A 107,191-nucleotide genomic window follows, 5' to 3' on the forward strand; every position below is an offset into this window, starting at 1 on the left:
GGGGACGGCTACGGCATCACGCTCGCTCGATATGGACATGTCCACGCCGGAAAAAGCCTGGTAGGTAGTATATTTCAATCTTGAGATCCACATAAACAACGACTCCGCGGCGTTCTCGGCGGCCTCTCGCCAAAGGCTGCACCGCAGGAACAGCGCCTCGCTGTCCTTCCACTCGTTGGTGTTGCGGTCGAAATATCGCGGGGTCGACGCCACGGTGAAATTCGCGACCGCGGCACCCCCGGGCGTAAATCTCAGCTCTACGTCCGCCGTGATGTTTCCGATGACAGTGATGACGGTGTCTCCGGCCATGACAGTCCTCCTCGAAGTTCGATGATCAACAGGGGCAAATGAATTCGCGGGACTACGCGCGCAACCCGCCGCCACAAGCCGTGCGGGTCAACGCGACCGCTAATCGCCGAGCGGGACAAGGGGTTCGGGGTCGGCGGTTTCCTCGAGCGCGGTGAGTACGTCGGTGACCGAGTGCACGGGGCGGGCGTGGTCTTCGCTGATCAGTCGGTCACAGCCCCGCGCGGCTGCGTCGGGGGCGCTGGGCACGGCCAGTACCGGGCGGTGCAGCCGCCGTGCCCACCGGGCGGTGGACAGGGTGCCCGAGCGGGGTCCGGCCTCGGGGATCACCAGCTGTTGCGACATCGCCGCGACCAGGCGATTGCGCGCCAGCAGCCGTGTAGGGTCGATCCCCTCACGTGGCGGGTATTCCGACACGATCGCCCCGGTCTCGGCGACCTCGGAGAAGACGCGTGCGTGCGCGGTGGGATAGACGCGGTCGATCCCGGCCGCGGACACGAGCGTGGTCGGCATGCCGTGGTCGAGTGCGGCTTGATGTGCCAGAACATCGACACCGTAGGCGCCACCGCTGACGATGTGCACACCGCGTGCGGCCAGTGCGCCCGCGATCTCGCCGGTGAGGCGGGCACCGCGCGGCGAGACCGCCCGGCTGCCGACGACGCCGACGCGGGTCGAGACCGAGACCGGGTCGAGGGTGCCGCGCACCCAGACCGCCACCGGCGCGTCGAAGGTGCTGGCGGGCTGGTCGAGGGCGTCGAATCCCAGTCCGGTCCAGGCGGGATCGTCGCGGGTGAGCAACCACGCACCGGCCTGCTCGGCCCGATCGAGATCGCGGGCGGCGACGTCGGCTATCGAGGCTCGCGAACCGGGTCCGGCGGCGAGCGAGCCGAGCTGTTCGGCGGCGTCCTCGACGTCGGTTCCGGTTGATCGGGTGGCCGCGTGCGCGCGGGCCGCGGTGGTGGGTTCGAGGGCGGCGCGGGCCAGGATCGCCCACGCCCACAGTCGCGTATCGGAAACTGTGGCGATCGTGTGCATGGCAGTGCTCCTCAGAATCGGTGGGATGAGCGGATCTGCTCAAGACGCGGGTGACCCCGCGTCATGACCGTGCGCGGGATTCGGTTGCGGCAGCGCGTTACTCGGGTTGAAGGTGAGGCTGGTGAACGCGCGCAGCGCCTGGCGTCAGTCGGCGAAGCGGGCGTGCAGGCGTTCGTCAGGGGATCCGGTGCCCGCGATCTCGTGTTTGCGGTGATGCAGGTTCGGTCGCCATCAGTGCGAGCCATTCATCGAGGCTCAATCCGTGTGCGTCGGCGACCATTTCGCAGTAGCTGTGCACGGAGTCGAGCATCCCTACCCGGTCGTGGTTGGCGGCCTCGACCACGGTGATGAGCCGCGTGATCCACGGGTGATCGGCGTATGCCCAGGGGCGGTTCGCCCAGCGAAGAAGAGCTGGCAAATCGGCCAATTCCACCGTCACCAACTCGGCGTCGGCTGCGGCTGATGCTGCGTCTGCGAGCCTGCCCAATGCCCGGTGAAGGTCGAAAGGTATTGCCTGCTCGCACATCTTCTGAACCATCGCGGTCACATCGTCACTGGGAACAGTGATCTCAGCCCGATGCTGTTTAGCGACGTGCTGCGCAAACGCTCGATCGGTGGCGCGGTAGCTCCAACCACATCGGCACTCAGCCTTGGCTTGCATCGTCGCGACCCACCGACCGGAGGACCCGTTCGACTTCGTCCGGAATCGTTCGCCGGTCGGCCACTCGAAGGTCCGGGTTCGATGCGCGCCTGAACCTGTCCAGCGTCCGGTCTTCTCGGCCATGACTTCGCCGACTACCGCGTAGTGGGGATCGGGAGTGGCGCATCGGGTTCTGCGTTCGCCGCGGCGTCGGAGAGGATCGCGCTGACTGGACGGCCTGTGTGCGTCGAGAGCAGGATGGCGTTCACCGTCGCCTCGTTCAGTCCGCGTGCCTGGTTGACCTTGTCGCAGTGCGTGCGAGCGGCGTGGAGTGTGGGCCATCGCGCGTCGTCGGTCTGGTAGTAGCCCTGCTCGCCGCCCTTGAGGATCACGACCTCGGCTGTGCCGTCGTTGTGGACAAAGCTCGCGTCTGTATGGAGCGCGATCAGCGGGTGGTCTTCTCGGGGGATCGGCTCTTGTGTCACAGCAGCCACCAGGTGTTCGCCTGCAAGTCGGGACCGTCCGCTGCGAGGTACGCGCGCAGCGCTGCGTAGCGTTTGGAGTCGACGTGGCGATCGGGCAGGATCGCGCGCCATTCCTCGAGGGTCGGCAGACTCATTTTCGTCATGTCATGGACCAACTCGGCGAACGCGGTCCACGCGGTGGGGGATCGGAGTTCGAATTTGCCCATCAAGTACGCGATCCGGGCCCGTTCGGTGTCGGTCAGGTGCGGCCAGATCCCGGTGTTGTAGAAGCTCACCCACCGATGTGGGTCGCCCAACGAGAACCCGGCGGTGTCGACGTGGCCGTTGTCGTACTCGACAACCCACGTGTCCACCGTGGTGTACACGCCCGCGTGTGGTTTGTTCCACCGTCCGGTCTTCGGGTTCTGACTTTGGCGGACTCCGCGTGTCAAACCGGCCTTCGGTCCCTTCGTGGCGCGTTCGACCCAGAACCGAATCTGGGTGCGACTATCCCCGTGGGGGTAGTCGGCGACCACTTTCGCGGTCTCGGCGCTGTCGTGGCCGCGCAAAACCGCAACGACCTTCGGTCGTTCCTCGTAGGTGCTCACTGATTCCTCCGAACTGATTGTGAGAGACAGCTTTAGGCGTCCCCGTTGATCCGCCCGAGCTATCGGGCTCGGATCGGTGGGGTAGCGCCGAATGGCTCAGGTGTTCAGCCGCGCCGACGGTCAGACCGGTGCAACGAACTGACTGCGGTCACGTCGCTTCGACGACGAACGCGACGTCGGCCGGGTAGTCGCCTCGCATCGCCGACTGCACCGCCTCGTCGAGTGCTTGATCGGCGCGGTAGGCGAATGACGTTGCTGGCACATGGAATACAACGAATCCGTCGTCGCCGTTCTGCGGCAGACCCAGGACAGTGCGTCCGGACATGAGGACCACTCCTTGCACGGCCTGGCCGGCGATGACCGTTACGTCGGCGGGCCTGCACAGTGGGACCCCGCGCAGTCCCCAATCCACGGGAACCCGGCGCTTGCTGTTGCTCCACCGGTAAGTGTCGGCGATCTGCTCTTCGGTCAGGACCTGGTGCTCACGCGCCCAACGAATCAGGCGATCCCACCGCTCACGATCGCCGGTGAGGATCGCGTTGTCGGTCGCCGACAACGCCCAGATAGCTGCTCCCAAAGGGTTTTCCGTGGGAGCTGCGGTCAGGTCGAACATCGTCACACCTGCCCGAGCGCGACGGCCGGTACCGCGGTCCCGGCGACGGTGTGCACGATCGTGAAGGTCGCGCGCGTGCCTGACTCGAACAGGCCCCGGTGGATCTCGCGCCCCCACCGGTCCGTGCTCGACGTGGTCAGCCGGATGTCGAACTCGGCGGCCATCTTCTCCACATCGGCGCGGGTGCGGCCGTCACGACTGAAGCGGGCACCGCCGAAACTCAGCTGGATCTCGGTGCTGCTGTTGTCGACGAGCCACCGCTGCCAACGCTCCTTGAGCACTTCCAGTTCCCTGATCATGTCGGTGCACTTCGACACCGACGGAAATAGGACGTGACTGCTGTCGGGTCGTGCGCCCCGGCGGTGGCGCTCTGTCCGTATCCGCTTGCGGTACACCCGGGCTTGCACCACCGCCAGGTCGACCAGTTCGGTGGTGTTGGCTGCGATCATCAACGGGACATAGTGATCGCGCCCCGGTCCGCTCTGCTCGAGGCTCACCGCCAGGTCGTGCGAACTGGCGGTGACGGTGAATCGCCAATCTGCGCCGTGATCCTTGCGGGTGCGTCGCAGCTCATCGTTGCGCTCGAGCAACATCCGTCCCCCGAGACGGTGGGTCTCGAGGTGGGCGTAGGCGACCTCGCGGTACGCCTCCCAAGCGTCCACCGTCAGTCGCGCTCCGGAGGTGACCGTGTCCACTGCGAACTCGGCGAGATAGTCCACGTCGAGGCGGCCGTTGACGTTGTGTTTGTAGTACGACGCTGTCTCGCCGTACAGGCCGAAGAAGAACACACCAGGATTGCTCAACATGACTCCATTTCGTGCGGGCATAGGAAACCCCGGCCACTAGCGGTGACCGGGGAAAGGTTCTGCAATGGGAAGCTCGGACCCAGTGCGGTGTCGCCAATCGGTGAAGACGGTTTCGCCGTAATTGGCGGGATGAGCGGATGTGCCCGGTGCCGCGGGTTGCCGCGACCTGCCCGTGCACGGAATTCGGTTGCGGCGGGGCATCACTGGGGCGAAAGGGTTAGGCCGGTGAGCGCGTGCAGGGCCTGTGTTTGATTCGTCGTAGGGGTCGGGGTGGTGGTCGGGGGCGGTGATGGCGTGCTCGTGCACGCATGTGAACGAGGTATACGTGATTCGTGCGGATGCGGGGGTCGCGTCAAACCATCGGATGTTTGACGTAGAGCAACTCAGTTGCCCGATGGCGGGTTTCGAGCCCGTCGTCAGCTGCCACAACCGCCCGTGACGGTCAGCCGTGAGCCACCGCTGTTCGGATGCTCACCTACCTCCGGACCCGGACCGGACCCGGGCGCTCTGCACGCACAGCTCAGTGAATAATCGAATCTATGTGCGAATCGATTCGGCTCTACCTGCGCGCCGGGCGCTGGACAGAACCGGCTCCCCGCTTCTGCCCGGACGGACACCGATTGGGGCCGGGCCGGTCACTTGTCGCTATGACTCAGTGCCTCCGCCTTGGCGGCCACCACCGAACGCACACCTGCCTCGCTTGCAACGCGACCATCTATTGCCCGCCGCTGCACACTGACTGCGAGCATTGACCCCAGATTGGCCCGCCAGCCCAGTCGCGCTCATCGGGGATTTGGGCAAGTTCAGGGTTGAACCAGGCGCGTCTCCCGGGTTGACTGCGAGCGTCAAGCCGCCGATGGCTGCTATGCAAGCGCTGGCACACCCAACCACATGCATTCGACCGTCACCATGGCCATCTGATGACGCCGATCTGAAAGGACCAGCAACCGTAGGGAGCCACCCTGAAGACCGAGCTGGAGTATCGGAACAGTTGGCGGACAAGGGAAGACGCCGAGAACGCTTTGTTCGCCTACATCGAGACATCTCACCAACACAGGATGTCAAGCCGCAGCGGGAATTTCACCTACGGTGAAGGCATACGCAGGGTTGTAGACCCGACCTGATTTAAGGCAGTAGTGGAGCTTGCTGAGCATGATGCTGAAGAGTCTGCGCAGCGCGGCGGTGTGTCGGTCGCCGTGGTCTCGGCGGGCTCGATAGAGCGCCTCCCAGTTCTTGTCATGGCGGACGGCGGCCAACGCCCATACATAGCCGGTGGTCGCGAGGCGATTGTTCTTGGCGCGACGGGCATGCACGAAACTGCTCTTGCCTGACGCTCGGGTGACCGGCGCGGCGCCGGCGAAGGCTCTCAGCCCTCTGGCATCGGCGAACCGGGCGCGGTCATCGCCGATCTCGGCGAGAAAACGGGCGCCGAGCTGTGTCCCGACACCCGGGAAGCTGCTCACGATCCCAGAATCCGGATGAGCGTGGAAGGCGGTTTCGACGGCTTCCTCGAGTTCGGCCACGGTGTCGCAGATCGCGTCGAGCTGGCGGAGCAGGCCTTGCAGCTGCAACCCCATCGCACGTTCGACGGCTGCGGGTTGATGCATCGCTTCCTGGCGCAGCGCCGCATGCAGGCGGGTCGCTTCCTCGGCGATTCCGCGTTGCCGCCCAGCCTTTTTCAGCAGAGACGACAGCCGTCGCACAGTCAGGGATCGGGCTGCTTCGGGAGTCGGGGCAGTGGACAGGATGGTTCGGCAGGCCGCGGAATCCAACCGATGTCGTCCGCCTCGTTCGAATGCCGACAGTGCCATCGGGAAGAACGCTTTGAGCAGCGTCCGAATGCGGTTGGTGACCTCGGCACCTTCCCAGACCGCGTCCTGTTGCGCGCGAGTGAGCACTCGCAGGGCCTGCACCTCGACGGAATCATCGGACAATGGCCGGTGGGTATCGATGCCGGTGCGCAAAATATTGGCCAGCACCATGGCGTCGAAAGCATCGGACTTGCCACGTGAGGACCGGTAGCGGTCTCGATAGCGCGATACCGAGAACGGATTGATCGCGAAAACCTTTCGTCCCGCTGCGCGCAGTCCTGCCACCAGCAGACCCCGACTGGTCTCAATCGCGATCGGCAGCTGCGCGTCGGTAGGGTCGTGCTCGACCAGCATCCGCAACAGGATGGTCAAGCCTTCGGCACTGTCGGAGATCCGTTCGCTGGCAACCACTTTGCCGTCGTGGTCAACAACCGCGACATCGTGGTGATCCTGCGCCCAGTCGACTCCGCAAGCAACCGCCGCCATTCGGGTCCTCCTCAGTTCGGTCTGGTCAATACGCAGCGAGGCCTGGCGCCCTAATGGAAAGTGCTCTGCGGCACGACATCTCACGAGCCATTCCACCTCGCCACCGACGGCACCCGAACTCGCTGAAGACTCACGGTCTGCGGAACACGAAGGCTCGCACCCGTCGGCAATTCGGCACGATCATCCTCGTGACGGTGGGTGTTGTCACCGAAATCGGCCACAACACCCACCACGAGGCGCCGCTCTCGATGACCGGGCTCAAGGCCCTCGGCTGGTATGGGCATCCGTTGCCATTACGGCTGGTACAACACCCAGCTGGGTTGGCGATCACCCGACAAGTACGAAGCCAGCTATCATCACCGGGTTTCTGCTGGAACCAGCTAATCCGCTCTCCGGATTAGCTGGGGAATCTCAGCCTGGAAAACCACCAACTTCGGGAGAGTCTCGAAACCTCACGCGGCGTTGTTCGGATCGGAACTGGCGTCAGCTATCTGCGGCCACGGTCGTGAACCGGCCGAGCACGGGTGCCAAGGATCATCGGCGTCGGCTGGCCGTTGTTGTTTCGAGGTGTCGTTCGATGCCATCGAGGAACAAGCCGATACCCCGCCGGTAAGCGCCTTCAGGGTCGTTTGCCTTGCCAGTCTCCTGCCCGAGGGAACGCGAGACACGGGAGGCGATCGGGAATCTGGCCTGGTCGCCGATCGCGGCAGTGAATGCGGGCTCGATGTTCGCCCACCAGTCAGTGTCATGATCTTCGCCCGGCTGCCGCGAGTCCCGAGCGGCGAGTGCGGCCCGGGCGGTTCCCTGTACGAGCGCGAGCAGGGCGGTAAGGGTGTGATCCATCTCGATGTCGGTGAGCCCGATCCCATCGAGTGCTCGGAGTTCGGTCTCGTACTTGGCCGACGCTCCGGGGCCTGGCACCGGCCGTCCGACGGCGAGGTCGGTGATCCATGGATGCGCGTGGCAGCTCGTCCAGTTCGCCTCGGAGATCGTCGTGATGCGATCGCGCCAGTCCGCGCTCTCGGAGAGCATGACCGTTTCGTAGGTCGTGCCAGCGACCTGATCGAGCATGAGTTCCACGAGTTCTGCACGACCGCCGATATGGGGATACAGGGCCATCGCGGTGACCCCGGCTTCCTGTGCCAGCCGACGGATCGTCACCGCGTGGAGGCCTTCGCTGTCGGCGAGCCCGATAGCGAGAGCGGTGATGCTCTGAGTGCTGATCCCGCTGCGTGGACTCACCGGGGACTCGCGCCATAGCAGCCCGATCAGCTTGAACTCGTCGATGCCCGTGCGTTTGGCCATCTCCGCCTCCCTTGAACTCTACGTTGTACACTACAGCGTATACACCATGGCCTGCATGAATGCCGAGACCCACCGGAAGCTGACATGACGACGAGAACCCGCGACATCATCCGCGTACGCGGAGCACGCCAGAACTCCCTTCGAGACATCGACGTCGATGTCCCGAAGCATCAGCTCGTGGTCGTCACCGGGGTATCGGGCTCGGGGAAGTCCTCGCTCGTGTTCGACACGATCGCCGCCGAGTCGGCCCGCCAGCTCAACGAGACCTTCTCGGCATTCGCCCAAGGCAGGTTGCCCAGCTACGCCCACCCCGACGTCGACATCCTCGAAAACCTCTCGGCCGTCATCGTGGTCGACCAACAGCGCCTCTCCGGTGGCCCCCGCTCCACCGTCGGAACCATCAGCGACATCGGTGCACGCCTTCGGCTGCTGTTCTCCCGAATCGGCGAGCCGACGGCCGGCTACTCCAACGCCTACAGCTTCAACGACCCAGCCGGCATGTGCCCGAACTGTCAAGGGCTCGGCATCGCGGCCACTGTCGTGCAGTCCGAACTCGTCGACGACAATCGCTCGCTCAACGAGGGCGCGATCACTTTCCCCAAGTTCAACCCAGGGACATGGCTGTGGAAGGCCTATGCCAAGTCCGGGTTCTTCGACCCGGACATGAAAATCCGGGACTACACCCCCGAACAACGAGAGCTGTTCCTCCACGCCGCCGCCGGAGAGCACACCCCTCCCGCGGGTATGGACACGGTCGGCACCGCCTACGAAGGCCTCATCACGCGGTTCAACCGTATCTACCTGCAGCGTGAACCCGACTCGTTCAAAGGCGCGCAGCGTGAGGCGTTCGAGCGCATCGTCGCGCGCGGGCCTTGTCCCGACTGCCACGGCTCCCGACTCGCCGCCGCGGCCCGCGCCAGCATGATCGGTGGCAAGTCGATCGCCGAGTTCAACGCGATGCAGATCAACGATCTCGCCGATCACATCGCCGAAATCGACTGCACCGCCGTAGCGCCGCTGGTTGCGAGCCTGCGAGTCCACCTGGACCGGATGATGACGCTCGGCTTGGGGTACCTCAGTCTCGACCGCACTACCTCGACCCTCTCCGGGGGTGAGGCCCAGCGGATCAAAATGGTCCGACACCTCGGCAGCTCCCTGGCTGACATGCTCTATGTCTTCGACGAGCCCACGGTGGGCCTGCACCCCCGTGACGTCGAAGCTCTCGGGCAGATGCTGCTCGCCCTGCGAGACCGTGGCAATACCGTGCTCGTCGTCGAACACGACCCCGACATCATGGCCATCGCCGACCACATCATCGACCTCGGACCCGGAGCGGGAACCGCTGGTGGCCAGATCGTCTACCAAGGCGACTACGACGGTCTCATCCACGCGGAAACCCCGACCGGCCACGGGCTGCGCGAGCATCGCCGCTCGGCACGCCCGCGACGCACCCCGACCGGCTGGATCGATATCATCGACGCCACCACGAACAACCTCCAGCACGTCAGTACCCGGATTCCCCGCGCAGTGATGACGGCCGTGACCGGCGTGGCCGGATCGGGTAAGTCCAGCCTGATCCTCGGCAACCTCCCTGTCGTCGAACCCGGCACGATCGTGATCGACCAACGCCCGATCCGGGGGTCACGCCGCTCCAACCCGGCTACCTTCACCGGGCTCCTGAGTCTCATTCGCGACGTTTTCACCAAAGCCACCGGTGCACCGGCCGGCCTGTTCACCCCCAACTCCACCGGGGGCTGCCCCGCGTGCGAAGGCAACGGCGTCATCTACACCGACCTCGCATTCATGGACGGCGTCATCACCCGCTGTGAAGTCTGCGAAGGCCGACGCTTCACCCCCGAAGCACAAGCTCTTCGCGTCGCAGACAAGAGCATCGCCGACGTATTCGAGATGAGCGTCACCGATGCAATGGGCTACTTCAGCCAGCCCTCGGTCAGGCGCATCCTCACTCGGCTCAACGATGTCGGACTCGAATACCTCACTCTCGGACAGACCCTCACCAGCTTGTCCGGTGGCGAGCGTCAAAGACTCAAGCTCGCAACAGAGCTCGGGACCGCAGGCCGCACGATCATCCTCGACGAGCCCACCACGGGCCTCCACATCGCCGACGTCTCTCGGCTCATCGAGTTGCTCGATCGACTTGTCGACACAGGTTCGACGCTGGTAGTCATCGAGCACAACCTCGACATCATCGCCGCCGCAGACTGGATCATCGATATCGGTCCCGAAGCCGGACACGACGGCGGCAACGTTGTCTATGAAGGAACACCCGACCAGCTGGTCGCTGACGGCAAGACCCACACTGCCCATTTCTTGCGATGCCACATGGAGCAGTGACTGCGGGCACTATCGCGCGGCCGCCGCGTCTCACGTGGTGGAGCAGATCGTGTCCCTCTGGCAGATGCGCGCGTAGATACGTCAAGGCCACCGTGTCGAGATCGGTGTCGGCCGGCACGGTGACCGCGACCGCGCGCGGCCCGGTGAGCCGATAGCGGCAGGCGAGCCGATCCTCGGGATCGACTCCGTCGAGCCACTGCGTGCGTCCGCGACCCATCACGTATTCACCGCCGGGCGGGTCGTCGAAGACGTCGATCAACTCCGCGCGGCAGGCCGGGCTGCTCGGCTCGGCGAGGGTGGCGTCACGGAACGCGCGCCAGTCGTCCCATTCCCAGCCGTGTCCGGCGTCGATGACCACCGACTGGCAGTCCACCGCGACGCCGTCGACATACACCGACACCGAGGTCTGCGAGGACGGGTCACGAATCACCACAACTTCGACAGTCGGATCCGACACGACAGGTCTCCTTCCAGTGCGGGCGTCGTCATCGCCGCAGGTAGCGGGGACGGTTGCTGGCATAGCGCAGGCCGTTGGCGATGGTGCGGTCTGCTTCGCTGGTGGTGAAGCCTTCGACGCCGACGTGCACGGCCGCGGCGTCGGACAGGACGGCGTGGGCGTGGTGTTCGGTGATCTCGTCGGCGGCGACGAGCCGTCCGAGCACGAGCGCGGAGCGGAACAGGGTGTGGTTGCGCAGATGGACTCGCGCGGTGGTGACGCGGTGGGCTTCCCCGGCGAGGATGGCCGCGAGGTAGGCATCGGGATGGGTCGCGGTAGCGGGCAATCCCGATGTGGGCGTAGGTGGTGGCGGGGTGAGCAGGACGGCGAGCTCGGTCGGGAGGTCGGCGACGGGGTGGTCGGCGGCGACGGTGTATTCACCGTGGCGGGTGCGCGATCCAGGGGCGATGACGTAGCCGCCGTGGCCTCGGGTGTCGATTCCGTCGCCGAGACGGCCGATACTGCACGGCAGCCGTGGTGTCTGCGGGGCCCGGTAGTAGAGGTGCCAGCCGTGCGGGGTCGTCACCGTCCACGTCACCGGCACCGGATCGGGGAGTCGGGTCAGGGCATCGGCGAAGTCGTGGGCGGGCGGGCTCATGTGGCGGGGGTCGAGGTCGATCACGCACAACCCGGCCGGGCCTGTCGCGATCGCGACGTTGCGAGCCGGGTCCTGGTCCCACCACCGGTGGATGCGGGTGGGATCGGTGCTGGCATGCTCGGGCCAGCGTTTGAACACCGGCGGCTTCTTCGCGCCGGGTCGGACCGGGAACACCGGCCACCCGCGCGCCGCGATCTCGAGAGCCACCGCCCGCAGATCCAGGCTCACCCCGCAGTCGTCGAGGTCCCGCGCCGTCGCGGTGCTCACCAGCGTGGCCCGAGGCCGCGGGCGGTCCACAGGATCCACACCGTAGTGGTGTGTAGCTCGCGGATGCGGGCACGGACCTGCTCGAGGGTGGCGGGCAGGTCGTGGTCGGTGGGTAGGCGGGGGTAGTCGGTGTGGTCGGCGCGCAGCACCAGGTGCCACGACAAGGTCATCTGGTCGAACACACGCACGGTGGCACCGAAACCACCTTCGCTATCGACAGTGACGGTGATGTCGGCGGGCTGATTGTCGACCAGGCAGAGGCTGCGCGCGCGATAGCCGGTGTCGGTGCGGGCCAGGGTATCGATGGTGGGTTCGTCAGGGGTGCGCACAACTGACTCCTTCGAGGAATGTTGCGGGGGTCCGAACCTGGTCCCGGTGCGCCCGAGGGGAGTTCGGGCGCACCGGGAGCCGCCGGCCGGGGCGGTCAGGCTGCTTCGGGCAGGTCGTGCTCGTCGGCGTCGGGTTCGGTGGACGCGGAGTTCGGGTCGGCGGGTTCGCCGGTGGCGGTGGGGTTGTCGATGTCGATGTCGATGGCTTTGATCTCGCCGAGGGCGGCGAGTTCGACGGGGACGAGGGGGTAGTCGAGCTCGCGCAGGAAGGTCAGGTAGCGACGGACCGCGGATTCGGTGTAACGCCACAGGTCCTTGTCGGCGCGGTGTTCGTAGCCACCCAGCACCAGAGCCAGCGCGATGACCTGGGCGCGGGCGGGTTTGGTGGTGTCGAGGGTGGCCACCATGTCTTGGCGGGACCGGTAGCCCTCGATACCCAGGAGTTTCAGTGCGGAGTCGAAGGCGTGGTACTCGCCGGTCAGGCCCGGATCGGCCAGCAAGGACCGGGTCATGAACATCGCGGCCTGTGCGGGCGGGGTACGCCGGGTCAGCAGCCGGGTCACATACTCGATACGGGTCGCCTTGGCGGCCACACCGAGCTTGTTGAGCTCACGTATCCGCCGCCGCTCGGCCCGCTCGATCTCGGCTCTCTGGGCCGCCTCTTCGGCGGCTGCTTCGGCGGCGGCGCGCCGATCCGCCGCAGCCTGCTCCGGATCGACCTGACCGAAACGGCTGCCGTGCTCGCCGGGCTCGTCGTCCTCACCGGCGTCTGCGACATCACCGGTGGCGGTTTCGTCCTCGGTGTCGACACGTTCGCGCAGCCCGACGGCGTCGAGGTGTTCGCGGGGCAGGAAGTACTCGGGCAAGACCTGGTCGCGCTGTTCGACCTCGCGGGCGTGGCGCAACCCTTCTGCGGGTTCGGTATCGGGCTGGTCGCGGGTGCCCCAGTCCACGGTGTCGGGGTCGATGATGTGGCCGGTGTCGATCTCGACCCACACCTGGTTCTGGTCGAGGTCGAGCCACACCAGCCACGGCCCCGGGTTCGCGGCGATGTGCGCGAATTCGAGGGCGTTGCCTTCGGCGTCGACGATCTCGGCCGCGCACAGCAACTCGCCGTGATCGGGGTGATCGAGGTCGGGGTAGTCGGTGAGGATACCGAGTCCGGCCTCGGCGTAGGGCAGGGCGTCGGCGAGGTAAATACGTCGTTCGTCGCGGTCGGCGGCGATCCGGTGGGCCTCGAAGTCGAACTGACTGGGGCGGGCGTTGAGCAGCCGGGTGACCGCGTCGGTGTCGCCGAGGTTCTCGTAGTCGGCGATGAGCGCGGCATGGGCCAGGTCGTACTGGCCGTCGTCGATGAGCCTGCGCGCGGTCGCGGAGGCGCCGACCTTGCCGACGAGTTTGACCTCGTCGCGTTTGGTCTGCAACGCCTTGGCCACGCGGGTGACGGAGGCACCGAGATCCAGCGCCTGGGTGATCCCGGCGGCACGGTCGCCGGTGGTGAGCGGGATCCGGCGGTCGTTGAGGGTGATCTGCTCGACGATTCGCTCGATCTCGGCCTCGGTGGTGTCCACGCTCGGGTCGAAATCGCGGATGTAGACCGGGACCTCAGCCAGCCCGTAGGCGAGCGCGGTCAGGGTGCGGATCTGTCCGTCGCGCACGACCAGGCGCTTGTCGGGCATCCGGATCACCAGGATCGGGTTCCGCACGCCGTGTTCGCGGATGGAGTCGGTGACCTCGGGGTGGTCGTCGAGACTGAATGTCTTGCGCACGTTCTCGTCGATCTCGAGATCGGCGGGATTGACCCTCGGCCCCGTGCACAACCTGTCTAGGGAGCCGATTTGCCCGGCGCTGTCGCCGTCGGCGTCGGGCTCGCCGGGGTTCGAGTCGCCGTAGTCGGTGTCGGGGTAGGTGGTGGTCGTGTCGGTGTCGGTGGGCATCGAGATGGGCTCCTATCGTGAAAGAGGCAGGGACCGCCAGCCTTGGACTGGCGGTCCCTGCCTCGGGGGAGGGGACTTCGATGGATGGAGTCGGGGGAGAGTGGCTACCCGGAGGTGGGGTCGGCGGCCGGTCGTGGGGATTGGCTTTCGATGACGATCTCGAGGTCCTTGCGAGCGATGGCGATCTCGGTGTGGCTGCCGCCGTGTTTGTGGTGTACATCGCGATAGCAGGACCGGCACACGACACCGGAGATCGAATCACCGTTGCCTTTGCCGGTGGCGTGACAGCACGGGGTGAGCACTGCAGTGTGGTCGGTGCCGAACCTGATGACCACGCAGCCTTCGGTGTCGAGGCCCAGGATGTCCTCGACGACGTCGAAGTCTGCGGGCAGCAACAGTTTTCGCTTCTTTGTCACGGGTGCAGACGTCCTTTCCTGGTGTCGTGGGTCGGCGGCACCGGTGGTGGTGCTCGCCTGGGCTGGGGTTAGGTCTTGGTGCGGGGGGCGACGTTGATCGGGCGCAGGTGCCGAGCGGCATGCGGGGCTTCGGGGTCGGTGTAGCCCCAGTGCTTGGCTTTCCAGTCCGGGAACTGTTCACGCCAGCCGGTAACGGTGTTCTCGCCCAGGGCGGTCGCCGCGCCAGCGGCGCCGAGGTGCTCGGCGGCGTCGAACTCGGCACGGGTCAGGGTCAGGGTGGTGGTCTCGGTCATGAGGCACAACTCCTTCGAGAGAGCGGATAGGGGGAGGGAGGGAGGATCGAGTGAGCGCGGATGCGTTGGCGGGTTCAGACGAGGGTCATCGCGGTCAGGGCGAGATCGTCGAGGTTGTCGGCGCGGTCGGGGTCGGGGATGGTCTGGGAGTAGCTGGTGACCGCGTTCGCGATCCCGGCGGCGGTGAGCTGCCCACCGGCGATGAAGTGCGACAGGATCCCTGAGCGTTCGTTCTCGGTGAATCCGAGCTTCTTGCTCATCACCTCGAGGGTGCGTTCGGGCTGAGTCACCGGTGTCGCGGCGTGACGTTCGAGGTCGGCGACCCGCGCAGACAGGAAATCCGGGGACATCCACTCGCTGACCTTGTCTCGGGTCTCGGCGGTGATCACGGCCAAACGTTTGCGCTGGGTGTCTTGCGACCAGGTCCCGCCGACCTCGAGACGGTCCCCGACGTGGCGTTTGGTGAACGCGAACAACGGCAGAGTCAGTCCGTTGCCGCAGATCTGGACCATCAACTCCGGTTTGATCGTGACCGCGTGATGACCGATCTCGGAGTTGGAGAACCGCAGCCCGGCGAACACGACCGGCTCTGTGCCGGGCCGGTAGCCTTGCCCATCGCGGGCGGCCATTCGGCGCCCGGACTCGATCTGTCCGGCGGCCCGGCGGCGTTCAGCTTCCAGATCCGGGTTGGCAAACGGATTGCGATAGTTCGCCAGGAACGTCGGGGCCAATGCCCGGATCTTCGGGGAGTACACCTTGCAGTGCATGGAGGTATCCGACAGATCACACGAACGGACCTTCACGTCGGTGTCGGCGGCGCGGATGCCTTCCAGCACGGCGGTGAGGACATCGAGGTTGTCGATGATGCCGTAGCGATCCGACAACACCGCCCGCAGCAGGCCCGGTTCATCCGGGTTCCCGGAGGTGAACAGCCGCAACAGAAACGACCGCTCATCGGGCCCGCCGGGCAGACGCGGATCGAGCGGTCCGTGGAGCAGTCCGTTGACGTTGGCGTCGTAGAGGTCGGTGCGCTGCTCCTGGCGCAGCCACTTCAAGTAACCGGCGGGGATCTTCAGCTTCGATCCCAGATGCGAGTCCGCCGCGGCGGTCGGCCGATACAAGCCATCGACCGGGGTGAAGCCGCGCTCATCGAGCACCGGCTCCACCCCCGACAGTTCCAGCAGGCCATCGCTGGCGCGCAGGGCCGAGGCCGGAGCCAAGACGTCGAGCTTGGCGGCCTGCTGATCGTTGAGCCGCGCGACCAGATCCCCCAGCTCGGCGTGACGGACAGGCGATGTGATCGACATAGGGTCGAAATCCTTTCTCGGACAGACGGATACGACGAAGGAGACGAGTTGTCGGCCTGCGTGCGGATGGGGTGCGATGTCAGTTCTGTGCCCGCAAGGTTTGGACCAGAGCCCAGGAAGCGTTGACGTCGGCACGGGCCTCGGTCAGGCGCTGGTAGGTGCGCTGTCGGAGCGCGTCGACGGCGTCGAGGGCAGTGGTAACTTCGTCGCGGCGTCGGTGGGCGCAGGAGTGCCGGTAGCGGGCGGCGCGCTCGTCGGTGAGGAATTCGTGGGCGAGCGCGATGACGGTGTCGGAGACGAGATCACGCAGGTATGTGTCGACGGTGTCGAGGGGATATCCGAGGTCGAGGTGCATACGTCCCGGTTCGCCCAGATATATCGCCGCGTCGGCCCCGTGTCCGGGATCGCCCGGGTGGAAACGTGCGAGCACGCGCGGGTTGCCGAGAGGGTCATTTTCCACGGCCAGTGCGAAGAATCGGGCGACGACCATAGATCGGATCTGGGGTTCCCCGTCCACGATCGGACTGTGTTCGCCCATGTCGAGGAAGACCTGCCCGGAGAGTGGCGCGTCGTCGGTGGCGAAAAGAATGTAGGCGGCGCCGAAGTCAGCGGAATAGGCATTGGTACTGAGGCTGAAATCTGCTGCGGGCATGACGGATCCAGAGCTGCTTACGGAAGCGATCGGTGATGGTGGTGTTCAGTTCGCGCGGGCGGACAGAGCCAACGGTGCAGCGAGGGGGTTCGCGGTGCGGGCGCGGTGGCGACGCGCGATCGCGGTGTCGGCGAAGTCGGTGGTGACGATCTCGGTACGGATCGGCGGCTGATGCCAGTCAGAGTCGTAAAAGGCCGTGTCGACACTGCATCCGGGCTCGAGAGTGATGCCCGTGCCCGAGGAGAAGCGGCGGTATTGGGCGTCGCCTCGGCCTTCGTGCATGCCGTCGCCGCCGCTGTAGTGGAACGGGGCAGAGTTCTGCGGGATCAGGAACACCCCGTGCCGCGCGAGATGGGCGGCCACCGCGATCGCGTGGTACTCGAACCGGGGTCCGCGATAGCCGGGCGCGTTGCTGGTGCGGGGGTGGACACCGAACGGTGGGTTGGCGATCGCGGTGTCGAATGGCCGCCACCGTTGCCGCATCACGGCGAACATGTCCTCGCACACCCAGGTGGCCTCGGGGACGATCTTCATCCCGACGGCCACGAACTCGGGGTTGGACTCGACGCACACCAACTCCCGCGCCGGCCACCCGCTGGACTGCTCGTGCGGATTGCGGCACGCGTAGGCGAGTGCACCGATCCCCGCGCACAGATCGATCACCTGGGTACCGACGACATCGAGCGACATACACACCGCCAAGCCGGTCGGGGTGAAGAACGCACCGTCGGTGTGGTGGGTGGGGTTGGCCGATTCCTGGTAGTGGGCGAGGACGAACAGTTTCTCGTCCTCGGTGAGATCACGGCGAACACCGGCCAACCCGAGGGCCTCGCGATGCGCGGCGGCCTCGGAGCGGGAAAGTCTGCCCATAGCTGAACAACCTCCGGATACAACAAAGACGCCGGTCCCGCACTGCTGCGCCCCGGCGAACGATGGATGTGAGTACGAAACCGGCCCGCTTCTCGGGCTGGTGAACTAGAGCAGCCGGTCCGTGCGCAGTGCCTCGACATGCTGGGCAAGGGTTGTGGATCGGGTCTGCGGCGTCGGTTGTTCGGCCGTTCGCCTCGGTGTCGGGATAGGTCTGGGTTCGGATGTGTTGAGCAACGCCAGCCAGTCCAGGACCTTGCCGAGGGTTGCCGCGGTGATGATGGTGATGCCGTCGACGGTGTCGAGGTATCGGCCGTCGTCGCTGGCAGCGACGACCGCGTAACGGAAGCCGGTATTCGCCGCAGCGCGGACCGCAGTGGTGATCACCTCGGATGGGCCGGGGCGCAGGGTGCCGTCGAGGCCGAGTGCGGCGAAGAAAACGATGTGATCGAGCAGTCTGGTCCAGTCCGGGGCAGTTGCCAGCTCGTGGACGGCGACCGCGATCGCCAGGTCGTGCAGTGACTCACTGCGTGAGCCACCGATTCGGAAGAGACCGAACGCCTCGGACGGGAACCGACCGGAACTGTTGGCCAAGGCCGCCCGGACCCTGTCGCGGGGTTCGGCCGCGATCGGCGCGGTCCCGTGGAGATCGGAGATCAGGTTCGCCTGCGCAGCAGGACTGGCGGCGATGAGGGTCAATCCGGCGGTAGCGCCGGTCACGGTCGAGGTCCAGGCGTAGTTGTTGATCACGGCGTCTCCTGTTCTGGGGGCGAGCCGGGGCTATGGGCTGGTGTGGCGGTCGAGGGGCGGGGATATGTCTGTAGGGGACGCCCGTGGCGCCAGTTGGTCCAGGTGTCGGCGATATTGAGGCGGTTTCCGCCTGCGGCGACGAGCACGGCATAGGCGTGTCCGAAATCGACGGCGTCACCGGAGCCGACCCCGGCGGCGTCGCACCAGCCCCGCGCGTAGCCGACAGCCTCGACACACAGCCACAACGCGGTCCGGTCATGCAGGGCCGGGTCGTATTGTTCGAACGTCGGTGTCTGATCGTGGGCGGCGGTGGTGAGCTCGGCGGTGATGTCGCCGTCCGCACGCCAGCTGACCCAGGCACGGCCGATCGCGGGCGGGTCGGTGCCCTCAGCGAGTAGGGTGCCGACACCGGTGGCGTACGCATCGGCGAACGCCGTCGCTGTTCGCGCGTCGGCGGTGTCGGGGTGGTCGATATGGAGAACTCCCCAGACGTAGCCCTCAGCGTGGGCACGGGCTGCAGCGACCCGTTCAGCTAATTCTGAGGCCGTGATGGGCAAGGGGGCGGGGTGCGGTGTGGACATGGCCAAATGGCTCCTTCGAATCAGGGAAAATGCCGCAACCACCCAGGCATCGCAGCGCGTTGCGGCGGGGGTGGGTCAGGCGCAGAGCGGGAGATACGCGCGGGCCTCGACGAGAACGCGGACCTGGTTGTGGATTTCTTCGGGCCAGCGCACCGGCCCCGCAAGAGCGAACTCGGTGACCGGCAACTCGACAGGCTCGCCGTGCACGCGGCCGGATTCGCGGCGTTGGGCTCGCATGCGTACGACCCCTGGGTCGCTGATCGGCTGCGGTGGTGTGGTGTACCAGTGGGGCGGGTGCGCCCAGGCCGCGGCGTATTCGATCCCGTCGATGTTCCATTCCCACCGTTCGGCGGTGAGGCCGCGGTGGTGATCCAATCGTGTTGTGCCGCTGCGGCGTTTCGGTCGCGGCGGTCGCAAGGCGGCGTAGAGGTCGGTGAAGATGTCGGCGAAGCGTTCCTGGGCTTGGGCCTGGCTCATCACAGCGGTGATGTCGATGTAGCGGACGGGGTGATCGGTGGTGATGTCACGGCGACTCGACACCTTGGCTGCGATAGTGTGCAGAACCAGCCTGGCCGACGAGATATTCACCACCGAAACCGATTTGGGGTTCACGCGGGTGATCTGGTGCCACGGCGTGCCACTGATTCGGACGAAGTCCCCGACCGTGAAATCCTCGCGGCCCCATCCCGGCGTCAGTCCTTCGTCGATCTGGGACTGACGGATCCGCTTCCAGTAGGCGATCTGTTTCTCGCGCTCGGTCGTGCGGTCGAGCACCCGCGACCGGTGCTCGCCGGTAGCGGGGGAGGTGGTGTCGGTGTAGAGGACGTGGCCGTCATTGTCGAGGAAGCGGCGGGTGTGTCCGTCGAGGGTGCGCTGGTCGCCGCGTTGTTCGGCCTCGAGGGTGTCGATGCGATTGCTGACCGTGCGCGGGCCATAGCGGTGCTCGGTCGTGTGCGTGGCGGCGTCGGCTCGGTTGTGTGCGTGCTCGGCGTCGCGATCGGCGTGTACCGAGCGTCCCCAGGCATTCCAGGCGCGGTCGATCGCGCGGCGATGGCGGTGTTCGGAGTGGTGACCGATCTTGATGGGCTCACCGCCGGGCGGTAGCGACTCGTGGGCCCGCCGGTGCGCGGCGTCAGCGGCGACCGCCTTTGCGTCCTTACGAGATGCTTTGTCCTGCAACGCGTCGACTCTGTCGCTCTGACGGGAAGCGCGGTCGGCTTCGGCGTCCTCGGTGGCCCGCGCGGAGCGGTCGATAGCCAACTCGACGGTGTAGCCGGCCTCGCGCAGCTTCTCGGCGGCGTAGTCGATGTAGTACTGCTTGGGTTGGCGATCGCGCGAGGACACCACGATCCAACACCCCAAACTCCTGGCCCACCGCCAATGCCCGACCGCGCTGCGTACAGCCGTCATGACCTCGTAGGTGCCGTCCCCGCGGACGGTGCCCTCCAGCAGGGTGCCTTGCTCGGCAGTGTGGGAAATCGTGACCGTAGTCATGACCGAAAACCTCCTCGATTATGCTCAGATGCGCATTTGCGCATTGATTCGGATAGGGTGGTTCCGCGGTGACTTCGCCTCGGTGGGGTTGTGTCAGTGCGGGGGTTCGGGGGTTTGGAGCAGCTGGTAGTCACCGGTTGCGTTCGGGGTGAGGTCGACGCGGGTGAAGTCCTCGACTGTGGGTCCGATCCACTCTGCGGTGTCGCTGGGATCGTTGCTGGTGCCGCGCAGCCAGGAGTCGAGGTCGTCCCCGAGGTCGAACAGCCGACCCGTTTCCGGGTCCTCGACGCACAGCATTCGGGCATCGCCATCGCGGATCAGCACCAACATCAGTCCGCTCACCGCGCGGATTCTGGCGAGTAGCCCGGCCGCCTCAGCAGGCGTGATCGTCAGTGCCTTGGCGTCCAGGCAACCCCGGAAAGCGTCGGGGTCCGGGAACGGGCGCAGCGCCCGGGTAAGCGCTTCGCGGCGGGCCCCGAACGCCGCGAAGATCACCTCGTCGAGGGCTTCGTAGACGGTGGAGCCCTTGATCGCGGTGCGGATGAGCCGCAGTTCAGCGGCGGTCAGGGGCCAGACGAGCATGCTGAGGTCCGACAGCGCGATCAGCGGCGCTCCCCGCCGCGCCAACACGAGAGACTCCGTCGCGGTGACGGTGTTCTGGTCGGCGGTGGGGTCGTCGTCGTAGCCTCCGATTTCGAGGTACGCGCCGGTCGCGCTGGCTGTGTGCGGCGGGAGTTCGACCAGGGTGAGTCCGTCCTCGTCGATCCCGACGTGGCCTGTCGGGTCCAACGTGGCAGCCCACGCCAGCAGTTCGGATATCTTGATCACGATGTACCTCCAGATAGGTTGCGGGAAAGAAGATTTCGGCCATCAGCAGACTTGTGCCAGCGATTGTCACGAACTCATGCTCGCGGGTGGCGTGCGTCGAGTCGGTGGTCGCTGAAGCGGAAATGCGGTCGTGACGGGGCCGCGCAAACCGCGTCGATCACCACGCTGGGTAGTGGTGGCGAGGCGGGGTTGTCAGGCGGCGCGCGCTGTCCTGGAATCGCAAAACAGTTCGGCTCGGTGTTCGAGAGTCAGCAGTGCGGTGTCGGCGTGACCGTGCCACCGGGTCTCGAAGTTCAATCGCCGTTTCTCGATCACGGAATCCGGTGCGGCGACGAAGAATTCCTCCAACCGCGGAAACTGGGTCGAGGGCGGCGCCAGCCACAACCGGGTGTGCTCACCATCGGTACGCAGCGGTATCCGTAGATGTGTGGCGAGGCCGGTCAGCAGTGCGGTCGCCTCGGCACGGTCTGCGCGGTGGACGATCTGAATACAACGCCATGCCTTGCCCGGTGCGGTGTAGCAGCGTCGCACCCGGTAGACCGCCCACCGGCAGCGCTCGAGCGCCGCGTCGGCCACGGTATGGACCTCGACCGCGCCGTCGGTGCGTAACCGGTCTCGCAGGGATTTGTTGGGTCCGAACAACCCGGTGCGGTGGTTGAGGGCCAGGCTGGTGTACTCGTCGACGAGATGCTTGTAGGACTCTTGCGGAGCCGCCCGGTAGCGGGCGAGCTGGTCAGGCCAGCTCGGCACCGAGACGAAACAGCATTGGCGGCAGCATGATTTGGGCCACCAGACCCCGAACAACCCGTACAGGTATCCCTGAGCTCGCTCGCGGCTCCACCCTGCCGCGTGCAACGGGTAGATCGGGATCCGGCGTCCGCCCAACGTGACTGAGGTGTCGCGCTCGATCCGGCGAACCTCGTTGTAGTTGAATCCGACCGCGTGCACATAGGGACGATGACTCAAATGTGTTGCCCGCCAAGCATCGAGGGGTTGGCCCTTTGCCTTTGCTGAGCACGAACGCCCTGCCAGAGTGGGCATCACCCCATTGCCGCGGTGCTCGGCGGACAGCGCGTAGAAGCCGTGTTCGTCCGCGTCGGGATGCAACCGGGTCGGGTTTCGGGTGTCCTGCAGAACTTTGATCCCGTCAGCGACCGTGGGACCCGCGCGGGCAACTTCCACCAGACGCACGCGCCGTTCTGCGAGCAGTGGCAGTACGTGCTCGGCAACCAGGTTGCAAGTCTGGGTCCATTCATCGCCGGTCTGAGCGATCATCACGATCAGGTTCGACAAATCTTCACGCAGCTGCGGTGGCCGGAAGCCCGGATCGAACAGGGTACGCACCAAACCTGCCGTGCTTTCGACCCCGAGACCGTAAGACCAGCAGACCAGGACCGAGTTGTCGAAAAGCGCTGGTAGGGAGAACAATCCGTCTGTGTCATCGAACATCGTTTCGCTCCCTTCGGCGGTCGGCGGGCGGTTGTGCTGAGCACGGATGGGCAGGGGCGAGCGGTGGTGGGTTACTGAACGTGACGTGCCGCTGCTTACCGGCGGGGCGAATCGATGACGGTGTCCACCCATTCATCGGTCAGGGCAAGCCGGAAATGGAACGAGTAGTCCTCGGCCATGGTGGCGCTGATGTGCAACCGGTAGGTGTCAGTCCAGGTGCGTAGCTCGTCCCCGGTGATGGTGAGTTGATGTTGGGCTTCGGGATCGAGTGTTTCGAAATGGGCGGCGTAATCGGCGAGGCTGCCGGTGTAGAGCGCACCCCCGTACTGCCAGAGATAGCGGCGCGGTTCACCGTGCAAGCAGCGGTCGGTGTGGCGGACGTGGACGCCGCCGGGAACCGACTCTGAGGTGGCGGGGCACCGGCAACGAACAGTCGCAGGAACATGACGTTCGACGAGCGTGACGCCGTTGAACCTGATCCGCATCGGCGCCATTCGCGCCTGGTCCGCGACGGTCATCTCGATCGTCAGAACACCCGGATCCGTGCGTCGGTAAGCGATCGTCAGCAGGGGCGTGTGCCCGTCGCTGAGAACGTGCATCCCTGGGCTCGTATTCGGCTCTGAGGTAGTGATCATTGCGGCCGTCCTCTCGGTTGGTCGGGGGTAAGCGATTACGCGCATGGACCGTGGGTGGCGCGTGCAAGTGGAGTAGTCAGGGGAAAGGCACGCGTGGGCGCGGACTGCTGGCTGCGGTCGCGCACAGGATCAGTTGGATCGCAGTAGATTCAGTGAGCCGCCGGCGATGATCTCGGCGTCCGACACATCCAGGTGCGGCCCGGCGACCGGGGCGGGGTGAATGGTCCAAGCCCCGCGTGGTTGGGCGAACTAACGGGTGCTGATATCGACGCCGAGCGTTCGTGCGACTTCGTGTCCACCCTCGGCGAGTTGGGTGAGTTCGTGCGGCGGGATGCCTTCGTACAGTGCGATTTCCAGCAAAGCGGCCATCGGATGGGTGGGATCGGCACGCAGTGCCTCGTCGATGGCGATCCCGGCCAGGACAGTGTGGCCGCCGTGATAGGAGCTATGGGCGAACAGGACAGCGGCCCTTCCGCGGTCTGTGCCCGTGGTGGCGCGCGCCAGGTGCCGCCACAGCATGTGCGCGGAATCGCTGTACGGGGTTGTTGTGAGGCCGAACATGATGTCGCGAATGGGCCTGTCACGCCCAACCGCAGCCAATGTGGCCAAGTCATCGGCCGTCGGTGGGTTCGCCGTGACGGAGTCGATCTGATCTAGCGCCCATTGAGCGGCATCACGTCGGTGATCGCCGCTACGGCCATCACGAATCGCTGCGTCACGCTCGGCTCGGTAGCGGGCGACAGCCGCGCCGATTGCTGCCGCAACTTCGGTGGCAAGGTCGGTATCCGGGGCGAGCAGGTCGACGAGTGTGTCACGGGAGCAGCGGATTTGGGAGCCGTCGAGATTGTCGGCAACTGCGATCCGTGCGGCAGTTGGGTCTTCGACTAGGCCGTGGCCGTCTCCCACCAGCAGATCTCGGAATAGGGCTTCGGGCGCGATGGTTTCATTGCTCAAAGGGATCGACAGCATGCGCAGTGGTTGGAGTACTTGATCAGCGTGCTGCAACGCCGCCGGGCGGTCGTCGATGACCACGGCCATGATCGCGACGGCGTTCTCGCGCAGGGAGATCGTTGCCACCGTGTCTGTCAGGTGTGAGCTGAACTGCTCGTCGGTAGCGGCGTCGACGTCGTAGCGGATCACGGGTCCGATCGACTGAACCATCGGGTCGTTGGAGTGTTCGGTGACGATTGTCAACAGGGTGACGACCAGTGATCGGGTGGGTAGGAAGCCGAGCATCGCGGGTATGGCGGCGATCAACTCGCCGGGAGTGTTTACCCGACGTGGGCCCTGTCTCCGTTAGACCGGTTGGAATCGTCAGTCTCGTCGGAGTTCGGGTTGGCTGGTTTTTCGCTGGTGTCACGCGGAGTTCCTTTCATGGTGCCGGTTGGACTCGGTGTGGGGCGCAACGAGTGTGAGAGGTGCCGGCGGTGCCGATCTCAACCTCGAATCCGGAAGGGCTGCGGGTCCGGTTCCGGAGTGGCTCGTCGGCTGAATGCGGTGTGAAGGTGTGGATCTCGTGCTGAGCGCATGAGGTGGGCTTCTGTCTCGGATGTGAAACAGATGGATCGGGGAGGTGGTCGCGGATCGGACGCGGCGTACCGTCGGTGTGGGGGATCAGCAGCCTGGCCGCGATACCTTTGTGGAGGTCACTAAAATGTCATCGAGCCGTCCGCCTCGCTCTCCCCGTGCAGCGCGCTCACCCGAACTGATCGATCGCCTGGAACGCAGCCGCGAACGGGTTCGCAAGCGTCGTGAACGCGCGCGAGAGCGAGAACGTGTAATCGCTGGCGCCGTACGGCATTACCTGGATTCTTGGCAAGCGATCACGCTGCGGGAAAGCGAGCGCGACGTTGCGATCGACGCACTACGCCGCAAGATCAGCGAAATCGAAGATCGTGCAGTCGAGGACATCGCGCGATTGCGCGGTGACCAGGCGGTAGCTGCGATCACCATCCGCGAGCAAGGGCAGACCGACGACGATATCGCCGACCTGCTCGAGATCGGTGTGAAGCAGGTCCGTCAGCTCATCAGTCGCGGGCGATCCCAAGCGCCTCCGCAGTCATCAGAGAAGCCTCAAGTGTCTGCCAGCGTGACTGGATCGGAAACGACGATTCGGGGTGTGGGGTCGCTTGAGGCCACAGCCGACGATGTAGAGGACTGACGTGGCGCGGGAGGCTTTGGGAATTTAGCCACCGTCTGCGCCATCGGAGCTGGCTATCTCGACGAGAACCTCGGCGACGATGGCCTTTTCATCGGTGGTCAGCTGTCGGGTGCGCGAATCAGTGCTTTCGCCGCGATACCACGCACAGTTCTCGTCCCAGATGCGACGTTCTGTGCTGTCGTCGATCGCTGAGTGCGCCGCCTTCTTCGTGGTTCGAACGGCGATCCTCGCGCCGCGGTGGTCCACGACGTACCACTGGCGAGCGGTGATGCGCTTGACGGTCCATTCGGTGGGCGGGTGCTGCAAGTGCTCTCGAACAGCCTGTTCGACGCTCGTCTCCGGGCGGAGTCAGCCGTGATGGTGTTCGCGGGCACTGCAACGGTTGAGTTCGGGGCGAGCTCCTCGCAATCGATTGCCATGTCGTTTGTCGCGGGCTGGTTTGTGGTCATGCAGGTCTCCTGGGTCGGTGGAGGGGCATTGGAATTGATGCTCACCGGTCAGCGAGCACTTCCGGGCGCAGAACCGTGGGCTACGTGAGGAACGTGACCAGCTCAACGCCGCATTGCGACGCGGCCTGGGTCATCAAGCTGATCAGCTGGCCGATACCTCGCTAGTCGAGCGGACCTGTCGGCACTCGCGCATCAGTTGACCGGCGAGCGTGACCAGGCGAGCGGGAGGCGGCGGCTGTGGAACAGCGTGTTGAGCGAGACCGAAAACGATCTTGTCGCCGCCCGTACCTCGCTGTGTCGAATGGTGCGCTCGACTGCGCGATGGTCAACGGGTGTTCAACGCTGTCTGCACCGCGAATTTTCGATGTCGGAATGTCAGTGACATCCACCTCGGCGCAGTCGTTCGTGATCGGTTGGTGAGCGGCATGTTTGCCCGGTGGTCTCCGGTGATGTGGAAGAATCTCGCTGTTGCGCAATGCGGCTGGGAACTGGCGATGGTGTAGTCGCGGCCGAACGTCAGTCCGTATTTCCTCCCTTTGGGATAGCGCCACCGTTGGTGGGGCTTCGGCTCAACGAGCTGTGACTGCTCGAGGCCCGGGTTCGGCTTTGTCGGCGCCGGGAATCGGAGCGCGAGGTTTTGCCCGTGCGGCCGATGACAACCCAGCCATGCCCATCCGGCGGCCCGAGCCCGCACCACTGGGTGATGCCCGAAGCCGCCACCATTCTGGAGGTACGCGCGATGAGTAAGGGATCGACACCGATGAGCCAAGACGGCGCCGACCGCATTGCAGCGGCTGCTGCAGCGACCCAGACACATCGATTTTGAAGCCGCTCCCGTAGGTGTGTCAGTCGGGATGTGTCAGAGCGCGGGATGCCAAGCGCCCTGGTATTGATCGTTGCGTAGGGGGTGGTGGTCGTGCCTGAGTTCCGTCTCGCGGTCGACGATGCGATCGAGCTTGCAGAAACGGTGACATTCCTTGATGACTGGCTGGCCAGTGCTGGTCCGGTCGCGGCGGAGTCGCTGGCCGGGTTCGTTGGTTCGCAGGCGTACTCAGTCGAGGAACTGCGTGCCGATCTGGCTCGATTCGTGGTGCTGCTCGGCGGCAGCTCTGTTGCCGAGCGAGCATTCGAAGGCGAGCCGTTCTAGCCCCTGCATCGCCCTCCGGCGAGATCAGGTTCTCTCACAAGGGGTTTCGGCGTCGCCGCAAGTGTCGGCGGGCTCGTCTGGGCTGATCGGTGTCGGGTTCGAATGCGACTGGTTGGATGCCGAGCTGTTGTTCGAGATCGGCGATGCGGATGCGTTGGGATTCGATGACGCAGGTCAGCTTGGTGATGGTGTCGAGCAGTTCTTCGATCGCGGCGGCGGGGGCGCGCTTGAGGGGATCGTGCTCGGTCGCGTGCTCGTCGCCGGGTGGGCGGCGATCGAGAATGGCATCGGCCAGTTCGAGTTGGCGTTTGATGCCAGGGTGGTCGGCGGGTACCCGCCGGTCCGGCAGGGACCGGCTACTGTCGAGTCCCGGTCTGTTCGGTGCGCCGGCGGGCCCGGATCTCGATCACCTCCTGTCCCTTGCGCAGGAGGCGGCGGATCGAGAACTGTTTGGTCGCGGCAATCAGTTTCAGATCGGACCCATAGCCCCAGCGCGCCGGCGTCCAGTCACGATCGGCATGTTCGAGCTCGGCCGACACTGCCGACATCATCGACCAGCCGTTCGGGTGAGCCGTTGCGGCTGCTGACGCGCGCAACAGTTGCATCAGCACGTCGTCGGCAACCAGCTCATCGGTACTGCGGCGGCCAATCGTGATCGCGAGGATCCGCTGGTCGACATCGCGGCGCGGACGGCCGGAGTCCCGGTTCAGAATCTCCTCCACTACCAGGGCCGCGATCCGGGATGCCTTGCGATCCTGCGGGTCTCGGACTCGGCCCAGGACTCGACCGAGCAGAACTCCGACCTGCACCCATACCGTCTTGTTCGCCAGCGCGACGGCCTGCGTGCGGAACAACAGCAGTTGACGGGCCTTCTCTGTCGAATCAGGGGCGCAGACCACCCCGTCGTAGCCGTCCGGCTGGTACGGCCAGTACTCCGTCGGCTCCATATCCGGGGGTGCCAGCACCTTCACCCAGTCGTGCGTGGGCGGCTGTATCGGGGAGCCGAGCGCGGACCCGAGCCCTTCCACAGCCCGATCCAGGTACTGCTGCCGCGCATCGGCGAGGAAATTCTCCCCGGGCCAGTACACCTGGCCGAGTTCCAGCAGGGCTTGGTCGATCAGATTGTTCGCGGCGGCGGTGAGCGACAGTGCTTCGAAAATGGTCATTAGGGCCGTAGCCGTATCCGCAGCGTCGGTCGCTTTCACCCGCTCTGCGGTGACGTGCAGCGCATCCAGCGCGGTCAGCCCGATCTCGCCCGCTGTCTCACCGCCGTCATACTGCTCGCGTTCGCGCTCACCAGTTTCGCTGCGCCGCAGCGCTTCGGTGTAGCGCAGATTCTGCTCGATCGCCAAGCGCCGGGCTCGGCGCTTGCTTCGAGAGCTACCGTTCTTGGGCATCGTCGTCCGTTTCCGGCAAGGGTGCCCACGCCGCCCTGCCGTGACGATTGGTGCCAACGTGGAAGGGGAAGAATAATCGCGGGCCCCTGGGAGGACCTTGGTTCTACGACGTCGCCACCAGCGTGGGCGGAGCAACTGAACGGTGAGCGTGCGCGGCCAGCTCACCCGCGAGCATAGCGGCACCACAAGGCATGTGGTCAACACAATTCGCGATCAGTGGCCAAACTGGTCAGATCAAGCTGACACACACTCCGGCTGTATAAAAGTCCCACAGCCCTGTCAGGCTTTGATGACCGAGCGCAGGACGCCGCTGACCGCAACGAGGGCAACGACTACGACAGCGACGATGACGACGAGTAGCCGGACTCGGTGAGCGCTGTCGCCGTCGATCACGACAGCGGCGGCAGCCCGACCACGACTCACAGCATTCCGAGGGATCTTCCTGACGAACTCGACCGTATGTCGCTGCGGGCAGGGCAGACTGGGGTGATGGCTCCCAAGTCGATTACACCGGTCTACACCTGCGAGGAGTGCGGGAAAACCACCACCCGGCTGCTGGGATTTGTTGCTCTGCTGAAGCTTCCCGGCGACGGCGACCGCGCTGCGCAGACCAGTCGGCATACCGCAGTTCTGGGCACCTGCGCTGCTCACCGCGATCGAATGGCAGCCAGGTTCGCGACCCTGGCTGCTGCAAGCGGTGAGGTCATCACGGTCTCGGATGAGCCGTTCGAGCTACGCCCGGCTCACGTCGACGCCTGGTATGCGCAGGTAGACCAGACTTTCGCGCAATCATTGGCCGAGGCCGATCATCCGGTCCCCAACACAGCCATCGCGGTGAACGCGCCTGAGGATCTACCCACGGCCTGTCCACACTGCGGGGGCGAGTTGTCTTGGGGCACCGGGCGCCACGTCGCCGACGCCGCCGCGCGCTGCCACGCCCAGGCATGGGAGTGCCTGGGCTGTCGCGCCGCCGGCCTGCTGACCGACGCACCGGCCCGCTGAGCCAACGTCGGCCGCGTCGCATTCCGGCGGCGATCTGAAAGGTCGTCAGTTCGACGGTCTGGTATGTGATGCTACGAAGAGGCTGTAACGGTTGTCGCGCGGAATCGTCCGAGTCCCAGGCTGCATTCGGCACACCCAACCCGCAGAGTGCTGACGAAGGAAGAGTCAGAACGTGGCGTATCCGCCAGCATTCCAGACTTGCCACCGAAACTGATGAGGCAGAAACGGTTGACGTCCAGGAATGGCAGGGGTGGGCGAGTACGGCCAGAACGCGGTGCCACAGCGATGGCAATAGAATCCGGCCTGCCACACCGCGCGAGCGCTGGGGCGTCCACGTTTGATCAGTGTGTTGATGCGACGCCGACCTTTTGCCGCTGACAATGTCAGCAACCCGGGGGTGGCGAGCGCGCCTACGAAGCAGAGCGCGGCAACGACCTTGGCCCATATGGGACTGGGATTGTCCATGACCACGGACCCGATCGCTGGCGCCAACGCCAGAAACGCCGGGATCATCAGCAACCACCCCGTGCGAGTCAAACGGCCCGTCGGGCGCAGGGGAGGTGAGAGGGCAAAACTCGCCGCGAGGGCGGTCGTGTGTCTGCGATCGACGATCATGGTTCCGATGACAGGCACGAAGCCCGTTGAGGAGACCCCGAAACCCGAATAGGAGCCCGCCCCGACGGAAGTCGAGGTCCCGTTGGCACTCAGCGCGGGCACGCTCTGGACGCAGTCGAGCTGACCGCAACCGGGGCAGCTGATGTCGATGGTCATTCGGGATGTACCTCCCCCAGCTGCGGCATCGCCGACGGATGGTCGCGGTGCCGCCTGCGAAGCAACTCCTGGCAAACTGTATTGAACACCGCTAGTGGCCTGATGTCGAGCAGCTATATCAACAGAACGCACGGTCGGTTCTCCTTTCGTAAGTGTGGTGGGCCTGCTCGGCCAGCGCGCCTGTGCGGGTCGATGACCTGCCGTCGTATGCCCCGTTCCGCAGGGGTTCGGTGGCAGTGGCGAACGGGGCGGTGAAGAAGATGTTGTCCGCCAGGACGGCGCGCTATACCCATCGCCAAACCCAGCTCAACGGGGTCCCGGTCCATCCTGATCAGCCCACGTTGATGTTCGGTGTGTTTGCCCCCGAGCTGCTGGCGTGGGTGGCGTAGCGACCACAGCGACACCGAGCGCCGCCGAAATGTGCTGGAAGAACTCGAATTCACCCCAACGCCCTGTTCGCCCTCGATCTCACGGAGCGTCCCGAATTGCATTGACGATCGCCCGGCGCAGCGGCGACACCACGAATGTTGTCGGTGGGTCGTGGGACCATCCCAACATCGGATCGGGCGCAGGGGTTGGCCCGAAAGGCGCACCAGCACAGGGGAGTTGACGATGGGCTACATCTACGGGTTCCGTCACGGCACCGAGGACTTGTTCAAGATCGGCCAAACCACCGCTACGCCAGCTAAGCGGCGGTCGACACTGCAAACCAACTGCGCCCACCCGTTGTCGTTGTTCGACGCGATCGAGACCGACGAGTACAGCGCGCTCGAGAAGTACATCAAGGACACCTGGGCCGATCGCCGCAGTGCGGACGGTGGATCGGAGATCTACAGCCTGACCGAGGATGAGGCCGCCGACCTGTTCGCACACTGCCGGATCTGGGTCACCGAGGAACTGCCCAAGCAGCGCCGAATCGAACAGCTCGAAACCGTCGAACCGGACACGGATCTGAGAGCTTGCGACGACGCCGCCAAACAGTTGCGGACCCAGTGGATCAAGCTGCGCGACGAGGAAGTGCGGATCAAGCAGGAATACGGAAGAGCGGTCGAAGCTCGGCAGAAGATCGAGGCCGAACTGAAGTTGCGCGACGAGGAACAGCGGATCCAGCAGGAGTACGAAGAGGCGGTCGAGGCTCGGGAGAGGGTAGAGACCGAAATCAAGCTTGCTATCGGCACCAGTGCCGGAATCGAGGGGATCGCAACCTGGGATCGAGTGGTCAAGAGCCGCCGAATCAGCGCTGCTCTGGTCGAAGCGAATGAGCCGGAACTGTTCGCCCAGTGTGTCGTGCCGTCGCTGAGCTCCGACAAGCTGAAGGCACTGCTGAAGTCCTTGGGCCGGGCGAAGGACTACGAAACGTTCCAGGAGATCAAGCACGCCCGGCGGCTCACAATCGCCGAATAGCGCGCAGTCCACGGACGAGGTCTTAACTGGTGTGTGCATCACATCGGCTTCGGCGCGCCGTCTGCGCCCGCGGCGGCGCGCCAGATGCCGCCAGAGCGGTTGCGCGGCATCACGGTGCGGGGGTTGTGCTGGAAGGCGGGCTACGGTTTCTCTCGCCGCGAAGGAGGTCAACGTCCTGATTTCTCCACACGAGTGCCGCGATGGAGGCACTTTTAGGTACGTTGGCACACGTGAGTGAGTCGGGCGGGATCGCGCAGGGGGACGTCAGTGAACAACAGGAGCACGCGGGCGAGCCGAAAGCTGACGGGGGCCACCTCAGGGTGCTCACGAAGGAAGCAGTCAAGGCTGGGCTCGTTGCGTTGAAGGCGCAGCGCATCCACGAGCATTTTCCGGCTTATCTACTGCTACGCCAGTTGGCTATCACCTCCGGGTCGCTCACGGATCTCAATCCAGACTGGAAGGACGTGAGTGAGCTCCTCAAGATGCCCGGAGGGCCGCCGACCAAGCCGCACTACCGACCGTTCAGCTCGGTCAACCGCAAGGATGAGTCCGGCTACTGGTACAACCGCAACCTAGCTGGAAGCTATGCGCCTAAGTCGATGCGCGTGACGTCCCGATTCATGCTCAACGCGAGCGGTGACCACTACGAGCTGCCTGCAGACCATGTGCAGCAAGCGCTCATGCGCCTTCTGAAGTTCACCAAGGTGCCAGCTTGGGCGCTGGCCGCCTACTACCTGCGCAACTATGGGTTCGCTTTTGTAGGTGACGGCGGATCCGACGAGTTGATCGCGGCATTCAAAGAGGTTTTCGCCTTCGATCAAGGCACAGACTTTGATGCTCTGTTCGACGTCGATGCAGCCGCGCCTCCGATCGAGTGGTTTGAGCCGTTCTCTCCAGCCGATGACCATGAGCAGACCCTCGCAGAGAAAGACGGCCCTGATGCCTGACGTTACTGCCGTGAAGAACGTCCGGAAATTGACGGCCGATGACCTGGACATTGGGTACGCGCACCAAGGGCAGGTTGCGCACGGGTCGAGCGCGCCGGATACGCCGCTTCTCGAGCCAGATGATCCGCGCTTGGTGACGATCCTGAAACTCCTCAAGCGGTTCGGCGGGGTGATTTTGTCCGGGCCTCCCGGCACGAGCAAGTCGCTACTTGCCGGGCAGATCGCGGACAAGATCGCAGACGGGCATGCTGATCGCCGCGCCGATATCCAGTTCCATGCCTCCTACCAGTTCGAGGACTTCATGGAGGGCTACCGTCCCAAGGACGATGCCAGTGGATTCGTGCGTCGGTCCGGCGTCTTCCTCCGCCTGGTCGAGGAAGCGAACGACCATCCCAAAATCGACTACGTCATCGTGATCGACGAACTGTCGCGCGCCGACGTTGGTCGCGTCTTCGGCGAAGCGCTCACCTACATCGAGCGGTCCAAACGGGGCCAGACATTCGAGCTTCCGTCGGGTACTTCCTGCTCCATTCCGACGAATCTGTACCTGATCGCGACTATGAACCCGCTCGATCGGGGCGTTGACGACGTCGATGCCGCCTTCGAGCGCCGGTTCGCGAAGGTGGACATGCCACCCCGCCGCGAACTTCTTGACGAGATGCTCGACCGCAACGGTTTCGTGGATGAAGCAGTACATCGCCGACTGTTGGGCTGGTTCAGCAAAATCAACACGCGAGCTGCTCAGATACCGGCTGCCGCGGTCGGGCATGCCTACTTCGCGGACGTGTCGGACCCAGACGAACTACAGGAGATCTGGGACTATCAGTTGAAGTACCACGTCGACCGAGCGTTCAAATACGACCAGTCTGCACGTGCGGAGATGGTGAACGGATGGTTCGATATCTTCACCGCATCAGACAGCGGCGCTGCGACACCGGGCACCGGTGACCAAGCGGCCGAGCCGACGTGACGGTCGAACCCCTCAACCACCTGGTCGAACCTGGTTGGAAGGTCATCACTTGTAAGGAATACGGCCCGATCGACATCGGACCCGAAGAAATTCTCGGGCCCGATGGCCAACTGTCGCTCCTGCCAGGGGTTCTGAACAAGTACGTAGATGCAGCCTTCGTGGGTGACGGCCTTCGCCTGTCAGCTAAGGGAGTATCGGGCCTGATTCCGCTGGCTGACCGGATCGCCATCCAAGTCCGCCCTCGGTTCCCGGTCCGCAATCTCACACATATGGTGGCGGTTTGCGGCTACGTGCCGACGGCCCTGTCAGCGCTTCGCGACTATCAAGCGACCGACCGTTGGAACGATTGGCTCCTCGACGTGATGGCTGACGGGCTACTCGCAGCGATGGACACCATCAACCTCAATGGCCTGCTTCGGACTTACTACCAGCGAACCGAGACCGGCTCCTATCCGCATGGACGAATCAATGCGACCGCCTCAATGCTCCGGTTCGCAGCTCGTGGAGTGAACCACAGGGCTGAGTACTCCTGGTTCGAGCGGACCGCAGACAACGCACCCAACAGGTGCTTGAAAAGTGCAGTTGCGTCCTTGCACGGTCAATACGCCAACGCCCCTCAGCGTACAGGCGTGCGAGAACGGATCGCGCGTCTGTCCGAACAGTTAAGGGTCCTACAGGATGTCACCCTCGAACATCGACCGCTGAGCCTCGAGGATCCGTCGGTGCGCGGCACCTTGCCGCTGCCGGAAGCGCGATCGTACTATCGCCCAGCGCTCGAACTTGCCGTCGCGATCCTCACCGGGCGCGGTATCAGTCTCGACGCCAGCAAGGGCGACCTCAGCCTGCCGACCCTCCTGGTCAAGACAGAAGATCTCTTCGAAAAGTTCGTACGGGTGAGCCTTCAGGAAGCCTTGAGCGCCCATCAGGGGCTGAATGTTCTTGACGGAAACAAGGATCCGGGCAAGGTGCCGCTCTACGAGGTGCTGCAGGACGATGAAAAGGCAGCGCTACCCCAGCATGAGGAGCCTCCGAAAGCAGGCAGGGCGCATACAGCAAACCCGGACATTGTGTTCAGGTTGTCCGACGGCACCCATCCTGTTGTTGCGGATGTGAAGTACTCCAACGTCACCGGCTACGCGGACCGCTCTGAGGTCGAGCAGATTGTCCTCTACGGTCACCGCTACCGTAGCCCGGTTGCAATGACCATCCACCCATGTCGTGCCGGCTCGAAAAAGGGACTTTTCGTCGCTGGGCGAATCGGGTCAACGATCGTTGCCCAGTATCGAGTCGATCTCGGCGCCGACGATATTGAGCTGGAGATGAAGGAGATGGCGGAACGGATCAGCGATCTGATCGCTTCGCAGTCTTACCAGCCTTTGTCGGTGTCTTCCCCTTCTTCTTTGTAGAAGGGACCTCTGCCTGGTCCATAAGCGGCACGAGATCGACGCCGATGGCATCGAGGCCCATGCTGTTTGCGGTTTTCAGGGTGGTGCCTGTCCCCATGAACGGGTCCAGCACGACCCCACGCGCGTGGGTGCCGTGTCCGCAGTCGGTCCAGCCGGTAGTGACTTTCTTGGCGAAGGTGAACTCGCGGAAGTAGCCGCCGAGCGCAGCCTTGGCCTCGGCCGCCAGTCGCTGGACCTCTTGGGTGTTTCGGCCGGTGCCGTTCTGGAACTTGGTGGCCTTCCCGACATCGGAAACCCCGGTCGCTTGGATGGCGCGAATATGGTCAGGAGTGAGCTTGTGTTCCTTGGCCAACTCCATTGCGCGGGCAGCTTGAGGGCGATCAGGGTCGAGTTGATCGGTTCGTTCGATGACTCTGGTCCGAGGCTTGTTACAGGTTGCGCAGACCTGCGGCGGGCAGCCCAGCATAACGGCTCGACGCACCAGTTCTTGCGGGTAGGGAGCCAGGTGGGCGCCCATATTCCGCTCCGGGCTGATGCTCCACACGTCACCGGGGTTGGCGCCATTGCCCATATGTTCGCTGTAGCCGACAAGATCGTAATAGTAGTTCGGCTTCATAGCGAGATGGATGATGTACTCATGGCGGTTCGCAAGCCGGTTCTTGGCGGGTTCGGGCATGCCACCGTCCTTGGTCCAGATGATCCGATTTCGGATCAACCACCCCTGCTGTACGGCATCGAACTCGAGCAGACCGGGTATCCCCATGAGGGACCGGTTGTGGTAAGTATCACCGACATTGAGGAACACCGAGCCGGTCGGGCGGAGAACGCGCTTCCACTCATCCAGGCACTGCATCATCGACTCCACGTAGGCCTGCGGGGTAGGCTCCTGACCTATCTGGTCCTCGTGGCCATAGTCGCGCTTCTGCCAATACGGAGGAGAAGTGACCACAACATCTACTGAGCTATCAGCCAGTCCGGTCTCGCGCGCATCGCCGATGACTACCTTCGCCGTGGCAGGTGCAAGATCGGATTCCCAGTCACCCAAGCTGGAGACACTGACTGCCGACAAGTTCCTCGAACGTAGGGGCTTCGTATCGTCAGCCTCAAGAGCCAGGGACACTCTCTTCTCCTTCTACTGAGTTGGTCGAACTCAGTGTCGTTCTACTACGGGGAGGAATCAGGTAGGCGCGGCGCGTGGGTGTCCGCTTTCCTAGCGAGTGGGACACTAGACGTGACCGCCGACAACACGTAATCGATGCTGCTCAAGTGGTTGTCGCGAGTGGTGTCCGCATACCCTTCGAGGCTCGCGAGTGTCGAGGGGTTGTGACCGCGTGAGCCTGGATTGTGCAGCTGTGTGGCCCTGCGGCGCCGCTACCCCAAAGAACAGTCTGTCGTGGTTCCTGAGCGGAGGCGCGGGCATTGGAGGCCGGATGGTAGCGGCTGTCGGCTGTTGGCCGGTGCATGAGTTGTGAGTCCATCTGCCTCCGAGGTCGACGTTCTCTTGCACATGACGTCAATGTATAGCACTCTGCTTTCATGTGTGTAGTCCGCTGTACAAAAATGTGTAGCGGGCACTTGTTAGGATTCAGGCCATGACGGCCGTTGAGCGCGCTCGGACGAAAGTCGCGCTTCTACAGGAGGCGGAGGGGCTCGCGGAGCGGCTCCGTGCCAATGAAGAAGAGCATGCGTATCTGTTGACCCAGCGTGCCGAGAAAGCCCGCGCTCTGCGGGGGGCGGGTGCCTCCATCGAGGAACTGCAAGACGTGCTTTGTCTTAGCCGGAGTCGCGTCAACCAGATTCTTCGCGGTACCCCCCCGTGAGCAACGGATGCATCGCGGCATGTGCATGGCGGGAACGCGAGAGTGCCCACTGATTCATGAGGTCACCCCGAATGGTGGACAGGGGTTTAAGCAGCTTTTGCTGCGATAGTCAGTGAATGCGCGTAGCGAACCGGACTGATGCTACCGATCGACGAGTGCCGACGGCGATTTTTGTACCAATCCATCCAATTATCAACCGAGGCAACGAGTCCAGCCTTCCTAGCGTAGGCATGCCGGTAGCAGTATTCGTGCTTGAAGTTCGACCACAGCGATTCGGATGGGCTGTTGTCCCAACATTATCCGGTCGCGCCCATCGACTGTCGCAGCCCGTATCAAGAGCAGGCTTGAGCGGTCAGCCCGGCGGTGAACGCACCACCGCGATCGGGATGCAGGATCGCGGCTTCAAAGCTGTCGCCACGGGTGGCCACGGCGTCGTAGATGGGGGCGGTGAACGCACGGTTGGTTCTCCTCTTCGTGGGTGTGGTGGGGTCTGCTCAGCAAGTGCGCGTGAGGACGGCGCCTCAGGCAGCAGCTGCGAGACGGGAACCCGCTCGCTGCGCGGGCCGCCTCGAATGGCTGAAGTAAGGGCGAAATGGGAGTGACGCGGCTGCCTGAGATAGTCGGGCATGCCGTGCCATGGAGTGCCGGGCAGCTCATTGTGTCGCTGTCCGTGGCGTCAACCCATGAGACCTGCCGATCAGGCGCTGGTGACGGCGTCACCGGGATGGTGCGGGGCTCCTTCCCGACCTGCGGTTTTGACGCCGTCACCACTTAACCGGTACTTTGAGTCCTGAAAGATTGCGAAACGTCCTGAAATGGCGCTGTACCAGGGAGGCCAGGGGCTCTGAGCAGGAAGAATGAGAGAGTGACCGACGGGGTTCAAGTCCTCCTAGGCCCACTCCCGAACATCACAGTAGGGTGGGAATCATGAAGATTGTCCTCACGGTCGGTGTTGTGATCGCGGTTCTCATCGGTATCACCAAATTCCGCAAGCGCGACGAAGCCGATCTCTGGCGTGAGGTCACCACCCGCTGATTCGGGTTGCCAGCCGGTACACCACCGGTAAGGGGCCTTAGCTCAATTGGCAGAGCACTGCCTTTGCAAGGCAGGGGTTAGGGGTTCGATTCCCCTAGGCTCCACTTCTGTGAATTCCTCGGTTTTCGATTTCCTGCTCACCGCCGCCCCCGGTGCCGCCGATTCGGCGGATTTCGCGGCGGACTGGGCACGTCACCGCGCTCGCTGCGCGGATCTCACCAATTCTGTCGACCGCGCCGCTGTCGCCGGATTCGACAGTGTCGCATCGGGTTCCGCGTTCCTCGGTGGGTATCAGGAAGCGCTGCACGCGCTGGTGCCCGCACTCGCCCCGGACGAGCTGATTTCGATGTGCGCGACCGAGGCCACCGGAGCACGACCCTCGGCCATGACGACGACCGTCACCGGCGACGGGACGGTGACCGGAACCAAATCGTTCGCCACCCTCGGCACCTCCGCCACCCGGTTTCTCGTGATCGCCCGCGCGGGCACACATTCCGACGGCAAGCCGAGTCTGCGTGCCGTGCTCGTCGCGGCCGGACCGCAGGCGGCGGTGACCCCGCTGCCGCCGTTGCCGTTCGCACCGGAGATCCCGCACGCCACCGTCACTTTCACGGACGCGCCGGGAGAAACGCTGCCCGGCGACGGGTACGCCGACTACCTGAAGCCGTTCCGCACCGTCGAAGACCTGCACGTGCTCGCCGCTGTGCTCGGTCAGCTGGTGCGGGTGGGCCCGACAGGCACAATGGCCCGCCGACGCGCTCACGGCCCTGCTGGCGCTGTTTGCGGCCGTGCGTGGCCTCAGCACCGAACCCGCCGGGTCGGCGGGCGTGCACATCGCGCTCGCCGGCGTCTTCGATCGCTGCACCGCACTGCTCACCGAACTCGAACCGCACTGGGACCGGGTGGATCAGGAGATCCGGCAGCGCTGGGAGCGGGACGCGCCACTGCTCGGGGTCGCCGGGAAGGTCCGTGCGGCCCGGCTGGCTACCGCCTGGCGCACCGTGGCCGAACAGGGGGCCGGCGCGCCTGCGGACCACGAGGATCACTAGTTGTTCTCGTGGCCGCGTCGCGTGGCCTGAACCCGGCTGTCGGGCGATGGAACTGCACCTTGCCGGAAAATGGGGAGCGGGCCTCGGCGAAGGGGGGGAGTTAGCCGAGGCCCGCGTAGGGTCGGCCCGGGGGGGAGGGGCCGACGTGAACGATCCTACGCGATCCACGCGGAAATCGTGTACGCGCAACGGATCAGTTTCCGAGAATTTTTCGTGTCGCGGCCCGTCATGGGGCCGTCAGCCGCAGCCGCTGAGCGGTTGCCGCGGTGTTGTGAGACATCACAAACCTCTTACGAACACCCGAAGTCGCTGGTACGCAAGGTTTTACGGCTTGTGTGAGCTGAACATGTTCTCAACGGGGTCGGCGTGCGGCCACCCGCAATCCGGGCCGGAGCGCAGCCGCATCGCCCAAAAATCAGTCCGATTCGCCGCGTGTCGCATGCACTCGGCATGTCGAACAAATTTGTACATCTGACATCGCGAACCACCCGAAATGAGGATGCGACTTGTCGGTGGGTGGGGCAATACTGAGGCCATCAAGGGTTCGCGAACTACGACATCAGGAGAATCATGCCCGACGCAATCGTCGCCGAGGGTCTGGTCAAACGGTACGGACAGCTCACCGCACTGGACGGGCTGGATCTCTCCGTCCCCGAAGGCACCGTCACCGCACTTCTCGGCCCGAACGGCGCGGGAAAGACCACGACTGTCCGTGTACTCACCACTCTGCTCGTTCCCGACGAAGGCCGCGCCACCGTCGCCGGGGTCGACGTCATCAACAATCCGCAGGCACTGCGCTCGCGCATCGGCGCGTCGGGCCAGTACGCCGCCGTCGACGAGTATCTGACCGGCTTCGAGAACCTCGAAATGGTCGGCAGGCTCTATCACCTCGGCACACAGCGCAGTAAGGAACGGGCCCGCGAGCTGCTCGAACGCTTCCGGCTCACCGACGCCGCCGACCGCCCGGTGAAGGGCTATTCCGGCGGCATGCGCAGGCGCCTGGACCTCGCGGGCGCGCTGGTCGCCAACCCGCCGGTGCTGTTCCTCGACGAGCCGACCACCGGCCTCGACCCACGCGCCCGCCTGGATCTGTGGGACGTGATCGAGGAACTCGTCTCCGGCGGCACCACCCTGCTGCTCACCACCCAGTACATGGAGGAGGCCGACCGTCTGGCCGACTCCATCGCGGTGATCGACCGCGGCACCGTCATCGCCCGTGGCACCGCCGACGAACTCAAGGCACTCGTCGGTGGCGACCGCATCGAACTCACCGTCGCCACCGCCGACCAGCTCACCGACGCCAAACAGGTGCTCAGCGGTCTGGCCGACGGCGAAATCCACATCGAACCGGGCCTGCGCAAGATCACCGTGCCCGTGGCGGACGGTTCCCAGGACCTGGTCACCGCCATCGGCAGGCTCACCGAGCACAAGGTCGAGATCAACGACGTCGCCCTGCGCAGGCCTTCGCTGGACGACGTATTCCTCACCCTCACCGGGCACGAGGCCGAAGAACTCGTCGCCGGGGATGCCGAGAAGGCAGGCGCCAAGGAAGGACAGAGCCGATGAGCGTCTCGATCGACAAGACACCACCGGTGACCGAGCCGAGCCTGGAAGAACGGCTGGCGATGGTGGTCAGCGACAGCCTCACGATCGCCAAGCGCAATGTCATCAAGATCAAGCGCGTGCCCGACGTGCTGATCTTCACGACCATGTCGCCGATCATGTTCGTGCTGATGTTCGCCTACGTGTTCGGCTCGGCGATCAAGGTGCCGGGGCTGGAAGGCGGCTACCGCGAATTCCTGATCGCGGGCATCTTCGTCCAGACCGTGGTGTTCGGTGCCTCGTTCACCGGCGCCGGCCTGGCCGAGGACATGCAGAAGGGCATCATCGACCGGTTCCGGTCGCTGCCGATGGCGCCCTCGGCGGTGCTGTTCGGGCGCACGATCAGCGATGTGGTGATCAACCTGGTCAGCCTGGTCGTCATGTCGCTGACCGGGTTGATCGTCGGCTGGCGTATTCGTGGGTCGATTCTCGACGCGGTGCTCGCGTACCTGCTGATGCTGCTGTTCGCCTACGCGCTGTCGTGGATGATGGCCGTGGTCGGGTTGCTCGTGCGGGCGCCGGAGGTGTTCAACAACGCCAGCTTCATGGTGATCTTCCCGCTGACGTTCCTGTCCAACGCCTTCGTGCCGATCAACGACCTGCCCGGGCCGCTGCGCGTGTTCGCCGAATGGAATCCGATGTCGGCGGTCACCGAGTCGGTGCGTCAGTTGTTCGGTAACACCAGCCCGCTGGCACCCACCTCGGAGGCCTGGTCGATGCAGCACCCGGTGGCCACGTCGTTGATCTGGATCGTGCTGATCCTGCTGATCTTCGTGCCGCTGGCTCAGGTGCAGTACAAGAAGTCCGTGAGCCGCTGAGGGGTCAGCTCGCGCCGGTCTCCGCGACGGGGGCCGGCGCGGAGCCGTTGCGGGAGTAGCCGAGACGCGGCGGTTCGGCGGCGGGTTCGGGCAGCTGGGGGCGCTTGCTGCGGGCGATCCAGGCCAGCGCGCCCGCACCGGCGATCGCGAGGGAGGCGATGAGCGGGTTACGAAGCTTCATGCGACCACTGTGGCATAGAACGCCGCCGACGGCACAAACACGAAAACCACGCTCCACCAGGTGCCCGGCAGCGCGGTGACCGCGTGGCACCATTGCTGCGTGACCTCACCCCATCAGACGGCCGTGGCGACGCTGCACACCAACCACGGCGATATCAAGATCGCGCTTTTCGGTAACCACGCGCCCAAGACGGTGCGCAATTTCGTCGGCCTCGCCGACGGCAGCGCGCCGTACACCACCCCGAACGCGGGTGGCACGGAAGCTGGCCCGTTCTACGACGGCGCCGTCTTCCACCGGGTGATGCAGGGCTTCATGATCCAGGGCGGTGACCCGACGGGTACCGGCCGCGGCGGTCCGGGCTACGAATTCGGCGACGAGTTCCATCCCGAGTTGCGTTTCGATCGCGGATACCTGCTGGCCATGGCCAATGCGGGACCGGGCACCAACGGGTCGCAGTTCTTCATCACCGTCGGCCCGCAACCGCATCTGAACCGCAAGCACACGATTTTCGGCGAGGTGGTCGACCCGGATTCGCGGAAGGTGGTCGATGCGATCGCAGCGGTGGAGACCGACCGCAACGATCGCCCGACCGAACCGGTCGTCATCTCCTCGGTGAAAATCGACTGAATCCGGAAAACAGAACTCCCCGCTGCGAAGATCGCGGCGGGGAGTTCTTTGCTTCACGTGAAACAACGTCAGTCGGTGGCGACCTTCGCGAAGCCGTTGACGACGAGGGCGTCGAAGACGTCGGCGGGGTTGGCGCCCAGGTCCCAGCGGCCGAAGATCAGCAGGCGCTCGGCGTCGTTGTGGCGGACGTCGACCTCGAGCATGGTGTTCTTACGGCCGATGCGCCGGTAGGAGGTCACACGGATCCGGTCGATGTGGTCGAGGGGGTATTCGTCGCGGCCGGTGAGAGTGCCGACGATCAGGCGCGGCGGGGAACCGGGAACCATGGTGAGCCGGGGGCGCTGACGCAGCGCGAGCACGGCCATGGCCAGCACCGCGACGGCGGCGACGCCGAGGAAGAGCCGCGAGGGGCCGTCCTGGGCGAGAACGGCCGCTACGGTCAGCAGAAGGCCACCGCCGGTCACCGCGACCAGGGCGGCGGTCGGCGTGGTCCAGGACAAGCTGGCGGTGGGTCGACCTGCGTTCACGCGGCTTGTTCCCCCATTGATCCTCGAGTTGTCCACAGCTTCATCCACAGGTGTGCATGAATGACAACGGTGTAGTTCAGCGCCACCGCATGGTCATGATGAGCCCGATGACCATCAGGCCGAAACCGATCAGGAAGTTCCAGGCGTTCAGGTCGTTCATCCAGCTGATCTTCTCGGCAGCCAGGTAGTACACGAGCAGCCAGAGCAGGCCGGCCAGCATGAAGCCGAGCATGATCGCGACGTACCAGACAGGCGACGGACCCGCTTTGACCTTCACCGGGGTACGGCTGGCAGGGCTCGGGGTGTAATCGGCCTTCTTACGGACCTTGGACTTGGGCATGACGTCCTCGTATTCTCCGGTACTGGTCGTCTCCTAGGCTATCCCACCAGGTAATGGATGCGACGACCTACCGGCCGGGCACGTACCCTCGTTGCATGCGTGTTCTGGTCGTCGACAACTACGACAGCTTCGTGTTCAACCTGGTGCAATACCTCGGCCAGCTGGGTGCCGACGCCGTCGTATGGCGAAACGACGACCCGCGCCTGGCCGACCTCGACACCCTGCTCGCCCGTGGCGACGAAGGCGGCGCTTTCGACGGCGTGCTGGTGAGCCCCGGGCCCGGCAGCCCCGACCGGGCGGGTGCGAGCATTCCGCTGGTGCATGCCGCCGCCAAATACGAGAAGCCGTTGCTCGGCGTGTGTCTCGGACACCAGGCCATCGGCGAGGCGTTCGGCGGCACCGTGGACCGTGCGCCGGAACTGCTGCACGGCAAGACCAGTTCGGTGTACCACCTCGGCTCGGGCGTGTTGGCCGGTCTGCCCGACCCGTTCACCGCCACCCGCTACCACTCGCTCACCGTGCTCCCGGAGACCATGCCCGCGGAGCTGGAAGTGGTCGGCCACACCGAGAGCGGCATCGTGATGGCCATGCGGCACCGCAGCCTGCCGATCCACGGCGTGCAGTTCCACCCGGAGTCGGTGCTCACCCAGGGCGGGCACCGGATGCTGGCCAACTGGCTCGAGGTCTGCGGCGAACGCCCGGCCGAGGCGCTGGTGTCGGCGCTCGAGGCGGAGGTCGCCGCGCTGGTGACCCCGTGAGCGAAGCGCGGGAGCGGCCGTGGGTGCTGCTGTCGGTGGCGACGAGCCTGGACGGCTACATCGATGACGCCACCGCACAACGTCTGCTGCTGTCCAACAGCGCCGACTTCGACGAGGTCGACCGGCTGCGCGCCGAGTCCGACGCGGTCCTCATCGGTGCGGGTACCTTGCGGATCGACAATCCCCGCCTGTTGGTGAACAGCGCCGAGCGGCGGGCGACGCGGGTGTCGTCGGGCCGACCGGAGTATCCGGTGAAGATCACCGTCACCGCGTCCGGCGAGCTGGATCCGCAGCTGCGCTTCTGGCACACCGGTGGCGCGAAGATCGTGTACACCACCACGGCGGGCGCGGTTCGGCTCGGCAACCGGCTCGCCGACACCGCCGAAATCGTGTGCCTCGGTGACCGGCTCGACTTGGCCGCCCTGCTCGACGACCTCACCGCGCGCGGTATCCACAGGCTGATGGTCGAGGGCGGCACCGGGATGCACACAGGTTTCCTCGCCGCCGACCTGGTCGACGAGATCCGCTTGGCGATCGCGCCGATCCTGGTCGGTGACGCGGCCGCGCCCCGCTTCGTCGGCCCGGCCCTGTTCCCCGGCGGACCACAGCGTCGACTCCACTTGACGGGTGTGGAACAACTTGGGGATGTCGCTGTCATGAACTACCTGGTCGGCGCGCCGACGGACCCGGTTCATCCACCGGGCCTGTGATCGGATTCCGGCTGCCGACCTGGGGAAATGCTGCTGTTCACAGTTCATCCACCGGTGTACTGCACAACCTGAACATGACCGACTCCACAACTGCCACAGGCTGTGGACAACTTCCGAACCCAGGGGAAATCGTGCACACAGACAGCCTCGATCACCGCTTCATGCACAGGGCCATCGAGCTGGCCGAGCAGTGTCCGCCCAGTTCGACGGCCTACTCGGTGGGCGCGGTCATCGTCGTCGACGGTGTGGAAATCTCCACCGGCTACTCACGCGAGACCGACGCAAAGGTGCACGCCGAGGAATCGGCGCTGAACAAACTCGACGCCGACGACCCCCGCCTGGTCCGCGCGACGATCTACAGCACGCTCGAACCCTGCTCGACGCGCGCCACCGCGACCCGGCTGCCCTGCACCGACCGCATCCTGGCGGCGGGTATCCCCAGGGTGGTCATCGCCTGGCGCGAACCGAGCCTGTTCGTCGCGGCCTGCGAGGGTGTGGACAAACTCCGCACCAATGGTGTGGAGGTCGTCGAACTCACCGACCTGGCCGAGGCGGCCAGGTCGATGAACGATCATCTCGACCTGAGCTGACGGGGAGTCAGGGCCGCCCGTAGATGGCGGTGACGAACTCGCCGAGCTGATTGTCGTCCAGGTGGCGAGCCAGATCGGCCTCGCTGATCATGCCGACCAGCCGCTTGTTCTCGATCACCGGCATCCGCTTCACCCGATGGTCTTCCATCTGGTCGAGCACGTCTTCCACGTCGGCGTCCGCGCTGATCCAGCGCGGCGTCGCCTCGCACAGTTCGGCCGCGGTCGTCAGTTCGGGTGACAGGCCGCGCGCGATGCACTTCACGACGATGTCGCGGTCGGTGATGATGCCGCACATGCGTTCGTTGTCGTCGGCGACTACGAGCGAGCCGACACCGAGATCGGCCATCGCCGCCGCGGCCGTGGCCACGGTGTCGTCGCGGGTGATCCACTGAGCGCCGGGCTTCATGATGTCCCTGGCTGTGGTCATGGGCTACCTCCTCGTTCAGCAGTGCTGGGTGGGATGGAGCTAGCCCAAGTCTAGGCCCGTGGGCCTCACCGTGGAATGGGTGAGGCCCCTACCTGCAGGATCACGTTTCCGCTCATCGTCACCGAGGTGCCCGCGGGCGGGTTCTGCCCCACGACCTTGCCCGAGGCACTGCCGTCGAGGGTGATGACCGTCGTCTGGCTGAGCTGACCGGTCCAGCCCTGCGCGCGCAACTTCTCCTGGGCCTGGGTGGGGGTCAGCCCGGTCAGGTCCGGAACGGTGATGCGGTCGCCGAGGGACACCTGCACGGTGATGGTCGAACCCTTCTCCGCGTTGCTGCCGCCCGCCGGGCTCGTGGAGAGCACCTGGCCCTTCGGCTGGGGCGAGAGCACCTCCTTGACCTCCACCTTGAATCCGGCGCTCACGGTGAGATTCGGTTCGGCGACGGAGATGTCCTGGCCGACCACGTCGGGTACCCGGACCTGTTCGGGCCCGCTGCCGATGACGACGACGATCGGCTGCTCGATGTCGATGCGCACGCCAGCGGTCGGTTCCTGCCCGATCACCCGGTCGGTGTCGGCGACGCTGGAGGCACGCCGTTGCACGTTCGGGTCCATCTGCAGCCCGGTCGAATTCAGCGCCTGCTCGGCCTCGGCCTGGGTCATCCCGAGAATGCGCGGCACAGCGACCTGCGCGGGTCCGGTCGACACCTGCAGGGTGACGGTGCTGCCCTCGTCGATGCGCGACCCGCCGAGCGGCTGGGTGGCGATCACATTGCCCGGCGCGACCTTGCCGTCCGGTTTCTGCTGCACGGCCACGCTGAAACCGGCCTTGACGAGCTCGGATTCGGCCTGCTGCGCGGTCTTGCCGGACAGGTCCGGCACCGCGACCTGGTCGGGCTTGCTGCCCGGACCGATCAGCACCCAGAACATGCCGAACGCGACGGCGAGCGCCGCGGCGACGCCGAGCGCGATCAAACCGGTGCGATTGCCCTGCTCGGCGGGCGGGCCGACGGCGGGGTGTTCGGAGGTGTCGTCGCGGTCGTGGAACCGGCGCGGCGCCGGCTCGTCGTAGCCGGCGTAGTCCTCGTCGTTCATGACCATCGGCGCGCTGGGCTTCTGCCCGCCGAGCACCCGGATCAGATCGGCGCGCATCTCCGCGGCTGTCTGGTAGCGGTTGGCCGGGTTCTTGGCCATCGCCTTGAGGATCACCGAATCGAGCTCGCGCGGCACGCCCGGATTCACCGACGACGGCAGCGGCGGGTCTTCCTTCACATGCTGATACGCGACCGCGACCGGCGAATCACCGGTGAAAGGTGGCTGGCCGGTGAGGATTTCGAACAGCACACAGCCGACCGAGTACACGTCCGAGCGCGCGTCGACGGTCTCGCCGCGCGCCTGCTCGGGGGAAAGGTATTGCGCCGTACCGATCACGGCGGCGGTCTGGGTCATCGGGTTGGAGCTGTCGGCGATCGCGCGCGCGATGCCGAAGTCCATCACCTTCACCGCGCCCGCACGGTTGATCATGATGTTGGCGGGCTTCATGTCCCGGTGGACGATGCCCGCCTTGTGGCTGAAGTCGAGTGCGGCGCAGACATCGGCGACGATCTCCATCGCCTTGCGCGGCGCCAGCGGACCCTTGCCGCGCACGATGTCGCGCAGGGTGTCGCCCTCCACGTATTCCATGACGATGTAGGGCAGCGGCCCGTCGTCGACGGTGGCCTCGCCGGTGTCGTAGACCGCGACGATGGCCGGGTGGTTCAGCGCGGCCGCGTTCTGCGCCTCGCGCTTGAAGCGCAGGTAGAACGTTGGGTCGCGGGCCAGGTCGGCGCGCAGCACCTTGATCGCGACGTCGCGCGAGAGGCGCACGTCGCGGGCCTTGTGCACCTCCGACATGCCGCCGAACCCGATGATCTCGCCCAGCTCGTACCGCGAGGAGAGATTCTTCGGGGTGGTCATTGCTGTCCTATGTTCGGGCCTACGGCGTTGTTGTCCTCATTCGGAAATGGTAGATCCAAGGTGGGGATACGCGGCTTGTCCCGGGTGGTGGTCGCCGACGCCGGTTTGGTGGTGGTCGGTGCGGGTTTGGTCGTCTTGGGGACGGTGGTCGTCGGTTCCGGTTTGGTCGTCGTCGGTTCCGGCGTGGTGGTCGGCGGTTCCGTGGTCGTCGTCGGTTCCGGCGTGGTCGTCGTCGGGCGGTCGGGTTGCGTCGGCGCGGGTTCCTCGGAGGTGACCGGCGGCGGCAGCGGACGGGTGGTCGTCACCGGCGGCGCAACCGGCGCGGTGGTCTGCACGGTGGTTGTGGTCGGGCCGGTGTCGCGGTTGGGTTCGCCGCCGAACAGCAGCCAGATCACGCCACCGCCGAGCAGCAGCGCACCCACACCGAGCGCGATCAGCCATTTCTGGTTGTTCTTGGCATCGCTGGTCGCGGCGACGGCGGCGGGCGCGGCGGCCTGCGTGGCCGGACCCGCGTATCCGCCGGTCGGCGGCTGGTTACCGAAACGCATGGTCGCGCCGTCGTAGTCGGCGGCCGGGATCACGGTGGTCGGGCCGGGCGGCAGCACTCGGGTCGCCCCGGTCATCGACGCGGCGGCACCACCGGGCACGGGCGGCATGTGCCCGGCGCGCACGGCGGCCACGGCATCGGCGAACTCGCCACCGCTGCGGTAGCGCTGCGCCGGATCCTTGGCCATGGTGATCGCGATCAGCTCGTGCACATTGGCGGGCAGATCGGCGGGCAGCGGCGGCGGCGCGTCGCGCACATGCTTCATGGCGACGGTGATCGCGCCCTCACCGGTGAACGGGCGGACGCCTGCCAGCGCCTCGTACCCGACCACACCGAGGGAGTACACGTCGGAGGCGGCGGTGGCGTCCTCGCCGACGGCCTGTTCGGGCGCGATGTACTGGGCGGTGCCCATCACCATGCCGGTCTTGGTCACCGGGGAGGCGTCGACGGCCTTGGCGATGCCGAAGTCGGTGATCTTCACCTGACCGGTCGGCGTCACCAGGATGTTGCCCGGCTTCACGTCGCGGTGCACCACACCCGCGGCGTGGGCCACCTCGAGTGCGCGTCCGGTCTGCTCGAGCATGTCGAGGCCCTGGATCACCGAGAGCCTGCCCATGCGGTTGAGCACGGCGTTGAGCGGTTCGCCCTGCACCAGCTCCATCACCAGGTAGGCGGTTTCGCCGCCGGACGGGTCGGTGGTCTCGCCGTAGTCGTAGATGCCCGCGATCCCCGGCGCGTTGAGCTGCGCGGTGGTGCGTGCTTCGACCCGGAACCGCTGACGGAACGTGGGGTCGGCGGAGAACTCGGTCTTGAGGACCTTGACCGCCACCCGGCGGTCGAGCCGGGTGTCCATCGCTTCCCACACCTGACCCATACCGCCGGTGGCGATGAGCCGTTGCAGGCGGTAGCGGTCGGCGATCATGGCGCCGTTGTTCAGCATCGGGGCCCCCGTGTTGTCACTCGCACACTCATTTCGTTCAGCCCCCTGCCAGGCCTGCGTCCAGTACCGACCTGGCGATCGGTGCGGCCACCGAGCCGCCGGTCGCCGCCAGCGCCCGGTCGCCGCCGTTCTCGACGATCACCGCGATGGCGATCTTCGGGTTCTGCGCGGGCGCGAAGGCCATATACCAGGCATGCGGCGGGGTGTTACGGGGATTGCTGCCGTGTTCGGCCGTGCCGGTCTTGGACGCGATCTGGTACGGCGACCGGCCGCCGCCCGCGGTGTTGGCTTCGGAGGCGATCATCAGGTTCACCAGGCTCGACGCTACCTGTGGACTCACGGCCTGGCCCACCGAGAAGGGCTCGGTCACACTCAGCTCCGACAGGTCGGGAGCCTGCGTCTGGTCCACCAGGTAGGGCTGCATCCGGGAGCCGCCGTTGGCGATGGTCGCGGCGATCACGGCGACGTCGAGCGGGGTCACCGCGACATCGCGCTGACCGATGCTGCTCTGGCCGAGAGCCGCGTTGTCGGGGATCGGCCCGACCGTCGACTCGGCGACCGGGATCGGGACACCGCGGTGCGGGCCGATCCCGAAGGCCGCGGCCTGGTCCTTGAGCTCGGCGGCGCCGACCTTCATCCCCAGTTCGACGAACGCGGTGTTGCAGGACCGCCGGAAGGCCTCGGTGAGCGAGGCGGTCGGCTGGTCACCGCAGGTGGCGCCGTTGTAGTTCTCCAGCGTGGTCCTGGTGCCGGGCAAGGTGATGTTGGGGGCGGCGGTGAACTGGTCGTCCACGCTCACGCCGTTGGCCAGCGCGGCGGCGGTGACCACGGCCTTGAAGGTGGAACCGGGCGGATAGGTCTGGGAGACCGCGCGATTGAGCATCGGCTGGGATGGGTCGTTCTTGAGCCGGTCCCAGGCCGCCCGTCCGGCCGCACCGTCGTGGCCCGACAGTTCGTTGGGGTCGTAGCTCGGGGTGGAGACCATCGTCAGGATCTTGCCGGTGCTCGGCTCGATCGCCACCACCGAACCGGTGTAGCCCTTGGCCGTCATCTCGTCGTAGGCCACCTGCTGCATCACCGGGTTCAAGGTGGTGATCACATTGGCGCCGCGCGGGTCGCGACCGGAGAACATGTCGACGAGCCTGCGCCCGAACAGGCTCGAGTCGTTGCCCGAGAGCAACGGGTCCTCGGCCAGCTCGATCCCGGTCTTGCCGTACTGCATCGAGTAGAACCCGGTGACGGGCGCGTAAGCGGGTGGGCTGCTCGGGTATTGGCGCAGGTACTTGTACCGGTCGTCGGTGGCCACCGACCCGGCGAGCACGGTGCCGCCCGCCGAGATCTGGCCGCGCTGGCGCGAGTACTCGTCGAGCAGCACGCGCACGTTGCGCGGGTCGGCGCGCAGGTCGTCGGCCTTGACCACCTGCAGATAGGTGGCGTTCACCAGGAGCGCGACGACCATCACCATCACGGCGACGGCGACCCGGCGTAGTGGAGTGTTCATGCGCTCGCCCTGCCTTCCGACCTGCGCAACAACTCGGTCGACGCCTCGGCGATCGGCGCCGGTGCGCGTTTGCGGGTCGGCGCGGGCGCGCGGGCGGCGTCGGAGATCTTGATCAGCAACCCGAGCAGCGCGTAGTTGGCCAGCAGCGAGGAACCACCGTAGGAGATGAACGGCGTGGTCAGACCCGTCAGCGGGATCAGCTTGGTGACGCCGCCGACCACCACGAAGATCTGGATGGCGATGGTGAACGACAGGCCCGCCGCGAGCAGCTTGCCGAAACTGTCGCGCACGGCGAGCGCGGTGCGCAGCCCACGCACGATGAAGATCAGGAACAGCATCAGCACGGCGGCCAGGCCGATCAGGCCGAGTTCCTCACCGATGGTGGTGACGATGAAGTCGGTCTTGGCGAACGGCACCTGCTGCGGACGCCCGCTGCCAAGACCCGTCCCCGCCAGGCCGCCGGTGGCGAAACCGAACAGCGACTGCGAGATCTGGTAGCCGGTGTTGTGATAGTCGTCGAACGGGTGCAGCCAGGTGTCGACGCGCACCCGCACATGCCCGAAAAGCTGGTAGGCGAACACGAAGCCGAGCGCGAGCAGGCCGCCGCCGATGAGCAACCAGCCCACCCGCTCGGTCGCGATGTAGAGCATCACCAGCACCGTGCCGAAGATCAGCAGCGAGGTGCCGAGGTCCTTTTCGAGCACGAGCACACCGATGCACACGACCCACACGATCAGCACCGGACCGAGGTCGCGCGGACGCGGGAACTCCATGCCGAGAAAATGCTTGCCCGCGGCGGTGAACAGGTCACGCTGGGCGACGAGCACACCCGCGAAGAAGATGATGAGCAGGATCTTGGCGAATTCGCCCGGCTGCACACTGAATCCGGGGAGCTTGATCCAGATCTTGGCGCCGTTGACTTCGGAGAACCGGCTCGGCAACAGTGCCGGAATCGCCAACGCGATCAGTCCGACCAGGCCTAGTGTGTAGGTGTAGCGCGCCAGCGTGCGGTAGTCACGCAACACGATGAGCAGGCTGATGAACACCACGATGCCGAGGCCGGTCCACATGATCTGCTGGTTGGCGTCCGGGGACGGGATGGGGCTCGAGTCGTATGCCGCCTGCTGCGCGTCGGCGAGGTCGAGGCGGTGGATCAGGACGAGACCGAGACCGTTGAGCAGCGCCACGATCGGTAGCAGTAGTGGGTCGGCGAACGGCGCGAACCGGCGAACCGCCAGATGCGCCACCCCGAACAGCGCGAGGAACGCCACGCCGTACTTGGCGATGTCCCAGGTGATCGACTGTTCCTGGCTCGCCTCGACGATGAACAACGACACCGTCGTGATACCCGCCGCGCCCGCCAGCAGCAACAGCTCCTGATTCCGCCGCGTCGAGGGCGGCGGTGCGGGCGCGAATCCGCCTGGGGGACTCGGGAAAGCCCCCGCCGACGGTGGTGCCGGTGCGGACATCAGTCCGTCACCCGGCAGTTCTCCCCTGAGATCTGCGGGGAAGGTGTCGGGGCGGGCGTAGTGGTCGGGGCAGGCGTCGGTGTCGCCGTGGCGGGCTGGTCACCGGGGCCGGGCGCGGGCGCCGGGGTGGCAGGGGGAACCTCGGTGGGCAGCACACCCGGCTGCGGCACCGATTCCTTCTTGGGGCACGGGTCGAGGACCTCGCCGGTGAGCCGGCGCATGCTCTCGCGGGCCTGGGCAAGCGAATCCGGCGGCAGGCTGCGCTCCACCTGGTCGCGGCCGGTCTGCTTGAGATCGCTGACCATCAGCTTCTTGCAGCCGTTGGGGGCGGTGGCGCCGACCTCGAGGAGCGTGATCTCGTTCTTGCTGTTCACGCAGGCGGTGAGTTCCACATCGTGGATGGCGTAGCCGAGGATCGAACCGGGCAGGCCGCGCATCACGACCACCTGATCGTTGTCGGCGCCCACGTAGTAGTTGCTGCGAATCATCTTGTAGCCCACCACGAGTCCCACCGCGACGGCCACGATCAAGGCCACCGACAGCAGCAGCCAGCGCAGCTTGTGCGACTTGGTCTCGGGCGGCGGGGGAGCGGCGGCGGCCCGGCGTGGCTGGGCGCGCGGCGGACGCATGGCGGCGGCGCGGCCGGCCGCGGTGTTCGGCGGCGGCGCGTCTTCCTCCTCCTCGGTGGAGGCGGCACCGGCGACGATCGGATGACTCTGCCCGTAGTCGAGGTCGATCACATCGGCGACGACAACGGTGACGTTGTCGGGACCACCTGAGCGCAAAGCCAATTCGATGAGCCGGTCGGCGCACTCGTCGGTATTGCCCTCGCGCATGGTGTTGCCGATGGTCTCGTCGCTCACCACGTCGGAGAGTCCGTCGGAGCACAGCAGATACCGGTCACCGGCGCGGGCTTCGCGCATGATGAGCGTCGGCTCGATCTCGTTGCCGGTGAGGGCACGCATGATGAGCGATCGCTGCGGGTGGGTGTGCGCCTGCTCGGGCGTGATCCTGCCCTCGTCGACCAGCGACTGCACGAAGGTGTCGTCGCGGGTGATCTGGGTGAGTTCGCCGTCGCGCAGCATGTAGGCGCGCGAGTCGCCGATGTGCACCATGCCGAGCTTGCGGCCCGCGAACAGGATGGCGGTGAGCGTGGTGCCCATGCCGTCGAGTTCGGGTTCGGCCTCGACGTGGTCGGCGATGGCGGCGTTGCCGGAACGGGTGGCGCGGTCGAGCTTGCCGAGGATGTCCTCGCCGGGTTCGTCGTCGTCGAGATGCGCCAGCGCGGCGATCATCAACTGGGAGGCGACTTCACCGGCGGCGTGTCCACCCATCCCGTCGGCGAGGGCCAGCAGGCGAGCGCCCGCGTAGACCGAATCCTCGTTGTTGCCCCGGACGAGTCCGCGGTCGCTTCGCGCGGTGTAGCGCAGAACAAGTGTCACGATCGCAGCTCGATCACTGTTTTGCCGACCCGGACAGGAGTGCCGAGCGGAACACGGACGGCGGTGGTGACTTTCGCGCGGTCGAGATACGTGCCGTTGGTGGAACCGAGGTCTTCCACGTACCAGTCGTCACCACGCTGAGACAGTCGCGCGTGCCTGGTCGAGGCGTAGTCGTCGGTGAGTACCAGCGTCGAATCGTCGGCGCGGCCGATGAGAACCGGCTGCGTGCCGAGTGTGATCCGAGTGCCGGCTAGTGAACCATGAGTCACCACTAGATACTTGGCGCCCTTCTGGCCTCGGCTCAGGGATGGCAGACCGATGGAACCACGCGCTCCGCGTGCGGCCCTCGGCTGTATCCGGATGCCGGATGCCGCGTAGATATCGCTGCGCAAGGTCCGCAGAACGGCCCAGACGAACAACCAGAGCAGCAGCAGGAACCCCGCGCGGGTCAATTGCAGGATCAGTCCCTGCACGGCGTTCCACCTCCTGTTCGCCCGGGTACGTCGGTGCGGCAGGGGACGAAGTGACCCCCACCAGCGTGCTGGCTTGCGGGCCCCGAGGTCGGGGCCGTGCGTGTGATGGCAGCATCATAGGGCCGACGGCGTCGACACGTGACCTGCACCGCGCAGCTTACGGGATCAGACGATCCTGATCAGGATCTCGGAATGTCCGGCCCGGATGACGTCACCGTCGGCGAGCTGCCAGTCCTGTACCGGCGAGCCGTTGACCAGCGTGCCGTTGGTGGAACCCAGGTCGGAGAGCATGGCGGTCTGGCCGTCCCAGCGGACCTCGATGTGGCGGCGCGACACACCGGTGTCGGGCAGCCGGAAGTGTGCGTCCTGGCCGCGGCCGATGATGTTGGAACCCTCACGCAGCTGGTAGGTGCGGCCGCTGCCGTCGTCGAGCTGCAGCGTGGCCGAGTAGCTGGACTGGGCCGGGGCACCGTAACCACCCGCGGGCTGGCCGTAACCGGGTTGCGGCTGGGCGTAACCACCCTGCTGGCCGTAACCGGCCGGCTCCTCGTAAGCGGGCTCGGCGTAACCGGCCGCCTGGGCGCCGTAACCGGAGGACTGACCGTAGCCGGGCTCGGCGTAACCGTTCTGGCCGTAGCCGCCCTGCTGGTCGTAACCCGGTTCGGCGTAACCCTGCTGGCCGTACCCGCCCTGCTGGCCGTAGGCCTGCTGCGGATCGGCGTAACCCTGCTGGCCGTACCCGCCCTGCTGGTCGTAGCCCGGTTCGGCGTAACCGGGCTGGCCGTACCCACCCTGCTGGCTGTAGGCCTGCTGGCCGTACCCGCCCTGCTGGTCGTAACCGGGTTCGGCATAGCCCTGCTGACCGTATCCCGGCTGACCGTATCCCGGCTGCGGGGCCTGGTCGTACCCGTTGTGGTACTCGCCGCCCTGCTGGCCGTAGGCGGGGTCGTAGCCGGGCTGGTCGGGCGCGCCGTAGCCACCGCGGCCGTAGTCGTCGGCAGGCGGATAGGGAGCCCCAGGCGCGGCGGGCGGCGGTGCGTACCCGCGGTTGCGTGGATCGGACTCCGCGGGCTCTCGGCTTGGCTCGTAGCCTGAGTTGTGCGTCATGGGGCCAGCTCCTGGTTGCGGGTGTGCGGGTCGTTGTGGCGGTCCGGGGCGAGGTGGGACGGTCCCGCGACCGGCGTCGGGGTCGACGCGGCCGCTCGCTCTGAACATTCCGGTGTGCAGCGTAGGTGATGCCTCGAACGCCACGTGCACTTCGCCGTAGGTCTGCCAGCCCTGCTCGCGGATGTAATCCTGCAGATGTTTGGCGAACGCCTTGGTCGTCAGGTCGTGATCTGCGTCGAGTTTCCCGAAATCTGATTCGTTGATCGTGATCACATAACTGTTGGGTGCGAGCTGATGCCCGCCCTCCAGTTCCTGGATCCGATCTGCGGCTTCGCGCTGCAGCGCGGCCTCTACCTCCTGGGGAACGACGCTGCCGCCGAACACCCTCGCGAACACGTCACCGACGGCGCTCTGTAAGCGACGTTCGAATCTCGACACGATGCCCATCACAGCCCTCCCTTCGGTGCGCGTGTCCGTCCTGTCGGAGTGCCCTTTACGGCGTGTCCGAACCCGACCACGTTCCTTGCATGATATCCACGATCCTCCTACCAGGTAACTCCCGGCGCGGCGCCCCGGTTCCCGAGCCGATCACGTCCGCATCACCGCAGGTCGGGGGCCCGATTTTATTTTCAGCCGGAGGGCATGTTAGATTTTTCGAGTCGCTCGGGCGAGTGGCGGAATGGCAGACGCGCTGGCTTCAGGTGCCAGTGTCCGTAAGGACGTGGGGGTTCAAGTCCCCCTTCGCCCACAGAGAGCAAAAGGCTCGATCCCACGGGATCGGGCCTTTTGTCGTTTTCGGCGACGCTCACCCCTTGCGCGCGACGAGTAGATGGAAGGGGAAGGGCGGGCCGGGCAGGGTGCGCTGTTCGACCGTGAAGCCGACGCCGGTGAGCGCACCCATTACCTCGGCCACCGGGCGCAGCGTGAATCCATAAGGGGTGAAAGGCATCCGGGCCATACCGTCCGGATCGCCGATACCGATCACGGCGGTGCCGCCGGGCCGGAGCACGCGGTCGAGTTCGGCGCACGCGGCGGGCAGGTCGTCGAGGAAGTAGATGGTGTTCACCGTGATCGCCGCGTCCAGGCTCGCGTCGGGCAGCGGCAGGGCGGCGAGAGTGCCCTCGGCGAGCACGAGCCGGTCCTCGGCCACCTCCATGGCATAGGTGCCACGAGCGCGGGCGAGCATGTCGGGCGAGGGTTCGATGCCGTGCACCACGCCGTCCGGGCCCACTCGCTCCAGCAGCATCGCCAGCCCGGCGCCGCCACCGAAACCGATATCGGCCACATCCGCGCCCGCGGCGGGGGCGGCGCCGTCGACGGCACCCACGATGGCGCGTTTGTTCCCCCGATTGAGGAGCAAGGCCACCACCTTGCCGAGTGGCCCGTGCGGATTACCGAGCTGGCCGGCAACGATGGTGAGAAAACGGTCCTTGACCCCGGTCATCTCGTCATCGTAGGGCTTCGGCATTCCGGGGCGGTGAGGCGAAGATCACAGCGCGGTAATCCGGCCGTCTTCCAGCTGTTTCACTGCCCGTCTCGCGCCGTTCGGGAGGCTCTGCGCAACTTGTCAGCCGCGCAGTAAGTAGCTGTATGGCAGGTGATTCGACCTGATTGCTAGTTGTTGATCATGTTTGCAGCCTTGTAAACAAACTTAAGGTTTCTTTTAAGGCCTCGAGTATCGCGCAAACCGAAATCCGGTTGCCGTTGTCGCAGGTTATCGGCTATGCGCGGGGCGCGGTCGTGGGTGTGGGCAATGGGCAGCAATATTCCCTGGACCGCCCCTTCGAACGCGTGGGACCGATGGTCCCAGGTTTGCCGAAGGTGAATTCCCGGTGTGTGCAATTGCGGTCCCGGCGACGCGCCAGGAGTTAGCTGTAGCTGTGGAGAGCGCACGCTTCACACGTCTTCGCAGACCCGCACTCGATACCCCTAACCTGCGCGTTGGGGGTTGCATGGGCATAACGATTGTGTACAGTTAACGGCAACGCTGGCCGCAGCTCGAGCTCGACTCGCTGCGGCCAGCGGAACTCAAATCGGGGGAGTTCACCAACTCGTAACCTCACGTAGCTGTCGATTGCCCAGTGGGCTCACAGCCGAGGTGTGCTCGGAGTTGCCTGCCGCACAAATGCACGTGCAGATGCGTGATCACACCCGCGTGGGAGCTTTCGGCAGCCATCGCAGGGTCGGATCGGGCATGGCCGCGGGCAGCGCGGAAGCGGTGTCCTGTTCCTCGGCGACCCGGCGGCCCACCACGAATACATAGGCGAGGAACAGTCCCTCGGCCAGGAAGCCCAGGGCGATGCGCACGGGCGCGGGCAGGCCGCTCGGCGTCACGAAGCCTTCGAGCAATCCACACACCAGCAGCACCGCCACGAGACCGAGTGCGACAGTGGCAGTCGCCCTGCCCTGCCGGGCCATCGCCGCAGCCCGGCTCGACCGACCGGGATCGACCAGCGTCCAGCCGAGCTTCAAGCCGACGCCGCCCGCCACGAACAGCGCTGTGAGCTCGAGCGTTCCGTGCGGAAGGATGAAACCGAAGAACGAGTCGAGCCGGCCGGCGTCGGCCATCAATCCACCGGTTATCCCCAGATTCAGCGCGTTCATGAACAGGGCATACACAGCCGGGAGGATCAGCACGCCGGTGAACAAGGCGATCGCCGAGACCCAGGAATTGTGGGTCCACACCTTGGCGGCGAAGGCGTCGTTGGGGTGTTCGGAATAGTAGGTCTCGAACGAACCCCCAGGTCCGGTGATGATCGAGTGGTCGCCCTCGGGAATCCCCAGGGCTTCGCGGGCGCCCGCCGAGTTGTCCACAAGCACCGCGATCACCGTGCTGACGAGCAGGAAGATCGCGGTTGTCCCCAACCACCACGGCCACGCTCTGTACACAGCCGCCGGAAAGCCCCTGGTGAAGAATCTGCCCATCTCGCGCCACGGCTGTGCGCGCGCCGCGAGCACGCGCCCACGCGCGCGGGCGAGCAGCGCGCTGAGCCCGGCGAGCACCTCGGGATCGGCCCGATGGCTCTGCAGCTTGGCCAGCTGCTGGGACGCCGAGCGGTACAGGGCGATCAGTTCGTCGGCCTCGGCCCCGGTGAGCCTGCGCTGACGGACCAGCTGATCCAGCCGATACCACGACCGTTGACGCGCCCAGCTGTAGGCATCGGTGTCCATATCGGGAATGCTAGCCACATGGCCGAATTCACCACCGGCGAAGCGGTGGCGCTCGAACTTCCCATCGCGCGTATCCCCAGCCGTGCGGGCGCTTTCCTGATCGACCTGATGCTGCAGCTGACGCTGGCCTTCGGCCTGTTCTACGCCGGGATGCTGATGCTGCTGTGGAGCGGCGCCGACGATGCGTGGATGTCGGTGCTCGCGGTGGTCACCATCGTGACCGTGCTGGTCGGCTACCCGGTGTGCAGTGAAACCCTCACGCGCGGGCGGTCCCTGGGGAAGATGGCGTTCGGGCTGCGGGTAGTTCGCGCCGATGCGGGCCCGGCGGATTTCCGGCATGCGCTCACCCGTGGACTGGCGGGGGCGATCGTCGACTTCTGGATGCTCGGTGGCTTCGGCGCGGTCGCGGTGATCACCTCGCTGTGCTCACGCGAGGGCAGGCGCGTGGGTGACGTGCTCGCGGGCACGGTGGTTGTGCACACCCGTCAGCAGCTTCCCCGGCCCGCTCTGGCGGCCGCACCACCGTGGCTCACCGGCTGGGCGGCGCAGCTCGACCCGACCGGCCTGTCCGACGACCTCGCGACGGCCGCCCGGCAGTACCTCACCAGGCTGCGCACCCTCACCCCGGCCGCCCAGCACCACCTGGGGACGAAGCTGGCCGAGTCGATGTGCGCGGCGGTCCGCACCCAGGTGCCCGCCGGTTATCCCCCGTATCACGTGATCGGCGCGATTCTGTCTCGGCGCCAGCAGCTTTCGCTGCGCTGAGAAGTTGTGCACAGGCTCGCCCTGTGGACAACCTGTTGGTGAATCGGTGCATGAACTGTGAGTGCCGGTGGAAACTCCGGCTGTCCACAACTCAGAGCGAACCGGACCGCTTGAGCTCCAGATACTCGTCGGCCAGCGCCTCCGGCAGCTGATCCGGCGCCGCGGTGACCACCGCTACCCCGCGCCTGCGCAGGGATTCCTGCACCACCGCCCGCTCGGCCAGCACGGTCTCGGCGGCGGCCGAGGTGTAGATGGCATCGGCGGTTTCCCGGTCGCGAGCGGCGGCGGCGATGTCGGGGTCGGTCACCGAGACGATGAGCACCCGGTGCCGTCGGGTGAGCGTCGGCAGCGCGGGCAGCAGGTGTTCGGTGACCGTCGGACCGTCGAGACTGGTGAACCACACGATCAGCGCCCGCCTGCGCACCCGGGCGAGCACGGTGCGAACCAGGCCGTCGGTGTCGGTATCCACAAGCTGCGGCGTGACCCCGGCAAGAGTGTGCATAAGTTTCATCGGCAGGCCCGCGCCACCGGCGCCGGTCACCTCCGCGCGCACCGTGCGGTCGTAGGCCAGCAGGTCGACGGTGTCGCCCGCCGCGCCGGCCAGCCCGCCGAGCAGCAGGGCGGCTTCGATCGCGCAGTCCAGCCTGGTGCCCTCGCCCACCCGGCCCGCGCTGACCCGGCCGGTGTCGAGCACCATCAGCATGTGCCGGTTGCGTTCGGGCCGCCAGGTGCGCACGAGCACATCGGTGGCGCGCGCGGTGGCCCGCCAGTCGATGCTGCGCACGTCGTCGCCTGCCACGTACTCCCGGAACGAATCGAATTCGGTGCCCTGACCACGGGTATTGGCGACATTGCGGCCCTCGAGGTGGTGCAGCCGCTTCACCTTCGACCGCAGCAGGCGCTCGCTGCGGAAGGCGGGCAGCGCGCGGACGCGGGCGGGTGCGTCGACGCGGGTCTGCCGTCCGGCCATGCCGAGTGGTCCGAGCAGGCGCAGTGTCACCGGACCCGCCACCCGGTCACCGCGATATACCGGATTCAGCTTGGTGCGGAACCGGATCCGGGTACTCGGTGCCAAAGCCAGTCGGCGCGTGCGGTATTCGGCGCGGGCACTCTCGGGCCACGCGTCCCAGAGCAGCCCGCGAACCGTGGCGGTACCCGTATTGGTCACGGCCAGTTCCACTTCCGTCTCCCGGCCCAGCCGGACGACGGTCAACGGTTCGCGCGTCACCGTCAGCGTGTTGGGGCGGGCGGCCAGCGCCACATCGGTCAGCAGGACGACGAGCAGCAGCGAACTCGCGCCGAGCACACCGCCGAACGACGGAACGGCGAACATCACCAGCGCGCCCGCCATCGTGGCGAGCAGCGCGAACCGGCCTGTGACGACCACCGCTACACCGGAACCGGCACCGAGCCGAGCAACGACGCGAGCACACCCTCGGCGCTCACCCCGTCCAGCTCGGCCTCCGGACGCAACTGCAGACGGTGCCGAAGCACCGGAACGGCAACGGTTTTCACGTCGTCGGGGGTCACGTACCCCCGCCCGTTCAGCCAGGCGAAGGCGCGGGCCGCCGCGAGCAGCGCGGTGGCGCCACGGGTCGACGCACCGTGCGCGACGGCAGGTGAGGACCGGGTGGCCCGGCACAGGTCGACGATGTAGGCGAGCACCTCGGGACTCACCGTCACCTGGCCCACCGCCGCCCGCGCGGCCGCGATGTGCGCGGGCCCGGCGACCGGCCGCAGCCCGGCCGCGCTCAGGTCACGTGGGTCGAAGCCGTTGGCGTGGCGCTGCAGGATGCGGAACTCGTCGTCGCGTTCGGGCAGGCGGATGTCGACCTTGAACAGGAACCGGTCGAGCTGCGCTTCGGGCAGCGGATAGGTGCCCTCCTGCTCGATCGGGTTCTGGGTGGCGATCACCACGAACGGGTCGGGCAGCGGCCGGGGCTGCCCGTCCACCGAAACCTGGCGCTCCTCCATCGATTCCAGCAGTGAGGACTGGGTTTTCGGTGGGGTCCGGTTGATCTCGTCGGCCAGCAGCAGGTTGGTGAACACGGGCCCCTGCCGGAAGGTGAACTCGGCCGAATGCGGGTCGTAGATCTGCGACCCGGTGACATCGCCCGGCATCAGGTCGGGGGTGAACTGCACCCGCGCGTGCTCGAGGTCGAGCGAGGTGGCCAGCGCGCGCACCAGCAGCGTCTTCGCCACGCCCGGCACACCTTCCAGCAGCACGTGCCCCCGGCACAGCAGCGCGAGCACCAGATACAGCACGGCCTGATCGTTCCCGACCACCGCCTTACCGATCTCGGTACGCAAGGCGGCCAACGCCGCCCCGGCCTCGGCCGCGGTCGGCGTCTTCTGCAGGACAGTGTTGTCGGTCATCCGAGCTCCGTCTCGATCCATTCGAGGTGTGCGGCAACGTGGTAGAGGGTCGGTTCGTCGGGCACCGGGCCGAACAGTACGGTGCCGATCCGGGGGGCCGGGGTGCCGAGGCGGGTGGCGATGGTCGTGACGAGTTGGTCGTCGGTTCGGGCGCCGAGGCGTGGCCGGATTCGGCGCAGGGTCGCCGAGCGCAGGATGTGGGCGACGTGGGCCACGTCGCCCGAGCGGCGGTACAGCCCGGCTTGGCCTGCGAGCAGTTCGTTGGCGGCCACTTCCACCGGGCGCGGTTCGCCGACAAGTGCGCCGCGTCTGCGGGCCCGCCACCACACCACGACGGCGAAGGCGATGAGCAGTTGCAGGCCGCCGTAGGCCAGCCAGCCGGGCAGGGTGCTGAAGATCGAGTCGCCGCCGACGGGGTCGGGGAGGTCTTCGGGCCGGTCCGGTTGGCTGTCGATGCTCGGTGGCGGGTCGGGCGGGGTCGGTGCGTTGGGCGCGCCGCAGGATTGCAGGCCCGCGTACAGGAGCACGCCGAGGAACAGGATGCCCGCGAGGACGGCCCAGAACCGTGGGCTGCGCAGGATCGCCGGAAGCGGCGGAAGTTGCCGGCGCGGTGCGGGTTCGGTGTCGACGATCTCGATGTCGACCGGTTCGGCGGCCGGTGGCGGCGCGTGCTGGGAGTAGCGGTCGGCGTATTCGAGGTGGCGGTATTCGTCCTCGGTGGCACGGCGGCCGCCGTACACGACCTCGTCGAAAGTGCTTGCCGCCGGATGCAATTCGACGGACTGTTCGGGTGGCAGGGCGAGGGTCGCGTCGTCGGCGGTTTCCTGCGCGGTGCGTGAGCGGCGCACCGGCAGGCTGCCGTTCTGTTCCAGTCCGCGCAGGACCGCACGGAAGCGCTCACGTACGGCACGGTCGAAATCGCGGCGGCCCGCGGCGTTCTCGGCTTCGGCGCGATGGTCGGCGGCCGGGCCGAGCCGGGGCGGTGGCGGGGGACCGAACTGGTTGTCGTTCATCGGTTCTCACCCGGAATGCGGATGTCGAGCCCTTCGCGGACACAGCGGCGGTCGATATAGCAGAGCACCCGGCTGGTGGATTCCACGATCTCGGTGACCGTCACCACCAGCAGCAGACCACCGACCACCAGCGTGATGAAGGCCCATCGGTGGGTGCCGGAGAAGTCCGACAGGAAGAAGGGGATACCGAAGGCGGGCACCGCGAGCACGGCGAACAGCACCCGCTGGGTGAGCCAGAGTCCACCGATGCTCCAATTCCCGCCCTCCACCAGGTCTTTAGAGCGGGCGACGGCCTGCCGGTAACCGGCGTTCTCGGCGATGATCGCGGGTACGGTGGCGAACCGGCGTGCCCGCAGATTCGACAGCCAGATCAGGGCGAGCGGATAGGTGATGACGAGCAGGCTGCCGACAGCGAGCACACCGATTCCGATGAGCGAGAACATGATCTGCGCGAGCACGAGCGGCCCGCCGTGGCGTGCGGCGGTCCGGATGCCCGCCCGCAGGCCGATGCGCGCGCCGGCGAAGTCGGCCAGCGCCAGCGCGACGGTCGTGCCACGCAACACCAACCGCGACAACCACCCGAACGCGGCCGTCGCCAGCACCACCGCCCACGCGGTACCCGCATCGGAGCCGTCGGTGAGGTGCGAGACCAGGCCGGTGACGCCGAGCACACCGAGTACGGCCAGGGTGAGCGTTGCCCCCGCGAGCCCGGCCAACGGCCGGATATGGGCCTGGATCAGGGCGAACGGCTCGTCGAGCAGTTCGCGAAATCGCAGGGGGCGGATCGGGACCGTCGGCGATTGTGCCGGATCGATGCCCGCCCCGACGGCGCCGACCGTGGTCACGACGGGGCGCACGGCCCGAGTCTAGCGGGGCCCGGCCGGGGGAGTGGGTTCACGGAGTATGCGGAAGGGCGAGGTGGGTGGGTTGCAGACGGCCACGCAGCGTGACCTGCTCGCCCAGGGTCCAGTGGTCCGCTTCGGTCGGCGCGGACTTGGTGAGGGTGGTGGCGGAGGTGAGCAGGCGTTGTTCGTATTGCTTGGACAGTTCGCACAGGCGGGCCGCCTCGTTGACCGCATCGCCGATGACGGTGAACTCGTAGCGGTTGTGGGTGCCCACATTGCCCGCGACAACGCGCCCGGCGGCGACGCCGATGCCCGCGTCCAGGTCGGAGGTGTCGCGCAGGCGGCGCTGGATCGCGCGGGCACACGAAAGGGCCTGGCCCGCCGCGTCTTCCAGGGGTGCGGGGGTGCCGAAGATGGCGAGGGCCGCGTCGCCTTCGAACTTGTTGAGCAGACCGCCGTGGCGTTCCACCTCGTCGACGACGATGTCGAAGAAGCGGTTGAGGATGCCGACGATCTCGGGCGCGGGGAGGGTGGCGGCCATGGTCGTGGAGCCGATGATGTCGATGAACAGGGCGGCGGCCTCGGTTTCGGTCCCGCCGAGGACGGGGCGCGAGGCGATGGCGGCCATGGCGACATCGTGGCCGACGTGTTTTCCGAACAGGTCCTCGATCATGGCGCGTTCACGCAGGCCGTGCACCATGTGGTTGAAACCGCTCTGCAGCTCACCGAGTTCGGTGCCGTCGTAGAGCGCGATCTCGGCGTCGAGGTCGCCGTTCTCCACCCGGCGCAACGCCTGGCGCACACCTCGGATCGGCGCGACCGTCGCGGCGACGACCTGCGCCATGAGCACCATGCCGAACAGCAACGCCGACCCGCCGAGACTGAGCACGCACACGGCCAGGCGCGCCTTGCTCACCTGGGGATCGGCCAGCGCCCAGATGGCGACGACCATCGCCAGCGCCACCGGCACACCGACACCGACCAGCCACGACAGCATGGTGCGGCCGAACACGCCGATGCCGCGCCTGCGTTGCGGATCGGCTTGCAGCACCCGCGCGGTGACGGGCCGCAGCGCGAATTCGACGATCAGATAGCTGTTGGCGCACACCACGATCGCGGCCGACCCGATGGCGAGGATGAGCTTGGGGATGAGCCCCGGCTCGATCACGCCGTAGACGATGGTGAGCACGACGAGAGCGAGGGTCCACAGCATCGCCTGTTGCAGCACCATCCAGCGCGGTGCCGACGCGGTGACGCGCTGTTCGTGCGGTGTCGGCACACGGTCGTGATCGGTCGCCCAGCGCATGGTCCGCAGCCCGGCCACGGTTCCCCACACGGTGCCGATGGCCAGCGCGATCACCGCGCACAACGGGGTGAAAACCGCGTTCACCAGCAGCAGTCGCCCGGTGAACATGCTCGGTCCGGGCAGTACGAACCCCGCGAGCACGATGGTCATCGCGATGCCGATGAGGTTGGCGATGAGCAGGGGAGCGGTGAGCAGCAGCTGCACCCGCACCCGGCGGGTGGTCGCCTTCTCCTCGACAGGTCCGAGCAGGGGCGAACCCCAGGGCGAAGACGTCCCGGAGCGTACGTCGCTGATCACAGTCGAACTGTAAACCGAATCGACCAGTACAGGCGAACCTGTTAGCTAGGTCACTGGCAAATCAGGTACGTATAACAACTGCTGACCGCGCGTTTTGTCGTTGACAACCGGCATTGATCGGTGCGATCGATCACCGCCGACGCCCAGTGAACAGGTGTCCACTGAGCTATCGAGCAGGCGGCAGCTGACGCTGCTGGCCACCCGGCAGCTCCTGCGCGTCCGACCCGGCCAGTTCACCCTGACCGGCGGCGGGCAGTGCCGTGCCCTGTCCCGCGGGCAACGCGGTGTAGCTCGGCTGCCCAGGGTACTGACGCGGATCCGGGTGGTAGTTCCGGCCAGGGGCGTCCACCACATTCGACGCGATCTGCTGCGCGTACGGGTTGTACTGCGGCTGTGGATAACCCGCGGGCAGGTAACCCTGCTGCCCGGGCGCCAGCTGGTACGGCTGCTGCGGCGCCTGCTGGAACTGCTGGTGCGAGTCCTGGGTATCGACGGTCACCTTCCGGCTGCGGCGCAGCGTGAAGGTCACCTCCTCGACCTCTTCGAACGCCTGTCGCGCCGTCCGCAGCGGATGCGTGGCCGAGTCGATGGCATTGGCGACGAACGACGGGACGAGCGGCCGGATCCAGCGCGCGGCGGTGTCGGTGAACGGCACGGTTCCGATGATCGGCAGCTCCAGCCCGCCTCCGGTCGGCGCCGGCGGCGGTGCCTGCTCGGCGGGTACCAGCGCACCGGCCTGGCCGTGCGGCAGGGCGTGCGGGAGGTATCCGGCGGGCAGCTGTTGCTGCGAAGTCGGCTCCAGAGCCACGGACTCGTCCTTTCGATGCGGCTCGGTGTACCCGAGCTCGAAACCGCCGATCGCGGCGATGATCCTGGTGCGCTGACGTTCTCGATCGATCACGCCGTCGGCCTCGATGGCCAGTCGTTGCGAGTCGAGTTCCTGCTCGGCCCGCAGCACCGCCGTCTCGGTGCGCACCTCGGCCTGTTTCACCGCGATGGCGGCGTCGGCGGCGCGTTCGGCCCGGTCGGCGATCTCGTCGGCGGCGACCTTGCGGTCGAGCGCGGTCTCCCCACGCCACCAGCGCAGCAGCAGCGGCGACAACGCCAGCGCGATTCCCGCGACCAGCATCAGCAGGCGAAGCGTGGCGCCGCCGAGGTGATCGGCGGTGTAGCCGTTCATGGCCAGCCAGCGGGCGCCGATCCCGCGATCGCCCTCGGCGAAGGCGTCGGCGCGGGCCGCGGCCAGCTCGGCCGTCTCGGCGCGCACGCGCTGGTCGAGGCCGTCGGTGCGGGCCTGTGCGGCGGCGAGCTGCTTGCGGGCGTCGTCGAGCATCTCGTTGGCGGTCTGGGCCTCGGGTCCACGACCGGGGACACCGGTGATGCGGGTCTGCGGGCACTCCGGGGTCGGATTGAACTCGCAGCGCGCGATGACGAGGTTGCGGTCGATGTCGGCCTGCGCGGTCGCGATGGACGCGTCGAGCGCGGCGCGGTCGGCGACGGCGAGGTCGTACTCGGCGCGCGCGGTGACGACGGCAGGCGCGTGTTCGGCATCGGCGTGGGCGCGCACGTCCAGCTCGCGGTCGACGGTCCCGGCGAGCAGCACGGTAGTGGCCAGCTCGGCCACGAACACCCCGGCCAGCACGCCGACCCCGACGCGCGCGGCGGTGCCGCGCCGGTCGTCGGTGGTGTTCCTGGTGGCAAGCGCCCGTCCGATCGCGCCGGCCGCCACGGCGGCGAGCAGCGCGAGCACGGCGACGAAGAAGAACCCGATCCCGTCGGCGGCGGCGAGCGCGACGGCGGTGACCAGCCCCGCGACCACGGCGAACAGCGCCACCGCGGCGCCGGTGACGACATATCCGGCGTGGTCGGGTCCGCTGTCGTCGCGCGCAGGCGTGACGAGGCCGCCGCCGAGCCAGGCGAGTGTGCCGGTCATACCTTCTCCCCGGTTCTTTCGCGTGGCGAAACTGTCATGGATTCGTGGTGTCAGCGTGACAGGCGCGGCGCCGCCACACCGAGCGGCGAAGCGGTATTTGTGGTCAGCCTCACAGATCCGAAGTCCCGGCATCGCGCCGGCAGTCGGCGTGGGCCGCCGACCTCGGCGTGTCGGTCTCGGCGAGCCGCATCGGCGCCCGTTCCGGCGGCCTCGTGTGGCGAACGACACTGCCGCGCGTTAGCTGGATATGTGCTGTGAAGAGCGTCTCACTCGCAGACCGTACGGTCGGCTGGCTACCAGGGCATGTCGGGGCGCTGTCGGGAATATCTCACCGCCGACGGCCCTGGTTAGCGGGAAACCATAGGTTTGACCTGCACTTTGCTGGGGAATCCTGCTGCGATGCAGGTGAGTTCGGTCGAAGGTCACACGCCTCCGGCCGGTTCCGGCTCGCCCGTCGACGATGTTCGCGCAGGTCGGCGCCGGTTCTGCGGGATCGATCCGGCTCCCGCCCTGCTTTACACTGGACGACGCGCGTGACGATACGAGCTGCCGTTACAAACCCCAGCTAGACAGGGTTACTAAGCCCAACCTTAGTTGGTTGGGTCTGCGGTCTGACTTATCGTTTGCTCTTACGCCGAACGCACCCTTGTTCGGCACAACCACCTGTTCGGGGTCCGGTGAAACCGGGCCAAGAGTAGCGGGTGAAACCCCGCCCGGAGGTAAGGGACATGTAAGCGTCCCGTTACCTCCGAGCACCCCCACTACGTCAACGAAGCGGGTGGACAACTGGAGACGTGACTGCACGCCGCAAACCATCATCGCCGCTGGTTTCGGATCGTACGGACGCAGTCTTGACGGAGGCGAAACGACGAAGGGTCCACGCTCAGCTTGCTGGGTGGCCGATCATCGACAGCCGACTTTCTTGAAGGCAGAGGCATGACGCAACTTCCTGGCCACAGGTCACCCGGTGTCACCGGGCTCTACGATCCGGCATACGAGCACGACGCCTGCGGCGTCGCATTCGTCGCCGACATGCACGGACGACGCAGTCGAGACATCGTCGACAAGGCCATCACGGCACTGCTGAACCTGGAGCACCGAGGTGCCGCCGGCGCGGAGCCGAACTCCGGCGACGGCGCGGGCATCCTGATCCAGCTCCCGGACAAGTTCTTCCGCGCGGTTGTGGACTTCGAGTTGCCCGAGGCGGGTTCCTACGCCACCGGCATCGCCTTCCTCCCGCAGGCCCGCCGCGAAGCCGCGCGTGCCGCCTACGGCGTCGAGAAGATCGTCGCCGAAGAGGGCATGGCCGTGCTCGGCTGGCGTGCTGTGCCGATCGACGAGTCCTCGCTCGGCGCGTTGGCCCGCGATGCCATGCCGACCTTCCGTCAGCTGTTCATCGGCTCGCCCAAGAACTCGGCCGAGCAGCTCTCGGGCATGGACCTGGAGCGTCGCGCCTACGTGATCCGCAAGCGCATCGAGCACGAGCTCGGCAACGCGGGTCCCGGCGAGGGCGCCGTCGGCAAGGAGTCGGTGTACTTCCCGAGCCTGTCCGGCGAGACCTTCATCTACAAGGGCATGTTCACCACGCCGCAGCTACGCGCGTTCTACCTGGACTTACAGGACGAGCGTGTCGAGTCGGCCATCGGCATCGTGCACTCGCGCTTCTCCACCAACACCTTCCCCTCGTGGCCGCTGGCGCACCCGTTCCGCCGGGTCGCCCACAACGGTGAGATCAACACCGTCACCGGTAACGAGAACTGGATGCGCGCGCGTGAGGCGCTGCTGCGTTCGGACGTGTTCGGCAAGGACGAGGCGGGCAACAACCGCCTGAACAAGATCTTCCCCGTCTGTACCCCCGGCGCGAGCGACACCGCCCGTTTCGACGAGGTGCTCGAACTGCTGCACCTGGGCGGGCGCGACCTGCACCACGCGATCATGATGATGATCCCCGAGGCGTGGGAACGCAACGAGAACATGGACCCCGCGCTGCGGTCGTTCTACGAGTACCACTCGATGCTGATGGAGCCGTGGGACGGCCCGGCCTCGGTCTGCTTCTCCGACGGCAAGAAGATCGGCGCCGTGCTCGACCGCAACGGTCTGCGCCCGGGCCGCATCTGGGTCACCGAGGACGGCCTGGTCGTGCTGGCCTCCGAGGTCGGCGTGCTCGACATCGACCCGTCCACCGTCGTCCAGAAGATCCGCCTGCAGCCGGGCAAGATGTTCCTGGTCGACACCGAGCAGGGACGCATCGTCACCGACGCCGAGATCAAGTCGGAACTGGCCGCCGCCGAGCCGTACCAGGAGTGGCTGGACGCGGGTGTGAGTCGCCTGGCCGACCTGCCCGACCGCCCGCACGTGCACATGTCGCACGACCGCGTGCTGATCCGTCAGCAGATCTTCGGCTACACCACCGAGGACCTGAACCTGCTGATCACCCCGATGGCCAAGACCGGCGGTGAGGCCCTCGGCTCGATGGGCACCGACACCCCGATCGCGGTGCTGTCGAACCGGTCGCGCCTGCTGTTCGACTACTTCTCGCAGCTGTTCGCGCAGGTCACCAACCCGCCGCTGGACGCCATCCGCGAGAAGGTCGTCACCAGCCTCAAGCGCAACATCGGCCCCGAGGCCGACCTGCTGCACCCCGGCCCGGAGTCGTGTAAGCAGATCGCGCTCGAGCAGCCGATCCTCGACAACGACGAGCTGGCCAAGCTGGTCCACATCAACGACGACGGCAGCCACCCCGAGCTGCGTTCGGTCGTGGTCCGTGGTCTGTACCCGGTCGCCGAGGGCGGCGCGGGCCTGCGCCGCGCCCTGGAAGCCATCAACACCCAGGTCTCGGCCGCGATCGACGGCGGCGCGCGCATCATCGTGCTGTCGGACCGCGAGTCCAACGAGAAGCTGGCGCCGATCCCGTCGCTGCTGCTCACCTCCTCGGTGCACCACCACCTGGTGCGCGAACGCACCCGCACCATGGTCGGCCTGGTCGTGGAGGCCGGTGACGCCCGCGAGGTGCACCACATGGCCGCCCTCGTCGGCTTCGGTGCCGCCGCGATCAACCCGTACATGGCCTTCGAGTCCATCGAGGACATGCTCGAGCGCGGTTCGCTCGCGCTGCCCGCCAGCACCGGCGACCTGGCCGCCGACTACCGCAAGGCCGTCGCGAACTACTGCACCGCGGCCAGCAACGGCGTGCTCAAGGTGATGTCGAAGATGGGCATCTCCACTCTCGCCTCCTACAACGGCGCCCAGCTGTTCCAGGTGATCGGCCTGGCCCAGGACCTGGTCGACGAGTACTTCACCGGCCTGCGCTCGCCGCTGGGCGGTATCGGTCTCGACGAGATCGCCGAAGAGGTGGCCATCCGCCACCGCACCGCGTTCCTGGAGAACCGCAACGAGCGCGCCCATCGCGAGCTCGAGGTCGGCGGTGAGTACCAGTGGCGTCGCGAGGGCGAGTACCACCTGTTCAACCCGGACACGGTGTTCAAGCTGCAGCACGCCACCCGCACCGGCCAGTACTCGATCTTCAAGGAGTACACCAAGCTGGTCGACGACCAGTCCGAGCGTCTGGCCGCGCTGCGTGGTCTGTTCAAGTTCAAGAAGGGCCTGCGCGCGCCGATCTCCATCGACGAGGTCGAGCCCGCCTCCGAGATCGTGAAGCGGTTCTCGACCGGCGCGATGAGCTACGGCTCCATCTCGGCCGAGTCGCACGAGACCCTCGCGATCGCGATGAACCGTCTCGGCGCCCGCTCCAACTCCGGTGAGGGCGGCGAGAGCCCTGCTCGCTTCGAGGTGGAGGAGAACGGCGACTGGCGCCGGTCGGCGATCAAGCAGGTCGCGTCGGGTCGCTTCGGTGTCACCGCGCACTACCTGACCAACGCCACCGACATCCAGATCAAGATGGCCCAGGGTGCCAAGCCGGGCGAGGGTGGCCAGCTGCCCGCGCACAAGGTGTACCCGTGGGTCGCCGAGGTGCGGCACTCCACGCCGGGCGTCGGCCTGATCTCGCCGCCGCCGCACCACGACATCTACTCGATCGAGGATCTGGCGCAGCTGATCCACGACCTGAAGAACGCGAACCCGCAGGCTCGGATTCACGTGAAACTTGTCGCGGAGCCGGGTGTCGGCACCGTCGCCACCGGTGTGTCCAAGGCGCACGCCGACGTCGTGCTCATCTCGGGTCACGACGGCGGTACCGGTGCTTCGCCGCTGACCTCGCTCAAGCACGCGGGTGGTCCCTGGGAGCTCGGCCTGGCCGAGACCCAGCAGACGCTGCTGCTCAACGGCCTGCGCGACCGCATCGTCGTCCAGGTCGACGGTCAGATGAAGACCGGCCGCGACGTGATGATCGCCGCCCTGCTCGGCGCCGAGGAGTTCGGTTTCGCGACCGCTCCGCTGGTCGTCTCGGGCTGCATCATGATGCGCGTGTGCCACCTCGACACCTGCCCGGTGGGTATCGCCACCCAGAACCCGGTGCTGCGCGAGCGCTTCTCGGGCAAGCCGGAGTTCGTCGAGAACTTCATGCTGTTCATCGCCGAGGAGGTGCGTGAGCTGCTCGCCGAGCTGGGCTTCCGCTCGCTCGACGAGGCCATCGGCCGGGTCGACCTGCTCGACACCGCCAAGGCCAAGGAGCACTTCAAGGCCGCCAAGCTCGACCTGTCCCCGATTCTCGACATGCCGGAGACGGCGTTCATGAACCAGGACACCCGCTGCACCGGCACCCAGGACCACGGTCTGGACAAGGCGCTGGACAACGAGCTGATCGCCCAGGCCGCGCCCGCGCTCGAGCGTGGCAAGGCCGTGAAGATCGAAACCAAGATCACCAACGTGAACCGCACGGTCGGCACCATGCTCGGCCACGAGGTGACCAAGCTCTACGGTGGCGCGGGCCTGCCCGACGACACCATCGACATCACCTTCAACGGTTCGGCGGGCAACAGCTTCGGCGCGTTCGTCCCGGCCGGTATCACGCTGCGCGTGCAGGGTGACGCCAACGACTATGTCGGCAAGGGCCTCTCGGGTGGCCACATCGTGGTCCGCCCGTCGCTCAACGCGCCCGCCGGCTTCGTCGCCGAGGACAACATCATCGCGGGCAACGTGATCATGTTCGGCGCCACCAGCGGCCGCATCCTGATCAACGGTGTCGCGGGCGAGCGCTTCGGCGTGCGTAACTCCGGCGCCACCGCGGTCGTCGAGGGCGTGGGCGACCACGCGCTCGAGTACATGACCGGTGGCCGGGTGGTCATCCTCGGTGGCACCGGCCGCAACCTCGGTGCCGGTATGTCCGGTGGTGTCGCGTTCGTCTACGACCCCGAGGGCACGCTGCCCAACCGGGTCAACCCGGACCAGGCCGATGCCATCGAGCAGCTCTCCGGTGACGACTTCACCTGGCTGCGCGACATCATCACCACCCACCGCGACGAGACGGGTTCGGCTGTGGCCGAACGCATCCTGAGCGACTGGTCCCAGCAGGTGAACCACTTCGTGAAGGTCATGCCCCGCGAATACAAGAAGGTTCTGCTCGCCATCTCCGAAGCCGAGAAGAGCGGCAAGGACGTTGACGAGGCGATTATGGAGGCGGCTCGTGGCTGACCCACAAGGATTTCTGAAGCACACCTCGCGGGAACTCCCGGCGCGTCGACCGGTCGAGCTGCGTCTGCTCGACTGGAAAGAGGTCTACGAGGACAAGTTCTCCCACGAGACCCTGCAGAAGCAGGCCAGCCGCTGCATGGACTGCGGTATCCCCTTCTGCCACAACGGTTGTCCGCTCGGGAACCTGATCCCCGAGTGGAACGACCTGGTGTACAAGGACTCGTGGCGCGAGGGCATCGACCGGCTGCACGCCACCAACAACTTCCCGGAGTTCACCGGGCGGCTGTGCCCGGCGCCGTGTGAGGCGTCGTGCGTGCTCGGCATCAACCAGCAGCCGGTGACCATCAAGCAGGTCGAGGTCGAACTCATCGAGAACGCCTTCGACGAGGGCTGGGTCACCCCGGTGTACCCGACCCGCCTGACCGGCAAGAAGATCGCCGTCGTCGGTTCGGGCCCGGCCGGTCTGGCCGCCGCCCAGCAGCTCACGCGTGCCGGTCACACCGTCACCGTGTTCGAGCGCGACGACCGCATCGGTGGTCTGATGCGCTACGGCATCCCGGAATTCAAGATGGAGAAGTCGGTCATCGACCGTCGTCTCGCGCAGATGGAGGCCGAAGGCACCATCTTCAAGACCGGTGTGAACGTTGGTGTCGACATCACCGCCGAGCAGCTGCGTGAGCGTTTCGACGCGATCGTGCTCGCCGGCGGCGCCACCATCGCCCGCGACCTGCCGATCCCGGGCCGTGAGCTCGACGGCATCCACCAGGCGATGGAGTTCCTGCCGCTGGCCAACCGCGTGCAGCTCGGCGACGACATCACCGACGAAGAAGGCCTGCCGCCCATCCACGCGAAGGGCAAGAAGGTCGTCATCATCGGTGGCGGCGACACCGGCGCCGACTGCCTCGGTACCTCGCACCGTCACGGTGCCGAGTCGGTGCACCAGTTCGAGATCATGCCCCGTCCGCCGGAGGAGCGCGCAGGCTCCACCCCGTGGCCGACCTACCCCCTCATGTACCGGGTCTCCTCGGCGCACGAGGAGGGCGGCGAGCGTGTGTTCTCCGTGAACACCGAGCGTTTCGTCGGCAAGGACGGCAAGGTCACCGGCCTCGAGGCCCACGAGGTCAAGATGGTCAACGGCCGTTTCGAGAAGGTCGAAGGCACCGACTTCACCCTCGAAGCCGACCTGGTGCTGCTGGCCATGGGCTTCGTCGGCCCCCAGAAGCCGGGCCTGCTGACCGACCTGGGCGTCGGCTACGACGGCCGTGGCAACGTCCAGCGCGACAAGAACTGGGCAACGAACATCCCCGGCGTCTTCGTCGCTGGTGACATGGGCCGAGGCCAGTCCCTGATCGTCTGGGCCATCGCCGAAGGCCGCGCCGCCGCGGCCGCCGTCGACAAGTACCTCGAGGGCGAAACCGCGCTCCCCGCGCCGATCCCCCCGACCGCTGTCGCCCAGCGGTAATCAGTTCGACCCGAGGCGCCCACGGACCAGCCGGTCCGTGGGCGCCTTTGTCGTCGCACCGCAGGTGACGCCGGAGTTTGCCAGGGATATGCGTCGGGTATGAATCCTTATGGCGCTCAAAGACTTAGGGGTGCCGATAATGGACGTGGCCGATCTTCCTTGCAGCACATAGACTTTCCGTGACGAGGTGTACGGGAGATCCGAGGGGGAGCTGTGCCGTTGCCGCCGGGAACGTTGGCGTATCTGCGCCGCGCAGCAGAGCGCGGTGACGGTACCGCTATGCACAACCTTGCCCACTTCTACCACGATCACAGCGATTACGAGGGTGCGGAGTACTGGTTCCGGCGGGCGGCGGCGGCGGGACATACGCGATCGATGAACAATCTCGCGGTGTTGCTCGATCAGTTCGGGGAGCTGGCCGAGGCCGAGATCTGGTATCGGCGGGCGGCGGCGGGCGGCAACGCCAACGCCATGTACAACCTGGCGACGATGCTGTATCAGAGCGCCGATATCGCCGAGGCCGAGACCTGGTACCACCACGCGGCGCTCGCGGGGCACGTGGACGCGATGTACAACCTGGCGCGGTTGCTCGAGGACGACAACCGGCTCGACGACGCCGAAGCGTGGTACGACGAGGCGGCCGCGGCGGGCGACATCGACTCGATCAACAATCTCGGTCTGCTGCTGCGTCGTCGGGGCGCGATCACGGCGGCCCGACGCTGCTTCCGGCGCGCCGCCGATCTCGGTCACCCGAAGGCGATGGCCAATCTCGCCGCGCTGCTCGAATCCGAAGGGGCGCACCGGGAAGCCGAATCCTGGTATCGCCGCGCGGCCGGCTGATCCAGCCTGCCTCGAACGCGACTCGGTTCCGACCTGTCATGGACTACCACCGAAGTGGGGGCACCCGCTGAGTGGCGGCGACGTGCATTCGCACTATGGCGAGTTCTGCGAAGACTATTAAAACGGAAGTTCGCCACCGGGTCGCTGAACGATGGAAACCGGTATTGACCACGGGCTTCGAGCGGCACCGGCGAACCGACCCGTTGGTTACCGAAAAGTATTGATACCGAGCGGTTTTCCAGCAACCACCAGCAAACTTCGGGGGCGCAGTAATTTTCCCGCGTTCAGGATGCGGAAATTTGCGGGCGGGTATAGCGTCTCGTGCTGTCGAACATTTTCGAGGACAGACCGGGGGTGCGGGTGAATTCTCTCGACGGCTGCCTGAAACGCATCATGGCGATTCCCGGTGCGTGCGGCGTGACGCTGGTGGACGGTGCCAGCGGGCTGGCGGTGGCCGCCGTCGGTGCGCACGACCTCGTCGACGAGCACGAGGACGCCGCGGGAACCACCGACGTCATGCGGACGGTCCTCGCGTGCACCGCGCTCTCGGGCACCGCCCCCGACGATGACGTCCGCGAGCTGATCGTCTGCCGCGACAAGGGCTTTCACCTGCTGCACCTGCTCGACGGCGATTTCGAGGGAAGGCTCTTCGTCCACGCGATATTCGACGGCGCCGCGGCCAATCTGGGAATGGCGCGCTATCAGCTCAAGGCCGCGCTGGAAGAAATGGCGGGCCGATGAGCGCGGCCCTCGCCGAAGAACTTCAGCGGCTCGAAGAACAGGGCTCCACCGGGATATTGCGGGCGGGCGACGGCGAATTTCATTTGGCCCGTGGCGCCATCGCCTCCGTCGGTTGCCGGCGCACCATCGGTCTCGACCGGCTGGCCGTCGAGGCCGGTGTCGCGACCGACGAGGACCTGCGCCGTGCCCGCGCGGGCGAGCCGGGTGCGCTGCTGCGCCGCCCACGCCTGGAGACCCTCGCCAGGCTCTCGGCCTACGACGCCGCCTACTTTCTGCTCGAAACCGAAGCCGAAGCGGAATTCGTGCCGACGGAGGAGCACTGGCTCGCTCCGGTGTGCCGGATCGCGCCGCACGCACTGGTGAGCGAATGCGCGCGGCGCCGACGCCCGGACGCCGGTCCGTGGACCGCCGACATGGTGTCGACGGTCCCCGTCTCGCCCGCACATCGAGCACGTCGCAAACGCACGGTCCTCACCGTCGGCCAGGCCGAAGTGCTCGCCGCCGCCGACAACCATCGCACCATCGCCGACATCGCCCGCGAGCTCGGCCGCACCACCTACGGCTGCCTCGTCGCTGTCCGCGACCTGACCAGAGCCGGGCTGATCGAGGCACCGGAATCGGCCGCCGCCGAGCCCGAGTGTGGAACCCGCCACCTCCCCGCGGCGCCGCTGCCCGAGCACGGTCGCCACGCGGCGCGCCCGGGCGCCGGTTACGCCGCGGCACAGCAGAACTCAGGCACCGGACCGCCGCTTCCGCGCCGCGTCCCCGCGCCGGTTGCCCCACCGACTTCGGGCAGGCACGCGCTCGTCGAGGAAGCGAGCGCGGCCGCCCGGACCCCCGACGCGACACCTCCGACTCCGGGCACGACCGCCCGGACCGCGGACCGGTACTCCCGCGGCGCGGACACCTACTCCTGGACACCCCCGGTGGACCAACCCTGGCAGCAGGTGGATCGCGCGCTCCTGATCCGCATCAGGACGGCGTTGGCGGAGCTGGCATGACCGGGCGCAGGAAGCTGCTCGGCGAGTGGAGGGGAAAGTTGACCAAAATGCCGCTGCCCGAACGTGAGCCGACCGGTTCGGAGCTCACGGGACCGACCAGGTACGGCCAGGACCAGACCACGCGACCACTGCCGCAGAGCTACCCGGCCGTCCAGGCCGAGCTCACCGCCCTGCGCGAGCGCGTCCCCCACCTCACCGGCACGGTCGTCGCCTCCAGCGACGGCCTGCTCATCGAACACGACCTACCCACCCATATCGAACCGGCCGGGATGGCGGCGCTGGCCGCCGCGCAGCTGTCGCTGTCGTACCGGTTGGCGAGCACCGCGCACGGCGGTGGTTTCAACGAGGTCGTCGTGCACGGCAGCGACGGGCAGGTGGTGATCTACGCCGCCGGGTACACCGCGCTCACCGTGCTCGCGGGCCCGGATGTGAACGTCGGCCGGCTCCACCTGGAGTCGCGTCCGGTAGCTCGCGCCATCGCCGCTCATCTGGCGGCGGCGCACGATTGAAAGGTACGACATGTCGAATATGGATCTGGCGCTCAAGGACATGATGGTGATCGACGGCGCGATCGGCGCCGCGGTCGTCGACTACAGCAGTGGCATGGCCCTCGGAATGCTCAGCAGCAGCAAGTCGTTGGACCTGCAGATCGCGGCGGCGGGCAACACCGAGGTGGTGCGCGCGAAGCTGCGGACCATCGAGCAGCTCGGTCTCAACGAGGAGATCGAGGACATGCTCATCACCCTCTCGGGCCAGTACCACGTGATCCGGCCGATGACCGGCCGCAAGTCCAAGGGGCTTTTCCTCTACCTGGCGCTCGACCGCACCCGCGCCAACCTCGCGCTGGCCCGCCACCGGCTCAAGGGCATCGAGGAGGAGCTCGAGGTCTAGGCCGAAATGAATTCTGTCACAACGTTCGGACAAGCTCGTCATACTCATGTGGCACAGGCGTGGTGGTACCTCTATTGTGATTCGCGGCGAGGTCTGGGAGCCACACGTACACGGGGTTTGCTCTCCAGCGGCAAGCATGGTGGAACTGGAGCGGTATGCAGGTGAAGAAGGTTGTCGCGGCGCTCGGTGCGTCCGCGGCGATGTTGTCCGGAATCGTTGTCGGCAGTGGGAGTGCCAGTGCGGCGCCTGCCTGCCCGAGTCTCTACGTCGTCGCCATTCCCGGCACATGGGAGACCGGCATCGACAAGCCGCCGGGGCCCGGCATGCTGTCCGGCGTCACCAACGGGCTGCCGCGCAATGTCGACGTCGACTACGTGACCTACGCGGCGACCGCCTTCCCGTGGGAGGGCGATGTCTACGGCAATTCCAAGAAGCAGGCGGTGAATTCGGCGCGCGGCCTCATCTCGGCCAAGCTCGCGCAGTGCGGCGACACCAAGGCCGCCCTCGTCGGCTACAGCCAGGGCGCCGACGCCGCGGGTGATCTCGCGGCCGAGATCGGCACCGGGCTCAGCACCATTCCGGCCGATCGGGTGGCCGCGGTCGGCCTGATCTCCGATCCGCGCCGCGCGCCGGGCGATGTGCAGGTCGGCCCGCATGCTCAGGGCGCGGGCGCCGGTGGCGCGCGGCCGGGCGGCTTCGGCTGGCTCAGCGACCGCACCCGCACCATCTGCGCGGTCGACGACCTGTACTGCGCCACCGCGACCGACGACTTCGTCACCCGGTTCGCGGGCTTTTTGGCGCAGAGCTCGGACGCCAACCCGGCGAACATGTGGCGCTACCAGATCGAGGCGGGCGCGATCATGAAGGATCTGATGGCCCACGGCGGTGTGCCGGTGCTGCAGGCGCAGCTCTCGGACGCGGCGAACCAGAAGCGGGCCAAGGATCTCGAGCAGTTCTACAAGTCGCAGGCGCACCACCTGTACGGCAGCTACTCGGTGGGTGGCGGGCACACCGCCATCACCTGGATGCGCGACTGGATCGCCTCGCACGCCTGAGTTTTCGCAGGTGAAGCCGGGTGCGGGAGTTTCTCGCACCCGGCTTTTCTATGTGGTGCGGGCGAGGTTGCGCGGCAGCAGATCCCACACGTGACCGGACTCGTTGATCGTCGCCGCCGTTCGGGTGCCGCTGCGCGAGTAGAGGATCCGGGTGATCGAGCAGTAGTCGACGGGGAAGGTGAGCGGGCGGGCCAGGCCGAGGATGTCGGCGAGCAGCACGTTGACGACCCCGCCGTGGGCGAAGGCGACGACCGTCTCGGTGGGCGGGGTGGCGGCCACGAGTTGTTCCACGGCGTTCAGCACGCGGCGGGTGAAGGCGGGTCCGTCGATCTGCTCGGGCAGCAGACCGGCCTTGATCCGGGTGTAGGCGTCGGCGAATTCGGTCTTGGCGTCTTCGATCGGGATGTAGGCGGGTAGATCGCGGTCGTATTCGGCGAGGTCGTCGATGATGTCGACGGGCAAATCGCGGGCGAGCGCGGTCGGTGCGGCGGTATCGCGGGCGCGGCGCTGGGGGCTCGACACGATGCGGGTGATCTCGTGCGCGGCCAGCGCGGCTGGGACCCGCTCGGCCTGACGGCGACCGATATCGGTGAGACCGGGATCGGCGGCGGTGGTACTTGCGACGACCTTGTCGGGCTGGGCATGACGCACGAGAATCAGCTGCACGTCACCCACTGTGCCCCATGACGGGGCGTCTTGTCCGTCCAGGGCGGCCGAGTGCGGACCCGCGGCGCGCGTGTGCGCTGCCGCGAGCCCGGCGACCTCAGATCATGGCTGGCCGTACGGCGGCTGGCCGTAAGGCGGCTGACCACCCTGACCCGGACCGCCGCCGTAGGGCGGCTGGTTCGGCGGCTGGTCGTTCTTCTTCTTGTTCTTGAGCATGAAGACGAGGCCGACGATGGCGAGGACGACCAGCAGGCAGCACACGCCGCCGATGATGAGACCCTTGCTGCTCTTCTTGCCCTTCTTCTTCGCGGCCAGTTCGGTGACCAGGTCCGAGCCGGCGAGCGTGTCGATGCTGCCCGCGAGCACCTGTGGGTCGACCAGTGCGGCCGATGTCAGCAGGTCAAGGTACATATTCTTCCCCATCCGATGGTGTGTTGTCCCGGCATCCTCCCGGTGCCGGAACATCCGAGAGTACTGCTGTCGCTGCGAGTTTCGTTCGGAAAACCGCAGGACGCAGTGGTTCATCGCTGTGTCGCGCAAGATCGTTTACAGCCAAGGTCCGTGTACCCGATTTCAGCGCGGTTTCACCAACGGAAACGGCAGAGTCTCGCGGATGCCGCGTCCGGTGATGAACATGACCACCCGGTCGACTCCGATACCGAGGCCGCCGGTCGGCGGCATGGCGTGCTCGAGGGCTTGGAGGAAGTCCTCGTCGAGCTCCATCGCCTCGGGGTCGCCACCGGCGGCGAGCATGGACTGTTCGGTGAGGCGGCGCCGCTGTTCGACGGGGTCGGTGAGCTCGCTGTAGGCGGTGCCGAGCTCGACTCCCCAGGCCACCAGATCCCAGCGTTCGGTCACACCCGCGGTGCTGCGGTGGGACCGGGTCAGGGGGGACACCGAGGTGGGAAAGTCCAGGTAGAACGTCGGCTCGGTGGTTTTCGCCTCCACCAGGTGCTCGTACATCTCCAGCACCACCTGGCCGGTTTCCCAGCCGCGCTGATAGGTGACACCGGCGGTGTCGCACAGCTCGCGCAGGCGGGTGAGGTCGGTCGCGGCGGTCACCTCGGTGCCGAGGGCCTCCGACAGCGCGCCGTGCACCGTGCGCACCCGCCATTCGCCGGAGATGTCGACCTCGGTGCCGTCGGGGCGCAGCACCACCTCGGCGCCGTTGGCCGCGACCGCCGCGTCCTGGATCAGACGGCGGCACAGCTGCATCATCCGCAGATAGTCGCTGTGCGCCTCGTACGCCTCGAGCATGGTGAATTCCGGGTTGTGGCTGTAGTCCACGCCTTCGTTGCGGAAGGTCCGCCCGATCTCGAACACCTTCTCGATCCCGCCGACGCACAGCCGTTTGAGGTACAGCTCGGGCGCGATGCGCAGGTACAGGTCCAGGTCGTAGGCGTTGATGTGGGTGCGGAACGGGGTGGCGTTGGCGCCGCCGTGAACCTGCTGCAGGATCGGTGTCTCCACCTCGAGGAAACCCCAGTCGTGCAGTGAGTCACGCAGCGAGTGCAGGACGGCGCTGCGTTTGGCGAGCAGTTCGCGGCTGTCGGCGTTGATCGCCATGTCGACGTAGCGGCGCCGGACCTTGGCCTCCGGATCGGTGAGGCCACGCCATTTGTCGGGGAGCGGATGCAGGCACTTGCCGTTCATCCGCCAGTCCTGAGCCAGCAGCGACAGTTCGCCGCGCCTGCTCGTGCCGATCCGGCCGCTCACCTCGATGAGGTCACCGAGGTCGAAGTCGGCGCTGAATTCGCCCGCGCGTGCACCCACCCGTTCGCGGTCGATGAGCAGCTGGATATCCCCGCTCCAGTCGCGGACCACCGCGAAGATCACCCCGCCGTAGTCGCGGATGCGGGTGATCCGACCGGCCACCCGGACAGTTGTCCCGTGCGGGCAGCGGCGTGCGTCGGCGATGGTGTGGGTGGGTGGATAGGCGGCGGGGTAGGGGTCGACGCCGCTCGCGGTGAGGCGGTCGAGGGTGGTCATCCGCACGCGGACCTGTTCGGGACGGCGGGGGCCGGACTCCTCGTCGGCGTCGATGTCGTCGGGGGCGCTGCCGTCGGCGTGCAGGCCGGTGACCGTCGCCGGAACGGCCGGCGTTGTTCCGGTGTGCACAGCCGGGTCGGGTTGTGGGCCCAGGCGCGGCAGGAACCCTTCGGCCAGTCCGCTCGCCATCGCGACCCGTGGCAGTTGCCTGCGGTCCTCGTACAGGAAGAACCGTGGCACCCAGCGCGGGTGGTACTTCACGTTCGAGCGGTACAGCGCCTCGAGCTGCCACCAGCGCGAGAAGAACAGCAGCACACCGCGCCACGCGCGCAGCACCGGTCCGGCGCCGATGCGCCCGCCCTCGGCGAACACCGAGCGGAACACCGCGAAGTTCAGCGAGATCCTGGTGATGCCGTACTGATCGGCATCGAGGGCGAGCTGCGAGATCATCAGCTCCATCACGCCGTTGGGGCTCGCGGGATCGCGGCGCATCAGTTCCAGTGACACCCCCGTGCGTCCCCACGGCACGAACGAGAGCATCGCGTGGACCCGTTCGTCGTGGTCGATGGCCTCGACCAGCAGGCAGTCGCCGTCGAGCGGGTCGCCGAGGCGGCCGAGCGCCATCGAGAAACCGCGTTCGGTCTCGGTGTCGCGCCAGGCGTCGGCACGGGCGATCACCTCGGCGAATTCGGCAGTCGATATCTCGCTCGCCCGGCGCACCCTGATGCCGAAGCCGTTCTTGCGCAACCTGTTCGCCGCTTGGCGCACGGGCTTCATGGCGGGGCCTGCCAGCGAAAATGTGCGGGTGTCGAGCACGGCTTCGTCGCCGAGGCGCAGCGCCGACAGACCCGCCTGCTGATACGTCAGCGCGCCCTGCTCGCTGGCACCCATCACCGCCGGTGCCCAGCCGAATCGGTCGGCCTGCTCGAGCCAGGCCCGGACAGCTTGCGGCCAGCCCTGTTTCGGCCCGATCGGATCACCGGCCGCCAGGCAGACGCCGAGCTCCACGCGATAGGTGATGGCCGCCTTGCCGTTCGGGGCGAAGACGACCGCGCGGTCGCGGCGGGTGGCGAAGTAGCCGAGCGAGTCGTCCACATCGCCGGTCGCGAGCAGGCCGCGCAGCGCGGACTCGTCGAGCGCGGTCATGGCGTTGCCTGCCCGTTGCGACCGCAGCAGCACGATCACGGCGGCGATCAGCGCGAGGGCGCCGAGCAGGCCGAGCACGAAATCCACCCAGCTCGGCGGGTGCCCGTCGAAGTGTTCGTTGTCGACCAGGACGGCCGCGGTCACCCGCGACACCGCCCACAGCGGTCGCTGCGCACCACGCGGCAGCGAACCGGGGAACAGCTCGACCAGGCCCCAACCGAGCAGGCACCCGAACGCGCAGCCGCCGACCAGCACCGCGAGCGCCTTGCGCACCGCACCCGGCCGCACCCGGGTGTAGAACTCCGCGCGGGCGGCGATCAGGATCGCCAGCACCACACCGTGCACGACGAACGCCACCAGCGGATCCAGCTCGCGCGTGCTCGCGTAGTCGACGATGTTGGTGATCGCGTACAGCGTCAGATAGATGACGAGCAACCACCACGCCACCCGTTTGCGGCTCGCCGCCGCACCGGCCAGCAACCCGACGACCAGCGCCCACACCAGGCTCGTGTCGGGCGCGTCGAAATAGTGGGTGTCCACGTAATCGCGCGGCACCTCGGTGAGCTGCCGCAACCCCGGCGACAGGCTCCAGAGCGCGCACAGCACCGCGAACACACCGAGCACCAGCCCGGTGATGTGCGGTACCTCGGAGAACCTGCCGTGCGCGCGATGGGGCACCCGGTCGACAGAGCTGCTGGGGTGTTGCTCGGCCCGCGTGGAAGTCACCGATCCAGTGTGCGTGCCCGGGGGTGCGAAGGGCAGGGGGTCGCCGACGGCGTGTTCGTCACCGTGGGCCCGGTGGACGACCGGATTTCCCGACGGGGTAAGTATTAGCGCATGTCGGAACCAGTGGACGTGCCGATCGATGACGAGGTCATCCGGCTCGGGCAATTCCTCAAACTGGCCAACCTGATCGATTCCGGTTCGGAGGCCAAGTCGGTGATCGCCCAGGGTCTGGTCCGGGTCAACGACGAGGTGGAACTGCGCCGCGGTAGGCAACTGCAGGTCGGCGACGTGGTTGTCCTAGCCGGTCACAGGGTGCGGGTCAGCGAGGGCTGACCCGCACCCCGCGCGAGTTTTCAGTCCTCCGCGCGGACGACGACGCCGTCGTGGTCGCTGTAGAGCATCTCGCCGGGAACGAAGGTGATGCCGCCGAACTCCACCGGCACGTCGCGTTCGCCGCTGCCGGTCTGGGTGCTCTTGCGCGGGTTGGTGCCCAGCGCCTTCACCCCGATGTCGAGGGTGCGCAGGATGGCCGAGTCGCGCACCGCACCGTTGACGATCACGCCCGCCCAGCCGTTGTCCACGCCGCGGCCCGCGATGATGTCGCCGACCAGCGCGGTGTGCACGCTCGCCCCGCCGTCGACGACCAGCACCTTGCCCTCGCCCGGCTCGCCGAGGGTCTGCTTCACCAGCAGGTTGTCCTGGAAGCAACGGATCGTGGTGATCCGCCCGGCGAACGCTTGACGGCCACCGAACTGGATGAACTGGGTATCGCAGCTGCGGATCTCGGGGCCGATCTCATCGGCCAGATCGGCGGTTGCCACTACATTCGCTGATTCGGTCATGACGCCGATTGTGTCAGGTGGTCGGGCGGTGGGCCTTCTCGATCTCGCTGATGAGGGCCTCGGTGGTGTGTTTCACGGCGATCTTGATGAACGGTTCGATGGTCCGGCCGAGCATCTTGCCCGCGATACCGCCGGGCACGAAGTACTGGATGTGCGCGTCGATGGTGCTGGTGTCGGCGCCCTTGGGCGTGAAGACGAAGGTCGAGAGGATCTCGAATCCCTTGATCGATTTGGTGCCGATCACCGAGCCTTCCTCCCAGCGCACCACTTCGATGCGGGAGGTGAGCGAGGCGGGGCCGAGCTTCATCTTCCCGTCGAATTTCGCGCCCACACCTTCGGTCTGGTCGGTGACCGGGGTGAAGGACTCGATGCCGTACCAGAATTTCGGCAGGTTGCGATAGTCGTTGACAAAGGCGAATGCCGTCTCGGCCGGCGCTGCGCAGTCTTCGACAATCCTCACGTCGCTCATACCGGCAACTGTAATGCGTTTGTATGGCGTCTAAGCGGTCACGGCCAGTGTGGCGGCCAAGCCGAGCGCCACCGCCATGAGCGTCACCTCGATCGCCGCGTTGCGGACCGACACGTCGGCGGTGACGCGGTGCTCGGCGGCCCGGCCCACCCAGGTGCGCCGCCACCACCAGCCGAGCCCGGCGAGCATCGCGAGCACGAGCACCTTGGCCAGCATGATCCGTCCGTAGCCGGTGGTCACCAGGGCGGGCACCGAGCCGATGCGGACGAGGCCGTCGATGAGCCCGGTCACCGCGATCACCGCGACCAGCGGCGCGGCGGCGGTCGAGTAGCGGGGCAGCGCGTTCGCCCAGCCGCCGCGCGTGCGCACCACGAGTGCCAGCGCGAGCAGCAGCCCGAACCACGCCGCCGCGGCCAGGGCGTGCACCGCGACGAGCACCGATCCGAGCACCTGCTGCGACATGTGCCCGGTGATGGGTCGCAGGGCGAGCGCGACCGCCGCGAACACCAGGACCAGGTCGGCCGAGGCGTCGTCGGGCCTGCGGAACGCCCACGCGGCGTAGCAGGCGACGGCGGCGGTGCAGAACAGGATGGCGATCCCGATCTGCCCGCCGCTGAGCCTGCCGAGGAACGTGCCGAATTCGCCCGCGGCGAGTTCGTGCACCGGCACGCCGACGATGCCCGCCGCCTCGCACACCAGCAGGGTGAACTCGGCGCCCAGCCAGATCGTGGCCAGCACCGCGACCGGCCGCCACGCCACCGCGAGCCGGTGGTCGAGGCGGGGCAGCGCGGCCAGCCCGAGCACCGTGGCGCCCGCGCAGTCGGCGATCACCCGCGCACCCGCCGCCGCTGGGAAACCGCCGGTCCGGCGCAGTATCCAGGCGAGCACCACCCCGGCGAGCGCGGCGACGACGACCGGACCGAACACTCGCCACCGGCCTCCGGTCGTCATCGGCGGCTACTTCTTGCGGCCGGTACCGAGCAGCGCCACCGCGAGACCGACGCCGAACAGCACGACACCACCGGCGACGAACACCCACACGGGCACGCCACCGGACTCTTCGCCGTCGGAGCCCTCGTCCTCGCCCGGCTTGGCGCCCGGTGTTCCGGTGCCTTCCTTGGTGAGGGTGAAGGTCCTCGTCCCGCTGACGGGATGACCGTCGGCGGAGGTCACCCGGAACGCCATGGTGTATTCGCCGACCGGCCCGAGTTCACCCACTTCCACACTCACCGTGCGGCCTTCGACCACCGGCTTGCCCTTGGACCACAGGCGCCCGTCCGGACCGACCACCGTCAGCGACGGAAACGTCTGCTGCAGTTCCTCGTTGAAGGTGATGCTCGCGCGCGCCGGGCCTGCCTCGATCGACGAACCGTCCTCGGGAACGCTGCTCACGGCACCGGAGTGTGCGTTCGCGATGCCGGTCGCGCCGAAGATCAGGGCGAACAGGCCGGCGACCAGGGTGACAGCGAACCGCCGCGCCAGGCGACGCCGCGCCGACCGATTGATCTCGGCCACAACCTCGTTCGGCACGACAATCTGGGGCGAGGTCTGCCGCGAGCGCCCGGACACCGCAGGAGTCTGACAGCGTTCCATCACGACTTCCTCGACCGCGCGACGAGCCCGAGACCGAGCGCGGCGGCGAACAGGCCGAGCGCCAGGCCGATACCGCCGGTCCAGCGAGCCACCGAGTCGGACTCCGCTTCGGCGGGCTCGTCGGTGGCGACATGGTGGTCACCGCCGTCGGAACCACCCGATTCGCTGAGTGCCAGTGTGGGCGCGGGGTATTCGGGCTCGGCGCCGCCCGTGCTCGGCTGATCCCAGGCGACGACCTTGCCGTCGCTGTAGGTCTGCCGCGCGGGGAAGGTCACCTCGTCCTGGGTGGGCAGCGGTCCGAGCGAGAGCACGAAACGCTGGAACTGGCCCGGTCCGACACCGGGGTTGCCCGGCTCGGCGGTCCAGGCGACGGCCACCGCCTCGCCCTTGTCGTTGCGTTCGATGCGCGAGGACCAGCCCGGCATCGGCTCGGTGCGAACGCTTTTCAGGTTCGGCACGGTGACGCTCACCGAGGTGGTGGAGGCGGTGTCGGATTCGTTGGGCACCTTGAAGGTGGCAACGGTGTACTTGCCCTTGGCGGCGCCTGGCGCGTCGACCGTGACGTGCGCCGCCGCCGAACCGCAGGCGGCGAGCACGAGTGCGGCCGCGAGACCGGCCGTCGCCGTCCCACGGGTGATGAAGTTGTGCATGGAATGCCTTCTGTCCGAAGAGTTCTGATGTCGCGTGAGATCAGGCGGACAGCGGCGGTGCGCGCGGACATCGCACACCTTCCAGGCGGGTACCGAGGACGATGTCGACGGTTTCCGTCCAGCGCGCGGCACGGTGCGTGACGTCGAGTCGTGGGACGGTGAGTACCGCCCGGATCACGCCCGACGCAACGAGATACAGCCGTTCGGCGACGAGAATCAGTGCCGCACAGACGAATGCGGCCAGCAGGTGCGCCACCACCATCGGCGCACCAGGCAGGTGCTGCACATCGAGAACGCCGCCGTGATGATCGAGCGTCCCGGTCAGCGCGTAGTGCCCGGCCCATTGACCGCCGAGGAGTGCTCCCGCTGCCCGCAACCACCCGGCATCGGCACGACGCGCGAAGGTGGGGAGAGCCCGGCGCCCGGCGATCGCGCCCGTCGCAAGCGAAACCAGCAGCAACAGCGCGATCTCCGCCGAGCGCGGCACCCCGCCACCGGCCATGCCGTGCGCGGCGACGGCGAGCGCGCCGACGAGTACGCCGCAGCCACCACCGCGCAGGCGGGAGGTGAGCTGCGGCGTCGTCACAGGTTCAGCGCACGCCGAGGCGGGCCAGCGCGTCGTTCTCCAGGACCGACAGTTCGGTGGAGATGGAGGTGTGCACGGCCTTGCGGCGCGCCGCGGGCATCTGCTCGGCGGTGCGCACGGCGACGGTGAGGTCGGTCAGCCGCGAACGGGCCGCCTCGACGAACTTCTTGGTCTCGCCGTCGGGAGAGTCGGCCGCGATCTTGTCCAGCGCGTTCTCGGTGTTGGTGATGCGGGCCTGCAGGCGGGCGCCGTGGCCGCTGAACTCGCCGAGCTGGTCGAGGCCGATGCCCAGCTGCTGTGCCTTGCGCGCGTCGAGCTGCCCGCGCACCAGGGTGGCGCCACGGTAGGCCAGCGGCGCGAGCACCGGGATCAGCACCCGCGCCACCCCGATGTACTTGCGGATCTGGGCCGCGCTGAACAGCTCGCGGTCGGCCTTGGCGGCCAGCTTCTGTGCCGCCTTCTCCTCGGCCTGCAGCGCGGCGATCTGCGCCTTGGCCACCTTGGCCTCGGTGCGGGCCTGCGCCTTCATGGCGCGACGGCTGGTCCGCTCGCCCGCCTTGGCCGCCTTGCGCTCGTTCTTGGCGCTGAGTTTCGCCTCGACGGCGGCTTTGTGCTTGAGCGCCTTCGCCTCCGCGCGACGACTTGGCCGCCGCTTACGCTTGCTGAACAACCCCATGAGATCAGGCCCTCCGTCATGCTCGCCAAGTCACGAGGCAGCGCCGTCCGGACCGGCCTGCCGTACTTCGTAGCGTAGTGGGATCAGGGTAGCGATTGGGCAATGTGTCGGGGGTAAGGACCATACTGCTGGTGTGCGTGCAGCCGAGGAGAACTTCGACAGCGGGCCGGTGACGATCCCGGCCCCGGCTTCCGCTGCGCTCGAAACCGAGCCGACAACGGCCACTTCGGCCGCTCGCGGCGGCTCCCCGGCGGCCTTCCTCGACGCGCGCTCGCTCATCGGCTGCCGCCACCGGCTGCGCCTGGACGCCGCCAACCCCGGCATGCTCGCCGAGGTCAGGGAAGACCCGGGTGTGCAGCAGCGGCGCGAGGCGGCCACCGCGTATCGCACCAAGGTCCGCGACGAACTGGTCGGCGCCGCCCCGGACGACTGGGTCGTGATCGATCCGGCGCTGCGTGCCGGTGCGCGCGCCGACGCGACCATGGCCGCGATGCGGGCGGGCGCGTCGCGTATCTGGGGTGGCCTGCTGCCCCAGGAACCCGACACCGGCCGCCGTGGCGGCGCCGAGTTCCTGCTGCGCGACGCCGATCGCGGCGGATATATCCCGATCATCGTCGTCAACCACAAGGTCACCGACCCGCGCAGGCCCGACCCGGCCGATTTCCACCCGCTCACCTCGGACCTGTTCCGCTGGGAGCCGCGCCGCGACAAGCACGTGAAACTGCGTCCCCAGCCGCGCGACCAGCAGCGCCTCGCCCACCTGTACCGGATGTTGCAACGCCACGGACTGGCCAGTCCCGCGCTGGTCGGCGGCGCCATCGGCCTCGCGTTCGACCGCATCCTCGTGCACGACCTCACCGGTGTGCTCGCCGACTACGACCTGCGCTACGCCGACCGCATCGCGGTGGTGCGCGGCGAACTGCCCACCCAGCCGTCGAAGGTGCCCGAGTGCAGGCAGTGCCCCTGGTGGGTGCGCGGTCCGGATCCGGCGCAGCGACCGGCGGGCCCGGAGGAGGTAGCGGAGCGTGACCACGCAGGGCCCTCGGGAGCGCAGCAGGCAGGCACTGCCGAGCCCGGGTGCGAGGGCGCGCTGGCGGCGATGCGGGACGTGAGCCTGGTCGCGCCCGGTTCGCGGGCCGAGGTGCTGCGCGTGCACGGCGTGCAGACCATCGACGAACTGGCCGCCTGGGTTGGTGAGGAACCCGACGACTGGCAGCACGGCCCGTTCACCGAGACCGTCGTCACCGCGCGCGCCTGGATCGCCGGCGCGCCGCTGGTCCGGCGCTTCGACACCGTCAGCGTGCGCCGGGCCGACGTGGAGATCGATGTCGACCTGGAGAGTTACCAGGAAGACGGTGCCTACCTCTGGGGCACCCTGCTCGACGATGTGTACCGCCCCTTCGTCACCTGGGACCCGCTGCCCACCGACGACGAGGGCCGCTCCTTCGGCGAGTTCTGGACCTGGCTGATGGCGCAGCGCGCGCAGGCCCACGCGGCGGGCAAGACCTTTGCCGCCTACTGCTATTCGCGCACCGCCGAGGACAAGTGGCTCTACGAGTCGGCCCGGCGTTTCGCGGGCAGGCCCGGTATCCCCACCCACGAGGAGGTGCGCGCCTTCGTCGACTCACCCGAGTGGGTCGACATGTTCCAGGCCGTCACCGACCAGTTCATCTGCCCGAACGGCAAGGGCCTCAAGAAGATCGCCCCGGTGGCCGGATTCGGCTGGCGCGATCCCGAAGCCGGTGGTGAGGCGTCGATGGGCTGGTACCGCCGCGCGGTCGGCTATGACGCCGACAGCGACCTGTCTCAGCGCACCCGGCTGCTCGAGTACAACGAAGACGACGTGCGTGCCACCCAGGTGCTGCGCGAATGGATGACCACTAGAGCTGTAGTTGAGGTTCCCTCGCTCAAGGACTTCGCCCGGTAATAACATTGTCGGCGTGACAGAAGCAGTCGAAACACTCGAGTTCCAGGCCGAGACCCACCAGCTCCTCGAGCTGATGATCCACTCGGTGTACTCCAACAAAGACACGTTCCTGCGGGAGCTGATCTCGAACGCTTCCGACGCACTGGACAAGCTCAAGCTGGCCACGTTCCAGGACAAGGACCTCGTCGCCGACACCGCCGATCTGCACATCGAGCTGGAGGTCGACTCCGACGAGCGCGTCCTGACCGTGCGCGACAACGGCATCGGCATGTCCCGTGCCGAGGTGATCGACCTGATCGGCACCCTCGCCAAGTCCGGCACCGCCGAGCTGCGCCGCAAACTCACCGAAGCCAAGTCCGACGCCGCGGCCGAGGAGCTGATCGGCCAGTTCGGTATCGGCTTCTACTCGACCTTCATGGTCGCCGACAAGGTCACCCTCACCACCCGCAAGGCGGGCGAGACCGAGGGCACCCGCTGGGAAGCCGCCGCGGGCAGCTCCACCTACACGATCGACACCGTCACCGACGCACCGCAGGGCACCTCGGTGACGCTGGCGTTGAAGAAGCCCGACGAGGACGATCACCTCTTCGATTACACGCAGGAATGGAAACTGCGCGAGATCGTCCGCAAGTACTCCGACTTCATCGCCTGGCCGATCCGTATGCAGGTCGAGCGGACCGTGATGGAGGGCGAGGGCGAGGACAAGGTCTCCAAGACCGTCGTCGAGGACCAGACGCTGAACTCGCAGAAGGCGCTGTGGACGCGCCCGCGCAGCGAGGTCACCGACGAGGAGTACAAGGAGTTCTACCACCACGTCAGCCACGCCTGGGACGATCCGCTCGAGATCATCCCGATGAAGGCGGAGGGCACCTTCGAGTACCAGGCGCTGCTGTTCCTGCCCTCGACCGCGCCGTTCGACCTGTTCACCCGTGAGCACAAGCGCGGTGTGCAGCTCTACGTGCGCCGGGTGTTCATCATGGACAACTGCGAAGAGCTGATGCCGGAGTACCTGCGCTTCGTCAAGGGTGTGGTCGACGCGCAGGACCTCTCGCTCAACGTGTCGCGCGAGATCCTGCAGCAGGACCGCCAGATCCAGATGATCCGCAAGCGCCTGGTGAAGAAGGTGCTCTCGACGGTCAAGGATCTGCAGTCGGCCGAGGATCAGACCAAGTACCAGACCTTCTGGACCCAGTTCGGCCGGGTGCTCAAGGAGGGCTTGCTCTCCGACACCGACAACCGCGAAACCCTGCTCACCGTCTCCTCTTTCGCCTCCACCGCCTCCGAGTCCGAGCTCACCACGCTCGCCCAGTACGTGGAGCGGATGAAGGACGGCCAGGACGCGATCTACTACATGACCGGCGAAAGCCGTGCGCAGGTGGAGAATTCGCCGCACCTGGAGGCCTTCAAGGCCAAGGGGCTCGAGGTGCTCGTGCTCACCGACCCGGTCGACGAGATGTGGGTCGGCTCGGTGCCGGAGTTCGACGGCAAGAAGTTCCAGTCCATCGCCAAGGGCGAGGTCGACCTGGAGACCGAAGAGGAGAAGAAGGAAACCGAGGCCCTGCGCGAGCAGCAGGACAAGGACTACGCCGACCTGCTCACCTGGCTCGGTAAGACCCTGTCCGAGGTCGCCAAGGAGGTGCGCCTGACCAACCGGCTCACCACCTCACCGGCCTGCCTGGTCGGCGACGTCTTCGACTTCACCCCGATGCTCGAGCGCATGTACCGCGCGTCGGGCCAGGCGCTGCCGGAGTCCAAGCGCATCCTCGAGCTCAACCCGACCCACCCGCTGGTCACGGGCCTGCGCGACGCCTACGACGCGCGCAAGTCCGACGCCGACGAGGGCAAGGTCCCCGAGCTCACCGAGACCGCCGAATTGCTGTACGGCACGGCCGTTCTCGCCGAGGGCGGCGAACTCAAGGACCCCGCCCGCTTCGCCCATCTGCTGACCGAGCGTCTCACCCGCACCGTGTGACACGATGCCGCCCTCGGCGTGACTGCTTGTGCTGCGGCACAGCAGCTGTCGTCGGGGGCGGCTCCTCGCCTGGGGTGCGGCAGCAGCTCCCGCCGGCGGCTGAGGCCGTGGTCTCACGGCTGGATGGCCGCCTGCGGCAGGCGGCCCCGTACTTCGGCGGTGTTGTGACAGTTCCCAGTCGTGCGTGCGCCGATATATGGCCTCGGGCAAGGACAGTCGAGCCGGATTACGGTTCGGCGACCGGCTCGTAGGCTCGCGACAATGGTGGACGTGAACACCCATTACGACGTGCTGATCGTCGGATCGGGTTTCGGCGGCAGCGTCACGGCGCTGCGGCTGGTGGAGAAGGGATACCGGGTCGGCGTGCTCGAGGCGGGCCGCCGGTTCGCCGACGCCGATTTCGCCGCGACCAACTGGGACCTGCGCCGCTACCTGTGGGCGCCGCGACTCGGGTGCTACGGCATTCAGCGCGTCCATCGCCTGCGCGACTGTTTCATCCTGGCCGGAGCCGGTGTCGGCGGCGGTTCGCTCAACTACGCCAACACGCTGTACAAGCCGGGGGAGGCGTTCTTCGGTGACAAACAGTGGGCGGGCATCACCGACTGGGAAGCCGAACTGTCCCCGCACTACGAGCAGGCCACGCGCATGCTGGGAGTGGTCCGAAATCCGTTGCACACCCCGGCCGACACCGTCATCAAGGCGGTGGCCGAGGAGATGGGCGTCGGGCACACCTTCGTGCCGACTCCCGTCGCGGTGTACTTCGGCGAGCCGGGCCGCACCGACGCCGACCCGTACTTCGGCGGTGTCGGCCCCGCCCGCACCGGCTGCGTGAAGTGCGGCGAATGCATGACCGGCTGTCGGCACGGCGCCAAGAACACGCTGGTCAAGAACTATCTCGGGCTGGCCGAGCAGGCCGGGGCCACCGTGCTGCCGATGACCACCGTGACGGCCCTGCGTCCGCAGACCGACGGCACCTGGCTCGTCGACACCGAGCGCACCGGCAGCTGGGTCCGTAAGCAGCGCACCACGTTCTCCGCCGACCGGGTGGTGCTCGCCGCGGGCACCTGGGGCACCCAGCGACTGCTGTTCCGCATGCGCGACCGCGCCGTCCTGCCCGCGCTGTCGACCCGCCTGGGTGTGCTCACCCGCACCAACTCCGAGGCCATTCTCGGCGCGGGCCGCACCACCGTGAATCCCGACATCGAGGTCACCACCGGGGTGGCGATCACCTCCTCGTTCCACCCGACGCCCGACACCCACGTGGAACCGGTGCGCTACGGCCGGGGCTCCAACGCGATGGGCCTGCTGAACACCTACCTCGTCGACGGTGACCAGCGCACACCGCGCTGGCTGCGGGTGCTCGGCATCGCGGGCCGTCACCCGATCCGCACCGTGCGCCTGCTGCGCACCACACGCTGGAGCGAGCGGACCCTGATCCTGCTGGTGATGCAGAGCCTGGACAACTCCATCACCACCTACACCAAGCGTGGGCTGTTCGGCCGCCGCTACACCAGCAAGCAGGGGTACGGCCACCCCAATCCGTCCTGGATTCCGGCCGGGCACGAGGTGACCCGAAGGGTCGCCGAGAAATTCGGCGCCACCGCGGGCACCACCTGGCCCGATGTCTTCGGTGTTCCGATGACGGCACACTTCATCGGCGGCTGCGCCATCGGCGCCGATCCGGCCACCGGCGTGATCGACCCCTACCACCGGGTGCACGGCTATCCGGGACTGAGCATCGTTGACGGCTCGGCCATTTCGGCGAACCTGGGGGTCAACCCGTCACTCACCATCGCCGCGCAGGCCGAACGCGCGGCCGCGCTGTGGCCGAACCGGGGCGAGGCCGATCCGCGGCCGCCGATGGGGGAGCCGTACCGCCGGATCGCGCCGGTCCCACCGCGTGCTCCCGTTGTGCCCGCCGGTGCCCCCGCGGCCCTGCGGCTGCCCATCGAACCGGTGGACCGGTCGGCCGTCGGCGCGTGAACCGGATCGAACACCGTGCCGAATAAGCGATTTCGGTCCACCATGGAGATATGGGTGGGCACGAGATTCGGCGAGCACGTCCCGAGGACTACGACGAACTGATCGGGGTGGTCGACGACTGGTGGGGGCGGGCCGTGACGCACAACCTGCCGCGCATGTTCCTCGACCACTTCCATCGCACCAGCCTGATCGCCACCGACGACGCCGGAATCTCCGGATTCCTCATCGGTTTCGGCTCACCCGCCGACGCCGACGCCGCCTACATCCACTTCGTCGCCGTGCGCCCCGACGCCCGCAAGTCCGGCCTCGGCCGCACCCTCTACGACGAGTTCTTCACGATCGTGCGCGCCGACGGCCGAAAACTGGTGTCGGCCATCACCTCACCGTCGAACTACACCTCGATCGACTTCCACCGCAGCCTCGGCTTCACGGTGACCGGACCGGTCGCGAACTACAACGGACCGGGCCGCGCCCTCATCACCTTCGAGCGCGTCCTGTAGAAACGCCGAACGGCGCCTCCCGAAAAGGAAGGCGCCGTTCGGTATTCGAACTGCTTACCTGGGCGCCATGCGCAGGGCGCCGTCCATGCGGATGGTCTCGCCGTTGAGGTAGTCGTGGCGGGCGATGTACTCCACCAGCTGGGCGTACTCGTCGGGGCGGCCCAGCCGCGACGGGAACGGGACGCCCGCCTCGAGGTTCTTGCGGTAGTCCTCGGTGACGCCGGCGAGCATCGGGGTATCGATGATGCCGGGGGCGATGGTGTTCACGCGGATACCGAACTGGGCCAGGTCACGTGCGGCGGGCACGGTCATGCCGTGCACGCCACCCTTGGACGCCGAGTACGCGATCTGACCGATCTGGCCCTCGAACGCCGCCACCGACGCGGTGTTCACGACCACGCCGCGCTGACCGTACTCGTCCACCGGCTCGGTCTTGGCGATGGCGTCGGCCGCCAGCCGCATCACATTGAAGGTGCCGAGCAGGTTCACGGTGATGACGGTGCGGAACAGCTCGAGATCGTGCGGGCCGTTCTTGGACAGGATGCGACCCGCCCAGCCGACACCGGCACAGTTCACCACGATGCGCAGCGGCGCCGGGCCCTCGGTCACCTGGGCGACGGCAGCGGCGACCTCGTCGTTGCTCGTCACGTCGGCGGCGATCAGGGTGACACCGTCGGGCACGCTGTCGCCCGCGCGCTCGATGGACTGCGGGATGTCGAGACCGAACACGGTCGCACCCGCCTCGGCCAGACGCTTGGCGGTAGCGGCACCGAGACCGGACGCGCCTCCGGTGACGATTGCGGCGGAACCAGAAATCTCCACAAAATCTCCTGTGTTATTTGGCGGCTGGCGCCGCGGTTCGCGGCGCTGAACCCCGCCTCTTCCCTCCCTACGGGCACTCCTTCGTCGCACCCTTCGGTCAGTCCAGAGGCGGGGACGCGCCGCGAACTTGGTGGTTTTGCGGCCTTATCGGCCTTCTGCCAATAATGCACCATAGCGTTCAGGGGTGTGGTGTGGCGCACCCCTACTTCGGTGTAGCCGAAATCGTCGCGAACAGCGGTGTTTGCCGGTGGTAGCGTGCCGTCATGAGATCGTTCGCCGGTCCGAGCGTGGCCGGGCGCAGGGTCCTGATCACGGGTGCCGCGCGCGGGATCGGTGCTGCGCTGGCGCGGCGGCTGGCGGCGAAGGGGGCGCGGGTCGCGCTGCTCGGGATCGAGCCGGAACTGCTCGCCGAGGTGGCCGCGGAATGCGGTGATGTGCCGTGGCGCTACTGCGATGTGGCCGACCCGGCCCAGGTGGGGCGGGTGATTCCGGTGCTGGTCGCCGAACTCGGCGGGCTGGATGTGCTGGTGGCCAACGCGGGGATCGCCAAGCAGATGGCGATGGTCGGCGGCGACGCCTCGGTGCTCGAGGAGACGCTGGCGGTGAACGTGCTCGGTGTCGCGTACGCGGTGCAGGCGGCGGGCCCGTATATCGCGCACGCGGATGGGTACGTCCTGATGATGTCGTCCATCTCGAGTGCCGTGCAGCTGCCGCTCGGCGGCGCCTACAGTGCGTCGGCGGCCGCGGTGGCCGCGCTCGCGGAAACGCTGCGCTTCGAATTGTCTTCCACGGGAGCCAAAGTGGGCGTCACCTACTTCGCGGGGATCGACACCGACATGACCGTGCGCGGCTTCGACACCGCCGCCGCGCACACCATCCTCGGCGGCACGAGCCTGGCGGGGATCTCGCCGATCGGTCCGGCGGTCGACGCCATGGAACGGGCTGTGGCCCGCCGCAAGGCCACGGTGTACGCGCCGTGGTGGGTGGCGATGGCCCGGCCGCTACGCCCCTTCGCCCAGCTGGTCGTGCAACGGCTACACGGCAACAGGGTGGCGCGCGCCGTCGAGATCGCCCGCAACGAGGACGCACCGTTCACCACCGACCAACCGGCCCGGCCGCGCAGAATGGAACGGCAATGAGTGAGGAACCCGGATCGACCCTGCGTCAGCTGCCGCGCGGGCGCCACCGCCTCTCGCGCGAGGAGGTGGTCGCGTCCCAGCGCGAACGCATCCTCGTCGCGATGGGGGAGGCGATGTGCGAGAGCGGCTATGTCGGCACGCCGGTCGCGGCGGTGCTCAAACGCGCCGGGGTGTCACGCGAGACGTTCTACGAGCAGTTCCGCTCCAAGGAGGACTGCTTCCGCGCCGCCTTCGACCGCGCCTCCGAGCTGCTCTCGGACCGCCTGCAGGACACCATCGCCGAACTCGCCGACGCCGACGCGCCGACCCGGATGGACCGCATCCTCACCGCCTACTTCCAGCACCTGATCGACGATCCCGCCTCCGCGCGGCTGTTCCTCGTCGAGGTGTACGCGGCGGGACCGGCAGCGATCGCGGCCCGGATGGACCTACAGCACCGGTTCGTCACGGTGGTGGCGGCGATGCTCGGCGCCGAAACCGAGGAGCAGCGCTTCGCCTGTGCCACCTTGGCGGCGGCGATCGGGGCGATGGTCACCGGCAAGATCGCCGGGGGCGACCTGGACAGCCTGTGGGAATTGAAGGATCAGCTCATCGCGTTGGCGCAGCGCTCGGGCACGGTTTACGGCAACGCCTTCGCCGGCTGATCCACCGGCTCGCGCTCACGCCGAAAGAACCGCCAGGCCAGCACCCCGGCGCCGGTGAGTGCCGGGGCGAGCAGGGCGAGCGCGAGGGATGCGACGCCGTCGACGCCGGGGACGAAGGCGTCGAGCAGGGTTTTCCCGGCGAAGAACAGGAACAGCAGACCCGAGGCGATGGCGATCCCACGCTCGGGCAGGTGCTTACCCGCGAACTTGCCGACCAGAATCGCCAGCCCACCCGCGGCGACCATGCCTGCCACCGAGCCGATCCACACCGCGAGCCAGCTGTTGTTCGAGGCGAGCGCGGCCGCGGCGAACATCGTCCGGTCGCCGAGTTCGGCGAGCATGAAGGCGGAGATCACCACGAGGAACGCATTGCGGGTGCTGGGCGGTTCGGGGGCGGTCTCGGTGTCGTCCGCCGAGGTGAGCGCGTCGCGCAGGGTCCACACGCCGACGGCCAGCAGGGTGAGCGCGGTCACCACCGCGATGGCGCCGGCGGGCAACGCCGTGCCGAGAAAGTGGCCGACACCCGCGGCGATGAGGTTCACGGCGACACTGGCGACGCTGATTCCGGCCAGGACGACCCACCAGCGGTAGCGCAGCGAGAACGTCAGCGCCATCAGCTGCGATTTGTCGCCCAGCTCGGCCAGGAAGATCACGCCGAAGCTCAGCAGGATCGTGGCGATCAATGAATTCAGCTCCCAGGTAACAACTTCCGGCCTGCGGCTGAGACGGGGGTGCCTTCAGCCACACCGGTCGAATGATCGGTTTCGTGGCCGAAGGTCTCGCCCACCGGTGGTTACCGGTTCGCGCAGCCGGATCGCGCCGGTGGTGGCGGCGATCAGTATGTCGACTGGGCGATTGCGGGCTACTCCCCTTCGCTGTATCCCACCCTAGCGCGGTTGCTCCCGGAATGCCAACATCGCGTCACCGAAAGGGCAACGGACACAATAAGTTTGGCTGAGCGGCCCGGATAGTTCGGTTCCCCTGAATTCCGGATCGGGAAACCCTGTTGCCAGTGGTTCGCCAGGCCGGGGTCGCGAAAGGCTCAGGCAGCCAACAGCATTGCCAGCACGGCGGTATCCGGGTCGCTGATGAGGTCCATGCCGACCCGACTCACCAGGGAGGTGACGGTGCCGTCGAGTTCGGCCTCGGCCCAGGCGGCCCGATGCTCCAAACCCAGATGCGGCACGCCGGGCAGCAGCACGCACCCGGACGCGGCGCCCACGCACTCGGGCAGCGACGGCCGGGTCTGCGACGGCGGATGCAGCATCAGCAGGGCGGGCGGCACGTGCTCGGCGAAACGGCCCGGCTCGATCGCCTGGTCACCGACCACCGGGCCCTCGGCGAGGACGAGACCGACGGTGTCGGGTTCCGGATCGTCGGGCAACTCCTCACGCACCCCGAATACGGTGCTGGTGAGCAGCAAGCCCGGCAACGACGCCACCCGCACGGCGAGCACGAGCACCTGGGCCCACTCCTTGGTGGTATCCGGCCACCGCCCTGACACCACGAATCCCCGCAAACGACCATCCGCCTGAAACGGCGTGAACCCGATCGGCCCCTGAACAGTCATGACGACCTCCCGACTTACGAGATAAGTCAGGAATAGCCCGCAACCCTATTGGCACACAAGTACCACTGAGTGCTAGCCCGCCTCCCCGCGACTTTTGCCGACCAGCGAGAGCGCACCACCTGAGAACCGGGCCTGCGGTCGCACCACAGGCAAGTTCTGGGCGTCCCCGACGAGTTACCCATGTAGGTACGAAACCAGGCGGCACGAAAAAGTCCCCCGACGGCGAACCATCGAGGGACTCTTTACTATTCGCTAGCTCAGCCGAAGATGAGGCCCTTGCCCTGGTTGACGGCGCGGGCGAAGCGGTCCTGCACGTCGGCCCAGTTGACGACGTTCCAGAACGCGGTCACGTAGTCGGCCTTGACGTTCTTGTACTGCAGGTAGAAGGCGTGCTCCCACATGTCGACCTGCAGCAGCGGGATGATGCCGAGCGGCACGTTCGCCTGCTGGTCGTACAGCTGGAAGGTCAGCAGCTTCTGGCCGAGGGTGTCGTAACCCAGGACGGCCCAGCCCGAACCCTGCAGGCCGTTGGCGGCCGCGGTGAACTGCGCGCGGAACTTGTCGAACGAACCGAACTGGTCGTCGATGGCCGCGGCCAGGTCGCCTTCCGGCTTGTCACCACCGTTGGGGGAGAGGTTCTTCCACCAGATGGAGTGGTTGGCGTGACCACCCAGGTGGAAGGCCAGGTTCTTCTCGTGCAGGAAGATGGCGCTGTGATCGCCCGCTTCGCGCGCGGCTTCCAGCTTCTCCAGCGCGGTGTTCGCGCCGGCGACGTAGGCGGCATGGTGCTTGGAGTGGTGGATCTCGTTGATCTGCCCCGAGATGTGGGGCTCCAGTGCGCTGTAGTCGTAATCCAGATCCGGCAGCGTGTACTCGGCCACGTTGTCCCTTTCCTGTGTCGGGCTGTGTGCGCCCATCCGATCGAGCACACCAACCATCATTCGTACACCCGATTCGTGCAACCGACGACGCGCGGGCTGTATTTCTGATGGCCCAGCCGATTACAGCGGGGGCGCGACGTCTGCCTTGCTTGCGCGGGCGTCGCCCGAGTCGTGGGCGGCCCACCAGCGGCGACCGCCCTCGACGAACTCGGCCATCGGGATCTCGCGGCCGTCCAGGTCGGTAATTGTGATCTTGTCGAACCATACTCGGACGTCGAGTTCGCGCGGATCGATGCCCTCCTCCTGGGAGAACTCGATGACATGCGCGGCGATGCGCTGGTCGAGCACCGTGTCGAAGCTGAGCAGCTCGCTCCACAGCGTCCAGCCGCTGTCGTCGACGTCGATGAACTCCCAGCCGTGCAGGCCGCCGCCGCCGAAGCTCTCGATGGCCTCGTCGAGCTGGTCGAGGGTGAGGGGAAGGACGCGGGCGTCGATGTCGTCCCAGCGCTGGATGCGCAGCGACGCGGCGACGCGGGTGACGCCGGTGAAGGTGAGCAACACTTTGCGCTCACCGGGTTCGGCGCCGTCGGCGGGTTGGGTGAGTACCGCCAGGCACAGCTGCAGCTTGCCCGCGTCGGCGTTCACCTCCACACCGAGACAGGTCGATTCGGACAAAGCGGTATTCAGGCCGTTGCGGTCGAAACTGTCGAGTAGCCCCCTGCTCTGGTTCATGCGCTCAGGCTACCGATCCGTCCGCCCAGATCCCACGAAATGGGATTTTCACTAGTGATGTCGTTTTTATGGAACCGAAACGGTCCGGCGTGCGTCCAAGTAGATGTCGGGATCATTGCGGACGCGAAATCCCGACGTCAGCGGCGAACGACCGCTCCGGGATGTCAGGAGGGGAGTCCCGGATCGGTCGTTCCCATGCCGCGCGAACCAGCTCGAATCCCCCTCGACGGGCGACTCACCCTGATTGTGTGCTGATCGATTGCTGAGACCTGTGGATCGAGCTGTGGATTCTGTGGATAACCGAGATCGGTCCACAGACCACGCACACGGCGCCCGGCACCGCTTCGGGCATGGCAGGATCGAGGCGTGACGAGCTCCGATGTCCCCACGGTGCCGGTGGGCGAGGTACCGGCCGGGTTCGACCGCGCGGAACCGGTCCCCGGCGCCCAGCTGCTCGACGTGCGCGAACCCGACGAATGGGAGCTCGGGCACGCACCGGGCGCCATCCACATCCCGATGGTCGACGTCCCCGCCCGCCTCGACGACATCGACATCGACGCCGAGGTCTACGTGGTGTGCAGGCAGGGCGGGCGCTCGATCGAGGTGGTCAAGTACCTGACCCACATCGGGTACGAGGCCTGTCATGTGGCCGGGGGCATGGTCGCCTGGCAGCAGACCGGCCGTCCGGTGGTCGCCGACGGCGACCACGAAGCCAAGATCTACTAGTCCGGAACGGGGTGCGCGGGTGAGTTCGGTGGTGCAACCATGTGCACGCTGTGGCGCGCGGTGGGCCGTGCAGGGCGCGCCGATGCACTGGTGCCCGCGCTGTCGTGGCGTGCTGCTGTCCCCGGGCAAGGTCGACGCGCCCCCGGAGAAACGCAACTACCGCTGGGTCGCCCGTAGGCCCGATCATCGCGACCGCCGCGTCAGCGCACGCACCGTGCGCGCCGACCCCGGCCCGACTCCCCGCTACACCGAGGTGCCGCGCTGGGGTCTGCTCGATCCGCCGCCCGCCCAGCCGCGCGCACCGCGCAGGCCGTTGCGCGGCATCGCCGACCGGCGTGACCGGCTGCTTGTCATGACCGCGGCGGCGTTCGTGCTCGCCGGCCTCGCCGAATACGGCCGCTACCTGATCCTGCTGCAGAACCGCACCCGCCTGATCCCGAGCTGGCTGCTCTGGATCTCCGACGCCACCGTGTGGCTGTTCGGGACGCTCGCGCCGATCCTCGCGCTGCTGACGGCGCTGTCGCTGGTCGCGTGGCTGATCGAGGCCCGCCGTGCCGCCTACGCGGCGCACGGCAGCCGCGACCCGCGCCGATCGTGGACACTGATCGCCGGTTGCGTGATCCCGGGCGTGAACCTCGTCTGGCCCGGGGTCTTCCTCACCGAACTCGCCGCGGCACATCCCGACCCACGCGCACTGCGCGCGGTGCGGATCTGGTGGGCCGCCTGGGCGGCGAGCGGGGTGCTGTTCCTCGCCGCGACGCTGTGGCGCAATGCCTCTACCCTGCAAGCCGAGGCCGACGGCGTCTCGTTCACCGGGTTCACCGACCTGTGCGCGGCCGGGTTCGCGGTGCTCACGCTGTGGACGGTTCGCCTGCTCGAGGGACGTGACCTGCGCGGGAATCCCCGTTCGGCGCACCGCCTGCTGATCGCCGCCGACCCGGCGCAGGAGGTCATCGCCCCGGTGGAACCTGGCGGTGCGAGTACGGCCGAGGAGACAGAACGTTCGGAATCCGCCGAGCCGGGCGAGAATCCGCACAAGGAGGTTGTGGCCAAGTGAGTCAGGGCAATCGCGCGCCGTTCGTCGTCGCGCACCGTGGTGCGTCGGGGGAGCTTCCCGAGCACACTCTCGCCGCCTACGAACTCGCCCTGACCGAGGGCGCCGACGGGGTGGAATGCGATGTCCGGCTCACCCGCGACGGCCACCTCGTGTGCGTGCACGACCGCACCGTCGACCGCACCGCCGACGCGACGGGCCTGGTCAGCGAGCTGACCCTGGACGAGCTGCGCGACATGAACTTCGGCACCGAGGACGCGCCGGCGGGCGTGCTCGCCCTGAGCGACCTCATCGGCCTCGTCCTCGACTGGCGCAGCCGCCCGACCAAACTCTTCATCGAGACCAAACACCCCGTGCGCTACGGCGCCCTGGTGGAGAACAAGGTGCTCGCCGAGCTCCAGCGCTTCGGCATCGCCACCCCCGCCTCGGCGGATCATTCGCGCGCGGTGGTGATGTCGTTCGCCGCCACCGCCGTCTGGCGTATCCGTCGCGCGGCTCCGCTGCTGCCGACCGTGCTGCTCGGCGAATCCTCGCGCTTCCTCGGCGGCGGCGCGGCGACGACGGTCGGCGCGACGGCGGTCGGTCCGTCGGTGAAAACCCTTCGTGAGCACCCGGAACTCGTCGACAAGGCCGCCGCGGCGGGCCGGGCCACCTACTGCTGGACCGTCGACGATCCCGAGGATGTGCAGCTGTGCGCCGACCTCGGCGTCAGCTGGGTGGCGACCAACCACCCGGGCCGCACCAAAGCGCTGCTCGCCACGCTGTGATATTGGCGGCGGGGCCGCGGTTCTCGGCGCTTGACTCCGAGAACGGGGGCGCGGGGCCGCGACGTGATCGGCGGCCATAAACTCCGTGCCGTGGGTAAAAGCAAGCGGAACAGTCCTAAGCCCGACAGTAATCGGGCTCAGCGTCTCGCCGAGCGGCGTGCGGCGCAGGAGCAGGCATCGGCGGTCGTGACGCGACCGTTCGAAGGTCTTGCTGCCGAATGTGATCTGGTGGCGCTGCGGGAGTTCGTGCCGTCGGCGACCGCGACCCTGAAGCTGGCGCCCGGCGTGGCCGCGCAGCGCGAGGTCACCCTGGCGACGGTGCTGCCCGGCGCGGTCGCCGCGCTGGTGCGCGCCGGTGACGAGCCGGTCGGCTTCGTCGGCACGCAGATGCAGTTCCGGGGCGCCGATCCGTCGGCCGATATCGCCGCCGCGATCCTGTGGACGCAGTCGGCCGAACCGGGCGAGTCGCTCACGGCCCCGGAGGCCGTCGAGGGCGGGCCGCGCCTGGCGGACGTCATCGATCCCGGTGCCGACCTGGGGCTCACCGTGCACCAGGACTTCGACTGGTGGGTGCCCGAGGGCGTGACCCCCGACCCGCAGGTGGCGGCGACCATCGAGCAGGCCAAGCAGGCGATCATGCCGTCGGCGCGCCTGGATCTGGGTGCCGACGGTGTCGGCGCGGCGTGGTGGGTCGACGCGGGCGAGAAGGCGCACGTGCGCTGGGTGCGTCCGGAGGACGAGGACGCCCTGATGCTCGCGCTGGCGCGGGTGCACGCGGGCGGCGGCCTGCACATGGGCGAGGGTTCGCGGTTCGCCGGTTCCTTCCGCACCCACGGTGTGCTCGTTCCGGTGTTCGATCTCGATCCGGAGCGCCACCCCACCGAATGGGAAGCGCCCGCACGCGAATTCGGTGCGCGCCTGGCCGAGGCGCTGGCCTCGGACGCCCCGATGACGAGCGAGGAGCGGCGTTCGCGCGACGGTCTGCGTTCGCGTCAGGTCACCCTGCGCTGAACATTTCCGTGCGGATGAAATTAATGAAACATTCCACTTTCACACTGTTCGGTCGGTTAGGTTGACCCCAACGCCGACGCTCGGCGTCAGTGAAAGTCGGAGGACATCATGGAATTTCTCGGCTCTGTTGCCGGTCTCGCACAGATGGTGATCGGCACCATCCTCGCCAACACCGGCTCGGGCGGTTCCGGCTCCGGCTGGTGAGACGACGAAGGGATCGGCCCGGTACACCCAGGCCGATCCCTTCACCACTTGCGGGTCAGACGCTGCCGCCGGCGACCGACGGCGCGCCCGAGGCGTCCTTCGGGGTGCTCAGCTCACGCCACATGAAGGCCTCCAGATCGAACAGGTTCGACCCGGCGCGCTCGGCGATATTGAGCAGCGTCGTCATGGCGGCGACCTCTTCGACCTGTTCCTTCAGGAACCACTGCATGAACTGCTCGCCGAGGTAATCGCCCTCTTCGCGGGCGGTACTCGCCAGCCGCACGATCTGATCGGTGACCGTCTTCTCCTGGGCCAGCGCCAGCTCGATCGGCTCACGGGCGTTCTCGAAGCTCGACTTCGCCGCGTCGATGCCCGCGATCTCGACGCTGATATCGCGGTCGAGGAAATACTGCACGATCATCATCGCGTGATTGCGTTCTTCGACCGACTGCGCGTAGAACCGCTTGGCCAGCTGCGGCAAGTCGTTGTTGTCGAACCACACCGCAATGGCGATGTACTGATGTTCGGCGTTGAACTCATGCCGGATCTGGTCTTGGAGCAGGCTGTGGAATTTGCTGCGGGGGGGTTCCGGATGAATCGACATGCCGGCCACATTAGCGCTGGTCAGAAGGCTTGTCATCCAAGTGCAGCCTTATTGAGGACAGTATTTCCTAAGCAAGTATTTCCTAACTAAGCCCGGCCTTCGCCCGCCATTTTCGGGGCCGTCGCATACGTTTTCGCAGTTCCCGGCAGTTCGCGCCGAACGAATTCTTCCACATCGAACAAATTGCCGTCGCGGTCGAGCACCGCGAGCAAGGTGGTGAGCGCGGCGACCTCGTCGACCTGTTCCCGCAGGAACCACTGCGTGAACTGTTCGCCGAGATAGTCCCCGGCCGCGCGAGCAGTTGCCGCGAGCGCGCTGATCTGGGTGGTGATCGTCTCCTCGCGCGCGAGCAGGAACGCGATCGCCTCGCGCGGGGCATCGAAATCGGGACGGACCTCGTCGAGGCCGCCGACCCGCACCGCCACGTCGCGGTCGAGCAGGTACTGCACCATGCGCAGCGCGTGGCCGCGATGTCGCGCCGCATGGGCATAGGTCTGGTCGGCGAGCTGCGGCAATCGCTGCGCGTCGAAGTAGACGGCCGCGGCCAGGTACTGCTGGGCCGCGGTGAGTCCGTGCCGGATCTGGTCACGCAGGAGTTCGGTGAAGTCGGCCATGATTCGACGTTACCGGGTGAGCAGATCCTCCGGAATCTGCTGATCCTTGGCGAGCGCGTCGAAGAAGCCGGGCGCCTTGGACTTGTCCCAGAGCAGCACATTGCCCACGTCGGTGTCGGTGAAGCCGCCGATCGGCACGCTGGTCGTCACCGTGTCGCCGCGCATCGCCCAGCCGAGGGCGCCGAGGTTCCAGATGTGGTCGCCGTCGTCGACCTTCAGCGAGCCTGCGACGCCCGTCGCCATCGGCCACAGCGCGAACGGATTGGCGAGCGTGCCCATGCTCGTCGCCTTCTTCAGCAGCGCCGACATGAACATGCGCTGATGATTCATCCGGTCCACATCGGCGTTCGGGGTCGCGCGGGTCCGCACGAAACCCAGTGCCTGCGGGCCGCTGAGTTCCTGACAGCCCGCGGGCAGGTCGAGACCGGCCAGCGGGTCGACGATCGGCTGGTCCAAACACATTTCGATACCGCCGAGCGCGTCGACGACACTGGCGAAACCACCGAAACCGATCTGGGCGTAATGGTCGATGCGCACGCCGGTGGCCACCTCGACGGTCTGTACGAGCAGCGGTGCGCCACCGAGCGCGAAGGAGGCGTTGAGCTTGTCCTTGCCGTGGCCGGGGATGCTCACATACGAGTCGCGCGGCAGGCTGACCATGGTCGTCGGGCCGGACGACGGGATGTGCACCAGCATGATCGTGTCGGTGCGTTCGGGCCCGGTGTCACCGCCGGTGGCCAGTTCGGCTTCCTGGTCCTCGGACAGGTCACCGCGCCCGTCGGAACCGACGAGCAGCCAGTTCGTGCCGGGGGTGTCGCCCACCCGGTCGCTGTAGGAGGCGAGGGCGGGGATGCGGGTCAGCGAGTTGTCCAGGTAGATGACACCGGCGATCATGCCCACGATCAGTGCGACGACCACCACCGTGAACCAGCGGAACGGGTGGCGTCTGCGGCGGGGACGCGGTGGACGTGGCGCGCGACCCCCGACCACAGGCGGTGGGGTGCGTCTGCGTGGCGGGACCGCGTCGTGATGGGGGACCGGTCGCTGCGTCGGGGCGTGCTGCACCGGTTCGCGTCTGCGTGGCTTCTGCTCGCGGGGAGCCTGCGGAGCCTGTGCGGGCTGAGGCGCCTGTGAGTAGGCGAGGGGTTGGTTGTCGCGGCCGTCGCGGTGCAGGACCTGGGTGGGTTCGATGTGCGAGGCGGGGCGACGGTCGTGCGGGGTGTGGCGGACGGTCGGGCCGTCGGGTGCCGGGTAGCCGGGTCGGCCCGCCCCAGGCAGGGGCGGCACGGGACGCCGCGCGTCGGGTGCGGGGCCGGGGCGGCCGGGAACGGGCGGGGGTCGCCGGGCGTCGGGCGCGGGTCGGCCCGGGACAGGCGGAGGCCGCCGGGCATCGGGCGGCGGGCCGGGGCGGCCGGTCGGCGGCGGCACCCGGCGCCTGCGTGGATCATCGCGTGGGTTGTCGCCGTTCATCACTGTCGAACTCTACTGATCGTGGGGTGCGCGGGCTGGGTTTGCGTGCGCGGTCACTACTGCATACCCATGGTCGACCCGACCGTTAGCGCGCCGCGCGGTGACACGCCGTCACGGTAGCCAACCGACGCGTCCACGCAGCACGTTGTAGCCGAGATAGGCGACGGCATCGATGAGGGCGTGCGCCAGGATCAGCGGCCACAACCGGTTCGTCCGCTGCCAGTATCGGCCGAAGACGAGACCCATCACGATATTGCCCAGGCCACCACCGAGGCCCTGATACAGGTGGTAACTGCCGCGAAGCAGCGCCGAGGCCAGTAGCGATTTGTTGTCCGACCAGCCGAGTGTGCGCAGCCTGCTGATGAGGTAGGCGACAACGATCACCTCCTCGGCGACCGAATTCGCACAGGCCGACGCGATGAGCACCGGCAGCCGCCACCAGTGTTCGTCGATCGAGTTCGGCACGATGGTCACGCTCACTCCGAGCGCATGGGCGAGCAGATACAGGCCGAGCCCCGGTATCCCGATCACCGCCGCGAGCACCACACCTGCGATCGCGTCGGTGCGGCCGAACCGCGCCAACCCGACCAGGCGCGGCCCGATTCCGCTGCGCCACAACAGGTAGAGGCCGAGCGCGGCCCACGCCAGCAGCCGCGTGATGCCGACGAGTTGGAACAACAGGTCGATGACCGAGTTGTTCGAGCGCGACACGTTCAGCGCGACCGTCCGCCCGCCGACCCCACCCGGTGAAAGCGCGGAATCGAGCAGTGAAAGCCCCGCGCTGATTCCGCTGAGGCCGAATGTCACCAGCAGTACGACGCCGATCTCGACCCGGACCCCGAACCGCTCGCGTTCGCTCAGTTGGGTCTCGGGAGGTTCCACGCGCATGCCGCGCAGTGTAGGCAGGGAAGGCACTTGGTGTATTGCGCCCAGGCGGTGCTGGCTGTGTTTTTGGAGCGCTGGCGCGCTCGAGCGCGGCCCCTGGGGGGCCGCGCGAACAGCGCTCGAGACTCGCGCTTCGCGCATGCGCTTCGAGCGCTGTT

General features: G+C 67.0%; 104 protein-coding genes, 2 tRNA genes and 1 pseudogene. 39 read left to right on the plus strand and 68 right to left on the minus strand.

From position 1 onward, the window contains the following. The 9 genes from ssb to ACWEVR_RS27635 all read right to left on the minus strand — a co-directional run. On the minus strand, positions 1-309 hold a 309-nt coding region (gene ssb / locus ACWEVR_RS27595), incomplete at its 3' end, for a single-stranded DNA-binding protein (protein WP_452469292.1). A gap of 99 nt (positions 310-408) precedes the next feature. Further along, on the minus strand, positions 409-1,341 hold the full coding sequence (locus tag ACWEVR_RS27600; RefSeq protein WP_452469293.1) for a DNA-processing protein DprA: 933 nt from the start codon (positions 1,339-1,341) through the stop codon (positions 409-411). A 175-nt stretch (positions 1,342-1,516) separates the two neighbouring features. Beyond that, positions 1,517-2,125, minus strand: coding sequence for a hypothetical protein (locus tag ACWEVR_RS27605; protein WP_452469294.1), 609 nt, complete (start codon positions 2,123-2,125; stop codon positions 1,517-1,519). Positions 2,126-2,136: 11 nt separating this feature from the next. Then, entirely contained in the window at positions 2,137-2,475 is a 339-nt protein-coding gene (locus tag ACWEVR_RS27610) for a hypothetical protein (RefSeq protein ID WP_452469295.1), read from the minus strand. Beyond that, entirely contained in the window at positions 2,463-3,053 is a 591-nt protein-coding gene (locus ACWEVR_RS27615) for a hypothetical protein (protein ID WP_452469296.1), read from the minus strand. Before ACWEVR_RS27615 ends, ACWEVR_RS27610 begins: the two co-directional genes overlap by 13 nt. A gap of 148 nt (positions 3,054-3,201) precedes the next feature. After that, complete coding sequence (locus tag ACWEVR_RS27620) at positions 3,202-3,630, minus strand: hypothetical protein (protein WP_452469297.1); 429 nt, start codon at positions 3,628-3,630, stop codon at positions 3,202-3,204. Between the two features lie 38 nt (positions 3,631-3,668). Then, positions 3,669-4,472 carry a hypothetical protein gene (locus ACWEVR_RS27625; RefSeq protein WP_452469298.1) on the minus strand — a complete coding sequence of 268 codons (804 nt, stop codon included), beginning with the start codon at positions 4,470-4,472 and terminating at the stop codon, positions 3,669-3,671. A 1,061-nt stretch (positions 4,473-5,533) separates the two neighbouring features. Continuing rightward, positions 5,534-6,769 carry an IS110 family transposase gene (locus ACWEVR_RS27630; RefSeq protein ID WP_452469299.1) on the minus strand — a complete coding sequence of 412 codons (1,236 nt, stop codon included), beginning with the start codon at positions 6,767-6,769 and terminating at the stop codon, positions 5,534-5,536. 534 nt (positions 6,770-7,303) lie between these two features. Beyond that, on the minus strand, positions 7,304-8,074 hold the full coding sequence (locus ACWEVR_RS27635) for a TetR/AcrR family transcriptional regulator (protein WP_452469300.1): 771 nt from the start codon (positions 8,072-8,074) through the stop codon (positions 7,304-7,306). 84 nt (positions 8,075-8,158) lie between these two features. On the opposite strand from ACWEVR_RS27635, the gene ACWEVR_RS27640 reads away from it, so the two are divergent. After that, positions 8,159-10,429, plus strand: coding sequence for an ATP-binding cassette domain-containing protein (locus tag ACWEVR_RS27640; protein ID WP_452469301.1), 2,271 nt, complete (start codon positions 8,159-8,161; stop codon positions 10,427-10,429). Between the two features lie 485 nt (positions 10,430-10,914). On the opposite strand, the gene ACWEVR_RS27645 is transcribed toward ACWEVR_RS27640, so the two are convergent. From ACWEVR_RS27645 to ACWEVR_RS27715, 15 genes are all read right to left on the minus strand, one after another. Next, on the minus strand, positions 10,915-11,790 hold the full coding sequence (locus tag ACWEVR_RS27645) for a bifunctional DNA primase/polymerase (protein ID WP_452469302.1): 876 nt from the start codon (positions 11,788-11,790) through the stop codon (positions 10,915-10,917). Further along, positions 11,787-12,119, minus strand: coding sequence for a hypothetical protein (locus ACWEVR_RS27650; RefSeq protein WP_452469303.1), 333 nt, complete (start codon positions 12,117-12,119; stop codon positions 11,787-11,789). Before ACWEVR_RS27650 ends, ACWEVR_RS27645 begins: the two co-directional genes overlap by 4 nt. Positions 12,120-12,214: 95 nt before the next feature. Beyond that, the gene (locus tag ACWEVR_RS27655; protein ID WP_452469304.1) at positions 12,215-14,056 is read right to left on the minus strand and encodes a ParB/RepB/Spo0J family partition protein; all 1,842 of its coding nucleotides are present in this window, start codon (positions 14,054-14,056) and stop codon (positions 12,215-12,217) included. 104 nt (positions 14,057-14,160) lie between these two features. After that, positions 14,161-14,472 carry a hypothetical protein gene (locus ACWEVR_RS27660; protein WP_452469305.1) on the minus strand — a complete coding sequence of 104 codons (312 nt, stop codon included), beginning with the start codon at positions 14,470-14,472 and terminating at the stop codon, positions 14,161-14,163. Between the two features lie 68 nt (positions 14,473-14,540). Continuing rightward, the gene (locus tag ACWEVR_RS27665; RefSeq protein ID WP_452469306.1) at positions 14,541-14,765 is read right to left on the minus strand and encodes a hypothetical protein; all 225 of its coding nucleotides are present in this window, start codon (positions 14,763-14,765) and stop codon (positions 14,541-14,543) included. A 74-nt stretch (positions 14,766-14,839) separates the two neighbouring features. After that, the gene (locus ACWEVR_RS27670) at positions 14,840-16,072 is read right to left on the minus strand and encodes a hypothetical protein (RefSeq protein WP_452469307.1); all 1,233 of its coding nucleotides are present in this window, start codon (positions 16,070-16,072) and stop codon (positions 14,840-14,842) included. A gap of 79 nt (positions 16,073-16,151) precedes the next feature. Beyond that, positions 16,152-16,724 carry a hypothetical protein gene (locus ACWEVR_RS27675; RefSeq protein WP_452469308.1) on the minus strand — a complete coding sequence of 191 codons (573 nt, stop codon included), beginning with the start codon at positions 16,722-16,724 and terminating at the stop codon, positions 16,152-16,154. Between the two features lie 45 nt (positions 16,725-16,769). Beyond that, positions 16,770-17,594, minus strand: coding sequence for a methyltransferase (locus ACWEVR_RS27680; protein WP_452469309.1), 825 nt, complete (start codon positions 17,592-17,594; stop codon positions 16,770-16,772). Between the two features lie 105 nt (positions 17,595-17,699). Continuing rightward, positions 17,700-18,341, minus strand: a complete 642-nt coding sequence (locus tag ACWEVR_RS27685) for a magnesium chelatase domain-containing protein (protein WP_452469310.1) — start codon at positions 18,339-18,341, stop codon at positions 17,700-17,702. Further along, positions 18,338-18,922 (minus strand): hypothetical protein, encoded by a 585-nt coding sequence (locus ACWEVR_RS27690; protein ID WP_452469311.1) that lies wholly within the window; start codon positions 18,920-18,922, stop codon positions 18,338-18,340. Before ACWEVR_RS27690 ends, ACWEVR_RS27685 begins: the two co-directional genes overlap by 4 nt. Positions 18,923-18,997: 75 nt before the next feature. Then, complete coding sequence (locus tag ACWEVR_RS27695; RefSeq protein ID WP_452469312.1) at positions 18,998-20,416, minus strand: DUF3560 domain-containing protein; 1,419 nt, start codon at positions 20,414-20,416, stop codon at positions 18,998-19,000. 93 nt (positions 20,417-20,509) lie between these two features. Further along, positions 20,510-21,244, minus strand: coding sequence for a hypothetical protein (locus ACWEVR_RS27700; RefSeq protein ID WP_452469313.1), 735 nt, complete (start codon positions 21,242-21,244; stop codon positions 20,510-20,512). Between the two features lie 192 nt (positions 21,245-21,436). Continuing rightward, on the minus strand, positions 21,437-22,693 hold the full coding sequence (locus tag ACWEVR_RS27705) for a hypothetical protein (protein ID WP_452469314.1): 1,257 nt from the start codon (positions 22,691-22,693) through the stop codon (positions 21,437-21,439). A gap of 95 nt (positions 22,694-22,788) precedes the next feature. Then, positions 22,789-23,292 carry a hypothetical protein gene (locus ACWEVR_RS27710; RefSeq protein WP_452469315.1) on the minus strand — a complete coding sequence of 168 codons (504 nt, stop codon included), beginning with the start codon at positions 23,290-23,292 and terminating at the stop codon, positions 22,789-22,791. A 285-nt stretch (positions 23,293-23,577) separates the two neighbouring features. Continuing rightward, the gene (locus tag ACWEVR_RS27715) at positions 23,578-24,585 is read right to left on the minus strand and encodes a DUF4192 domain-containing protein (protein ID WP_452469316.1); all 1,008 of its coding nucleotides are present in this window, start codon (positions 24,583-24,585) and stop codon (positions 23,578-23,580) included. A 316-nt stretch (positions 24,586-24,901) separates the two neighbouring features. Here ACWEVR_RS27715 and ACWEVR_RS27720 point away from each other — a divergent pair, with 316 nt between their 5' ends. Further along, positions 24,902-25,489, plus strand: a complete 588-nt coding sequence (locus ACWEVR_RS27720; RefSeq protein ID WP_452469317.1) for a hypothetical protein — start codon at positions 24,902-24,904, stop codon at positions 25,487-25,489. Between the two features lie 24 nt (positions 25,490-25,513). Here the strand turns inward: ACWEVR_RS27720 and ACWEVR_RS27725 are convergent, their stop codons facing one another. Then, entirely contained in the window at positions 25,514-25,795 is a 282-nt protein-coding gene (locus tag ACWEVR_RS27725; RefSeq protein ID WP_452469318.1) for a hypothetical protein, read from the minus strand. On the opposite strand from ACWEVR_RS27725, the gene ACWEVR_RS27730 reads away from it, so the two are divergent. Both ACWEVR_RS27730 and ACWEVR_RS27735 read left to right on the plus strand, forming a co-directional pair. Further along, positions 25,787-26,026, plus strand: coding sequence for a hypothetical protein (locus ACWEVR_RS27730; RefSeq protein ID WP_452469319.1), 240 nt, complete (start codon positions 25,787-25,789; stop codon positions 26,024-26,026). The genes ACWEVR_RS27725 and ACWEVR_RS27730 overlap by 9 nt on opposite strands. A gap of 828 nt (positions 26,027-26,854) precedes the next feature. Beyond that, positions 26,855-27,085 carry a hypothetical protein gene (locus ACWEVR_RS27735; RefSeq protein ID WP_452469320.1) on the plus strand — a complete coding sequence of 77 codons (231 nt, stop codon included), beginning with the start codon at positions 26,855-26,857 and terminating at the stop codon, positions 27,083-27,085. A gap of 356 nt (positions 27,086-27,441) precedes the next feature. Here ACWEVR_RS27735 and ACWEVR_RS27740 read toward each other — a convergent pair whose 3' ends face one another. Further along, complete coding sequence (locus ACWEVR_RS27740; protein ID WP_452469321.1) at positions 27,442-28,437, minus strand: hypothetical protein; 996 nt, start codon at positions 28,435-28,437, stop codon at positions 27,442-27,444. 414 nt (positions 28,438-28,851) lie between these two features. On the opposite strand from ACWEVR_RS27740, the gene ACWEVR_RS27745 reads away from it, so the two are divergent. After that, a complete protein-coding gene (locus ACWEVR_RS27745) occupies positions 28,852-29,484 on the plus strand; it encodes a hypothetical protein (RefSeq protein WP_452469322.1) in 633 nt (210 codons plus the stop codon). Between the two features lie 165 nt (positions 29,485-29,649). Here ACWEVR_RS27745 and ACWEVR_RS27750 read toward each other — a convergent pair whose 3' ends face one another. Further along, positions 29,650-30,255, minus strand: coding sequence for a hypothetical protein (locus ACWEVR_RS27750; RefSeq protein ID WP_452469323.1), 606 nt, complete (start codon positions 30,253-30,255; stop codon positions 29,650-29,652). 612 nt (positions 30,256-30,867) lie between these two features. On the opposite strand from ACWEVR_RS27750, the gene ACWEVR_RS27755 reads away from it, so the two are divergent. The 4 genes from ACWEVR_RS27755 (at position 30,868) to ACWEVR_RS27770 (ending at position 34,982) form a co-directional block, all read left to right on the plus strand. Continuing rightward, complete coding sequence (locus ACWEVR_RS27755; RefSeq protein WP_452469371.1) at positions 30,868-31,659, plus strand: GIY-YIG nuclease family protein; 792 nt, start codon at positions 30,868-30,870, stop codon at positions 31,657-31,659. 230 nt (positions 31,660-31,889) lie between these two features. Then, positions 31,890-32,606 carry a hypothetical protein gene (locus ACWEVR_RS27760; RefSeq protein ID WP_452469324.1) on the plus strand — a complete coding sequence of 239 codons (717 nt, stop codon included), beginning with the start codon at positions 31,890-31,892 and terminating at the stop codon, positions 32,604-32,606. A gap of 10 nt (positions 32,607-32,616) precedes the next feature. Beyond that, positions 32,617-33,576, plus strand: a complete 960-nt coding sequence (locus ACWEVR_RS27765) for an McrB family protein (RefSeq protein WP_452469325.1) — start codon at positions 32,617-32,619, stop codon at positions 33,574-33,576. After that, complete coding sequence (locus ACWEVR_RS27770; protein WP_452469326.1) at positions 33,573-34,982, plus strand: McrC family protein; 1,410 nt, start codon at positions 33,573-33,575, stop codon at positions 34,980-34,982. Before ACWEVR_RS27765 ends, ACWEVR_RS27770 begins: the two co-directional genes overlap by 4 nt. On the opposite strand, the gene ACWEVR_RS27775 is transcribed toward ACWEVR_RS27770, so the two are convergent. Both ACWEVR_RS27775 and ACWEVR_RS27780 read right to left on the minus strand, forming a co-directional pair. After that, a complete protein-coding gene (locus tag ACWEVR_RS27775) occupies positions 34,918-36,027 on the minus strand; it encodes a DNA methyltransferase (protein ID WP_452469327.1) in 1,110 nt (369 codons plus the stop codon). The genes ACWEVR_RS27770 and ACWEVR_RS27775 overlap by 65 nt on opposite strands. An 861-nt stretch (positions 36,028-36,888) precedes the next feature. Further along, a pseudogene (locus tag ACWEVR_RS27780) lies at positions 36,889-37,086 on the minus strand (integrase core domain-containing protein); the annotation flags it as partial. A gap of 643 nt (positions 37,087-37,729) precedes the next feature. Between ACWEVR_RS27780 and ACWEVR_RS27785 the strand changes: the two are divergent. Further along, positions 37,730-37,837, plus strand: a complete 108-nt coding sequence (locus tag ACWEVR_RS27785; RefSeq protein ID WP_210740150.1) for a DLW-39 family protein — start codon at positions 37,730-37,732, stop codon at positions 37,835-37,837. A gap of 31 nt (positions 37,838-37,868) precedes the next feature. Further along, a tRNA-Ala gene (locus ACWEVR_RS27790) sits at positions 37,869-37,941 on the plus strand. 187 nt (positions 37,942-38,128) lie between these two features. Here the strand turns inward: ACWEVR_RS27790 and ACWEVR_RS27795 are convergent. Further along, positions 38,129-38,449, minus strand: coding sequence for a hypothetical protein (locus tag ACWEVR_RS27795; protein WP_452469328.1), 321 nt, complete (start codon positions 38,447-38,449; stop codon positions 38,129-38,131). Positions 38,450-38,625: 176 nt separating this feature from the next. On the opposite strand from ACWEVR_RS27795, the gene ACWEVR_RS27800 reads away from it, so the two are divergent. The 3 genes from ACWEVR_RS27800 (at position 38,626) to ACWEVR_RS27810 (ending at position 41,306) form a co-directional block, all read left to right on the plus strand. After that, positions 38,626-38,886 carry a hypothetical protein gene (locus ACWEVR_RS27800; RefSeq protein WP_452469329.1) on the plus strand — a complete coding sequence of 87 codons (261 nt, stop codon included), beginning with the start codon at positions 38,626-38,628 and terminating at the stop codon, positions 38,884-38,886. 570 nt (positions 38,887-39,456) lie between these two features. Next, positions 39,457-40,452, plus strand: coding sequence for an ATP-binding cassette domain-containing protein (locus tag ACWEVR_RS27805; protein ID WP_452469330.1), 996 nt, complete (start codon positions 39,457-39,459; stop codon positions 40,450-40,452). 59 nt (positions 40,453-40,511) lie between these two features. Further along, positions 40,512-41,306 carry an ABC transporter permease gene (locus ACWEVR_RS27810; protein ID WP_067495430.1) on the plus strand — a complete coding sequence of 265 codons (795 nt, stop codon included), beginning with the start codon at positions 40,512-40,514 and terminating at the stop codon, positions 41,304-41,306. A 4-nt stretch (positions 41,307-41,310) separates the two neighbouring features. Here the strand turns inward: ACWEVR_RS27810 and ACWEVR_RS27815 are convergent, their stop codons facing one another. Beyond that, complete coding sequence (locus tag ACWEVR_RS27815; protein WP_166655808.1) at positions 41,311-41,487, minus strand: hypothetical protein; 177 nt, start codon at positions 41,485-41,487, stop codon at positions 41,311-41,313. Between the two features lie 99 nt (positions 41,488-41,586). On the opposite strand from ACWEVR_RS27815, the gene ACWEVR_RS27820 reads away from it, so the two are divergent. After that, positions 41,587-42,114 (plus strand): peptidylprolyl isomerase, encoded by a 528-nt coding sequence (locus ACWEVR_RS27820; protein ID WP_452469331.1) that lies wholly within the window; start codon positions 41,587-41,589, stop codon positions 42,112-42,114. A gap of 68 nt (positions 42,115-42,182) precedes the next feature. On the opposite strand, the gene ACWEVR_RS27825 is transcribed toward ACWEVR_RS27820, so the two are convergent. Together ACWEVR_RS27825 and crgA are read right to left on the minus strand one after the other, a co-directional pair. Then, positions 42,183-42,641 (minus strand): PH domain-containing protein, encoded by a 459-nt coding sequence (locus ACWEVR_RS27825; protein WP_452469332.1) that lies wholly within the window; start codon positions 42,639-42,641, stop codon positions 42,183-42,185. A gap of 76 nt (positions 42,642-42,717) precedes the next feature. After that, the gene (gene crgA / locus ACWEVR_RS27830; protein ID WP_067495154.1) at positions 42,718-42,981 is read right to left on the minus strand and encodes a cell division protein CrgA; all 264 of its coding nucleotides are present in this window, start codon (positions 42,979-42,981) and stop codon (positions 42,718-42,720) included. 95 nt (positions 42,982-43,076) lie between these two features. Between crgA and ACWEVR_RS27835 the strand changes: the two genes are divergently transcribed. The 3 genes from ACWEVR_RS27835 (at position 43,077) to ACWEVR_RS27845 (ending at position 45,039) form a co-directional block, all read left to right on the plus strand. Beyond that, positions 43,077-43,739: an aminodeoxychorismate/anthranilate synthase component II gene (locus ACWEVR_RS27835; RefSeq protein ID WP_067644069.1), complete on the plus strand. Its 663-nt coding sequence runs from the start codon at positions 43,077-43,079 to the stop codon at positions 43,737-43,739. Further along, positions 43,736-44,449, plus strand: coding sequence for a RibD family protein (locus ACWEVR_RS27840; RefSeq protein WP_452469333.1), 714 nt, complete (start codon positions 43,736-43,738; stop codon positions 44,447-44,449). Before ACWEVR_RS27835 ends, ACWEVR_RS27840 begins: the two co-directional genes overlap by 4 nt. Before the next feature lie 131 nt (positions 44,450-44,580). Beyond that, positions 44,581-45,039 carry a deaminase gene (locus ACWEVR_RS27845; RefSeq protein ID WP_452469334.1) on the plus strand — a complete coding sequence of 153 codons (459 nt, stop codon included), beginning with the start codon at positions 44,581-44,583 and terminating at the stop codon, positions 45,037-45,039. Between the two features lie 7 nt (positions 45,040-45,046). Here the strand turns inward: ACWEVR_RS27845 and ACWEVR_RS27850 are convergent, their stop codons facing one another. The 8 genes from ACWEVR_RS27850 to ACWEVR_RS27885 all read right to left on the minus strand — a co-directional run bounded on the left by ACWEVR_RS27850 (position 45,047) and on the right by ACWEVR_RS27885 (position 55,347). After that, positions 45,047-45,466, minus strand: coding sequence for a CBS domain-containing protein (locus ACWEVR_RS27850; protein WP_067495164.1), 420 nt, complete (start codon positions 45,464-45,466; stop codon positions 45,047-45,049). Between the two features lie 65 nt (positions 45,467-45,531). Further along, positions 45,532-47,421 carry a Stk1 family PASTA domain-containing Ser/Thr kinase gene (gene pknB, locus ACWEVR_RS27855; RefSeq protein ID WP_452469335.1) on the minus strand — a complete coding sequence of 630 codons (1,890 nt, stop codon included), beginning with the start codon at positions 47,419-47,421 and terminating at the stop codon, positions 45,532-45,534. After that, on the minus strand, positions 47,418-48,908 hold the full coding sequence (locus ACWEVR_RS27860) for a serine/threonine-protein kinase (RefSeq protein ID WP_452469336.1): 1,491 nt from the start codon (positions 48,906-48,908) through the stop codon (positions 47,418-47,420). The genes pknB and ACWEVR_RS27860 overlap by 4 nt, the downstream gene beginning before the upstream one ends. A 37-nt stretch (positions 48,909-48,945) precedes the next feature. Further along, positions 48,946-50,409 (minus strand): peptidoglycan D,D-transpeptidase FtsI family protein, encoded by a 1,464-nt coding sequence (locus ACWEVR_RS27865; RefSeq protein ID WP_067495172.1) that lies wholly within the window; start codon positions 50,407-50,409, stop codon positions 48,946-48,948. Next, the gene (locus ACWEVR_RS27870; protein WP_067495175.1) at positions 50,406-51,878 is read right to left on the minus strand and encodes an FtsW/RodA/SpoVE family cell cycle protein; all 1,473 of its coding nucleotides are present in this window, start codon (positions 51,876-51,878) and stop codon (positions 50,406-50,408) included. Before ACWEVR_RS27870 ends, ACWEVR_RS27865 begins: the two co-directional genes overlap by 4 nt. Further along, positions 51,878-53,320 (minus strand): PP2C family protein-serine/threonine phosphatase, encoded by a 1,443-nt coding sequence (locus ACWEVR_RS27875; RefSeq protein ID WP_067495178.1) that lies wholly within the window; start codon positions 53,318-53,320, stop codon positions 51,878-51,880. The genes ACWEVR_RS27870 and ACWEVR_RS27875 overlap by 1 nt, the downstream gene beginning before the upstream one ends. Beyond that, the gene (locus tag ACWEVR_RS27880; protein WP_067495180.1) at positions 53,317-53,793 is read right to left on the minus strand and encodes an FHA domain-containing protein FhaB/FipA; all 477 of its coding nucleotides are present in this window, start codon (positions 53,791-53,793) and stop codon (positions 53,317-53,319) included. The genes ACWEVR_RS27875 and ACWEVR_RS27880 overlap by 4 nt, the downstream gene beginning before the upstream one ends. A gap of 165 nt (positions 53,794-53,958) precedes the next feature. Further along, on the minus strand, positions 53,959-55,347 hold the full coding sequence (locus ACWEVR_RS27885; protein ID WP_452469337.1) for an FhaA domain-containing protein: 1,389 nt from the start codon (positions 55,345-55,347) through the stop codon (positions 53,959-53,961). Positions 55,348-55,565: 218 nt separating this feature from the next. On the opposite strand from ACWEVR_RS27885, the gene ACWEVR_RS27890 reads away from it, so the two are divergent. After that, a tRNA-Leu gene (locus ACWEVR_RS27890) sits at positions 55,566-55,648 on the plus strand. A gap of 57 nt (positions 55,649-55,705) precedes the next feature. Here ACWEVR_RS27890 and ACWEVR_RS27895 read toward each other — a convergent pair. Together ACWEVR_RS27895 and ACWEVR_RS27900 are read right to left on the minus strand one after the other, a co-directional pair. Next, on the minus strand, positions 55,706-56,344 hold the full coding sequence (locus ACWEVR_RS27895; RefSeq protein ID WP_452469338.1) for a class I SAM-dependent methyltransferase: 639 nt from the start codon (positions 56,342-56,344) through the stop codon (positions 55,706-55,708). 701 nt (positions 56,345-57,045) lie between these two features. Continuing rightward, on the minus strand, positions 57,046-58,071 hold the full coding sequence (locus ACWEVR_RS27900) for a stage II sporulation protein M (protein ID WP_452469339.1): 1,026 nt from the start codon (positions 58,069-58,071) through the stop codon (positions 57,046-57,048). A gap of 18 nt (positions 58,072-58,089) precedes the next feature. On the opposite strand from ACWEVR_RS27900, the gene ACWEVR_RS27905 reads away from it, so the two are divergent. After that, complete coding sequence (locus ACWEVR_RS27905) at positions 58,090-58,836, plus strand: RDD family protein (protein WP_452469340.1); 747 nt, start codon at positions 58,090-58,092, stop codon at positions 58,834-58,836. A 91-nt stretch (positions 58,837-58,927) separates the two neighbouring features. On the opposite strand, the gene ACWEVR_RS27910 is transcribed toward ACWEVR_RS27905, so the two are convergent. The 6 genes from ACWEVR_RS27910 to ACWEVR_RS27935 all read right to left on the minus strand — a co-directional run bounded on the left by ACWEVR_RS27910 (position 58,928) and on the right by ACWEVR_RS27935 (position 66,606). Continuing rightward, a complete protein-coding gene (locus ACWEVR_RS27910; RefSeq protein ID WP_452469341.1) occupies positions 58,928-60,223 on the minus strand; it encodes a DUF58 domain-containing protein in 1,296 nt (431 codons plus the stop codon). A gap of 2 nt (positions 60,224-60,225) precedes the next feature. Next, complete coding sequence (locus ACWEVR_RS27915; RefSeq protein ID WP_452469342.1) at positions 60,226-61,212, minus strand: AAA family ATPase; 987 nt, start codon at positions 61,210-61,212, stop codon at positions 60,226-60,228. Beyond that, positions 61,209-62,225, minus strand: a complete 1,017-nt coding sequence (locus tag ACWEVR_RS27920; protein ID WP_452469343.1) for a DUF4129 domain-containing protein — start codon at positions 62,223-62,225, stop codon at positions 61,209-61,211. The genes ACWEVR_RS27915 and ACWEVR_RS27920 overlap by 4 nt, the downstream gene beginning before the upstream one ends. After that, positions 62,222-63,082 (minus strand): hypothetical protein, encoded by an 861-nt coding sequence (locus tag ACWEVR_RS27925; RefSeq protein WP_452469344.1) that lies wholly within the window; start codon positions 63,080-63,082, stop codon positions 62,222-62,224. Before ACWEVR_RS27925 ends, ACWEVR_RS27920 begins: the two co-directional genes overlap by 4 nt. A gap of 37 nt (positions 63,083-63,119) precedes the next feature. Further along, complete coding sequence (locus tag ACWEVR_RS27930; RefSeq protein WP_452469345.1) at positions 63,120-64,673, minus strand: adenylate/guanylate cyclase domain-containing protein; 1,554 nt, start codon at positions 64,671-64,673, stop codon at positions 63,120-63,122. A gap of 166 nt (positions 64,674-64,839) precedes the next feature. Continuing rightward, the gene (locus ACWEVR_RS27935) at positions 64,840-66,606 is read right to left on the minus strand and encodes a DUF4407 domain-containing protein (RefSeq protein ID WP_452469346.1); all 1,767 of its coding nucleotides are present in this window, start codon (positions 66,604-66,606) and stop codon (positions 64,840-64,842) included. Between the two features lie 936 nt (positions 66,607-67,542). On the opposite strand from ACWEVR_RS27935, the gene gltB reads away from it, so the two are divergent. The 8 genes from gltB to ACWEVR_RS27975 all read left to right on the plus strand — a co-directional run bounded on the left by gltB (position 67,543) and on the right by ACWEVR_RS27975 (position 78,185). Next, on the plus strand, positions 67,543-72,195 hold the full coding sequence (gene gltB, locus ACWEVR_RS27940; RefSeq protein WP_452469347.1) for a glutamate synthase large subunit: 4,653 nt from the start codon (positions 67,543-67,545) through the stop codon (positions 72,193-72,195). Next, positions 72,188-73,657 (plus strand): glutamate synthase subunit beta, encoded by a 1,470-nt coding sequence (locus ACWEVR_RS27945; protein ID WP_067644101.1) that lies wholly within the window; start codon positions 72,188-72,190, stop codon positions 73,655-73,657. Before gltB ends, ACWEVR_RS27945 begins: the two co-directional genes overlap by 8 nt. Before the next feature lie 279 nt (positions 73,658-73,936). Next, complete coding sequence (locus ACWEVR_RS27950) at positions 73,937-74,497, plus strand: tetratricopeptide repeat protein (protein ID WP_452469348.1); 561 nt, start codon at positions 73,937-73,939, stop codon at positions 74,495-74,497. A 360-nt stretch (positions 74,498-74,857) separates the two neighbouring features. Then, a complete protein-coding gene (locus ACWEVR_RS27955) occupies positions 74,858-75,238 on the plus strand; it encodes a hypothetical protein (protein ID WP_452469349.1) in 381 nt (126 codons plus the stop codon). Beyond that, entirely contained in the window at positions 75,235-76,239 is a 1,005-nt protein-coding gene (locus ACWEVR_RS27960; protein WP_452469350.1) for a hypothetical protein, read from the plus strand. The genes ACWEVR_RS27955 and ACWEVR_RS27960 overlap by 4 nt, the downstream gene beginning before the upstream one ends. Further along, on the plus strand, positions 76,236-76,748 hold the full coding sequence (locus tag ACWEVR_RS27965; RefSeq protein ID WP_452469351.1) for a roadblock/LC7 domain-containing protein: 513 nt from the start codon (positions 76,236-76,238) through the stop codon (positions 76,746-76,748). The genes ACWEVR_RS27960 and ACWEVR_RS27965 overlap by 4 nt, the downstream gene beginning before the upstream one ends. Positions 76,749-76,758: 10 nt before the next feature. After that, the gene (locus tag ACWEVR_RS27970; RefSeq protein ID WP_225281662.1) at positions 76,759-77,130 is read left to right on the plus strand and encodes a hypothetical protein; all 372 of its coding nucleotides are present in this window, start codon (positions 76,759-76,761) and stop codon (positions 77,128-77,130) included. Between the two features lie 155 nt (positions 77,131-77,285). After that, positions 77,286-78,185 carry a cutinase family protein gene (locus tag ACWEVR_RS27975; RefSeq protein WP_452469352.1) on the plus strand — a complete coding sequence of 300 codons (900 nt, stop codon included), beginning with the start codon at positions 77,286-77,288 and terminating at the stop codon, positions 78,183-78,185. A gap of 48 nt (positions 78,186-78,233) precedes the next feature. Here ACWEVR_RS27975 and ACWEVR_RS27980 read toward each other — a convergent pair whose 3' ends face one another. From ACWEVR_RS27980 to lysX, 3 genes are all read right to left on the minus strand, one after another. Continuing rightward, a complete protein-coding gene (locus ACWEVR_RS27980; RefSeq protein WP_452469353.1) occupies positions 78,234-78,851 on the minus strand; it encodes a histidine phosphatase family protein in 618 nt (205 codons plus the stop codon). A gap of 102 nt (positions 78,852-78,953) precedes the next feature. Then, entirely contained in the window at positions 78,954-79,274 is a 321-nt protein-coding gene (locus tag ACWEVR_RS27985) for a hypothetical protein (protein WP_133734150.1), read from the minus strand. A gap of 150 nt (positions 79,275-79,424) precedes the next feature. Next, complete coding sequence (gene lysX, locus ACWEVR_RS27990; protein ID WP_452469372.1) at positions 79,425-82,664, minus strand: bifunctional lysylphosphatidylglycerol synthetase/lysine--tRNA ligase LysX; 3,240 nt, start codon at positions 82,662-82,664, stop codon at positions 79,425-79,427. Between the two features lie 159 nt (positions 82,665-82,823). Here lysX and ACWEVR_RS27995 point away from each other — a divergent pair, with 159 nt between their 5' ends. Continuing rightward, entirely contained in the window at positions 82,824-83,045 is a 222-nt protein-coding gene (locus tag ACWEVR_RS27995) for an RNA-binding S4 domain-containing protein (RefSeq protein WP_452469354.1), read from the plus strand. A 20-nt stretch (positions 83,046-83,065) separates the two neighbouring features. Here ACWEVR_RS27995 and rraA read toward each other — a convergent pair whose 3' ends face one another. The 7 genes from rraA to ACWEVR_RS28030 are packed head-to-tail and all read right to left on the minus strand — an operon-like array spanning position 83,066 to position 87,528. Further along, a complete protein-coding gene (rraA, locus tag ACWEVR_RS28000) occupies positions 83,066-83,554 on the minus strand; it encodes a ribonuclease E activity regulator RraA (RefSeq protein ID WP_452469355.1) in 489 nt (162 codons plus the stop codon). A 13-nt stretch (positions 83,555-83,567) separates the two neighbouring features. After that, positions 83,568-84,023 carry an SRPBCC family protein gene (locus tag ACWEVR_RS28005; RefSeq protein WP_225281666.1) on the minus strand — a complete coding sequence of 152 codons (456 nt, stop codon included), beginning with the start codon at positions 84,021-84,023 and terminating at the stop codon, positions 83,568-83,570. Between the two features lie 30 nt (positions 84,024-84,053). Continuing rightward, positions 84,054-84,974, minus strand: coding sequence for a CopD family protein (locus ACWEVR_RS28010; RefSeq protein WP_452469356.1), 921 nt, complete (start codon positions 84,972-84,974; stop codon positions 84,054-84,056). A 6-nt stretch (positions 84,975-84,980) separates the two neighbouring features. After that, positions 84,981-85,616 carry a copper resistance CopC family protein gene (locus ACWEVR_RS28015; RefSeq protein WP_452469357.1) on the minus strand — a complete coding sequence of 212 codons (636 nt, stop codon included), beginning with the start codon at positions 85,614-85,616 and terminating at the stop codon, positions 84,981-84,983. Further along, positions 85,616-86,266, minus strand: coding sequence for a YcnI family copper-binding membrane protein (locus tag ACWEVR_RS28020; RefSeq protein ID WP_067644123.1), 651 nt, complete (start codon positions 86,264-86,266; stop codon positions 85,616-85,618). The genes ACWEVR_RS28015 and ACWEVR_RS28020 overlap by 1 nt, the downstream gene beginning before the upstream one ends. 40 nt (positions 86,267-86,306) lie before the next feature. Beyond that, on the minus strand, positions 86,307-86,852 hold the full coding sequence (locus tag ACWEVR_RS28025; protein WP_452469358.1) for a hypothetical protein: 546 nt from the start codon (positions 86,850-86,852) through the stop codon (positions 86,307-86,309). Positions 86,853-86,856: 4 nt separating this feature from the next. Beyond that, complete coding sequence (locus ACWEVR_RS28030; protein WP_452469359.1) at positions 86,857-87,528, minus strand: DUF6474 family protein; 672 nt, start codon at positions 87,526-87,528, stop codon at positions 86,857-86,859. Between the two features lie 133 nt (positions 87,529-87,661). On the opposite strand from ACWEVR_RS28030, the gene ACWEVR_RS28035 reads away from it, so the two are divergent. The 4 genes from ACWEVR_RS28035 to ACWEVR_RS28050 all read left to right on the plus strand — a co-directional run bounded on the left by ACWEVR_RS28035 (position 87,662) and on the right by ACWEVR_RS28050 (position 93,910). Then, positions 87,662-89,455: a TM0106 family RecB-like putative nuclease gene (locus ACWEVR_RS28035; RefSeq protein ID WP_452469360.1), complete on the plus strand. Its 1,794-nt coding sequence runs from the start codon at positions 87,662-87,664 to the stop codon at positions 89,453-89,455. A gap of 13 nt (positions 89,456-89,468) precedes the next feature. Next, positions 89,469-91,427 (plus strand): molecular chaperone HtpG, encoded by a 1,959-nt coding sequence (gene htpG / locus ACWEVR_RS28040; RefSeq protein ID WP_452469361.1) that lies wholly within the window; start codon positions 89,469-89,471, stop codon positions 91,425-91,427. Positions 91,428-91,688: 261 nt separating this feature from the next. Continuing rightward, the gene (locus ACWEVR_RS28045) at positions 91,689-93,410 is read left to right on the plus strand and encodes a GMC oxidoreductase (protein ID WP_452469362.1); all 1,722 of its coding nucleotides are present in this window, start codon (positions 91,689-91,691) and stop codon (positions 93,408-93,410) included. Between the two features lie 50 nt (positions 93,411-93,460). Next, the gene (locus ACWEVR_RS28050) at positions 93,461-93,910 is read left to right on the plus strand and encodes an N-acetyltransferase family protein (protein ID WP_452469363.1); all 450 of its coding nucleotides are present in this window, start codon (positions 93,461-93,463) and stop codon (positions 93,908-93,910) included. 54 nt (positions 93,911-93,964) lie between these two features. Here ACWEVR_RS28050 and ACWEVR_RS28055 read toward each other — a convergent pair whose 3' ends face one another. Continuing rightward, positions 93,965-94,732: an SDR family NAD(P)-dependent oxidoreductase gene (locus tag ACWEVR_RS28055; protein ID WP_067495259.1), complete on the minus strand. Its 768-nt coding sequence runs from the start codon at positions 94,730-94,732 to the stop codon at positions 93,965-93,967. Positions 94,733-94,995: 263 nt separating this feature from the next. Between ACWEVR_RS28055 and ACWEVR_RS28060 the strand changes: the two genes are divergently transcribed. Beyond that, on the plus strand, positions 94,996-95,871 hold the full coding sequence (locus tag ACWEVR_RS28060; RefSeq protein WP_067644143.1) for an SDR family NAD(P)-dependent oxidoreductase: 876 nt from the start codon (positions 94,996-94,998) through the stop codon (positions 95,869-95,871). After that, a complete protein-coding gene (locus tag ACWEVR_RS28065) occupies positions 95,868-96,515 on the plus strand; it encodes a TetR/AcrR family transcriptional regulator (RefSeq protein WP_452469364.1) in 648 nt (215 codons plus the stop codon). Before ACWEVR_RS28060 ends, ACWEVR_RS28065 begins: the two co-directional genes overlap by 4 nt. Here the strand turns inward: ACWEVR_RS28065 and ACWEVR_RS28070 are convergent. The 4 genes from ACWEVR_RS28070 to ACWEVR_RS28085 form a co-directional block, all read right to left on the minus strand. Next, on the minus strand, positions 96,491-97,198 hold the full coding sequence (locus tag ACWEVR_RS28070) for a TMEM165/GDT1 family protein (protein WP_452469365.1): 708 nt from the start codon (positions 97,196-97,198) through the stop codon (positions 96,491-96,493). The genes ACWEVR_RS28065 and ACWEVR_RS28070 overlap by 25 nt on opposite strands. Positions 97,199-97,557: 359 nt before the next feature. Continuing rightward, positions 97,558-98,085, minus strand: a complete 528-nt coding sequence (locus ACWEVR_RS28075) for a peptidase (protein ID WP_067495270.1) — start codon at positions 98,083-98,085, stop codon at positions 97,558-97,560. 257 nt (positions 98,086-98,342) lie between these two features. Next, on the minus strand, positions 98,343-98,966 hold the full coding sequence (locus ACWEVR_RS28080) for a superoxide dismutase (protein WP_067495485.1): 624 nt from the start codon (positions 98,964-98,966) through the stop codon (positions 98,343-98,345). Positions 98,967-99,086: 120 nt separating this feature from the next. Next, the gene (locus tag ACWEVR_RS28085) at positions 99,087-99,698 is read right to left on the minus strand and encodes a hypothetical protein (RefSeq protein ID WP_452469366.1); all 612 of its coding nucleotides are present in this window, start codon (positions 99,696-99,698) and stop codon (positions 99,087-99,089) included. A 366-nt stretch (positions 99,699-100,064) separates the two neighbouring features. Here ACWEVR_RS28085 and ACWEVR_RS28090 point away from each other — a divergent pair, with 366 nt between their 5' ends. The 4 genes from ACWEVR_RS28090 (at position 100,065) to ACWEVR_RS28105 (ending at position 103,256) form a co-directional block, all read left to right on the plus strand. Beyond that, a complete protein-coding gene (locus tag ACWEVR_RS28090; protein ID WP_084457547.1) occupies positions 100,065-100,424 on the plus strand; it encodes a rhodanese-like domain-containing protein in 360 nt (119 codons plus the stop codon). A 109-nt stretch (positions 100,425-100,533) separates the two neighbouring features. Further along, positions 100,534-101,481 (plus strand): DUF4328 domain-containing protein, encoded by a 948-nt coding sequence (locus ACWEVR_RS28095; protein ID WP_452469367.1) that lies wholly within the window; start codon positions 100,534-100,536, stop codon positions 101,479-101,481. Beyond that, positions 101,478-102,245 (plus strand): glycerophosphodiester phosphodiesterase, encoded by a 768-nt coding sequence (locus ACWEVR_RS28100; RefSeq protein ID WP_067495278.1) that lies wholly within the window; start codon positions 101,478-101,480, stop codon positions 102,243-102,245. The genes ACWEVR_RS28095 and ACWEVR_RS28100 overlap by 4 nt, the downstream gene beginning before the upstream one ends. Before the next feature lie 90 nt (positions 102,246-102,335). Then, the gene (locus ACWEVR_RS28105; protein WP_452469368.1) at positions 102,336-103,256 is read left to right on the plus strand and encodes a DUF5926 family protein; all 921 of its coding nucleotides are present in this window, start codon (positions 102,336-102,338) and stop codon (positions 103,254-103,256) included. Positions 103,257-103,515: 259 nt separating this feature from the next. Here ACWEVR_RS28105 and ACWEVR_RS28110 read toward each other — a convergent pair whose 3' ends face one another. The 4 genes from ACWEVR_RS28110 to ACWEVR_RS28125 form a co-directional block, all read right to left on the minus strand. Beyond that, the gene (locus ACWEVR_RS28110) at positions 103,516-104,064 is read right to left on the minus strand and encodes a ferritin (protein WP_067495280.1); all 549 of its coding nucleotides are present in this window, start codon (positions 104,062-104,064) and stop codon (positions 103,516-103,518) included. 86 nt (positions 104,065-104,150) lie between these two features. After that, the gene (locus ACWEVR_RS28115) at positions 104,151-104,678 is read right to left on the minus strand and encodes a ferritin (RefSeq protein ID WP_067495283.1); all 528 of its coding nucleotides are present in this window, start codon (positions 104,676-104,678) and stop codon (positions 104,151-104,153) included. A gap of 9 nt (positions 104,679-104,687) precedes the next feature. Beyond that, positions 104,688-106,148, minus strand: a complete 1,461-nt coding sequence (locus ACWEVR_RS28120) for an LCP family protein (protein ID WP_452469369.1) — start codon at positions 106,146-106,148, stop codon at positions 104,688-104,690. A 111-nt stretch (positions 106,149-106,259) separates the two neighbouring features. Then, a complete protein-coding gene (locus tag ACWEVR_RS28125) occupies positions 106,260-107,036 on the minus strand; it encodes a CPBP family intramembrane glutamic endopeptidase (RefSeq protein ID WP_452469370.1) in 777 nt (258 codons plus the stop codon). Between the last annotated feature and the right edge of the window lie 155 nt (positions 107,037-107,191).

Source organism: Nocardia sp. NPDC003979 (assembly GCF_053605015.1).

What these genes read in the sequence shown, in the direction of transcription:
- ACWEVR_RS27600 (WP_452469293.1), bottom strand. Translation starts at nt 1,341, where the DNA reads ATGCACACGATCGCCACAGTTTCCGATACGCGACTGTGGGCGTGGGCG.
- ACWEVR_RS27605 (WP_452469294.1), bottom strand. Translation starts at nt 2,125, where the DNA reads ATGGCCGAGAAGACCGGACGCTGGACAGGTTCAGGCGCGCATCGAACC.
- ACWEVR_RS27625 (WP_452469298.1), bottom strand. Translation starts at nt 4,472, where the DNA reads ATGTTGAGCAATCCTGGTGTGTTCTTCTTCGGCCTGTACGGCGAGACA.
- ACWEVR_RS27630 (WP_452469299.1), bottom strand. Translation starts at nt 6,769, where the DNA reads ATGGCGGCGGTTGCTTGCGGAGTCGACTGGGCGCAGGATCACCACGAT.
- ACWEVR_RS27635 (WP_452469300.1), bottom strand. Translation starts at nt 8,074, where the DNA reads ATGGCCAAACGCACGGGCATCGACGAGTTCAAGCTGATCGGGCTGCTA.
- ACWEVR_RS27640 (WP_452469301.1), top strand. Translation starts at nt 8,159, where the DNA reads ATGACGACGAGAACCCGCGACATCATCCGCGTACGCGGAGCACGCCAG.
- ACWEVR_RS27655 (WP_452469304.1), bottom strand. Translation starts at nt 14,056, where the DNA reads ATGCCCACCGACACCGACACGACCACCACCTACCCCGACACCGACTAC.
- ACWEVR_RS27665 (WP_452469306.1), bottom strand. Translation starts at nt 14,765, where the DNA reads ATGACCGAGACCACCACCCTGACCCTGACCCGTGCCGAGTTCGACGCC.
- ACWEVR_RS27670 (WP_452469307.1), bottom strand. Translation starts at nt 16,072, where the DNA reads ATGTCGATCACATCGCCTGTCCGTCACGCCGAGCTGGGGGATCTGGTC.
- ACWEVR_RS27675 (WP_452469308.1), bottom strand. Translation starts at nt 16,724, where the DNA reads ATGCCCGCAGCAGATTTCAGCCTCAGTACCAATGCCTATTCCGCTGAC.
- ACWEVR_RS27680 (WP_452469309.1), bottom strand. Translation starts at nt 17,594, where the DNA reads ATGGGCAGACTTTCCCGCTCCGAGGCCGCCGCGCATCGCGAGGCCCTC.
- ACWEVR_RS27690 (WP_452469311.1), bottom strand. Translation starts at nt 18,922, where the DNA reads ATGTCCACACCGCACCCCGCCCCCTTGCCCATCACGGCCTCAGAATTA.
- ACWEVR_RS27695 (WP_452469312.1), bottom strand. Translation starts at nt 20,416, where the DNA reads ATGACTACGGTCACGATTTCCCACACTGCCGAGCAAGGCACCCTGCTG.
- ACWEVR_RS27705 (WP_452469314.1), bottom strand. Translation starts at nt 22,693, where the DNA reads ATGTTCGATGACACAGACGGATTGTTCTCCCTACCAGCGCTTTTCGAC.
- ACWEVR_RS27710 (WP_452469315.1), bottom strand. Translation starts at nt 23,292, where the DNA reads ATGCACGTTCTCAGCGACGGGCACACGCCCCTGCTGACGATCGCTTAC.
- ACWEVR_RS27750 (WP_452469323.1), bottom strand. Translation starts at nt 30,255, where the DNA reads ATGACCATCGACATCAGCTGCCCCGGTTGCGGTCAGCTCGACTGCGTC.
- ACWEVR_RS27755 (WP_452469371.1), top strand. Translation starts at nt 30,868, where the DNA reads ATGGGCTACATCTACGGGTTCCGTCACGGCACCGAGGACTTGTTCAAG.
- ACWEVR_RS27785 (WP_210740150.1), top strand. Translation starts at nt 37,730, where the DNA reads ATGAAGATTGTCCTCACGGTCGGTGTTGTGATCGCGGTTCTCATCGGT.
- ACWEVR_RS27805 (WP_452469330.1), top strand. Translation starts at nt 39,457, where the DNA reads ATGCCCGACGCAATCGTCGCCGAGGGTCTGGTCAAACGGTACGGACAG.
- ACWEVR_RS27810 (WP_067495430.1), top strand. Translation starts at nt 40,512, where the DNA reads ATGGTGGTCAGCGACAGCCTCACGATCGCCAAGCGCAATGTCATCAAG.
- ACWEVR_RS27815 (WP_166655808.1), bottom strand. Translation starts at nt 41,487, where the DNA reads ATGAAGCTTCGTAACCCGCTCATCGCCTCCCTCGCGATCGCCGGTGCG.
- crgA (WP_067495154.1), bottom strand. Translation starts at nt 42,981, where the DNA reads ATGCCCAAGTCCAAGGTCCGTAAGAAGGCCGATTACACCCCGAGCCCT.
- ACWEVR_RS27835 (WP_067644069.1), top strand. Translation starts at nt 43,077, where the DNA reads ATGCGTGTTCTGGTCGTCGACAACTACGACAGCTTCGTGTTCAACCTG.
- ACWEVR_RS27850 (WP_067495164.1), bottom strand. Translation starts at nt 45,466, where the DNA reads ATGACCACAGCCAGGGACATCATGAAGCCCGGCGCTCAGTGGATCACC.
- pknB (WP_452469335.1), bottom strand. Translation starts at nt 47,421, where the DNA reads ATGACCACCCCGAAGAATCTCTCCTCGCGGTACGAGCTGGGCGAGATC.
- ACWEVR_RS27860 (WP_452469336.1), bottom strand. Translation starts at nt 48,908, where the DNA reads ATGCTGAACAACGGCGCCATGATCGCCGACCGCTACCGCCTGCAACGG.
- ACWEVR_RS27865 (WP_067495172.1), bottom strand. Translation starts at nt 50,409, where the DNA reads ATGAACACTCCACTACGCCGGGTCGCCGTCGCCGTGATGGTGATGGTC.
- ACWEVR_RS27870 (WP_067495175.1), bottom strand. Translation starts at nt 51,878, where the DNA reads ATGTCCGCACCGGCACCACCGTCGGCGGGGGCTTTCCCGAGTCCCCCA.
- ACWEVR_RS27885 (WP_452469337.1), bottom strand. Translation starts at nt 55,347, where the DNA reads ATGGGCATCGTGTCGAGATTCGAACGTCGCTTACAGAGCGCCGTCGGT.
- ACWEVR_RS27895 (WP_452469338.1), bottom strand. Translation starts at nt 56,344, where the DNA reads ATGACCGGGGTCAAGGACCGTTTTCTCACCATCGTTGCCGGCCAGCTC.
- ACWEVR_RS27900 (WP_452469339.1), bottom strand. Translation starts at nt 58,071, where the DNA reads ATGGACACCGATGCCTACAGCTGGGCGCGTCAACGGTCGTGGTATCGG.
- ACWEVR_RS27905 (WP_452469340.1), top strand. Translation starts at nt 58,090, where the DNA reads ATGGCCGAATTCACCACCGGCGAAGCGGTGGCGCTCGAACTTCCCATC.
- ACWEVR_RS27915 (WP_452469342.1), bottom strand. Translation starts at nt 61,212, where the DNA reads ATGACCGACAACACTGTCCTGCAGAAGACGCCGACCGCGGCCGAGGCC.
- ACWEVR_RS27920 (WP_452469343.1), bottom strand. Translation starts at nt 62,225, where the DNA reads ATGAACGACAACCAGTTCGGTCCCCCGCCACCGCCCCGGCTCGGCCCG.
- ACWEVR_RS27935 (WP_452469346.1), bottom strand. Translation starts at nt 66,606, where the DNA reads ATGACCGGCACACTCGCCTGGCTCGGCGGCGGCCTCGTCACGCCTGCG.
- gltB (WP_452469347.1), top strand. Translation starts at nt 67,543, where the DNA reads ATGACGCAACTTCCTGGCCACAGGTCACCCGGTGTCACCGGGCTCTAC.
- ACWEVR_RS27950 (WP_452469348.1), top strand. Translation starts at nt 73,937, where the DNA reads ATGCACAACCTTGCCCACTTCTACCACGATCACAGCGATTACGAGGGT.
- ACWEVR_RS27960 (WP_452469350.1), top strand. Translation starts at nt 75,235, where the DNA reads ATGAGCGCGGCCCTCGCCGAAGAACTTCAGCGGCTCGAAGAACAGGGC.
- ACWEVR_RS27965 (WP_452469351.1), top strand. Translation starts at nt 76,236, where the DNA reads ATGACCGGGCGCAGGAAGCTGCTCGGCGAGTGGAGGGGAAAGTTGACC.
- ACWEVR_RS27970 (WP_225281662.1), top strand. Translation starts at nt 76,759, where the DNA reads ATGTCGAATATGGATCTGGCGCTCAAGGACATGATGGTGATCGACGGC.
- ACWEVR_RS27975 (WP_452469352.1), top strand. Translation starts at nt 77,286, where the DNA reads ATGCAGGTGAAGAAGGTTGTCGCGGCGCTCGGTGCGTCCGCGGCGATG.
- ACWEVR_RS27985 (WP_133734150.1), bottom strand. Translation starts at nt 79,274, where the DNA reads ATGGGGAAGAATATGTACCTTGACCTGCTGACATCGGCCGCACTGGTC.
- ACWEVR_RS27995 (WP_452469354.1), top strand. Translation starts at nt 82,824, where the DNA reads ATGTCGGAACCAGTGGACGTGCCGATCGATGACGAGGTCATCCGGCTC.
- rraA (WP_452469355.1), bottom strand. Translation starts at nt 83,554, where the DNA reads ATGACCGAATCAGCGAATGTAGTGGCAACCGCCGATCTGGCCGATGAG.
- ACWEVR_RS28005 (WP_225281666.1), bottom strand. Translation starts at nt 84,023, where the DNA reads ATGAGCGACGTGAGGATTGTCGAAGACTGCGCAGCGCCGGCCGAGACG.
- ACWEVR_RS28010 (WP_452469356.1), bottom strand. Translation starts at nt 84,974, where the DNA reads ATGACGACCGGAGGCCGGTGGCGAGTGTTCGGTCCGGTCGTCGTCGCC.
- ACWEVR_RS28015 (WP_452469357.1), bottom strand. Translation starts at nt 85,616, where the DNA reads ATGGAACGCTGTCAGACTCCTGCGGTGTCCGGGCGCTCGCGGCAGACC.
- ACWEVR_RS28020 (WP_067644123.1), bottom strand. Translation starts at nt 86,266, where the DNA reads ATGCACAACTTCATCACCCGTGGGACGGCGACGGCCGGTCTCGCGGCC.
- ACWEVR_RS28030 (WP_452469359.1), bottom strand. Translation starts at nt 87,528, where the DNA reads ATGGGGTTGTTCAGCAAGCGTAAGCGGCGGCCAAGTCGTCGCGCGGAG.
- ACWEVR_RS28045 (WP_452469362.1), top strand. Translation starts at nt 91,689, where the DNA reads ATGGTGGACGTGAACACCCATTACGACGTGCTGATCGTCGGATCGGGT.
- ACWEVR_RS28050 (WP_452469363.1), top strand. Translation starts at nt 93,461, where the DNA reads ATGGGTGGGCACGAGATTCGGCGAGCACGTCCCGAGGACTACGACGAA.
- ACWEVR_RS28060 (WP_067644143.1), top strand. Translation starts at nt 94,996, where the DNA reads ATGAGATCGTTCGCCGGTCCGAGCGTGGCCGGGCGCAGGGTCCTGATC.
- ACWEVR_RS28065 (WP_452469364.1), top strand. Translation starts at nt 95,868, where the DNA reads ATGAGTGAGGAACCCGGATCGACCCTGCGTCAGCTGCCGCGCGGGCGC.
- ACWEVR_RS28075 (WP_067495270.1), bottom strand. Translation starts at nt 98,085, where the DNA reads ATGACTGTTCAGGGGCCGATCGGGTTCACGCCGTTTCAGGCGGATGGT.
- ACWEVR_RS28085 (WP_452469366.1), bottom strand. Translation starts at nt 99,698, where the DNA reads ATGAACCAGAGCAGGGGGCTACTCGACAGTTTCGACCGCAACGGCCTG.
- ACWEVR_RS28110 (WP_067495280.1), bottom strand. Translation starts at nt 104,064, where the DNA reads ATGTCGATTCATCCGGAACCCCCCCGCAGCAAATTCCACAGCCTGCTC.
- ACWEVR_RS28115 (WP_067495283.1), bottom strand. Translation starts at nt 104,678, where the DNA reads ATGGCCGACTTCACCGAACTCCTGCGTGACCAGATCCGGCACGGACTC.
- ACWEVR_RS28120 (WP_452469369.1), bottom strand. Translation starts at nt 106,148, where the DNA reads ATGAACGGCGACAACCCACGCGATGATCCACGCAGGCGCCGGGTGCCG.
- ACWEVR_RS28125 (WP_452469370.1), bottom strand. Translation starts at nt 107,036, where the DNA reads ATGCGCGTGGAACCTCCCGAGACCCAACTGAGCGAACGCGAGCGGTTC.